The sequence below is a fragment of the Burkholderia sp. MSMB1826 genome (genome assembly GCF_001526325.1).
In the GTDB taxonomy this organism is placed as follows: domain Bacteria; phylum Pseudomonadota; class Gammaproteobacteria; order Burkholderiales; family Burkholderiaceae; genus Burkholderia.
In genome coordinates this window covers 57,672-169,552 of sequence record NZ_LOYN01000038.1, presented here as the reverse complement: position 1 = coordinate 169,552, position 111,881 = coordinate 57,672, and the positions used below count along the sequence as shown (strand labels likewise).

General features: G+C 67.7%; 108 protein-coding genes and 1 pseudogene (1 of these 109 only partly in view). 57 read left to right on the top strand and 52 right to left on the bottom strand.

The window, feature by feature from the left end; genetic code table 11:
- The first annotated feature begins 52 nt into the window (after positions 1 to 52).
- Positions 53 to 691, top strand: coding sequence for an alanyl-tRNA editing protein (locus WS95_RS23170; RefSeq protein WP_059826338.1), 639 nt, complete (start codon positions 53 to 55; stop codon positions 689 to 691).
- Positions 692 to 707: 16 nt separating this feature from the next.
- On the opposite strand, the gene WS95_RS23165 is transcribed toward WS95_RS23170, so the two are convergent.
- Complete coding sequence (locus WS95_RS23165; protein WP_063890177.1) at positions 708 to 2,147, bottom strand: aminotransferase-like domain-containing protein; 1,440 nt, start codon at positions 2,145 to 2,147, stop codon at positions 708 to 710.
- A gap of 225 nt (positions 2,148 to 2,372) precedes the next feature.
- Here WS95_RS23165 and WS95_RS23160 point away from each other — a divergent pair, with 225 nt between their 5' ends.
- The 11 genes and pseudogenes from WS95_RS23160 to WS95_RS23115 all read left to right on the top strand — a co-directional run bounded on the left by WS95_RS23160 (position 2,373) and on the right by WS95_RS23115 (position 12,071).
- On the top strand, positions 2,373 to 3,386 hold the full coding sequence (locus tag WS95_RS23160; protein WP_059780111.1) for a methyltransferase domain-containing protein: 1,014 nt from the start codon (positions 2,373 to 2,375) through the stop codon (positions 3,384 to 3,386).
- A 51-nt stretch (positions 3,387 to 3,437) separates the two neighbouring features.
- Positions 3,438 to 4,242, top strand: a pseudogene (locus tag WS95_RS36050) (hypothetical protein).
- A 74-nt stretch (positions 4,243 to 4,316) separates the two neighbouring features.
- Positions 4,317 to 4,577, top strand: a complete 261-nt coding sequence (locus WS95_RS23150) for an acyl carrier protein (protein WP_159086670.1) — start codon at positions 4,317 to 4,319, stop codon at positions 4,575 to 4,577.
- A 17-nt stretch (positions 4,578 to 4,594) separates the two neighbouring features.
- A complete protein-coding gene (locus WS95_RS23145) occupies positions 4,595 to 5,470 on the top strand; it encodes an alpha/beta fold hydrolase (RefSeq protein ID WP_156444570.1) in 876 nt (291 codons plus the stop codon).
- A complete protein-coding gene (locus tag WS95_RS35125; RefSeq protein WP_156444569.1) occupies positions 5,467 to 5,637 on the top strand; it encodes a hypothetical protein in 171 nt (56 codons plus the stop codon). Before WS95_RS23145 ends, WS95_RS35125 begins: the two co-directional genes overlap by 4 nt.
- Before the next feature lie 15 nt (positions 5,638 to 5,652).
- Positions 5,653 to 7,263 (top strand): non-ribosomal peptide synthetase, encoded by a 1,611-nt coding sequence (locus WS95_RS23140; RefSeq protein ID WP_082747002.1) that lies wholly within the window; start codon positions 5,653 to 5,655, stop codon positions 7,261 to 7,263.
- 7 nt (positions 7,264 to 7,270) lie between these two features.
- A complete protein-coding gene (locus WS95_RS23135; RefSeq protein ID WP_059826326.1) occupies positions 7,271 to 8,212 on the top strand; it encodes a chlorinating enzyme in 942 nt (313 codons plus the stop codon).
- Between the two features lie 38 nt (positions 8,213 to 8,250).
- On the top strand, positions 8,251 to 8,682 hold the full coding sequence (locus tag WS95_RS23130) for a VOC family protein (RefSeq protein ID WP_059780117.1): 432 nt from the start codon (positions 8,251 to 8,253) through the stop codon (positions 8,680 to 8,682).
- A gap of 13 nt (positions 8,683 to 8,695) precedes the next feature.
- Positions 8,696 to 9,460 (top strand): thioesterase II family protein, encoded by a 765-nt coding sequence (locus WS95_RS23125; RefSeq protein WP_179950225.1) that lies wholly within the window; start codon positions 8,696 to 8,698, stop codon positions 9,458 to 9,460.
- A 48-nt stretch (positions 9,461 to 9,508) separates the two neighbouring features.
- On the top strand, positions 9,509 to 10,765 hold the full coding sequence (locus WS95_RS23120) for a benzoate/H(+) symporter BenE family transporter (RefSeq protein ID WP_082747000.1): 1,257 nt from the start codon (positions 9,509 to 9,511) through the stop codon (positions 10,763 to 10,765).
- A gap of 67 nt (positions 10,766 to 10,832) precedes the next feature.
- Positions 10,833 to 12,071 (top strand): cation:proton antiporter, encoded by a 1,239-nt coding sequence (locus WS95_RS23115; protein WP_059826317.1) that lies wholly within the window; start codon positions 10,833 to 10,835, stop codon positions 12,069 to 12,071.
- A gap of 329 nt (positions 12,072 to 12,400) precedes the next feature.
- Here WS95_RS23115 and WS95_RS23110 read toward each other — a convergent pair whose 3' ends face one another.
- Positions 12,401 to 13,099: an MgtC/SapB family protein gene (locus WS95_RS23110; protein ID WP_059780121.1), complete on the bottom strand. Its 699-nt coding sequence runs from the start codon at positions 13,097 to 13,099 to the stop codon at positions 12,401 to 12,403.
- A gap of 114 nt (positions 13,100 to 13,213) precedes the next feature.
- Here WS95_RS23110 and WS95_RS23105 point away from each other — a divergent pair, with 114 nt between their 5' ends.
- A complete protein-coding gene (locus WS95_RS23105; RefSeq protein ID WP_059780122.1) occupies positions 13,214 to 14,323 on the top strand; it encodes an AGE family epimerase/isomerase in 1,110 nt (369 codons plus the stop codon).
- Here WS95_RS23105 and WS95_RS23100 read toward each other — a convergent pair.
- Entirely contained in the window at positions 14,296 to 15,915 is a 1,620-nt protein-coding gene (locus WS95_RS23100) for a methyl-accepting chemotaxis protein (RefSeq protein WP_059826314.1), read from the bottom strand. The genes WS95_RS23105 and WS95_RS23100 overlap by 28 nt on opposite strands.
- A gap of 281 nt (positions 15,916 to 16,196) precedes the next feature.
- On the opposite strand from WS95_RS23100, the gene WS95_RS23095 reads away from it, so the two are divergent.
- Entirely contained in the window at positions 16,197 to 16,640 is a 444-nt protein-coding gene (locus WS95_RS23095; protein ID WP_059499490.1) for a PaaI family thioesterase, read from the top strand.
- 56 nt (positions 16,641 to 16,696) lie between these two features.
- Here WS95_RS23095 and WS95_RS23090 read toward each other — a convergent pair whose 3' ends face one another.
- From WS95_RS23090 to WS95_RS23075, 4 genes are all read right to left on the bottom strand, one after another.
- Positions 16,697 to 16,978, bottom strand: a complete 282-nt coding sequence (locus WS95_RS23090; RefSeq protein ID WP_059780124.1) for a type II toxin-antitoxin system RelE family toxin — start codon at positions 16,976 to 16,978, stop codon at positions 16,697 to 16,699.
- A complete protein-coding gene (locus WS95_RS23085) occupies positions 16,968 to 17,216 on the bottom strand; it encodes a type II toxin-antitoxin system Phd/YefM family antitoxin (RefSeq protein ID WP_034205945.1) in 249 nt (82 codons plus the stop codon). Before WS95_RS23085 ends, WS95_RS23090 begins: the two co-directional genes overlap by 11 nt.
- A gap of 118 nt (positions 17,217 to 17,334) precedes the next feature.
- Positions 17,335 to 18,387 carry a CaiB/BaiF CoA transferase family protein gene (locus WS95_RS23080; RefSeq protein ID WP_059826312.1) on the bottom strand — a complete coding sequence of 351 codons (1,053 nt, stop codon included), beginning with the start codon at positions 18,385 to 18,387 and terminating at the stop codon, positions 17,335 to 17,337.
- Between the two features lie 166 nt (positions 18,388 to 18,553).
- Positions 18,554 to 19,318 carry an IclR family transcriptional regulator gene (locus WS95_RS23075; RefSeq protein ID WP_059780126.1) on the bottom strand — a complete coding sequence of 255 codons (765 nt, stop codon included), beginning with the start codon at positions 19,316 to 19,318 and terminating at the stop codon, positions 18,554 to 18,556.
- A 134-nt stretch (positions 19,319 to 19,452) separates the two neighbouring features.
- Between WS95_RS23075 and WS95_RS23070 the strand changes: the two genes are divergently transcribed.
- From WS95_RS23070 to WS95_RS23040, 7 genes are all read left to right on the top strand, one after another.
- Complete coding sequence (locus tag WS95_RS23070) at positions 19,453 to 20,235, top strand: crotonase/enoyl-CoA hydratase family protein (protein WP_059780127.1); 783 nt, start codon at positions 19,453 to 19,455, stop codon at positions 20,233 to 20,235.
- A gap of 76 nt (positions 20,236 to 20,311) precedes the next feature.
- Positions 20,312 to 21,532, top strand: a complete 1,221-nt coding sequence (locus WS95_RS23065) for a CaiB/BaiF CoA transferase family protein (protein ID WP_059826309.1) — start codon at positions 20,312 to 20,314, stop codon at positions 21,530 to 21,532.
- The gene (locus tag WS95_RS23060) at positions 21,529 to 22,329 is read left to right on the top strand and encodes an enoyl-CoA hydratase/isomerase family protein (RefSeq protein WP_082746999.1); all 801 of its coding nucleotides are present in this window, start codon (positions 21,529 to 21,531) and stop codon (positions 22,327 to 22,329) included. The genes WS95_RS23065 and WS95_RS23060 overlap by 4 nt, the downstream gene beginning before the upstream one ends.
- 82 nt (positions 22,330 to 22,411) lie before the next feature.
- On the top strand, positions 22,412 to 23,464 hold the full coding sequence (locus WS95_RS23055; RefSeq protein WP_059826306.1) for a porin: 1,053 nt from the start codon (positions 22,412 to 22,414) through the stop codon (positions 23,462 to 23,464).
- 10 nt (positions 23,465 to 23,474) lie between these two features.
- Complete coding sequence (locus tag WS95_RS23050) at positions 23,475 to 24,797, top strand: MFS transporter (protein WP_059826303.1); 1,323 nt, start codon at positions 23,475 to 23,477, stop codon at positions 24,795 to 24,797.
- 38 nt (positions 24,798 to 24,835) lie between these two features.
- The gene (locus WS95_RS23045; protein WP_059826300.1) at positions 24,836 to 25,990 is read left to right on the top strand and encodes an acyl-CoA dehydrogenase family protein; all 1,155 of its coding nucleotides are present in this window, start codon (positions 24,836 to 24,838) and stop codon (positions 25,988 to 25,990) included.
- A 37-nt stretch (positions 25,991 to 26,027) separates the two neighbouring features.
- The gene (locus WS95_RS23040; protein WP_059780132.1) at positions 26,028 to 26,966 is read left to right on the top strand and encodes an alpha/beta hydrolase; all 939 of its coding nucleotides are present in this window, start codon (positions 26,028 to 26,030) and stop codon (positions 26,964 to 26,966) included.
- A gap of 55 nt (positions 26,967 to 27,021) precedes the next feature.
- On the opposite strand, the gene prpF is transcribed toward WS95_RS23040, so the two are convergent.
- The 4 genes from prpF to prpB all read right to left on the bottom strand — a co-directional run bounded on the left by prpF (position 27,022) and on the right by prpB (position 33,084).
- Positions 27,022 to 28,212 (bottom strand): 2-methylaconitate cis-trans isomerase PrpF, encoded by a 1,191-nt coding sequence (gene prpF, locus WS95_RS23035; protein WP_059780133.1) that lies wholly within the window; start codon positions 28,210 to 28,212, stop codon positions 27,022 to 27,024.
- 24 nt (positions 28,213 to 28,236) lie between these two features.
- Positions 28,237 to 30,831 (bottom strand): Fe/S-dependent 2-methylisocitrate dehydratase AcnD, encoded by a 2,595-nt coding sequence (acnD, locus tag WS95_RS23030; RefSeq protein ID WP_059826297.1) that lies wholly within the window; start codon positions 30,829 to 30,831, stop codon positions 28,237 to 28,239.
- Between the two features lie 81 nt (positions 30,832 to 30,912).
- On the bottom strand, positions 30,913 to 32,085 hold the full coding sequence (gene prpC / locus WS95_RS23025; protein ID WP_034205934.1) for a bifunctional 2-methylcitrate synthase/citrate synthase: 1,173 nt from the start codon (positions 32,083 to 32,085) through the stop codon (positions 30,913 to 30,915).
- Positions 32,086 to 32,190: 105 nt separating this feature from the next.
- The gene (gene prpB / locus WS95_RS23020) at positions 32,191 to 33,084 is read right to left on the bottom strand and encodes a methylisocitrate lyase (RefSeq protein WP_034205933.1); all 894 of its coding nucleotides are present in this window, start codon (positions 33,082 to 33,084) and stop codon (positions 32,191 to 32,193) included.
- A 170-nt stretch (positions 33,085 to 33,254) separates the two neighbouring features.
- Here prpB and prpR point away from each other — a divergent pair, with 170 nt between their 5' ends.
- Positions 33,255 to 35,234, top strand: coding sequence for a propionate catabolism operon regulatory protein PrpR (gene prpR / locus WS95_RS23015; RefSeq protein WP_059826295.1), 1,980 nt, complete (start codon positions 33,255 to 33,257; stop codon positions 35,232 to 35,234).
- A gap of 15 nt (positions 35,235 to 35,249) precedes the next feature.
- Here the strand turns inward: prpR and WS95_RS23010 are convergent, their stop codons facing one another.
- On the bottom strand, positions 35,250 to 35,903 hold the full coding sequence (locus tag WS95_RS23010; RefSeq protein ID WP_059826292.1) for a CGNR zinc finger domain-containing protein: 654 nt from the start codon (positions 35,901 to 35,903) through the stop codon (positions 35,250 to 35,252).
- Positions 35,904 to 36,158: 255 nt separating this feature from the next.
- On the opposite strand from WS95_RS23010, the gene WS95_RS23005 reads away from it, so the two are divergent.
- Positions 36,159 to 36,542 carry a VOC family protein gene (locus WS95_RS23005; protein ID WP_027781675.1) on the top strand — a complete coding sequence of 128 codons (384 nt, stop codon included), beginning with the start codon at positions 36,159 to 36,161 and terminating at the stop codon, positions 36,540 to 36,542.
- Positions 36,543 to 36,729: 187 nt separating this feature from the next.
- Here the strand turns inward: WS95_RS23005 and WS95_RS23000 are convergent, their stop codons facing one another.
- Positions 36,730 to 37,578, bottom strand: a complete 849-nt coding sequence (locus tag WS95_RS23000; protein ID WP_059826289.1) for an ureidoglycolate lyase — start codon at positions 37,576 to 37,578, stop codon at positions 36,730 to 36,732.
- Positions 37,579 to 38,241: 663 nt separating this feature from the next.
- On the opposite strand from WS95_RS23000, the gene WS95_RS22990 reads away from it, so the two are divergent.
- Together WS95_RS22990 and WS95_RS22985 are read left to right on the top strand one after the other, a co-directional pair.
- A complete protein-coding gene (locus WS95_RS22990) occupies positions 38,242 to 39,063 on the top strand; it encodes an IclR family transcriptional regulator (RefSeq protein WP_059826281.1) in 822 nt (273 codons plus the stop codon).
- Between the two features lie 176 nt (positions 39,064 to 39,239).
- Positions 39,240 to 39,791 (top strand): hypothetical protein, encoded by a 552-nt coding sequence (locus WS95_RS22985; RefSeq protein ID WP_034205926.1) that lies wholly within the window; start codon positions 39,240 to 39,242, stop codon positions 39,789 to 39,791.
- 657 nt (positions 39,792 to 40,448) lie between these two features.
- Here the strand turns inward: WS95_RS22985 and WS95_RS22980 are convergent.
- The 5 genes from WS95_RS22980 to WS95_RS22960 all read right to left on the bottom strand — a co-directional run bounded on the left by WS95_RS22980 (position 40,449) and on the right by WS95_RS22960 (position 46,214).
- The gene (locus WS95_RS22980) at positions 40,449 to 42,806 is read right to left on the bottom strand and encodes a GNAT family N-acetyltransferase (RefSeq protein WP_059826276.1); all 2,358 of its coding nucleotides are present in this window, start codon (positions 42,804 to 42,806) and stop codon (positions 40,449 to 40,451) included.
- A 595-nt stretch (positions 42,807 to 43,401) separates the two neighbouring features.
- On the bottom strand, positions 43,402 to 43,707 hold the full coding sequence (locus WS95_RS22975; protein WP_034205924.1) for an H-NS histone family protein: 306 nt from the start codon (positions 43,705 to 43,707) through the stop codon (positions 43,402 to 43,404).
- Between the two features lie 103 nt (positions 43,708 to 43,810).
- Positions 43,811 to 44,083, bottom strand: coding sequence for a hypothetical protein (locus WS95_RS22970; protein WP_052100172.1), 273 nt, complete (start codon positions 44,081 to 44,083; stop codon positions 43,811 to 43,813).
- 61 nt (positions 44,084 to 44,144) lie between these two features.
- Positions 44,145 to 44,672: a BON domain-containing protein gene (locus WS95_RS22965; RefSeq protein WP_059826272.1), complete on the bottom strand. Its 528-nt coding sequence runs from the start codon at positions 44,670 to 44,672 to the stop codon at positions 44,145 to 44,147.
- 54 nt (positions 44,673 to 44,726) lie between these two features.
- The gene (locus WS95_RS22960; RefSeq protein ID WP_034205922.1) at positions 44,727 to 46,214 is read right to left on the bottom strand and encodes a sigma-54 interaction domain-containing protein; all 1,488 of its coding nucleotides are present in this window, start codon (positions 46,212 to 46,214) and stop codon (positions 44,727 to 44,729) included.
- A gap of 316 nt (positions 46,215 to 46,530) precedes the next feature.
- Between WS95_RS22960 and WS95_RS22955 the strand changes: the two genes are divergently transcribed.
- Positions 46,531 to 47,934, top strand: coding sequence for a GntP family permease (locus WS95_RS22955; protein WP_059826270.1), 1,404 nt, complete (start codon positions 46,531 to 46,533; stop codon positions 47,932 to 47,934).
- A gap of 317 nt (positions 47,935 to 48,251) precedes the next feature.
- The gene (locus tag WS95_RS22950; protein ID WP_034205920.1) at positions 48,252 to 48,503 is read left to right on the top strand and encodes a DUF4148 domain-containing protein; all 252 of its coding nucleotides are present in this window, start codon (positions 48,252 to 48,254) and stop codon (positions 48,501 to 48,503) included.
- A gap of 34 nt (positions 48,504 to 48,537) precedes the next feature.
- Here the strand turns inward: WS95_RS22950 and WS95_RS22945 are convergent, their stop codons facing one another.
- Positions 48,538 to 50,133: a thioredoxin family protein gene (locus WS95_RS22945; protein ID WP_059826267.1), complete on the bottom strand. Its 1,596-nt coding sequence runs from the start codon at positions 50,131 to 50,133 to the stop codon at positions 48,538 to 48,540.
- Between the two features lie 14 nt (positions 50,134 to 50,147).
- On the opposite strand from WS95_RS22945, the gene WS95_RS35120 reads away from it, so the two are divergent.
- A complete protein-coding gene (locus WS95_RS35120; RefSeq protein ID WP_156444568.1) occupies positions 50,148 to 50,336 on the top strand; it encodes a hypothetical protein in 189 nt (62 codons plus the stop codon).
- Between the two features lie 54 nt (positions 50,337 to 50,390).
- On the opposite strand, the gene WS95_RS22940 is transcribed toward WS95_RS35120, so the two are convergent.
- Positions 50,391 to 50,891 carry a GNAT family N-acetyltransferase gene (locus tag WS95_RS22940; protein WP_059826264.1) on the bottom strand — a complete coding sequence of 167 codons (501 nt, stop codon included), beginning with the start codon at positions 50,889 to 50,891 and terminating at the stop codon, positions 50,391 to 50,393.
- 581 nt (positions 50,892 to 51,472) lie between these two features.
- On the opposite strand from WS95_RS22940, the gene WS95_RS22935 reads away from it, so the two are divergent.
- The 3 genes from WS95_RS22935 to WS95_RS22925 all read left to right on the top strand — a co-directional run bounded on the left by WS95_RS22935 (position 51,473) and on the right by WS95_RS22925 (position 55,510).
- Positions 51,473 to 53,824 carry a phosphocholine-specific phospholipase C gene (locus WS95_RS22935; protein WP_059826261.1) on the top strand — a complete coding sequence of 784 codons (2,352 nt, stop codon included), beginning with the start codon at positions 51,473 to 51,475 and terminating at the stop codon, positions 53,822 to 53,824.
- A 266-nt stretch (positions 53,825 to 54,090) separates the two neighbouring features.
- A complete protein-coding gene (locus WS95_RS22930; protein WP_006480304.1) occupies positions 54,091 to 54,360 on the top strand; it encodes a hypothetical protein in 270 nt (89 codons plus the stop codon).
- Between the two features lie 154 nt (positions 54,361 to 54,514).
- Positions 54,515 to 55,510 carry a DedA family protein/thiosulfate sulfurtransferase GlpE gene (locus WS95_RS22925; RefSeq protein WP_059826258.1) on the top strand — a complete coding sequence of 332 codons (996 nt, stop codon included), beginning with the start codon at positions 54,515 to 54,517 and terminating at the stop codon, positions 55,508 to 55,510.
- Positions 55,511 to 55,564: 54 nt separating this feature from the next.
- Here WS95_RS22925 and WS95_RS22920 read toward each other — a convergent pair whose 3' ends face one another.
- The 7 genes from WS95_RS22920 to WS95_RS22890 all read right to left on the bottom strand — a co-directional run bounded on the left by WS95_RS22920 (position 55,565) and on the right by WS95_RS22890 (position 63,464).
- Positions 55,565 to 57,037, bottom strand: coding sequence for an OprD family porin (locus tag WS95_RS22920; protein WP_059780144.1), 1,473 nt, complete (start codon positions 57,035 to 57,037; stop codon positions 55,565 to 55,567).
- A gap of 168 nt (positions 57,038 to 57,205) precedes the next feature.
- Positions 57,206 to 58,225 (bottom strand): ABC transporter ATP-binding protein, encoded by a 1,020-nt coding sequence (locus WS95_RS22915; RefSeq protein WP_059826255.1) that lies wholly within the window; start codon positions 58,223 to 58,225, stop codon positions 57,206 to 57,208.
- On the bottom strand, positions 58,222 to 59,214 hold the full coding sequence (locus WS95_RS22910) for an ABC transporter ATP-binding protein (protein WP_059826252.1): 993 nt from the start codon (positions 59,212 to 59,214) through the stop codon (positions 58,222 to 58,224). The genes WS95_RS22915 and WS95_RS22910 overlap by 4 nt, the downstream gene beginning before the upstream one ends.
- A 1-nt stretch (position 59,215) precedes the next feature.
- The gene (locus WS95_RS22905) at positions 59,216 to 60,118 is read right to left on the bottom strand and encodes an ABC transporter permease (RefSeq protein WP_034205913.1); all 903 of its coding nucleotides are present in this window, start codon (positions 60,116 to 60,118) and stop codon (positions 59,216 to 59,218) included.
- A 13-nt stretch (positions 60,119 to 60,131) separates the two neighbouring features.
- Positions 60,132 to 61,070, bottom strand: coding sequence for an ABC transporter permease subunit (locus tag WS95_RS22900; protein WP_059826249.1), 939 nt, complete (start codon positions 61,068 to 61,070; stop codon positions 60,132 to 60,134).
- Positions 61,071 to 61,081: 11 nt separating this feature from the next.
- Positions 61,082 to 62,695 carry a peptide ABC transporter substrate-binding protein gene (locus WS95_RS22895; RefSeq protein WP_034205911.1) on the bottom strand — a complete coding sequence of 538 codons (1,614 nt, stop codon included), beginning with the start codon at positions 62,693 to 62,695 and terminating at the stop codon, positions 61,082 to 61,084.
- 190 nt (positions 62,696 to 62,885) lie between these two features.
- A complete protein-coding gene (locus WS95_RS22890; protein ID WP_011548888.1) occupies positions 62,886 to 63,464 on the bottom strand; it encodes a cupin domain-containing protein in 579 nt (192 codons plus the stop codon).
- Between the two features lie 497 nt (positions 63,465 to 63,961).
- Here WS95_RS22890 and WS95_RS22885 point away from each other — a divergent pair, with 497 nt between their 5' ends.
- Together WS95_RS22885 and WS95_RS22880 are read left to right on the top strand one after the other, a co-directional pair.
- A complete protein-coding gene (locus WS95_RS22885) occupies positions 63,962 to 65,479 on the top strand; it encodes a peptide MFS transporter (protein ID WP_059826247.1) in 1,518 nt (505 codons plus the stop codon).
- 120 nt (positions 65,480 to 65,599) lie between these two features.
- The gene (locus WS95_RS22880; protein WP_059826243.1) at positions 65,600 to 65,806 is read left to right on the top strand and encodes a hypothetical protein; all 207 of its coding nucleotides are present in this window, start codon (positions 65,600 to 65,602) and stop codon (positions 65,804 to 65,806) included.
- 43 nt (positions 65,807 to 65,849) lie between these two features.
- Here WS95_RS22880 and WS95_RS22875 read toward each other — a convergent pair whose 3' ends face one another.
- The 3 genes from WS95_RS22875 to WS95_RS22865 form a co-directional block, all read right to left on the bottom strand.
- Positions 65,850 to 66,974 (bottom strand): OpgC domain-containing protein, encoded by a 1,125-nt coding sequence (locus WS95_RS22875; protein WP_059826240.1) that lies wholly within the window; start codon positions 66,972 to 66,974, stop codon positions 65,850 to 65,852.
- A 408-nt stretch (positions 66,975 to 67,382) separates the two neighbouring features.
- Positions 67,383 to 68,282 (bottom strand): EamA family transporter RarD, encoded by a 900-nt coding sequence (rarD, locus tag WS95_RS22870; protein WP_059826237.1) that lies wholly within the window; start codon positions 68,280 to 68,282, stop codon positions 67,383 to 67,385.
- Positions 68,283 to 68,298: 16 nt separating this feature from the next.
- The gene (locus tag WS95_RS22865; RefSeq protein ID WP_059499629.1) at positions 68,299 to 68,595 is read right to left on the bottom strand and encodes an acylphosphatase; all 297 of its coding nucleotides are present in this window, start codon (positions 68,593 to 68,595) and stop codon (positions 68,299 to 68,301) included.
- 152 nt (positions 68,596 to 68,747) lie between these two features.
- On the opposite strand from WS95_RS22865, the gene hpnA reads away from it, so the two are divergent.
- Complete coding sequence (gene hpnA, locus WS95_RS22860; RefSeq protein ID WP_059826234.1) at positions 68,748 to 69,755, top strand: hopanoid-associated sugar epimerase; 1,008 nt, start codon at positions 68,748 to 68,750, stop codon at positions 69,753 to 69,755.
- A 108-nt stretch (positions 69,756 to 69,863) separates the two neighbouring features.
- Entirely contained in the window at positions 69,864 to 71,273 is a 1,410-nt protein-coding gene (locus tag WS95_RS22855) for a hypothetical protein (RefSeq protein WP_059826231.1), read from the top strand.
- 120 nt (positions 71,274 to 71,393) lie between these two features.
- Here the strand turns inward: WS95_RS22855 and WS95_RS22850 are convergent, their stop codons facing one another.
- Positions 71,394 to 72,581, bottom strand: a complete 1,188-nt coding sequence (locus WS95_RS22850; protein WP_059826228.1) for a glycosyltransferase — start codon at positions 72,579 to 72,581, stop codon at positions 71,394 to 71,396.
- Positions 72,582 to 72,981: 400 nt separating this feature from the next.
- Here WS95_RS22850 and ispH point away from each other — a divergent pair, with 400 nt between their 5' ends.
- Together ispH and hpnH are read left to right on the top strand one after the other, a co-directional pair.
- Complete coding sequence (gene ispH, locus WS95_RS22845; RefSeq protein ID WP_034205903.1) at positions 72,982 to 73,923, top strand: 4-hydroxy-3-methylbut-2-enyl diphosphate reductase; 942 nt, start codon at positions 72,982 to 72,984, stop codon at positions 73,921 to 73,923.
- A 12-nt stretch (positions 73,924 to 73,935) separates the two neighbouring features.
- Positions 73,936 to 75,096, top strand: coding sequence for an adenosyl-hopene transferase HpnH (gene hpnH / locus WS95_RS22840; RefSeq protein WP_006480287.1), 1,161 nt, complete (start codon positions 73,936 to 73,938; stop codon positions 75,094 to 75,096).
- Between the two features lie 149 nt (positions 75,097 to 75,245).
- Here the strand turns inward: hpnH and WS95_RS22835 are convergent, their stop codons facing one another.
- From WS95_RS22835 to WS95_RS35115, 4 genes are all read right to left on the bottom strand, one after another.
- Positions 75,246 to 75,506, bottom strand: a complete 261-nt coding sequence (locus WS95_RS22835; protein ID WP_006485063.1) for a hypothetical protein — start codon at positions 75,504 to 75,506, stop codon at positions 75,246 to 75,248.
- A gap of 169 nt (positions 75,507 to 75,675) precedes the next feature.
- A complete protein-coding gene (locus WS95_RS22830) occupies positions 75,676 to 76,155 on the bottom strand; it encodes a hypothetical protein (RefSeq protein ID WP_059826226.1) in 480 nt (159 codons plus the stop codon).
- 223 nt (positions 76,156 to 76,378) lie between these two features.
- Positions 76,379 to 76,756 carry a hypothetical protein gene (locus WS95_RS22820; protein WP_059826222.1) on the bottom strand — a complete coding sequence of 126 codons (378 nt, stop codon included), beginning with the start codon at positions 76,754 to 76,756 and terminating at the stop codon, positions 76,379 to 76,381.
- A gap of 52 nt (positions 76,757 to 76,808) precedes the next feature.
- Complete coding sequence (locus tag WS95_RS35115; protein WP_155294403.1) at positions 76,809 to 76,979, bottom strand: hypothetical protein; 171 nt, start codon at positions 76,977 to 76,979, stop codon at positions 76,809 to 76,811.
- Between the two features lie 263 nt (positions 76,980 to 77,242).
- Between WS95_RS35115 and WS95_RS22815 the strand changes: the two genes are divergently transcribed.
- Positions 77,243 to 77,596 carry a DOPA 4,5-dioxygenase family protein gene (locus WS95_RS22815; RefSeq protein WP_059826220.1) on the top strand — a complete coding sequence of 118 codons (354 nt, stop codon included), beginning with the start codon at positions 77,243 to 77,245 and terminating at the stop codon, positions 77,594 to 77,596.
- Positions 77,597 to 77,743: 147 nt separating this feature from the next.
- Entirely contained in the window at positions 77,744 to 78,178 is a 435-nt protein-coding gene (locus tag WS95_RS22810; RefSeq protein WP_059826216.1) for a nuclear transport factor 2 family protein, read from the top strand.
- A 45-nt stretch (positions 78,179 to 78,223) separates the two neighbouring features.
- On the opposite strand, the gene trhA is transcribed toward WS95_RS22810, so the two are convergent.
- From trhA to WS95_RS22795, 3 genes are all read right to left on the bottom strand, one after another.
- Entirely contained in the window at positions 78,224 to 78,844 is a 621-nt protein-coding gene (gene trhA, locus WS95_RS22805) for a PAQR family membrane homeostasis protein TrhA (RefSeq protein ID WP_059826213.1), read from the bottom strand.
- Positions 78,845 to 79,062: 218 nt separating this feature from the next.
- On the bottom strand, positions 79,063 to 79,269 hold the full coding sequence (locus WS95_RS22800; RefSeq protein WP_011881067.1) for a YbdD/YjiX family protein: 207 nt from the start codon (positions 79,267 to 79,269) through the stop codon (positions 79,063 to 79,065).
- Positions 79,270 to 79,281: 12 nt separating this feature from the next.
- Positions 79,282 to 81,360, bottom strand: a complete 2,079-nt coding sequence (locus WS95_RS22795; RefSeq protein ID WP_034205896.1) for a carbon starvation CstA family protein — start codon at positions 81,358 to 81,360, stop codon at positions 79,282 to 79,284.
- 269 nt (positions 81,361 to 81,629) lie between these two features.
- Here WS95_RS22795 and dapF point away from each other — a divergent pair, with 269 nt between their 5' ends.
- The 8 genes from dapF to WS95_RS22755 all read left to right on the top strand — a co-directional run bounded on the left by dapF (position 81,630) and on the right by WS95_RS22755 (position 87,860).
- Positions 81,630 to 82,439, top strand: coding sequence for a diaminopimelate epimerase (gene dapF / locus WS95_RS22790; protein ID WP_059826210.1), 810 nt, complete (start codon positions 81,630 to 81,632; stop codon positions 82,437 to 82,439).
- On the top strand, positions 82,436 to 83,323 hold the full coding sequence (locus WS95_RS22785; protein WP_034205894.1) for an RNA polymerase sigma-70 factor: 888 nt from the start codon (positions 82,436 to 82,438) through the stop codon (positions 83,321 to 83,323). The genes dapF and WS95_RS22785 overlap by 4 nt, the downstream gene beginning before the upstream one ends.
- Before the next feature lie 179 nt (positions 83,324 to 83,502).
- A complete protein-coding gene (locus tag WS95_RS22780; RefSeq protein ID WP_059826207.1) occupies positions 83,503 to 83,982 on the top strand; it encodes a carboxymuconolactone decarboxylase family protein in 480 nt (159 codons plus the stop codon).
- A gap of 63 nt (positions 83,983 to 84,045) precedes the next feature.
- Positions 84,046 to 84,450 (top strand): cupin domain-containing protein, encoded by a 405-nt coding sequence (locus WS95_RS22775; RefSeq protein WP_034205892.1) that lies wholly within the window; start codon positions 84,046 to 84,048, stop codon positions 84,448 to 84,450.
- Between the two features lie 110 nt (positions 84,451 to 84,560).
- Positions 84,561 to 85,565, top strand: coding sequence for a LysR family transcriptional regulator (locus WS95_RS22770; protein ID WP_059826204.1), 1,005 nt, complete (start codon positions 84,561 to 84,563; stop codon positions 85,563 to 85,565).
- 205 nt (positions 85,566 to 85,770) lie between these two features.
- A complete protein-coding gene (locus WS95_RS22765; RefSeq protein ID WP_059826201.1) occupies positions 85,771 to 86,526 on the top strand; it encodes an SDR family oxidoreductase in 756 nt (251 codons plus the stop codon).
- Between the two features lie 25 nt (positions 86,527 to 86,551).
- Positions 86,552 to 87,067 (top strand): Ohr family peroxiredoxin, encoded by a 516-nt coding sequence (locus WS95_RS22760; protein ID WP_034205889.1) that lies wholly within the window; start codon positions 86,552 to 86,554, stop codon positions 87,065 to 87,067.
- A 40-nt stretch (positions 87,068 to 87,107) separates the two neighbouring features.
- Entirely contained in the window at positions 87,108 to 87,860 is a 753-nt protein-coding gene (locus WS95_RS22755; RefSeq protein ID WP_059826198.1) for an SDR family NAD(P)-dependent oxidoreductase, read from the top strand.
- A 56-nt stretch (positions 87,861 to 87,916) separates the two neighbouring features.
- Here the strand turns inward: WS95_RS22755 and WS95_RS22750 are convergent, their stop codons facing one another.
- The 3 genes from WS95_RS22750 to WS95_RS22740 form a co-directional block, all read right to left on the bottom strand.
- On the bottom strand, positions 87,917 to 88,345 hold the full coding sequence (locus WS95_RS22750) for a PRC-barrel domain-containing protein (RefSeq protein WP_059826196.1): 429 nt from the start codon (positions 88,343 to 88,345) through the stop codon (positions 87,917 to 87,919).
- Between the two features lie 417 nt (positions 88,346 to 88,762).
- The gene (locus tag WS95_RS22745; protein WP_034205886.1) at positions 88,763 to 89,893 is read right to left on the bottom strand and encodes a 3-deoxy-7-phosphoheptulonate synthase; all 1,131 of its coding nucleotides are present in this window, start codon (positions 89,891 to 89,893) and stop codon (positions 88,763 to 88,765) included.
- A gap of 252 nt (positions 89,894 to 90,145) precedes the next feature.
- The gene (locus tag WS95_RS22740; protein ID WP_059826192.1) at positions 90,146 to 90,853 is read right to left on the bottom strand and encodes a YceH family protein; all 708 of its coding nucleotides are present in this window, start codon (positions 90,851 to 90,853) and stop codon (positions 90,146 to 90,148) included.
- 401 nt (positions 90,854 to 91,254) lie between these two features.
- Between WS95_RS22740 and WS95_RS22735 the strand changes: the two genes are divergently transcribed.
- Positions 91,255 to 92,016 (top strand): SDR family oxidoreductase, encoded by a 762-nt coding sequence (locus WS95_RS22735; protein WP_034205884.1) that lies wholly within the window; start codon positions 91,255 to 91,257, stop codon positions 92,014 to 92,016.
- 16 nt (positions 92,017 to 92,032) lie between these two features.
- Here the strand turns inward: WS95_RS22735 and WS95_RS22730 are convergent, their stop codons facing one another.
- The 3 genes from WS95_RS22730 to WS95_RS22720 are packed head-to-tail and all read right to left on the bottom strand — an operon-like array spanning position 92,033 to position 94,463.
- Positions 92,033 to 92,737, bottom strand: a complete 705-nt coding sequence (locus WS95_RS22730) for an MOSC domain-containing protein (RefSeq protein ID WP_059826189.1) — start codon at positions 92,735 to 92,737, stop codon at positions 92,033 to 92,035.
- Positions 92,734 to 93,630, bottom strand: a complete 897-nt coding sequence (locus WS95_RS22725) for a dihydrodipicolinate synthase family protein (protein WP_059826185.1) — start codon at positions 93,628 to 93,630, stop codon at positions 92,734 to 92,736. The genes WS95_RS22730 and WS95_RS22725 overlap by 4 nt, the downstream gene beginning before the upstream one ends.
- Before the next feature lie 50 nt (positions 93,631 to 93,680).
- On the bottom strand, positions 93,681 to 94,463 hold the full coding sequence (locus WS95_RS22720) for an aldolase (RefSeq protein WP_059826182.1): 783 nt from the start codon (positions 94,461 to 94,463) through the stop codon (positions 93,681 to 93,683).
- A gap of 133 nt (positions 94,464 to 94,596) precedes the next feature.
- On the opposite strand from WS95_RS22720, the gene WS95_RS22715 reads away from it, so the two are divergent.
- Positions 94,597 to 95,139, top strand: coding sequence for a helix-turn-helix domain-containing protein (locus WS95_RS22715; RefSeq protein WP_059644440.1), 543 nt, complete (start codon positions 94,597 to 94,599; stop codon positions 95,137 to 95,139).
- Positions 95,140 to 95,170: 31 nt separating this feature from the next.
- Complete coding sequence (hutC, locus tag WS95_RS22710; RefSeq protein WP_059780171.1) at positions 95,171 to 95,908, top strand: histidine utilization repressor; 738 nt, start codon at positions 95,171 to 95,173, stop codon at positions 95,906 to 95,908.
- Positions 95,909 to 95,986: 78 nt separating this feature from the next.
- Here the strand turns inward: hutC and WS95_RS22705 are convergent, their stop codons facing one another.
- Complete coding sequence (locus tag WS95_RS22705) at positions 95,987 to 96,835, bottom strand: phytanoyl-CoA dioxygenase family protein (RefSeq protein ID WP_059826179.1); 849 nt, start codon at positions 96,833 to 96,835, stop codon at positions 95,987 to 95,989.
- Between the two features lie 31 nt (positions 96,836 to 96,866).
- Positions 96,867 to 97,670 (bottom strand): ABC transporter substrate-binding protein, encoded by an 804-nt coding sequence (locus tag WS95_RS22700; RefSeq protein WP_059826177.1) that lies wholly within the window; start codon positions 97,668 to 97,670, stop codon positions 96,867 to 96,869.
- Positions 97,671 to 98,136: 466 nt separating this feature from the next.
- Here WS95_RS22700 and WS95_RS22695 point away from each other — a divergent pair, with 466 nt between their 5' ends.
- The 3 genes from WS95_RS22695 to WS95_RS22685 all read left to right on the top strand — a co-directional run bounded on the left by WS95_RS22695 (position 98,137) and on the right by WS95_RS22685 (position 100,323).
- On the top strand, positions 98,137 to 98,616 hold the full coding sequence (locus WS95_RS22695) for a helix-turn-helix domain-containing protein (RefSeq protein ID WP_059826173.1): 480 nt from the start codon (positions 98,137 to 98,139) through the stop codon (positions 98,614 to 98,616).
- Between the two features lie 127 nt (positions 98,617 to 98,743).
- Positions 98,744 to 99,301, top strand: a complete 558-nt coding sequence (locus WS95_RS22690) for a nucleotidyl transferase AbiEii/AbiGii toxin family protein (protein ID WP_257139932.1) — start codon at positions 98,744 to 98,746, stop codon at positions 99,299 to 99,301.
- A gap of 158 nt (positions 99,302 to 99,459) precedes the next feature.
- Entirely contained in the window at positions 99,460 to 100,323 is an 864-nt protein-coding gene (locus tag WS95_RS22685) for a LysR family transcriptional regulator (protein ID WP_034205875.1), read from the top strand.
- A 37-nt stretch (positions 100,324 to 100,360) separates the two neighbouring features.
- Here WS95_RS22685 and WS95_RS22680 read toward each other — a convergent pair whose 3' ends face one another.
- The 3 genes from WS95_RS22680 to WS95_RS22670 form a co-directional block, all read right to left on the bottom strand.
- Positions 100,361 to 100,825: a nuclear transport factor 2 family protein gene (locus tag WS95_RS22680; protein WP_373557165.1), complete on the bottom strand. Its 465-nt coding sequence runs from the start codon at positions 100,823 to 100,825 to the stop codon at positions 100,361 to 100,363.
- Positions 100,826 to 100,932: 107 nt separating this feature from the next.
- The gene (locus WS95_RS22675) at positions 100,933 to 102,117 is read right to left on the bottom strand and encodes an amidohydrolase family protein (protein WP_059826167.1); all 1,185 of its coding nucleotides are present in this window, start codon (positions 102,115 to 102,117) and stop codon (positions 100,933 to 100,935) included.
- Positions 102,118 to 102,184: 67 nt separating this feature from the next.
- The gene (locus WS95_RS22670) at positions 102,185 to 103,384 is read right to left on the bottom strand and encodes an amidohydrolase family protein (protein WP_059826165.1); all 1,200 of its coding nucleotides are present in this window, start codon (positions 103,382 to 103,384) and stop codon (positions 102,185 to 102,187) included.
- A gap of 490 nt (positions 103,385 to 103,874) precedes the next feature.
- Between WS95_RS22670 and WS95_RS22665 the strand changes: the two genes are divergently transcribed.
- Complete coding sequence (locus WS95_RS22665; RefSeq protein ID WP_059780176.1) at positions 103,875 to 104,525, top strand: glycine zipper 2TM domain-containing protein; 651 nt, start codon at positions 103,875 to 103,877, stop codon at positions 104,523 to 104,525.
- Between the two features lie 266 nt (positions 104,526 to 104,791).
- Positions 104,792 to 105,301 (top strand): GNAT family N-acetyltransferase, encoded by a 510-nt coding sequence (locus WS95_RS22660; protein WP_059826162.1) that lies wholly within the window; start codon positions 104,792 to 104,794, stop codon positions 105,299 to 105,301.
- A gap of 63 nt (positions 105,302 to 105,364) precedes the next feature.
- Here WS95_RS22660 and WS95_RS22655 read toward each other — a convergent pair whose 3' ends face one another.
- Entirely contained in the window at positions 105,365 to 107,362 is a 1,998-nt protein-coding gene (locus WS95_RS22655) for a glycoside hydrolase family 28 protein (RefSeq protein WP_059826158.1), read from the bottom strand.
- 362 nt (positions 107,363 to 107,724) lie between these two features.
- Here WS95_RS22655 and WS95_RS22650 point away from each other — a divergent pair, with 362 nt between their 5' ends.
- A complete protein-coding gene (locus WS95_RS22650; protein WP_059826155.1) occupies positions 107,725 to 109,083 on the top strand; it encodes an aspartate aminotransferase family protein in 1,359 nt (452 codons plus the stop codon).
- Positions 109,084 to 109,135: 52 nt separating this feature from the next.
- On the opposite strand, the gene WS95_RS22645 is transcribed toward WS95_RS22650, so the two are convergent.
- Complete coding sequence (locus WS95_RS22645; RefSeq protein ID WP_059826378.1) at positions 109,136 to 110,320, bottom strand: M20 aminoacylase family protein; 1,185 nt, start codon at positions 110,318 to 110,320, stop codon at positions 109,136 to 109,138.
- A gap of 29 nt (positions 110,321 to 110,349) precedes the next feature.
- On the bottom strand, positions 110,350 to 111,582 hold the full coding sequence (locus tag WS95_RS22640) for a diaminopropionate ammonia-lyase (RefSeq protein WP_059826152.1): 1,233 nt from the start codon (positions 111,580 to 111,582) through the stop codon (positions 110,350 to 110,352).
- 178 nt (positions 111,583 to 111,760) lie between these two features.
- On the opposite strand from WS95_RS22640, the gene WS95_RS22635 reads away from it, so the two are divergent.
- Positions 111,761 to 111,881 carry the beginning of an Lrp/AsnC family transcriptional regulator gene (locus tag WS95_RS22635; RefSeq protein WP_059780181.1) on the top strand. It continues 356 nt past the right edge of the window, so 121 of the gene's 477 nt are visible here — the first part of the coding sequence; its start codon is at positions 111,761 to 111,763; its stop codon lies beyond the right edge, outside the window.

The window sequence follows — 111,881 nt, the reverse complement described above, 5'->3', positions numbered from 1 at the left end:
TGGGTTGGCGCGATACTGTCCGCGATTCCATTCATGAGCCTTCCAACGCACCATGACTCGCAAGCTATTCTGGGAAGATGCCTACCTCAGCACGCACCGTACCGTCGTCACTGACGTGAACGGTCCCGATGTGCGACTGGCCTCGACGATTTTCTTCGCATTCTCGGGCGGGCAGGAAGGCGACGCCGGCACGATCGGCGGCCACCCGGTCTGCGAAGCGCGCAAGGAGGCGCTCGACATCGTTTACCGGCTGGGCGCCGGCCACGCGCTCGAAGTGGGCCAGACCGTCGACATCGAGATCGACTGGGCGCGCCGCTATCGCCTGATGCGGCTGCATTTCGCAGCCGAAATGGTGCTTCAATTGATCTATCGGCAGGTGCCCGGAATCGTGCGGATCGGCGCACACATCTCCGTCGACAAGGCGCGCATCGATTTTGCGCACGACACGAGTCTCGCCGCCCTGCTGCCGTTTCTGGAACAGGAAACGGCAGCGCTCGTCCGAGCGGATCTGCCGATCGTGACCGGCTACACCGACGTCGCGCTGCAGCGCCGCTACTGGCGAGTCGACGGCTTCGCGACGATGGCTTGCGGCGGTACGCACCCCCGCACGACGGGAGAAATCGGCACGCTCGTGCTCAAGCGCAGGAATCCCGGCAAAAGCAAGGAGCGCATCGAGATCACGCTCGGCTGAGACGGAGCGCTCCATGTCAGGACGCCTCGCGCTTCGCTGCAACCGCCCCAGGGCGGTCGCGTGCATACGAATCCTGCAGGAACGACAGCGCGCGTCTGTCCCGCGCATACGCGACATTGATCCTCAGCCACGGAGACACGTTGTTGTCGACGTGGTAATAACTCCCCGGCGCGATCGTGACGCCGTGATATTCGGCGTTCGCCGCAAGCTCTGCTGAATCGTCGATACCGGGCAGCCGCGCCCACAGCAGCGAGCCGCCTTTCGGGCGCACAAACAACTCCCAGCCTGAAGCCTCGAGCTCACGCATCGTGTCGTGCATCGCCGCGTGCAGGCGTGCGCGCAAACGCTCCGTGTGCCGCCGGTGCCCGCCCCGCCGAAACCACTCGTAGACAACCGCCTCGGCAAAAGGAGAGCACCCGACCATCGTGTGAGCCTTGACGTCGGCGAGCATGTCGATCACGGCGGATGACGCGATCACGTAACCGATACGCAGTGACGACGACAGCAACTTCGACAATCCACCGACGTGGATGACACGTTCGCGTCCGCCCAGCTTTGCCAGGCGATCGCTCGGTTCGAATTCGAGATCGGCGTGAACGTCGTCCTCGACGATCCTCAGGTCGTACGTCTCGGCCAGGAACAGCAATCGCATGCAAACCCGCGGATCGATCGTGGAGCCGGTTGGATTGTGCAGCACCGTGTTGACGAAATAGAACGTGGGCCGGTGCGTCTTCACGAGCGTTTCGAGGCAGGCGAGATCCGGCCCGTTGGGCAGGCGCGGCACCCCCACGACATGCACGCCCTGCATTCGCAACAAATTGAATAGATTGAAATAGCCCGGATCGTCGACGAGCACGGTATCGCCGCGTTGTACGAAGCAGCGCACGACCAGATCGAGCCCATGACTGATGCCCGCTGTCAGCATAATCTCGGGCATCGTCGCATCGATTCCGAAACGCGCCGCCTGCTGCAACAATGCCGCTCGCAATTGCGGATTTCCGAGCGGCGTCCCGTAATCGACGAGACTGCCGCCCGCGTCTCGCACGACCTGGCGAATCGCCGCCGAGAGCCCGTCAATGTCCCGCCACGGCTCGGGGATGACACCGCTCCCGAGTTTCAGCGTGTCGCCCGGTAAATTGAACCGCTGAATCGAGCGCGATCGCTCGTCGATTTGCGCGCGGAGAACCCCGCGTTCGGCGAGATCAAGTGCGGGAATCGCGCCTTCGACGACGAAATAGCCGACGCCCGGGCGCGAGCAAACAAGACCGCGCGACACCAGTCGATCGTATGCCTCGACGACCGGAAAGAGGCTGACACCCGATTGTGCGGCGAGCCGCCGAATCGACGGCAGCTTGCTGCCCGACATGAGCCGCCGCTCAGCGATCATGCGTTCGATCGTGCTCGCGATTTGTTCTGAAAGTGGTGTTCTCGCGCCATCGTCAAATTGAATTTTCATGATTCAGACTCTGTTAGGTCGCGTTGCATAACAGTTCGTCTCAGGCCCCGAATCACTGTACATGGCTTTCATCGACGATGCATTCAAAAATCAATTCGCCACCTATTCGATTCGGCCAGCACCAAGCTGAACCACGTGACAGTCACGTTCATCGACATGCGACCGATGCGTGAGTGGCGTTTACGCCGCCGGATTCCACCTGCACGAAATACGAGGCCCCCGTTCATGTCCGTACAACGATCGTCCGTCAGCAGCGCCGTCGCACAAGATCTCACCGGCAAGGCCATCTTGCTCGAAATCGGCGAGAACCTCGGCATCCTGCCGCTGCTCGTGCGCGGCGGCACGCAGCTCCGAGCCACCGATCTCGTGAATCCGAGCTGCCCGAACGCCGAACTTGCCGGCGCCTATCTGTCCGCGCTCAGTCATCTCCACCTTGTCTCCGAGTCAAACGACGGGTCCGGCGGCTTCACATACCAGGCCGCCCCGGCATTGCGGCAGGAAATCAACAACGCGGGCTACTTACTGTGGGGCCTGATGTCATGCGCGCCGCTCGTTGCGAACGCGGCGCGCTTCGCTGCCGATTACGATGTCGCCGAAAGCACGCACGTGCGCGACGGCGAACACGTCGCGCGCACATCGCGCTGGATGGGCGAAACTGATTTCTACCCTCACGCAGAGGCGGCACTCGTGGAAACCGCGCCGCGCAAGATCGTCGATCTTGGCGCAGGCACGTGCGGGCTACTGATGCGCTGCCTGCGGCGGCTGCCGGGCGCGACAGGCATAGGCATCGATCTCAGCGAAAAGGCCTGCCGCCGTGCACGCGAACTGATCGCGGCGGAAGGGCTGGACGGGCGGCTGTCGGTCGTTCACGCCCCGATTCAGAGCCTCGTCGACGATCCGACGCCGCTGCACGGCGCAGAACTGATACATGGTGGTTTCGTCTTCCACGATCTGATGCCGCAAGACGAACCGATACTGGATCGGCTGCTGAACACGTTCGTCCATCACGCACCGGCAGCGACGCTGCTGATCGTCGATGCCGTCCCGTTCGCCGACCCTGACGACGAAGGCGCGTTCTCGACTGCCTTCACGTTCCTGCACAACCATTTCATGCGCCGCAAGCTGATGACGACCGATGAATGGCGCCACAAACTCGGGCGCGCGGGTTACATGCGCGTCGACGTCAGCCCGCTCGGCATCTCCGGTGGACGCATCCTGCGCGCCCATCCGCCGCGTTAACGCAATACGCGGTCGCCCGCCAGCCCAACTCACTCACGCTCCGAGGAGCTTATCGCCATGGCAATTTCCGAACTCGTCGACGAAATCAAATCCCATCGCTGCTACAGCCATCCCATCTTCGACCATTGGGCTGCCATGCAGCCACCGAAGGAAGTGATCGGTGCGTTGTTTCATCACGTCCGCAGCTTCTGCGATGCGACGCGCCCGGGATGGAACCTGCCGGACGGCTTGCGTGAGATTGGGCTGTCGGAAGAAAGTTCGCTGCTTCAGGAAATCGTGGAGAGCGAGGAGGATCACGGTCCTGAACTCGCGACGATGGCCGGCCACATCCTGAATCGCGCTGCGGGCGATACCGTTTTTTTCGGACCTCAAGGATCAGCAAGCAATCGAGGGGCAACTCAAACGCTACTCGGACCAGATCCTCGGTGCGTTGCCCGGTTACGACCGCGAAACCGGCCTGATGCCCCAGACGCGCAGGGCACGTGCCGTGTTCGATCGACGCAAGCTCACCGATAGCACGTCGATCTACCAGAGCCTCGGCACGACGCTCGCGCTCGAGATCATCTCGAATCGCCACCTGATCCCGGGCGAGAAGAAATGCCTCGTCGACTCGGGACTCTACAACGCGTCGCTCGACGAGCAGGAGATGCACTACCTGAAAGAGCATTACGGCGAAGCCGGTGCGGAAGCGTTCCACGAGCAAAACGCAATCGACGCAGTCGGTTCGGTGCTGTCGCCCGACAACGAAGCGCTCGTCCGAGCAGGTGCGCGTGAGTTTCTCGATTCGCTAGCGTCGCTTTGGGATCTGCTCGACTCCGCACTGCTCGGGGCTGGAGGTCTGCGCGCGGCAGCGTGACCCCGCCGTATCGACGACCGACGGGCTCGCTCGCAACGCGAGCTCCGTGTTCCTCATTCGACAGGATGCGTACCGTGGCCGATTCAAAAAACATCCAAGATATTCGAGTATTGTGGGCCGATATATTCGGTCGCCCGATCGGCGATGACGAAAACTTCTTCGCGATAGGCGGCGACTCTCTGAGCGCGGTCAATCTCGTGCTCGCCCTGCAAAAGCAGCATAACGTGCGGATCGAACTCGAGACCTTCTTCGCCGCCCCGACCATCGCCGGGCTCGCACGCTGCTGCGCGGAATCCGAAGCGACCGCCGGCAGCCGTGCGGCCGCGTCGGCTTGACACGTCGCCAACGCTTCATGGACCTGCTCCACGATTGCGTCACTCTGCCCGACGGCACGCGAACGCATACAACCCGCACTCGTCGCGAACCGCAGCGCCCCAATCTCGTCGTCATGCCGCCGCCCGGCGCAAGCCCCCGGCTGCTCGATTCGGCGCTCGCGACGCTCGGCGAGCGTTTCAACGTGCTGTCATGGGAGCTACGTTGCATTGCCGGATCGCCACCGCGGAATGGCCTCCCGTCCGTCGCCTGCGAAAGCGATATGCATGTCGGCGATTGCATCGGCCTACTCGACCGCTACGGTTGGCCGATGGAGGGCCTGTGCTGCATCGGCTACTGCGCAAGCGCGCCGCTCGCGATGCGTCTCGCCGTCGCTCGTCCGCGTCTGGTCACGCGACTGGCACTCGTCAGCGGTGCCTACTTCCTTCCGCCGGACGTCGCGCCGCAAACGCAGTACGAACGCGACATGCGACGGCTCGTGGCGCAGCTCGCCGCCGGCCCGGACGCCGTGCCGGAGCTGTATCGGCTTTGCATGGACAGTCAGCGCGTGCGCGACGATGCGCCCGCATTCGAGCAGGCATTGCGCTATCCGTTCCGCAGTGTGGCGGTACTGCATAGGTATGCGCTGACGCTCGCGGCATTGCAGCACATCGACACGCGACGCCTTGCTTCCCGCATCGCGGTGCCCACCCTGGTATATGCCGCGCGGACCGACCGCGTCGCCGCGGCTGCCGCCGCGCAGACGATCGCCAACTTGCTGCCCGCCGGATGCCTGACGCTCGCCGCAGCCGGTGAGCATCACGACTTCCCGCACGCGAATCCGACCGTGGTCGATGCCGTCGTGGATTTTCTCACCGACTGTAACGTTACGGACTGCTGTGGAGCGCCGTCATGACGCCCCTCCTCGTCTTCCCGGATATCGTCGAGCAATATGCGGCCGTGGTTGCACGGCAACCTTCGGCGATCGCGATCAGCGACGCCGAAGGCGCTCTGACCTATGCCGCGCTCGATCGCGAAACCGACGCGATCGCACAGCGGATCGCACCGTGCCTGACACCGTAAAACCGACGGTTCGGGATCTGCCTGCCGCGCGGCCGCGCGTTCATCGTCTCTGCAATTGCAACGCTCAAGGCGGGAGGCGTCTACGTGCCGCTCGACCCGACGCTGCCCGAGGCTCGGCTCAGGTTGCTCGCGGAGGCTGCCGCGCCGGCAGCGACGATCGTCGCACGCGTCCCCGTGGCCTCACGTCGCGCGCTTCCCGGCCGCACGATCGCGTTCGATACGCTGGCCGCATCGCCATGCGCGCATACCTCGCCGCCAAGGGTGTACGCCGAGGACGCCTGCATCCTGTATACGTCCGGCACGACGGGAAAACCCAAGGGTGTCGTCATTCCCCGCCAGGGCATTACGCGACTCGTCACGCCGCAGCATTATCTGGCCGTCACGTCGGACGATCGGATCCTCCATCATTCGAACCTGTCGTTTGATGCATCCACCTTCGAAATCTGGGCGCCGCTACTCAATGGCGCAACACTCGTCGTGCACACGGCCGATACCTTCGATCTGGCTGCCTTTGCGCGCGCGGTGCGCGACGAGCGGATCACCGTCCTGCTCGTCACGACAGGGCTGTTTCATCTGATCGCCGACCTGATGCCCGCATGCTTTCGAGGCGTTCGAGTCGTACTGACCGGTGGAGAATCGCTGTACGCAGGCCCGGTACGCCGCGTACTCGCCGCCTGCCCATCGACATCGGTCGTCAACGGGTATGGCCCAACCGAGAACACGGTCTACACGACGTGCCACCTGATCGAGCCCGGCGCCGTCGTAACCGATCCGATCCCCATCGGCCGACCGATTGCCGGCACCGAGATCCGGATCGTCGCCGACGATGCGTCGAGCGACACGCGTATCGGCCATTTGCTCGTCAGCGGCACGGGCCTGTCGCGCGGCTATTTCGGTCAGGACGCGCTCAACGCACACGCGTTCGAAATCGACGATACGCAACGGCCACCGAAGCGTTTCTATCGGACCGGCGATCTGGTCCGGACCGATGACGACGGACATTTGTACTTTGTCGGTCGCATCGACAATCAGGTCAAGTTGCGCGGCTTTCGCATCGAACCCGAGGAAATCGAGTCTCGCATCAACGCGGTTGCCGGAGTGACCGGTTCGGTGGTCACGCTGCACGGCACGCACGCGTCGAACCGCCATCTCGTTGCACACGTGAAGCTGGCGCCCGAGTCCGGCGCGACAGCCGTGTCGGTCAGGAACGCACTGGAACGTGCGCTGCCCACCTACATGGTCCCGTCCGCGATCGTTGCCGTCGATACGTTGCCGCTTACGCCGAACGGCAAAGTCGACAGAGCGCGGCTCGCCGCATCGTACACAGGGCCGGAAGCATCGGTCGACGATGCCGCTACCGACGCTACCGCAACCGACGCTCCCGCCCGCCTCGGCTGCGTCCTCGACAGCTGGCGCAAACATCTCGATGCACCTGGCCTCGAATGGCACGACAACGTATTCGATCGAGGCGCATCGTCGCTCACCGCCGTGAGCGTCCAGATCGATATCGATCGCACGCTGGACTGTTCGGTGCCGATGACAGCGCTCGTCGCAGCGCGCACACCGCTCGACTGGGCGGACGTTTACGCATCCCGACTGCTGGACCGCTTCCAACCCTCCACATAGGTGCTCCATGACTACCGGCAACTTCAGCCTCACCCGCGAAGAAATCCAGCAATTTGACCGCGATGGCTATCTGGGGCCCTTCACGCTGTACGAACCGGATCAGGCCAAGACACTGTATGCAGCATTGCGCGGACAATTGTTCCAGCGGCGTTTCGCACCTTATGACGCGCCGCTCGACAGCGCAATCGCGAACTACGATCGCCATCTGGATCTGGACGCGCTGAGCGCCCATGTGTGCCGCGCCGAGATCGTCGATCGGCTCGTTGGCATCCTCGGCCCGGACGTACTGTGCTGGCGCAGCGAATTCATCCCAAAGTATCCGGGTGCGGAAGGGACCGACTGGCACCAGGCAGATACATTCGGCCACGCATCCGGCGAACCGCAACTCGTGTGGCCGAAGGACGAGCCTTTCGGCGGGGCGATCAATGTATGGACCGCGTTTACCGACGTGACCGAGGCGAACGGCTGCATGCTGTTCATCCCCGGCACGCACCGGCAGATGAACTACGACGAATCGATCGGCATGCAGTTCGATCCACAACTCAACACCAACGTGGTGAAAGACGGCGTCAAGCGCGGCTTCAACGGCTACGACTATCGGGTATTGCAGAAGGACCGCGACTGGAAACCCGACGAATCGCAGGCGATCCCGATGGTGATGAATGCCGGCCAATTCGTGATATTCCGTTCGATGTTGATGCATGCGTCGAAGCCGAACGTCACCGCCGATAAGACGCGTATCGGCTACGTCGCGCGCTATGTCCCGGGCCGGGTGAAAGTCTATCCCGATACCGACTTCGTGAAGGAATTCGGCGGAGAGTACAGTCTCGACCGATTCGGCGTCGTGGAAGTTGCCGGTCGCAACCAGCAGCACGGCAATCGCGTCGCCCGCGTGAATCTCGCCGGCACGCCCTTTCCGGTCGGCCGTGCCGAGCCGGTCGCATCCTGAGCCGACGTCGCGCTCCGATCATGCAGGAGAAACGATCCATGAACGAAGCTGGTCCGCTTTGCGGCTGCGACCACATCGCGTACGCGACGCGCGACGCCGATGCGACGATTCGCCTGCTCGAGATGCTTGGGTTCAGTACGGTCGTCTACAAGCAGCCGCTCGAACGCTTCGGCGTATCGATCTCGAAAATGATGTCGCCACGCGGCGATATCGTCGAAATCGTCGAACCGGCGTCGCCGACCAGCAGCGTGAGTCGATTGCTGGCGCATGCATCGACCGTGCTCTATCACGCTGCGTTCAGGACCGGCACCTTCGGCGCGACCCGCGAGGCATTGCTCGCAGCCGGTGCGCTGTCGGTGTCGTCGCCGGCGACGATTCCGTATCCGGCGACACCGCTACACCGCAGATTCCATGCAAACCACATGTATCACGATCATCTCGGCTTGTTCGAGATCACCGGTAGCGACTAGCCTGGAGGGCACATTGAACGATTCCAGCTTCGTCAAGCTCGCGGCCGGGACGGCACCGTATCTGCGGCTCGTCTACTTTCCTCATGGCGGAGGCGGCCCATCGGCCTGTCGCGGATGGCTTGAACAGCTACCGCCGGAGATCGAATCATGGGCCTTGTGCCTCCCCGGGCGCGAGACGCGTGCACACCTGCCCAGCACCGTATCGCTCGATCCGCTCATCGACGCCCTCGTCACGGACCTGAACGCGTTGTCACCGTTGCCAAGCGTGTTCGTCGGGCACAGCCTGGGCGCGGCGCTCGCCGTTGAACTGGCCGCTGCGCTGTGCCGAACGAACGCCCATGCGCGCATGCCGCTCAAGTTGATTCTGAGCGGACGACTGCCTCCGCACGCGCGCTATCCGGTCGACATGCTGTCACTCGAAGACGATGCCTTCGTGACGGAACTGATCCGGATGGGCGGCGTGCCGGCACCGCTCGCTGCGGAGCCCCTCCATCTGGCGGCCTTCCTGCCGCGCATTCGAGCCGACTACCACCTCAACCACGCCACGATCGGTCGTAGCATCGAACCGCTCGACATCCCGATCACGGTCGTCAACGGCCGGCATGATTCGCTCGTGGACGCTGCCGAGGTCGAAGCCTGGCGCCGCTATACGCGTCGCGAATTCCGCAACGTATGGGTCGACGGCGGGCATTTTTTTCCATATCAGAACACCGCTTGCTTTCTCGCGCTGCTCCGCTCGGAGCTCGCGACCGTGTTCGATTCGATCGTATCGCCGTGATCGCTCACGTCGCGCTCGCCCTCCCGAACCCTCTCCATCCGAACCCTCATGCCACCGACCTTCGCCTCCCGTTTCAATGCCGTGCTGCCCGCTGTCGCATCGGGAGGCATCGCCGTACTCGTCGGCATCAGCAGTTCGATCGCCGTCGTCGTCAGCGCCGCGACCAGCGCGCATGCGGCGCCTGCACAGATCGTGTCGTGGCTCACCGCGCTCTGCATCGGGATGGGTGTGACGAGCATCGCGTTCTCGGTCCGGTACCGAACGCCGGTAGTCACAGCGTGGTCGACGCCTGGCGCGGTACTACTTGCGACGTCCGCCGGCCACTACGCCCCGCCTGAGCTGATCGCAGCGTTCATCGCAGCCGGCGCCCTAGTCGTGCTGACCGCCGCAACCGGCATGTTCACGCGTTTGTCCGATGCGCTGCCGGCACCGCTTGCCTCAGCGATGCTCGCAGGCATTCTGCTCAAGTTCGGCATCGGTGTATTCGCGTCGTTGCACGATGACCTCGTACTGGTCGCACCGATTCTCGTGTGCTATCTGCTGTTCAAGCGACTGCGTCCCCGCGCAGCCGTGCCGGCGTGCCTGCTTGCCGGGCTGATCGCCGCGAGCCTCGCGCCACACGGGGCATCGCACTCGATTGACGTTTCGTGGCCGGCCCTCGTGCCGATCGCACCTCGTCTCGACATTGCGGCCTGCATCGGCATCGCGATCCCGCTCTACATCGTGACCATGGCGTCGCAAAATCTTCCCGGCGTCGCGGTACTGAAGGCGGCCGGCTACGCTCCCCCGTCGGCTACGCTGGTCGGCGGAACCGGGCTCATGACCGTGATGCTCGCTCCGTTCGGGGCATTCATGATCTGCCTGTCGTCGATCACGGCAGCGATCTGCACCGGCCCCGACGCGCTGCCAGAGCCATCGCGCCGTTACCTCGCCGCCGTTGCCGCCGGTGCGTGGTATCTCGTCGTCGCACTGCTCGGCGGCGTCATCGTCACGGTGATTGCGATACTTCCGTCGTCCGTTCTCGCTGCGATCGCGGGCGTCGCGCTATTCGGCATCCTGTCGAGCTCGCTGTCGGCGGCGTTCTCGTCTGGCGATGCGCGTGAACCCGCGCTCGTCACCTTCGTCGTGGCCGCATCTGGCGTCGAGTGGTTCGGTATCGACGCCGCGTTCTGGTCGCTGCTCGCAGGCCTGATCTGTCTGCACGCGTGGAATCCCGCACGGCCGGCGATCACACCGCACACGAGTGGAACCGCGAGTCCGGACCGGTCCCGTCACAGCGCCCCAGCACGGAACAAGGAGGGGTGATGCCGGCACGACATCCTCGCACCTCGCGGACGCGACCCTCGAATTCGGATATGACGCATCTTCCATCATGTGGCTGATCCAGTTCGTCGTCATCGTCGCCGCCTGCCGACTGTGCGGCATGATTGCGGTACGCGTTGGCCAATGCGAAGTCATCGGCGAGATTGCTGCGGGCCTGCTGCTCAGCCCTTCGATACTCGGCGCATTCGCCCCCGGCCTGCACGCGGCGTTGTTCGGTGCCGGCACGGCGGCTACACTCGCCGGGTTTAGCGAGCTCGGTCTGCTCCTGCTGATGTTCGAGACCGGCATGCATCTCCAGCTACCGCACGGCCGCCCTCGCGCGATGCTGGCCCTGCCCGGCAGGGTCGCACTGCTCGGCTTCGCCATGCCGTTCCTTGCGGGTATCGGCGTCGCCCTCTGGATCGCGCCACTGTCGCCGCCAGCTTCGTCCGCGATGCCTTATGCGTTGTTCTGCGGTATCGCGCTGGCTGTGTCCGCGGTGCCAGTCTTGGCGCGCATCATCCGGGATCTCGCGCTCGACAGCCATCTTGCCGCCCGAACTGCGATGACAGCGGCACTTCTGACGGACATGGCCGGATGGTCCGCACTCATCGTCGTGGCGGGCATGGCGCACGTCGGAAATGGCATCGGCTGGGCCGGCCAGCTGCTCGCGTTCTCGGGCTATGCCGTCGCCTGCGTCATCGTCGCGCGCGCTGCAGTCTTGCCGTTTGCGCGCAAGCTGTCGACGGCGCGGCAAACGCGTGCATTGCTGACACTCTCGCTGTGCTGCATCGCGTTGTCCTCATGGGCCACCGATCGTCTCGGCTTTCATGCGGCCATCGGCGCGCTGTTGCCCGGCCTGTTGCTGCGCTCGGTACCCGACCTACGCGAACACTGGCAGCGGACGATCGGCGAGTTCGGGCACCTCGCGCTCGTGCCGCTATTCTTCTCATACGCCGGTACGCAGACGTCGATTTCATTCGCGGCCGGCACTGCTTTGTGGCTACCGTTCTGTTGCTTCTTCATCGCCGGCTTCGTCGGCAAGTTCGGGGGCGCCTACCTCGGCGCTCGCTTGGGCGGACTGGCCTCCAACGATGCGGCAATCGTCGGCATATTGATGAACACGCGAGGATTGATGGAGTTGATCGTTCTGTCGGTTGGACGCCAGCTCGGCATCCTGCCCCCTTCCGTCTACGCGATGTTCGTCGTGTTCGCACTGCTGACGACCGCTATGACAGCGCCCGTCGTTCGGTTCGCGACGCGCAACCACGCACGCATCGCAACCCGCGCGTCGGGTTCGGGTGCCTGATCGCTCGGGCTCGAACCCTGAAACAATGAAAATAGTTTGGCATCACGGGAACGACAGGGGGAATCCCATAACTGGAGAAAGGGTCGTTCGATACGCGCGACGGTACTTCCGGTTTGACCCTGCCATATCGTGTTACTCGATAAATCGGTACAGGATGAGCCCAAGCCATCACCAACACATTGAGTTCATTGGCCTCATTGAAACGATTTAGCAGGTCATATCGGATGGCAGGCCCACGCGCAAAATCGATGCCGAACGGAATCGGTGACCAGCCATCGTCGCATGCCTCGTCACTGGTTCAACCGATCCAGCAGGCAGCACCGATGTGCCTATTCATCGCCGGACAGCCCGCTTCCTTTCTCGAAGCGCGTGACGCCCGGCAGCGCGCGCAGCTTGTCGCAGATCGCCTTGTATTCGAGTTCCGACACCCGCGCGAGCGCGATGCGCACCTCGTCCTGCTCGCCCGTGTCGTCGGCACGCTGCACGATGAACTGCTTCACGCGCGCACTGTCGGGGCCGAGCGCCGCGTGCAGCGAATCGAACGTCAGCGTGCCGCTCGCAACCGTCAACGCAAGCTGGCGCCGTTGACGCACCGTGAAATAGCGCCGCTCCAGCGGCTTGATGCCGGCCAGAATGATCAGGATGATGATCGTCGCCGACACCGACGCGACATAGAGCCCGCCCCCCACCGCAAGGCCGATCGCGGCGACCGACCACAGGCTCGCGGCCGTCGTCAGCCCGCGCACGATCTCGCCGCGCAGCAGGATCGAGCCCGCGCCGAGGAAGCCGATGCCCGACACGACCTGCGCGGCGATCCGCGACGGATCGAGCACGACGTGGTCGCTGGTGCCGAGCACGTCGGCGAAACCGAACGCCGACACGATCATGATCAGCGTCGAACCGACGCACACGAGCATGTGCGTGCGCAGGCCGGCCGCCCACGACAGGCGCTCGCGCTCGAAGCCGATGACGCTGCCGAGCGCCGCCGCGAGCACGAGCCGCATCACGAGTTCCAGGTTGTTGAGCATCCGATTTCTCTCCTTTTTTGGTGCCGGCCGCGCGGAATGTTTTATCCTTGGCCCCGGCCGCGCCGATTCCCGGGCCGCGCCGACACGTTTTCGATCCAAGCGCTCAACCCCGCCATGTCCGTTTCCGACTCCGCTTCCGCCCAGGCCGCCCAACTGCGCCACCATTTCGCGCACGTCGTCTTGCCGATCTGGCGGGGTTCAGGGTTCGACCCGGCATTGCACCTGCCGTTCGAGGCCGTGGATCCGGCCACCCACGCGCCGCTGCCCGTGACCCGTTATCGCGCAATGGCGTGCGCGAGGCAACTGTTCGTGTTCGCGCGGGCCGGCGACCCGGCGCACGCGGCCACGCTGTTCGACGCGCTGTGCCGGCACTTTCGCGACCCGCGTCATGGCGGCTGGATCTACAGCGTCGACGCGCAGGGCGCGCCGCTCGATACGACCAAGGATCTCTATACGCACGCGTTCGTCGTGTTCGCGTGCGCCGCATGGCATGCGGCGTCGCGCGACGCCGCCGCACGCACGGTGGCGGAAGAAACCGCCGCGCTGATCCAGGATCGCTTCGCGCCGCGCCACGGCGACGCGTTGCTCGATGCCGCGCGCCACGCCGATTTCTCGTCATCCGACAGCGGCGCGCTGCAGAATCCGCTGATGCATCTGACCGAAGCGTGGCTCGCGGCCGCCGACGCGTTCGGCGACCCGGCGTTCGACGATGCGCTCGCGCGCACCGCGCAGGCCGTCGAGCGCACGTTCGTCGATGCGGCGACCGGCTGCGTGGCCGAGTTGCCGCTCGGGGCGGCCGACAACCGTTTCGAGCCCGGCCATCAGTTCGAATGGTTCTATCTGGTCGACGCGGCCGGCGCGCGGCTCGCGCAGACCGGACTTCCCGCCGCGCTGTCGCGCGCGTTCGCGTTCGCCGAGCAATACGGCGTCGATCCGCGGACGGGCGGCGTGTGCGCGGCGCTCGACGCGCAGGGCGCATGCATCGACGGCACGCAGCGGATCTGGGCGCAGACCGAATACCTGCGCGCGCTCGCGACGCACGGCGGCACGCCGGCCTCGGCGCCGCTCGCGCGCCAGATCGAGCGGTTCGCCGCGCGCTTCCTGCATCCGCGCGGCTGGTTCGAGTGCAAGACGGCGGAGGGCCAGGTGTCGCGCGCCGACATGCCGTCGACGACGCCCTACCACCTCGCGACCGCCTACGCGGCGCTGCCGGCCGGTTCGTAGCCCGTCGCGGCGAACGACGGCGCCGCGCGGCCGCCCGGTGCGGCGCGTCCGTCGCCCAGCTCGAACACCGACACCGCCTGCATCAGGTGTGCGGTCTGGTCGTTCAGCGATGCGGCGGCGGCCGCGACTTCCTCGACCAGCGCCGCGTTCTGCTGCGTGAGCTGATCCATCTGCGTGACGGCCTGGTTGACCTGCTCGATCCCGACGCTCTGCTCGACCGACGCCGCCGTGATCTCCGCCATCGTCTGCACGACCCGCGTGATCGACGCCGACACCGAGCGCATCGCATCGCCGGCGCGCTCGACGAGTTCCGCTCCGCCGTTGATCTGCGCGACCGAATCCTCGATCAGCGCCTTGATCTCCTTCGCCGATTGCGCGCTGCGCTGGGCGAGCGAGCGCACTTCGCCCGCGACCACCGCGAAGCCGCGCCCCTGTTCGCCGGCCCGTGCGGCCTCGACCGCCGCGTTCAGCGCGAGGATGTTGGTCTGGAACGCGATGCCGTCGATCACCGAGATGATTTCCGCGATCCGCCCCGAGCTCTGCGCGATGCCGCGCATCCGGTCGATCACGCTGTCGACCACGCCGCCGCCATGGCTCGTGGCTTCGAGCGCCGCGTCGGCCAGCGCGCTCGCCGCACGAGCGCTGTCGGTGTTCTGCCGGACGGTCGCGGTCAGTTCCTCCATGCTCGCGGCGGTTTCCTCGAGCGATGCGGCCTGCGTGCCCGTACGCGCCGACAGGTCGGCGTTGCCGCCCGCGATCTCGCCCGCGCCGAGGTGGATCGCATCGGACGCGTGGCGCACCGTGCGCACGGTGCCCGCGATGCTCGTCTGCATCGCGGCGAGGCCGCGCAGCATCCGGTCGATCTCGAACACGCCGCCCGCCTGCACGGCTTCGTCGAGACGGCCCTGCGCGATCCGCTCGAAATGACGGCCGGCCTGCTCCAGCGGCGCGACGACCGCGCGCCGCGCGGCCGCGTAGATCGCGACGCTCGCCGCGAGCATCGCCACCAGCAGCACGATGCCGACCGACTTGAACCACAGCATGCCGCCGTCGATGGTGTCGAGCGCCGCGCGGCTCGAGGTGCCGCCATAGTCGGTGAAGCGATGCAGTTCGGCGATGTACGCGTCCTGGAAGCCCTGGGTCGGCTGGTCGAGGAACGCCTGGATGTTGTCGGCGTCGAGGAACTGCACGAGTTCGCCCAGTGCGCCGCGCAGCGCACGATAGCGTTCGGCGAGCGCCGCGACGCGTGCGCGGTTGGTGTCGTCGACCGGCTGCGCGGCCGTCAGCACGGCGAACGCCTTGTCCGCTTCCGCGAGCGACGCGCCCGCGTGGCGGATGATGTCTTCGGGCTTCGGGCCGCCGCGCACCATCCGCGTGCCGGCACGCGACAGGTTGATGCGTGCGTCGAGCAGTTGCTCGGTCGCCCGGCTGGCCGCGTCGACCTGCGCGATCGCGACGTTCGACAGATCGTCGACGCCGCTGCGCGTCGACGCGAGCGTCCAGAAGCCGAGCGCTTCGATCGCGAACAGGAAGAGACAGAACACGGTCAACACGCCGAGCAGACCCGACGCGAGCTTGATTTTTCCGAACATGGAGGATTTCCTGGAGAGCAGACGATGAGGCAATGCCCCGGCATTAGCGGCATTTCTTCGTCGGACTTTAGGCGGATTGCCGGCAACGCAGGTCAATCGCGCGCTTCGCACGCGCATTCGCGTCGAATCGCCCGCAAACGCGGAAGATCTTGGGTATTCGGCGCAATAATCGCGTCGCATCGCACCGGAATTTGCCCGAAACGCGAACGAATTTCCTTGCTTATCCGCAGCCCCCTTCCTAGAGTTCAGCGCAAGCGGGCACTCATTTGGAAGGAAGTTCGATGACCGACATCACGGACCACGCGCGCGGCGCATTGCGCGCGCAACCGTTCAGCATGCTGCTGGGCACGGAGCTGATGCATATCGGCGACAACGAAGTGTCGCTGTGTCTGCCCGTACGCGAGGAACTGCGGCAGCAGCACGGCTTCGTGCACGGCGGCGTCATCAGCTATCTCGCGGACAATGCGCTGACGTTCGCCGGCGCGCTCGTGCTCGGTCCGCGCGTGATCACCGCCGAATACAAGATCAACTACCTGCGGCCGGCCGTGAACGGCACGCTGGTCGCCCGCGCGAAGCTCGTCTACGCGGGCCGGCACCAGGCGACCTGTCAGTGTCACGTGTTCGTCATCGACGGCGATCACGAGCGGCTCGTCGCGATCGCGCAAGGCACGATCAATCGCGTCGGCGACGGAAAGGTGCCGGACAGGCCGGAGGAAACGGCGTGAGACGACGCCCGTCGCGAGGTCAATGAGAGAACGCCGAACACGCAGCGCGTGTCGCGCTAGCGCTTCATCGCGGCGAGATAGACCGCATCGCGCTCGCGACGCCCCACCGCGACTACCAGTACGACGACTTCCGCATCGCGCACTTCGTACACGAGGCGATAGCCGATACTGCGCAGCTTGATCTTGTAGCGGTCCGGATGACCGTGCAGCTTCGCCGAAGGAATGCGAGGGTTCTCGAGCCGTTCGACGAGTCTGGCCTTGAACTGATCGCGAATGGTGCGATCGAGCTTCCTCCACTCCTTCAACGCAGGTTCGAGAAAGGCGAGCTCAAAGGTCATTCAACTTGACCTTGACGGCTTTCTCCTTGGCGCGCGAGTCGGCCAGCACGTTGTCTTCGATATCTTCGAGACGTTCGACCATCGCCTCCCATGTCTTCGCCGGAATGCAATAGAACGCGGGTTCGTTGTGATTCAGGATCGCGACCGGGAACCCCTCTCCCGCCGCCACGGTTCCCATCGGGTTCCGCTTCAGCTCCGAGACGCTCGCCGTCACGCTAGCCAGGATGGTATGGGGCATGTCTGCTCCTTTTTCGATCGAATTTACATTGTACTTTATTTGACACTATATTTAGCGTGATATTTGGTGCCAAACAGGCGGTACCGAATTCGCTCTCGACCCGTGAAGTTTGATACCCCTACTCGGCCCCGTCCCCCGCCAGCGGCATAAACCGCGGCGCCACCCGCGCCCGGACGTTGCCGTGCTCGTCCGTCCGATAGATCCCGCGCGCCGCGTTGTGCGGATGCACGGCCGCGTCGGCCACGCTCAGCACCGGCGCGAAACACGCGTCGGTGCCTTCGAGCAGCGCGCGCCAGTGCGCAGACGGCTGCCCGGCGAACACCTGCGCGAAACGCGCCTTCAGCGCGGGCCAGCGCGTCCGGTCGTACTGCGACGCGGGATCGACGTCGGTCAGCCCGAGCCGTTCAATCAGCAGCGCGTAGAACGGCGGCTCGAGCGCGCCGATCGTCACGCATTTGCCGTCCGCGCAGCGATACACGTCGTAGAACGGCGCATCGTGGAACAGGCTCGGCTGCGCGCCGTCGAGCTGCCCGCTCGCGCGTGCCCACAGCGCCAGCGACCCGAGCATCGATACGATGTCGACGATCGCGCCGTCGACCACGCGCCCCGGCCCGCCGCCGCGCACGTCGAGCAACGCGCAGACGATCCCGAACGCGAGCCCGAGCGCGCCGCCCGCATCGCCGACGACGGTCGGCGGCACGCCCGGCCGGCCGTCGCGCGGCGCGGACAGCGACAGCAGGCCGGTCAGCGCGACGTAATTCAGGTCGTGCCCGGCCGCGGCCGCGAGCGGGCCGTGCTGGCCCCAGCCCGTCATGCGTCCGTAGACGAGTGTCGGATGGCGGCGCGCGCAAGCGTCGGGCCCGAGGCCGAGCCGCTCCATCACACCGGGCCGCAGCCCTTCGATCAACGCATCGGCCTGCGCGACCAGATCGAGCGCGGCGTCACGCCCGGCCGGCGTCTTCAGGTCGAGTTCGACGATCGTCTTGCCTTCGCGCAGCAGGTCGCCATCGCGGGCCTGTAGCGCGTCCGGCGCGCTCGTGCGGCCGGACGGGCGTGCGACCAGCGTGATGCGTGCACCCATACCGGCGAGCATCCAGCCCGCGAGCGGGCCGGGGCCAAGGCCCTCGAACTCGACGATGTGGATGCCGGAAAGCGGCGCGTTCAATGGCATGGCGACCTCGCTGAAATGCAGCCGGGACAGGAACGGCGAAACGTTCCGATTCTATGCGAATGCATGCACGCGCCGGCTTCGCGCGGCCAGGGCCTGATCACGGTAATCACGGGCTTGCGCTGGCCCCCCGAACGAATTTCTCCGAACAGAGAGGCGTGAACGCGCCCTAGCGAAGCCCGTCGCCCGCGCGCCCGGCCAGCGCCGCCCGCATCGCGCGCACGATCGCGTCCCGATGCGGGTCGATCCGCTCGACGGGCCCGGCCACGCCCATCGCCAGCGGCAATCCGTTCCAGCCGTCCGCGATCACCATCGAGATCATCGCGGCGCCCTGCGTGACGGTGTGCGCCGAATAGGAATAACCGAGCCGGCGGGTCTGTTCGACCTTGTCGAGCACGACGTCCTCGTCGATCGTCCTGCCCGACTTCCCGATCCGGCGGATGCTGCGCGACACGAGCCGGCGGATCGTACTGTCCGGCTGAATGCTCAGCAGCGCCCAGCCGAGTCCCGACATGCAGATCTCGCGACGCGTGCCGATCGGCGCATAGAACTGCACCGGAATCGAGTGCGAGCCTTCGACCGCATCGATGTACTGCACGTACAGGTCGCTCTGCACCGCGATCACGACCGCCTCGTGCGTGCGCGCCGCCACCCGCTTCGCGACGGCATGCCAGTGCCGCCGGCTGCCGGCCGCCGAATCGACCAGCGCTTCGCCGAGATTGACGAGCCGCGCGGTAGGCGCATACACGTGCGTCGCGTCGTCGTACGCGAGGTAGCCGAGCGTCTTCATGCTGGTCAGCAGCGCCGCCGCGCTCGACCCCGGATACCCGCAGCGCGTGGCGATCTCGCGCACGCTCAGCGGCCGCTGCAAGGTGCTGAAGAGTTCCAGCACCTCGAACACGCGCGCCGCGCTCTTGACCACGTTTCCGCTCATCCCGCCCTCTCCGCAGCGACCGGCACGGACCTTCCACGTATGTGGAACGGAATTTCCCGCCGCCAACCGTCGTGACGATACTAGGCTTCGGCCCGCGGCGTGAAGCCCCGCGGCACCGAACACACGGAGACACCATGGCAGCCTTTTTGATCCGTGAACGGCAGGGCGCGATCCTGACCGTCACGATGAGCCGTCCCGACACCCGCAACGCCATTTCGGACACCGACGCGATCGACGCGCTGACCGACTGCTGCGACGAAGCGAACCGCGACGAATCGATCCGCGTGCTGATCCTGACCGGCGCCGGCACGACGTTCTCGTCGGGCGGCAACGTGAAGGCGATGCGCGCGTTCGCGGAAGCGGGGCCGCACGATCCCGCCGCGATCCGCACCGGCTATCGCCGCGGCATCCAGCGGCTCGCGCACGCATTCCAGCACCTCGAAGTGCCGGCCATCGCGGCGGTCAACGGCCCGGCCATCGGCGCCGGCACCGATCTCGCGTGCATGTGCGACATCCGCATCGCCGCCGAGCGCGCACGCTTCGCGGAAAGTTTCATCGCGCTCGGCCTCGTGCCGGGCGACGGCGGCGCGTGGTTCCTGCCGCGGATCGTCGGCGCCGCGGTCGCCGCGGAAATGTCGTTCACCGGCGACGCGCTGGACGCGCAGGCCGCACTGCGCTGCGGGCTCGTGTCGCGCGTCGTGCCCGATGGCGAGCTCCTCGCGCATGCGCACGAACTGGCCGGCCGCATCGCCCGTCATTCCGGCACCGCGCTGCGCCTGACCAAGCGGCTGCTGCGCGAAGGCCGCCACGCGAGCCTCGACTCGCTGCTCGACCTGTCGGCGTCGTACCAGGCGTTCGCGCACGCCAGCCCCGAACATCGCGCGGCGGTGAACGCGCTGTTCGCCGCGCGCGGCTGAACCCGCGACGCATCGCGGCCGTGCAGCCGGCGCGTGCCGGCCGGCCCGTCGAATCCACAACGAAGGAGACATCGTCATGACCAGCAACAACGAGGGCGCACTCGCAGGCGTGCGCGTGGTGGACCTGAGCCGCGTCTATGCGGGGCCGTTCTGCGCACAGACGCTCGCCGACCACGGCGCGGACGTCGTCAAGATCGAGCCGCCGCAAGGCGACGAAACGCGCGACTGGGGGCCGGCGATGCCGAGCGGCATCTCCAGCTACTACTGGGGTCTCAACCGCAACAAGCGCAATCTCGCGCTCGACCTGTCGCATCCCGACGGGCGCGACGTGCTGTTACGCATGCTCGAAACGGCCGACGTGCTGATCGACAACTTCAAGCAGGGCACGCTCGAACGCTGGGGCATCGGCTACGAAGACTGCCTGCGCGCGCGCTTTCCGCGCCTCGTCCACTGCTCGATCTCCGGATACGGCACCGACGGCCCGCTCGCGCGGTTTCCGGGCTACGACGCCGTCGCGCAGGGCCTCGCCGGTTTCATGTCGATCAACGGCGAGCCGGGCGGCATGCCGCTCAAGGTGCCGTTTCCGGTCGTCGATTACGCGGCCGGCCTGAGCGCCGTCTCCACCATCCTGATCGCGCTCGTCGAGCGGACGCGCTCCGGCCTGGGGCAACACGTCGACATCGACTTGTTCAGCACCGCGCTGTCGATGCTGCATCCGGTCAGCACGAGCTGGATGGCGACCGGCGACGTGCCCGTCGCGACCGGCAACGTGTACGGCGCGATCGCGCCGTACGGCGTCTATCCGTGCAAGGACAAGCCGGTCGCGACCGGCGCCGGCAACAACCGTACGTTCGCGCGGCTCGTCGAGGCCCTCGGCGTGCCCGAGCTGGCGCGCGACCCGCGCTTCGCGACCAATGCACAGCGCGTCGCGCATCGCGAGGCGCTCGACACGCTGCTCGGCCGGTTGACCGCCGAACTGCATGCCGACGACGTCGTCGAGCGACTGCTGCACGCCGGCGTCGCGACGGGGCCGGTCAACACCGTGGCCGACGCGTTCGGCCATCCGCAGGCGGCGCGCAACGCGATGTTCGTCGATACCGATACGTACACCGGCGCGGGCATCCCCGCCAAGCTGTCCCGCACGCCCGGCGCGATCCGCCGGCCGCCCCGGCCGTTCGCCGCCGACACCGACGCCGTGCTCGACGCATTCGGGATCGATGCGGCGCGCCGCGACGCGTTGCGGCGGGCGGGCGTGCTGCACGACACGCGGGCGGACGCCGCCGGGAGCGCGTCATGACCACCGCGCGCTCGTACTCCTCGCCGACCGGCGACGATGCCCCGTCGATCCTGCGCGACGACGCCGACGGCATCGCGTGGCTGACGATCCATCGCCCGCACGTCGCCAATGCACTGTCCGCCGAAGCGATCCGTCGCCTGTGCGAAGAACTCGTCACGCTCGACGACAACCCGTCGATTCGCGTCATCGTGATCCGCGGCGCGGGCGAACGCGCGTTCAGTGCCGGCGTCGACCTCGGCGATCCCGAAATACGCGGGATGCAGCCGATGCGCGGGCTCACGCGCAACGTGCACGAGCTGATCCTGGAGCTGCGCAAGCCGACCATCGCGGCCATCAACGGCTACGCCATCGGCGGCGGCTGCGAAATCGCCCTCGCGTGCGATCTGCGAATCGCCGCCGATCACGCGACCTTCGCGCTGCCCGAAGCGCGGGTCGGCATGGGCGCGAACTTCGCGAGCGTGCTGCTGCCGCGCATGTTGCCGCGCGCGATCGCGATGGAGCTGCTGTTCACGGGCCGCCGCTTCGATGCGGACGAAGCGCGGCGCGCCGGCCTGCTGAACCGCGTCGTGCCCGGCGCCGCGCTCGACGACACCGTGCGCGAACTGGCGCTGACGATCGCCGCGAACGCGCCGCTCACGATCCGCCGCATCAAGGAAACCGCGACGCGCAGCCAGGGGCTGCCGGTGGCCGCCGCGCTGCGGCTGGACGTCGGCCCCGACGTCTACGCGAGCGAGGACCGGATCGAGGGCGCCCGCGCGTTTCTCGAAAAGCGCAAGCCGGTGTTCAAGGGACGCTGAGCCCGGCACGGCACCGCGGCCCCCAGCGCGCACCGCTCCCAGAACGCGGGCGCGCCCCAAAAACATGGACGGAGACACCTTCATGCAACGGAAAGCATTCCTGGTCGGCGCGTGCGTGCTGTGCGCCACGTCGGCGCACGCGTCGTCGGTCACGCTGTACGGGATCGTCGACAGCTACGTCGAATTCGATCGCATCGGCAGCCTGTCGAGCGTGCGGCAAAGCGGCGGCGGCTCGTCGACGAGCCGCTTCGGACTGACGGGCGTCGAGGATCTCGGCGGCGGCACGTCGACGAAATTCGTTTTGGAAAGCGGCTTCTCGCCGGTCGACGGATCGTTCCAGGGCGGTACGCTGTTCTACCGACAGGCGTACGTGTCGCTGCGGAACACGCGCTACGGCGACCTGCGGCTCGGCCGGCAATACACGCCCGCGTTCTACGTCGTGTACGACGGCGATCCGTTCGGGCTCAACGAACGGATGTCGCCGCTCGCGCTGCTCGCGACGTCGACCGACACGATCACGAGCAACACGACCCCGCCGATTCCGCGCTTCAACCAGGCAGCGTCGTATCTGAGCCCCGACTGGAACGGCCTGCGCGTGATGGCCACGTACGGCTTTCCGACGCCGAATGCGCTATCGACGCAGGCCGGACGCAACTACGGCGCCGGGCTTCAGTACCGGATCGGCGGCCTCTACGTCGGCGCCGGCTTCCAGGGCGATACGTCGGCCGGCAGCCTGGCGCCCGTCGTCGCCCCGTCGACGACCCGCCACTACGTGTTCGCGGCCAATTACGCGTTCGCGCGGGTCAAGCTGTACGCCGCGTTCCTGTACGGCGTCGGCACGGCGGCGCGGCTGCCGGCGTTCTCGACCGCGAGTGTCGGCGCGTCGATCGACGTCGGCGCCCTCGATCGCATGCTGGTGTCGCTCGTGCGCCGCGACGTGAAGGGCTCGGCGAACGATGCGACCGCGCTCGGCGTCGGCTACGACCATCCGCTGTCGAAGCGGACGTCGCTCTACGCACGCTATCTCTACATGAAGAACGGCGGCGACGCCCGCAACACCGTCGTCGCCGGTCTGCAACCGCATCCGGGCGGCACCGAGCAGGTGTTCGCGCTCGGCATCGCCCACCGCTTCTGACGGAGTGCCCATGACCCCGACCCTTTCGACCCGCGCGAGCGCCGTCGACGACGGCGCGCCACAGGCGCTCTACCGCCGGATCTCGCGTCGGCTGCTGCCGTTCCTGATCCTCTGCTACACGCTGTCGTTCATCGACCGCATCAACATCGGCTTCGCGCACGCGCAGATGGCCGCCGAACTGCACTTCTCCGACGCCGTCTACGGGCTCGGCGCGGGCATCTTCTTCATCGGCTACATGGCGTTCGAGATTCCGAGCAACGCGTGGCTCGCGCGGATCGGCGCGCGCCGGACGATCGCCCGGATCATGGTGCTGTGGGGCCTCGGCTCGGCCGCGACGATGTTCGTCGCGACGCCCGCGCAGTTCTACGCGTGCCGCTTCCTGCTGGGCGTGTTCGAGGCCGGCTTCTTCCCCGGCATCCTGTTCTATCTCGGCGCGTGGTATCCGCCGCGGCAACGCGCGAAGGCGTTCGCGCTGTTCATGACCGCGCTGTACCTCGCGGGGCTGATCGCCGGCCCCGTGTCGGGCGCGATCCTGTCGTACTTCGACGGCGTGGCCGGCCTGAGCGGCTGGCAATGGCTGTTCGTCGTGGAAGGGCTGCCGAGCAGCGCGCTCGGCCTCGTCGCGCTGCGCTTTCTCGACGACCGGCCGGACGACGCACGCTGGCTGTCCGACGCCGACAAGGCCGCGCTGCGCGCCGCGCATGCGCAGGCCGAAGCCGGTACGCCGGCCGCGCACGCGGCGCGGCCGTTGCTCGCGCATCGCGATTTCTGGCTGCTGTGCGCGGCCAATTTCGCGATCGCGGCCGCCGGCTACGCGCTCGTGTTCTGGATGCCCGTGATCCTGCATCGCGGCGGCCTGCATGGCGCGATGCAGATCGGGCTGCTGTCCGCGCTCCCGTATCTGTGCGGCATCGTCGGCATGCTCGCGATGGGCTGGCGCACCGAGCGCCGGCGCGAATGGCGCAAGCACGGCGCCGTCGCGATGCTCGCGTGCGCGGCGGCGCTCGCCGCTCTCGCGACCAGCGCCGGCACGTCGCATCTGATGATCGCGCTGTGCATCGCGGTCGCCACGCACGCCGCGGCGCTGCCCGCGTTCTGGGTGCTGCCGGGGCTCGCGCTGCCCAAGCGCGCGATGGCCGTCGCGATCGCGGCGATCACGATGACCGGCGCGATCGGCGGGTTCGCGAGCCCGTTCCTGATGGGCGTGCTCAACACGGCCACCGGGTCGATGCGCAGCGGGCTCTATTTCAATGCCGCGCTGCTGGCGGCCGGCGCGCTCGCCTTGCTCGGCACGCTGCGCGCCCGCGCGGCGGCGCACGCGAACGCCAGCTGACGGCGCGACTTCTTCCTCCCCTGTACGGACCCACTCTGATGAATTTCGAACTCGAACTCGAACACCGGATGATCCGCGACCTCGTCGCACGTTTCGTGAAGGACGAGCTGATTCCGCTCGAAGCGGCGGCGATGGCGCGCGAGGCCGACGGCCAACGCTTCGGGCTGCTCGCCGACGAGCGCGCGCACCTCGACGCGCGCTCCCGGCAACTCGGCCTGTGGGGACTCGACGCACCGCTCGACGCGGGCGGCTCGGATCTGCCGGCCGTCGCGATGGTCGGCGTGAACGAGGCGATCGGCACGACCGTCACCCCGTACATCCTGCCGCCCGATTCGCCGAACCTGCGAATGCTGTGCGACGCGGCCGACGATGCGCAACGCACGCGCTATCTCGAACCGTACGCACGCGGCGCCACGCGTGCGGCGATGGCGATCTCCGAGCCCGGCGCCGGCTCCGATCCGGGCGCGCTGTCGACGACGGCCGTGCGCGACGGCGACGGCTGGGTGCTGAACGGCCGGAAGATCTGGATCAGCCACGCGGCCGAAGCCGACTGGACGATCGTGATGGCGCTGACCGATCGCAACAAGGGCAAGCGCGGCGGCATGTCGGCGTTCATCGTCGATCGCGGCACGCCGGGCTTCGTCATCGAGCGCCGGATTCCGATGATCGGCGGGCTGTCGACCTACGAGATCGTGCTCGAAGACTGCCGCATTCCCGCGGCGCAACTGCTGGGCAGGGAAGGCGCCGGCTTCGCGCCGATGCAGGCCCGGCTCGCGAACCGGCGGCTGGAGATGGCCGCATGGTGCATCGGCCGCGCCGAGCGCGCGGTGGCGCTGCTGTGCGACCATGCGAAGCAGCGCACGACCTTCGGCGTGCCGCTCGCGGAGCGTCAGGCGGTCCAGTGGTGGGTCGCCGACGCGCTCACGCAGATCCACGCATGCCGCCTGATGACCTACGAAGCGGCCGCGCGCGTGGATGCCGGGCAGGATGCCCGCACGCAGATCTCGATGGTCAAGGTGTTCGCGACCGAAATGGCGTGGACCGTCATCGATCATGCGATGCAGACGCTCGGCGCGATGGGCATGACGAAGGAAATGCCGTTGCAGCAGATGGCCACCGAGGCGCGACTGATGCGCATCTTCGAAGGCCCGACTGAGGTGCACCGCTGGGTCGTCGCACGTAGCGTGCTGTGACCGCGGCGCGCCGCCCACTTCCACGATGGAGCCTGCATTGAAGACCCTGCATCTCGTCGATCCCGAAATCCGCCCGCTGCTCGAGACCTGGCCGACCGTCACGCTCGACGCCGACAACCTCGCGCAGTCGCGCCGGCGCGTGCTGCCGCTGCCGCCGCCCGACCTGGCCGGCAGCACGCTCGAACGCCGCACGGTGCCCGGCCCCGCCGGCGCGCCGGACGTCCCGGTCCTCGTCTATCTGCCCGACGGCCACGCGCGCCCGCTGCCGGCGATCGTCCACCTGCACGGCGGCGGCTTCGTGCGCGGCGCGGCGAAGGATCTCGAAGCGGTGCACCGATCGCTCGTGACGCAGCTCGGCTGCGCGCTGATCTCGGTCGACTACCGCCTCGCGCCGGAAACCGTGTTTCCCGGCGCGATCGAGGACTGCTATGCGGCGCTCGCGTGGGTGTTCGGTCACGCCGACACGCTCGGCCTCGACGCCGCGCGGATCGGCGTGGCCGGCGAAAGCGCGGGCGGCGGGCTCGCCGCCGCGCTGGCGCTGCTGGCGCGCGACCGCGGCGAATTCCCGCTCGCGTTCCAGCACCTGATCTATCCGATGCTCGACGATCGCACCTGCACGCGCACGCCGCATCCGCATGCCGGCGAATTCATCTGGCATGCGGCCAACAACCGGTTCGGCTGGACCGCGCTGCTCGGTCATGCGCCGGGCATCGACGGCGTGTCGCCGTACGCGGCGGCCGCGCGCGCCACGCGGCTCGACGGCCTGCCGCCCACGTTCCTGTCGGTCGGCTCGCTGGACCTGTTCCTCGACGAGAATCTCGACTACGCGCAGCGCCTGCTCCGCGCGGGCGTGCCGACCGAGCTGCACGTGCTGCCCGGCGGCGTACACGGGTTCGACATCGTGCCCGGCGCGCGCATCTCGGAAACGGCACGCCGCCTGAGCCACGACGCGCTGCGCCGCTTCCTGCACGGCTGACGAAAACGACGCGGGCGGCCGAAGCCGCCCGCATCCGCGCCGGTACCGACGACGATCAGAACGCGTCGCCCGGCACGCGCACCCAGCCTTCCATCAGCACGCGCGCGCTGCGGCTCATGATCGCCTTCGTGACGGTCCACTCGCCGTTTTCCCGTTTCGCTTCCGCACCGACGCGCAACGTGCCCGACGGATGCCCGAAGCGCACCGCGTTGCGTTCGCCGCCGCCCGCCGCGAGATTGACGAGCGTGCCCGGAATCGCCGCGGCCGTGCCGATCGCGACCGCCGCGGTGCCCATCATCGCGTGATGCAGCTTGCCCATCGACATCGCGCGCACCAGCAGGTCGACGTCGCCCGCGTTCACGCGCTTGCCGCTCGAGGCGACGTAATCGGCCGGCTTCGCGACGAACGCGATCTTCGGCGTGTGCTGTCGCGTCGCGATTTCGTCGAGCGTGTCGATCAAGCCCATGCGCAACGCGCCGTGCGCGCGGATCGTCTCGAACTTCTCGAGCGCCTTCGCGTCGCCGTTGATCGCGTCCTGCAGCTCGGTGCCCGTATAGCCGATCGCTTCCGCGTCGACGAAGATCGTCGGGATGCCCGCGTTGATCATCGTCGCCTTCAGCGTGCCGACGCCCGGCACGGTCAGATCGTCGACGAGGTTGCCGGTCGGGAACATCGAGCCGCCCGCGCCTTCTTCCTCGGCGGCCGGGTCCATGAATTCGAGCTGCACTTCGGCGGCCGGGAACGTGACGCCGTCCAGCTCGAAGTCGCCCGTCTCCTGCACCGCGCCGTTCACGATCGGCACGTGAGCGACGATCGTCTTGCCGATGTTCGCCTGCCAGATCCGCACGGTCGCGACGCCGTCGCGCGGCACGCGCGCCGGATCGACGAGGCCACCGGCGATCGCGAACGGGCCGACGGCCGCCGACAGGTTGCCGCAGTTGCCGGTCCAGTCGACGAACGCGCGGTCGATCGCGACCTGCCCGAACAGGTAGTCGACGTCGTGGCCCGGCCGCGTGCTCGTCGACACGATCACCGTCTTGCTGGTGGACGACGTCGCGCCGCCCATCCCGTCGATCTGCTTGCCGTACGGATCGGGGCTGCCGATCACGCGCAGCAGCAGCGCGTCGCGCGCGGCGCCGGGCGCCTGCGCGGCATCCGGCAGATCCTGCAGCCGGAAGAACACGCCCTTGCTGGTGCCGCCACGCATGTAGGTGGCGGGAATCCTGATTTGAGGAATATGAGCCATGTCTGTGTTCTCAATGTGCGTCGTTCAGGCGGCCTGCGACGATTCGAGGAAGTCCTGCGCGAAACGCTGCAGCACGCCGCCGGCCTCGTAGATCGACACTTCCTCGGCCGTATCCAGCCGGCACGTCATCGGCACCTCGACACGCTCGCCGTTCCTGCGGTGAATCACGAGCGTCAGGCCGGCGCGCGGCGTGCGCTCGCCGATCACGTCGAAGGTCTCGGTGCCGTCGATGCCGAGCGTCGTCCGGTTGGTGCCCGGCTTGAACTCGAGCGGCAGCACGCCCATCCCGATCAGGTTGGTGCGGTGGATCCGCTCGAAGCCTTCGGCGGCGATCGCCTCGACGCCCGCGAGCCGCACGCCCTTCGCGGCCCAGTCGCGCGACGAGCCCTGGCCGTAGTCGGCGCCGGCGATCACGATCAGCGGCTGCTTGCGATTCATGTACGTCTCGATCGCTTCCCACATCCGCATGACCTTGCCTTCCGGCTCGACGCGCGCGAGCGAGCCCTTCTTCACCGCGCCGTCGACGACCGCCATCTCGTTGATCAGCGTCGGGTTCGCGAAAGTCGCGCGCTGCGCGGTCAGGTGGTCTCCCCGGTGCGTCGCGTACGAGTTGAAGTCTTCTTCCGGCAGGCCCATCTTCGCGAGGTACTCGCCGGCCGCGCTGTTCGGCAGAATCGCGTTCGACGGCGACAGGTGGTCGGTCGTGATGTTGTCGCCGAGCACCGCGAGCGGGCGCATGCCCTTCAACGTGCGCTCGCCGGCCAGCGCCCCTTCCCAGTACGGCGGGCGGCGGATGTACGTGCTCTGCGCGCGCCAGTCGTAGAGCGGCGCCGCGCGCTCGCCGGCGGCGGCGCCGCGCGCGAACATCGGCTCGTAGACCTTGCGGAACTGCTCGGGCTTCACGCTCGACGCGACGATCGCATCGATCTCCTCGTCGCTCGGCCAGATGTCCTTCAGCGTGACGGGCTTGCCGTCGGGGCCGTGGCCGAGCACGTCGCGCTCGATGTCGAAGCGGATCGTGCCGGCGATCGCATACGCGACCACGAGCGGCGGCGACGCGAGGAACGCCTGCTTCGCATACGGATGGATGCGGCCGTCGAAGTTGCGGTTGCCGGACAGCACGGCCGTCGCGTACAGGTCGCGATCGACGATCTCCTGCTGGATCTTCGGGTCGAGCGCGCCCGACATCCCGTTGCAGGTCGTGCACGCGAACGCGACGATGCCGAAGCCGAGCTTCTCGAGTTCCGGCAGCAGGTTCGCTTCTTCCAGATACAGCTCGACCGCCTTCGAGCCGGGCGCGAGCGAACTCTTCACCCACGGCTTGCGCGTGAGGCCCTTCGCATTCGCGTTGCGCGCGAGCAAGGCCGCCGCGATCACGTTGCGCGGGTTGCTGGTGTTCGTGCAGCTCGTGATCGCGGCGATGATCACCGCGCCGTCGGGCATCTGGCCCGGCTTGTCTTCCCACTGGCCGGCAATGCCGCGCGCGGCGAGATCGGACGTCGGCAGCCGCTTGTGCGGGTTCGACGGGCCGGCCATGTTGCGCACGACGCTCGACAGGTCGAACGTCAGCGTGCGCTCGTATTGCGCGTTGCTCAGCGTGTCGGCCCACAGACCGGCCGTCTTCGCATACGTCTCGACCAGCTTCACCTGCTCGTCGCTACGGCCGGTGAGGCGCAGGTAGTCGATCGTCTGGCCGTCGATGAAGAACATCGCGGCCGTCGCGCCGTATTCGGGCGCCATGTTCGAGATCGTCGCGCGATCGCCGAGCGTCAGGCTCGCCGCGCCTTCGCCGCGGAATTCCAGATACGCGCCGACCACCTTTTCCTTGCGCAGGAACTCGGTCAGCGCGAGCACCACGTCGGTCGCGGTGATGCCGGGCTGGCGCTTGCCGGTCAACTCGACGCCGACGATGTCGGGCAGGCGCATCCACGACGCGCGGCCGAGCATCACGTTCTCGGCTTCGAGGCCGCCGACGCCGATCGCAATCACGCCGAGCGCATCGACGTGCGGCGTGTGGCTGTCGGTGCCGACGCAGGTGTCCGGGAACGCGACGCCATCCTGCGCCTGGATCACCGGCGACATCTTCTCGAGATTGATCTGGTGCATGATGCCGTTGCCCGGCGGGATCACGTCGACGTTCTCGAACGCCTTCTTCGTCCACTCGATGAAGTGGAAGCGATCCTCGTTGCGGCGATCCTCGATCGCGCGGTTCTTCGCGAACGCGTCGGGGTCGAAGCCGCCGCATTCGACGGCGAGCGAGTGGTCGACGATCAGTTGCACCGGCACGACCGGGTTCACCTTCGCCGGGTCGCCGCCGCCGTCCGCGATCGCGTCGCGCAGGCCGGCGAGATCGACGAGCGCCGTCTGCCCGAGGATGTCGTGGCACACCACGCGCGCCGGGAACCACGGGAAATCGCGTTCGCGCTTGCGCTCGACGATCTGCTTCAGCGACTCGGCGAGGATCGCCGGATCGCAGCGGCGCACGAGATTTTCGGCGAGCACGCGCGACGTGTACGGCAGCGTGTCGTACGCGCCGGGCGCGATCGCGTCGACCGCGGCACGCGCGTCGAAATAGTCCAGCGACGTGCCGGGCAGGGGTTTGCGGTTGGCGGTATTCATGATGTGGGGCGGGAATTCGGGGTATGACGCGCCGCGCGCCGGCCGCCCGCCTCGCGGGCGCCGGTGCGCGCGGCGGACGTGTCAGCGCTTCTCGATCGGCACGAACTGCAGGTCTTCAGGGCCCGTGTAGTTCGCGCTCGGGCGGATGATCTTGTTGTCGATGCGCTGCTCGATGATGTGCGCGCTCCAGCCCGACGTGCGCGAGATCACGAACAGCGGCGTGAACATCGCGGTCGGCACGCCCATCATGTGATACGACACAGCGCTGAACCAGTCGAGGTTCGGGAACATCTTCTTCGCGTCCCACATCACCGATTCCAGGCGCTCGGCGATGTCGTACAACTTCAGGTCGCCCGCTTCCTTCGACAGCTTGTGCGCGACGCCCTTGATCACCTTGTTGCGCGGATCGGAGATCGTGTAGACCGGGTGGCCGAAGCCGATCACGACTTCCTTGTTCTCGACGCGGCGGCGGATGTCGGCTTCGGCGTCGTCCGGCGAGCTGTAGCGGCTCTGGATCTCGTACGCGACTTCGTTCGCGCCGCCGTGCTTCGGACCGCGCAGCGCGCCGATCGCGCCGGTGATCGCCGAGTAGATGTCCGAGCCCGTGCCCGCGATCACGCGGCCGGTGAACGTCGACGCGTTGAATTCGTGCTCCGCGTACAGGATCAGCGACGTGTGCATCGCCTCGACCCACGACTTCGACGGCGTCTTGCCGTGCAGCAGGTGCAGGAAGTGGCCGCCGATCGAGTCGTCGTCGGTTTCGGTCTCGATGCGCTTGCCGTTGTGCGAGAAGTGATACCAGTACAGCAGCATCGAGCCGAGCGACGCCATCAGGCGGTCGGCGATGTCGCGCGCGCCCGGCAGGTTGTGGTCGTCCTTCTCCGGCAGCACGGTGCCGAGCACCGACACGCCCGTGCGCATCACGTCCATCGGGTGGGCCGACGCCGGAATCTGTTCGAGTGCGGCCTTCAGCGCGCTCGGCAGGCCGCGCAGCGCACGCAGTTTGGCCTTGTAGGCAGCCAGTTCGGTCAGGTTCGGCAGCGTGCCGTGCACGAGCAGGTGCGCGATTTCCTCGAATTCGCACGATTCGGCGACGTCGAGAATGTCGTAGCCGCGATAGTGCAGGTCGTTGCCGGTCTTGCCGACCGTGCACAGCGCGGTGTTGCCAGCCGTCACGCCCGACAGCGCCACCGACTTCTTCGGCTTGAATGCGCCTGCGGCGGCCGGTGCTGCTGCGTCTTTCGTCTCGCTCATGTTTCCGTTCTCCAATGGGGATCTATCTCGGCCGGGGCCGGCGCTGCGGCGCGCCCCGGCTTCATGCAATGCGTTCCGGGAACCGCGTCCCGGCGCGCGGGCGCATTACTTCTTGCCCTGCGCGAACAGTTCGTCGAGCTTGCGCTCGTATTCGTGATAGCCGAGGAAGTCGTACAGCTCGGCGCGCGTCTGCATCGTCGGCACGGCTGCTTTCTGCGTGCCGTCGCGGCGCAGCGTTTCGTAGAAGTTCAGCGCGGCCTTGTTCATCGCGCGATACGCGCCGCAGCAGTACAGCGCGATGTCGACGTTCGCCTCGCGCAGCTCGTCAACCGTAAACAGCGGCGTCGAGCCGAATTCGGTCAGGTTCGCGAGGATCGGCACCTTCACGGCCGCCTTGAAGCGACGGTAGTCGTCGAGCGTCTTCATCGCTTCCGGGAAGATCATGTCCGCGCCGGCTTCGACGTACGCGACCGCGCGCTCGATCGCCGAATCGATCCCTTCGGCGGCGGCCGCATCGGTGCGCGCCATGATCACGAACTGGTCGTCGGTACGCGCATCGACCGCGGCCTTCACGCGATCGACCATTTCCTCGGTCGGCACGACTTCCTTGCCCGGGCGGTGGCCGCAGCGCTTCTGGCCGACCTGGTCCTCGAGGTGCACGGCCGCGACGCCGGCGTTGATGAACGAGCGGATCGTGCGCGCGATGTTGAATGCGCCGCCCCAGCCCGTGTCGATGTCGACCAGCAGCGGCAGGTCGGTCGCGTTGGTGATCCGGGTCGCGTCGATCAGCACGTCTTCCATCGTGCTGATGCCGAGGTCGGGGATGCCGAGGGAGTTCGCCGCGACGCCGCCGCCCGACAGGTACACGGCCTTGAAGCCGACGGCCTGCGCCATCTTGGCCGCGTACGCGGTGATCGCGCCGACCACCTGCAGCGGCTGCTCCGCCGCGACTGCCGCGCGGAACTTCGCGCCGGCGCTCTGAAGATGCGTATTGCTCATGAACGGCCTCCTGATGGAATGCCCGATAACAGCAAGGACCGGGCCAGCACGCGAAACGTCGCTAACTCACTGATTCTTAAGCAACCGCCGAAGGCGTTGCATCGGTCGCCCATTTCAATTCGGCAATTTCATGTTTCAAAAATGAAATCGCACGCGCATAATCGGCCGTCATGGACCTCACTTCGACCAAGCCCGTCGGCCCCGACCGCACCGTGCGCCCGCGCATCTGGGCGATGGGCATCAGCCGCCTGCGCGACCTGTTTCGCGAGATCGCCGGCGAATTCGACGAACGCGCCGACGTGCGCATCGTGACGCGCGCGTACGAGGACGCGCTGAGCGCGGTCGCAGAGGCCGGCGCCGCGCGGCCCGACGTGATCGTCGCGGCCGGCTCGAACGGCGGCTTCCTGAAAACGCGCGCGCAGGTGCCGGTGGTGGTCGTGTCGCCGACCGGCTTCGACGTGATGCAGGCGCTCGCGCGCGCGCGGCGCGATGCCGCGCGGATCGCGCTCGTCAGCGCCGGCGAAACGCCGCCCGAGGTGCGCCGCTTCGTCGCCGCGTACGGCCTCGACGTGCAGTTTGCGTCATATCAGTCCGCGCAGGAAGCGGAAGCCTGCGTGCACGACCTGCGCGATCGCGGCATCGAGACGATCGTCGGCCCGGGCCTCGTCACCGACCTCGCGGCCAGCGCCGGCATGGGCGCGGTGTTCCTGTATTCGCATGCGTCGGTGCGCAAGGCGGTCGAGACGGCGCTCGAAGTCGCATATGCGACGCACGCCGAGGCATTCCGCCGCCAGCGGCTCGACACGCTGCTGCAGCACCTGCGCGACGGCGTGGTCGCGCTCGACGCGCACGGCCGCGTCGAGGCGATCAACGAACGGCTCGCGTCGGCGCTCGGGGTCGAACCGGCGGCGGCCGTCGGTCGCGCGCTCGTCGACCTGCGGCCCGAGCTGCGCACACTGCGCGGCGAAGACGGCGACGCGCTCGCGACGATACGCGGCGTGCGCTACGTCGTGCATCGCGGGCCGCTGGTCGATCGCGGCGTCACGTCGGGCAGCGTGCTGACGTTCCAGGAATCGCGCGCGGTCGAACGGCTCGATCGCGCGTTGCGTTCGCAACCGACCACGCAGCAGTTCGCCGCACGCTACGCGCTCGACGACGTGGTCGGCGCATCGGCGCCGATGACGCGCGTGCGCGACCTCGTGCGCCGCTACGCGAAATCCGACGCGACCGTGCTCGTGCTCGGCGAAAGCGGCACCGGCAAGGAAATGATCGCGCAGAGCCTGCACGCGCTGTCCGCGCGGCGCAACTATCCGTTCGTCGCGGTCAACTGCGGCGCGTTTCCGGAAGCGCTGCTCGAGAGCGAACTATTCGGCTATGAAGAAGGCGCGTTCACCGGCGCGCGGCGCGGCGGCAAGACCGGCCTGTTCGAGGCCGCGCACCGCGGCACGCTGTTTCTCGACGAAATCGGCGAGATGCCGCCGTCGCTGCAGAGCCGGCTGCTGCGCGTGCTGCAGGAGCGCGAGGTGATCCGCCTCGGCTCGACCGAGCCGATCCGCATCGACGTGCGCGTGATCGCCGCGACGCACCGGCCGCTGCTCGCGGCCGTCGAGGCCGGCACGTTCCGCGCGGATCTCTATTACCGGCTCAACATCCTGAACGTGGGCCTGCCGCCGCTGCGAGAACGCGCGGCCGACATTCCCGCGCTCGCGGCGACGCTGCTCGTGCAGGCCGCGCGGCGCGAGCCGCGTCTCGCCGAACGCGTGCGCGACACCGACGACGCGCTGCGCGTGCTCGACGCGACGCAGGCGACGCTCGCGCGCTACCGCTGGCCCGGCAATGTCCGCGAACTGCAGAACGTGGTCGAGCGGATCGCGGTGGAGCTGGCCGAGGAAGTCGACGAAAGCGATCCGGGCGCCGCGTGCGCGGCGCTCGCCCCCGGCGCGCTGCAGGCGATCGCGCCCGAGCTGTTCGCCGCGCCGCCCGACGCGGCCGACGCCGACGACGCGCAAACGCTGCATGCACGCCGCCGTCGCGCGGAAGCCGACGAGATCCGCGCGGTGCTCGACGCGTGCGGCGGCGACCGCGACCGCGCGTGCGCGGTGCTCGGCATCAGCAAGACGACGCTGTGGCGGAAGTTGTCGGCGAAATAGGTTCGGGCCGCCTGGTCATTCGGCCTTGTGATAGTGGCGATACGCCTTCGCGCGATTGCCGCACGACGACATCGAGCACCAGCGTCGGCTGCCGTTCTTGCTGTCGTCGATGAACAGCCACTGGCATGCATCGTTCGCACAGCGCTTGACCTTCGCGAGCCGCGTGCCGCCGAGCAGGTCGATCGCCGACCACAGCACCGGGCTCAACAGCCCCGCGAGCGTGGCGCCCGACGCGTCGATCCGCCACGCATAGCGACCGTCGACGCGCGCCAGCGCAACGCGCGGCGACGCTTCCGCCAGAAAGCCGCCGAGCAGCGCGAGATCGGCATCCTGCGGCTCGCGCTGCTCCGCCTGGGCGTAAAACAGCCGGTATAGCGCCTCGCGCAACGCGAGCGCCCGCGCGAGCATCGTCGGCGCGTCGCCCGTCTCTTTCCCTTCGCCGGGCACGCGACATACGTCGGCCAGCCCGGCCGGTACGCCGGCCTGTTCGCGGCACCACGCCAGCAGGTCGTCCAGCGTGCCGAAGGTTTCCGTCGGCGGATCGCTGCCGCGCCAGTACAGCGTGTTCGCGAAATCGAGGCTCAGCGTTTCGGGCGGCGCCGGGATCAGGCAGTCCGTCGTGACGGAAGGTTGCGTTTTTCTCATGACGCGATCGTATCTAACCACCATGCCGGTTGACAAGCGCCCGAGCGATTTCTAACATAACCGGCATGGTGGTTAAAAACAGGTTGACTGCGCCGACGCCCCCTTCGACTCAAGGAGACACAGATGATCGATCGTCTTTCGTTCAGCGTTATCCACAAGCCCACCGGCCGCACGTACGACGACATCACGCTCGGCGCGCTTCGCTACAAGCGGCTGGCGTGGTGTCTGTAAGCCGGTTCGCCGCACTGACGTCCCCCCCTCGGTTCAAAGGAGCCACAGATGATCGATCACCTTTCGTTCGGCGTTGCACACATCGGCCGCAGCCGCACCTTCTACGACAGCGCGCTCGGCGCACTCGGCTACAAGCGTCTGTATAGCGACGACGGCGCCATCGGGTACGGCACGACCGAGCCCGAACTGTGGTTGCAGCACGCGGCTCGCCCCGTCGTCGCCGATCCCGATTCGGGGTTGCACCTGTCGTTCAAGGCCGCGTCGCCGGTCGAGGTCGACGCGTTCTACCGTGCCGCGCTCGAGCACGGCGGCAAGGACAACGGCGGGCCCGGCAAGCGCGAGCACTATGGCCCCGGCTATTACGCGGCGTTCGTCGTCGATCCCGACGGGTATCGGCTCGAAGCGCATTGCGAGCTCGACAACGTCGTCTGATCCGCTTCGTCCGGCCCCGGACGAGCGACAAAGGCCCGATTCCGCATCGCGCGGAACCGGGCCTATGGTTTCGGTTACCTCGTCGTTCGGTGCGCGCCGGTCGCGGCGGCAGTCATGCCGACGGGTCGAGTAGCATGACCGGCGCGCGGGTGGCGGCATGCTCCAGCCGCCCGCGCCGCTCACGCGCTCATTGCGCGTTGCGCGTGCTCTGCAACTGCTCACCGAGCCCTTCGATCCCGAGGCGCACCGTCTGGCCGGCCTTCAGGAACACCGGCGACGGCTTGATGCCCATGCCGACGCCCGGCGGCGTACCGGTCGTGATCACGTCGCCCGGCTGCAGCGTCATGCAGGTCGACAGATACGCGATCAGTTGCGCGACCGTAAACACCATCGTGCGCGTGTTGCCGCTCTGATAACGGTGGCCGTCGACTTCGAGCCACAGGTCGAGACGCTGCGGATCCGGCACTTCGTCGCGCGTGACGAGCCACGGGCCGAGCGGGCCGAACGTGTCGAAGCCCTTGCCCTTGTCCCATTGGCCGCCGCGCTCGATCTGCCATTCGCGCTCGGACACGTCGTTGACCACGCAGTAGCCCGCGACGTAATCGAGCGCGCGCGCTTCGCCGACGTCCTTGCACGTCGCGCCGATCACGACACCCAACTCCACTTCCCAGTCGGTCTTGACCGAACCCTTCGGGATGTCGATGCCGTCGTTCGGGCCGCAGATCGAACTCGTCCACTTGCCGAACACGACCGGCTCCTTCGGCACCGCCATGCCAGCTTCGGCCGCATGGTCGGCATAGTTCAGGCCGATGCCGATGAACTTGCCGACGCGGCCGACGCACGCGCCGATGCGCGGCTCCCCGGACACGAGCGGCAGCGTGGCGGGATCGATCGCGCGCAGCCGCGCGAGACCCGCGTCGGACAGCACATCGCCGGCAAGATCCGGCACGTGCGCGGACAAGTCGCGAATCCGGCCGGCCGCGTCGAGGATGCCGGGCTTTTCCTGGCCGGACGGGCCATAGCGAAGCAGTTTCATCGTGCTTAACCTCTGTTGTCGAATGGGACAGGATACCGGCCGACGCGGCCTTTCGCGGCCGCGCGCCGGACGGGTCGTCGATCGTCGAGTGCACGCGTCGGCGCCGCCTGCGGCATGCCGTCGACGCGCGAGCGTCGCGCGGGCGCAGCGATCGCGGCGCCGTACGACGGTACGGCGCGCATCGAACGGGCGGCCGCCGGTCTGCGCATCGGCGACGACGGCCCGGCATCCGCGACGCGTGCCGGCCCATGCCGGCCGGCTGCACGCGCGGCCGCGCCGTCGCTGGCCCGCAAGCCTTTGTACCATCGGCCGCGCGCCGTGAAATGACGCGCGACGGATACCGACTATTGGTGCGCCTGCCGGCGCTGCGGCGCAGCACCCGCTGCACCCGCGTCGATCGATCGGCCGCCGTTCGCGGCAGCGCCTGCCATCGGTGCATGAATACTGGCTATTCGGGGTGCCCCTGTCATCGAAAACGTTTGCCCATCCGTTCTTGTTCGGTAACGATCGGTAAAAAGACGCTGCATTGCACACTGTATGTTTATTGCTAAGCTCGCACGGATGGCTTCCATGGCCATCCGCGCGGCCGCCCTATACGCGTGCAGAACCGGCCAGCGTGCGTCGCCAACCGATCGACGGTAATCCCCCAACCTCACACCGACAATGCAGACAACCAACGACCCGCTTCCCGGCTGCGACGCACGGGAATCGATGGCCGCTATCGACCGCTATCGCGCACCCGCGCTCGACAAGGGCCTCGACATTCTCGAACTCCTGTCCGAGCAGAAGGAAGGACTCACCCGCACCGAAATCACGAAGGAGCTCGGCCGTAACGCGAGCGAAATCTACCGGATGCTCGAACGCCTCGTCGCGCGCCGCTACGTGATGCGCTCGACCGGCGGCGACCGCTACACGCTCAGCCTCAAGCTGTTCGCGCTTGCGCACCGGCATCCGCCGATGAACCGGCTGATCGCCGAGGCGCTGCCGCCGATGCAGCGCTTCGCCGATGCGGCCGAGCAGTCGTGCCACCTGTCCGTCTACGATCGCGGCAACCTGCTCGTGATCGCGCAGGTGGACGGGCCCGGCCCGTGGGGCGTGTCGGTCCGGCTCGGCTCGCGCGTCGGCCTCGCCGATACGGCGTCGGGCTGCATGATGCTGGCGTACCAGGGCCCCGAGCAACGCGCGCACATGCTGGCCGAGCACTGCAAGGTCAAGGGCGAGGCGCCGCTGAACGAGCAGGAGCTCGCGAATGCGTGTCAGTCGATCCGGCAGTCCGGCTATCTGCGCCAGGACAGCCGGCAAGCGTACGGCGTGACCGACCTGACCGTGCCGATCCTCGGGCCGGCCGGCCACGCGATCGCGGTGCTGACGTGTCCGTACATGCGCCGGATCGATGCGCACATGGCGCCGTCCGTCGACGTGGTCGTCGACGCACTGCGCGATACGGCCGCTTATCTGTCGATGTGCCGCACCGAGACCTGCTGACGCGCGGGTTACCCGGCAAAATGCACGGGGCACGGCGCAGCAGCGCCGGCTCCGGGTGTGCGCGACGCCCGTGCGGTGCCCGATGCGCGCTGTCGCATCGGGCACCCGCGGCGCTACGCTAGAATAGCGGCCCTCTCAAAAACTACGGCGGCCGGTTGTCGCGACCGTCGTGTCCGATGGATGTCATGGCCAAACTTCTGAACGATCAAGAATTCCAGCGTTTCTCCGAACTTCAGCAGAAGCAGGCAAGCTTCACGATCACGCCCGAGGAAGCGGACGAGTTGCGCGATATCGTCGCGCGCGCGCAGAAAAAGCGCGACGATCGTGCCGCCGCAATGCAGGCGATCGAAAACTACATCGAGCAGTTCGACATCACGCCCGACGAACTCTTCTCGCCGGAGCAGATCGGCGACGCGGCGCGCACCTACGGGCTCATCACGGCGACCAAGAAGGAACGCACGCTGCCGCCGTCGATCACGTTCAACGGCAAGCCGTACCAGTGGACCAAGACGCTTCCGGACGACGTGCGCGGCGCACTGTTCGACGCGTTCACGTCCGGCGAGTCGGTCAAGCGCTTCATCGCGATGCCGAAAGACACCGCGCGCTGTGCGCTCACGATCGCGCGCCTCGAACGCGAAACCGGTGCTGTCTATGCCGATGCGCACCTCGAGGAACTCGCGATTTCGCGCGACCAGGTAAACGACGCGGCGGCGAAACTCGCTGCGTGAAAGTAATCGCGGGCACGGTTCCTGCGTGCCCGCACCCGCGCGTCACGCCGGCACGAGCCGGCGCCGCGCCCACGGGAGCCGCGCGTTCGCATGCTCCCGAAAAAGCTCACCTGAGCATCCCGCAAACGCTCACCGCGGTCTCCCGAAAAGCCTCACCCGAGACTCGCGAAACGCTCACTGACGGCTCCCGAACGTCCTCACCCATCGCTCCCACAAGTGCTCACCGAAGCCTCCCGGAAAGGCTCACCGGCCTCTCCCGTAGGTGCTCACCGGCCGTTCCCGGGAGAGCTCACCGAACGCTCCCGTATCGGCTCACCATGCTGCCCCGGAAAAGCTCACTCGCCGCTCCCGAAAAGTCTCACCTTGGCGACGGCGTTGAAAACGCGAAGCCGGAGTGCGATAGCGAAGGCTTGCAGGCGCATCGGTGGAAACGGCTGCAGCGGACGAATATCGCAGCACGCTGCGAGCATCGCCGGACACCATGCGTGCGTTGCGGTATCGCTGCGACCGACAGGTCCGACACGTTGCCGGACGCCTTGCTTCAAGGCCGGCTCAAACGATTTGCATTCCTTATTTATTGCGTGACTTGACGAAATGTTCGGACGCGTCGACGCCCTGCGCTGCCCCAAGCGCCAGACCTGAGACCGACGCCGACGCCTACGGCTGCAACTTCATCCTGAAACCCACGACGCCAGGCTCCTCCGTCGTCGACACCGCAAACCCGCACGATTTCGCGAGCGAGATCATCGCCGAATTCTCGCGCAGCGCCTCGCCGACCATCCAGGCGGTGCCGCGCGAGCGCGCGTAGTCGATGATGCGGGTCATCATCAGCCGGCCGAGCCCCTTGCCCTTTTGATCGGGCCGTACCGCGATCGCGAATTCCGCCGTCTCGTTGTCGGGATCGGCGACCGCCCGCGCGACCGCGAGCGTGTGGTCGCGCCCCGACACATCGGTGAAGGACACGATGAAAGCCATCTCACGGTCGTAATCGATCTGCGTCATGCGCGCCACCTGCGAATGATCGAAGCTGCGCACCGCGCCGAAGAAACGCATCCGCAGATCTTCCGGCGTCATCGCGCCGAGCAGCTCGTTGTGAGCGGCCTCGTCTTCCGGACGGATCGGACGGATCGTCACCGTCTCGCCACGCCACTCGAGCGTCTGCTCGAGGTGCCGCGGATACGGCATGATCGCGAGCCGGCTGCGCCCCGAAGCCAGCGTGACGCGCGGCGCGACCACCCATGTGCGGTCGGGCAGCACGCGCAGCGTGACCGACATCGCAACGACTTCGCGCACGTCGCACACGACTTGCGACAGTGCCGTCAGCGCGTCGAGCGTCGGCTCGACGGGCGTGCTGCGCGCATACGGCGAACGCTCCATCACCGCGCGGGCGAGCACCGTGTTCAGCGGCGGCAGGCCGTAGACGACGAACGGCGCCGATACGCCGTCGGCCGGTGGCACCGCATAGCGAAACACCGGACCGAAGTTCGAATCGTCGTACATGTCGACCGTGATGTCGACGACCTTCTTGCCGGCCGGTTCGTCGGGCTGCTCGCCTTGCAGACCGAAACGGGACAGCCAGTGCAGCGCGGCTTCGCCCGCCAGTTCATGCTGACCGGCTTCGACCATGCGGCGTGCGGCGGCCTGGGCGGACGCCACGCACTCGGCCGGCTGCGGCGGCGTGGCCTCCGGCGTCTGCATCAGCAACTGGCGCCCGAGGTTGTAGTCGACGAGACGCGCATAGGCGCGTGCGAGCCGCTGCGGCGTCGTGTGCACCGGAATGCCGTTCGCGTGCAGCGCGTCGCGCGTCGCCGCGTCGACCGCACCGAAGAAACACGCGAGGATGCCGCGAGGCGCACGCTGCCGCGCGTCGATCAGCGTGCGCGCGACCGAATCGGCCGGCGCGCTGTGCGAAGTGGAATGAACGACGAACAGCGTGCCCGTCTGCGGAAACGGGGCGAGCGCCTTGATTGCCGCGGCAAAGTGCTCGGGGCGCGCATCGTCGCCCAGCGTGAGCGGATTGCCGGGCGCCGCGAGGTGCGGCAGCGCAGCCGCGACAGCCGACGTTGCCGCGGGCGACCAGTCGGTCAGCACGTCGCGCACTTCGGCAACCGCATCGACCGCGAGTTTCGCCACGCCCGCATCGCTCGTCACGAGCGTCGCCGCGCCCCGCGCGGTGACACGGCCGACGCCGAGCGTCTCGATTTCGTCGAGCAGATCGTCGAGCGCATCGACGCGCACCATGCCCGCGCGCTGGAACGCCGCCGTGTAGAGCGCATCGCCGGGGTCGGCACGGCCGGTGCGCAACGCGAGCACCGGCTTGTTGCGTGCGGCCGCGCGCGCCGCCGACATGAACTTGCGCGCGGCGCGCACGGTATCGAGCTCGAGCAGGATCGCGCGCGTGCCGGGATCGCTCGCCAGATAGTCGAGGACGTCGCCCGCATCGACATCGGATTCGCTGCCGAGCGCGACGACATGCGAAAAGCCGAGGCCCCGCGCATCGGCCCAGCCGAGCACCGCGTTCGTCAGCGCATTCGATTGCGACACCCAGGCGACACCGCCCGATCGCGCCGTATAGGCGGGCGCGCCGAAATGCGCATGCCGCGCGGGCGACGACACGCCGAGACTGCCGGGCCCGACGATACGGAGCACGAACGGCTTCGCCGCCTTCAGCGTGCGATCGACCGCAGCGCGATCGGCCTCGGTACGCGCCTCGCCGACGATCACCGCCACGCGCGTGCCGAGCTCGCCCAGCTTGCGCACGATGCCGGCCCAGGTCGCGGGCGGCGTGCAGATCACGGCAACCGACGGCGGCGTGGGCAGCCGGTCGACATCGGAGACGACCGCATGCCCGTCCAGCTCGCGATATTTCGGATTGACCGGCCACACGGGCCCCTGGAACGCGCCGTCGAGCACACGCGACCACACCATCGCGCCGATACTGCCCGCGCGCGACGACGCGCCGACGATCGCCACGGACCTGGGCTGGAACAACGCATCGAGATGGCGAACGGTCACATCGGCTCCCTGCGGTGACGAAAGACGACACGATCGGCGTGCGGCCATGCAGGCCGTGCGCCGATCGACGCGAACTCCAAGCATAGGCGAAGCGCCCGCGACTGCCTATATGCCGAACGGCCGACTATTCGACGGACGTCAATGCTCGCACCATGGACGGCAACCCACGCTGCCCGGCGTCGCAGCGCCAGTTCTTCGCGCGATGCATGCAGCGCGGCACGTCACGCGGCACGACGCTGCAGCCGCTTCTCAAAGGTGAGGATTTACAGGAGCCATGGTGAGTATCTTCGGGATTCACACGACACACTGCGCCAGCATGCGAAAGGTGATGAAAATCCGTGTCGGGCAGGCACCGCGAAAAGCGCGAACGACAATGCACATGCATTGCGCCATTACGCGGGTGTTTACGGAAATTCGCCGCAATATGCGGCCGGATCGCGGCGAATTCGCAAAACGGGATCCGTTAATTGCGCGACGTTGCACTTCAATTCGCCGGGGAAAAGCGCATGACGATTGCGCCCAAACAAAACGGTGCGAAGGCCGCATGGCCGTTCGCACCGTCGGTCGGCACGCGAAAGGTGAGGATTTTCGGGAGTCAGTCCTTGATCAGGAAACGCCCGCGGTTCTTGCCCAGCCATGCCGGCGCCCGCCCGCGGCCGCTCCAGGTTTCGCCCGTCTTCGGGTTCAGGTACTTCGGCGGCAAGGTTCGCTTGGGCTTCGCGGCGGTAGCGGCGGCAGCCGATTTTGCCGGAAGAAAACCGAGCTCTTCCGGCGTAATGTCGTATTCGTCGATTTTCGCGCGGATATGCGCAATCGCGTCGGCAACCGCCTTTTCACGTTCCTTGTCGATTTTTTGCTGAAGCCGTTCGAGCTGCGCGCTCAGTTGCCTGTAGGTCGCCATATGGATGGGACTCCATGAGTGTTATTCGTGAAAAACAAGTGACTCAAAGCAAACGGAAAAGCGCTTCGCCCGATCGTGATCTCCTCGGCCGGTCATTTCGGGATCAATAACCGCTCTTCTTCTTGCATGCGAAGAGAAGATTTCGCACGGCGTCATCCGTCGATTGCTGGATCACGTCGAAATCGCCGTTGCACATGGCCCGGGCATTGTCGGTGCAATTGCTCCAGTCGCTGCCGGTGCATTGCACCTGAGTGGTCGGACGCCCGTCCGACGTGAACAGCGGAGCACTGCCACCGCACCCGCCGAGCCCGGCAACCAGAACCCCCATCACGGCCGCCCGAGGCCACCGACAGACCGACGCAAGCATGTGTTTCATCGTTCTTCCCGTCAACCTTTTTTTGAATGTCGCGAGTATGCCATGGGCAGCCCTTCGGCCGTCAGTCCGGCGTGCGCTCGGGTTGCCCGCGCACCTTGTACGGCAAGCGCTTGCGCGGATCGTCGGTGATGCGAACGAAAACCTGCTCGACGTCCGGAAGCGCCTCGAATTCGCGTTGCAGCGCCTGACGATCGAGCGTCGTATCCGCGCATCCTTCGACGTAGATGAAACGTCGCTGCACGGTGATCCACAGGCTCGTGCCGCGCAGACGATCCGAGCCGGCGAAGTGCGCCTTCGCCGCATCGGCGATCGACGCGTCATACATATACGAGTTCGGTTTCGTGCAGCGATGGGCGAGCCAGCAGGTCGTGCCGCGTTCGGCGCGGTAGTGCGCATCGTCCGTCATCTCGGCGCGTGTCATCCACGGGCCGAGCGGCAATGGGCATTCGGCCACGTCCTGCGACAGCGCGACGAACGGATCGCCGTACCAGTTGCGCCGCGCGTCGGGCGCATCGGCGTCGTCGGCCTGCGCGAGTGCGGCGCTCGCGAGCAACATGGTGAGCCATCCTGCAATGCCGATCCGCTTCATCGCGATCTCCCGTTCGATGCGTTACGTCGAGCCGCATCGGCATCGCCGATCGGCCTACCGGTCGATACCGAGCGCAGCCAGTTTCTTGTACAGCGTCGCGCGGCCGATCCCGATACGCGCGGCCGCTTCGACCACTTTCCCGTCGCAGGCCGCCAGCGCATCGGTCAGAAACTGGCGCTCCCACGCCGCCAGCGCATCGGCATACGAGGCGGCCGGCGCACCGGATGCCGTCGACGCATCGCCCGCGCGCTGCTCGGCCGGCGCCGCGGCGACTCGCTGCACCGGCGCGGCACCCTCCGGCGAGATGCGCACCGGCCCGAGAAACGGCGCGAGCGCACGCGCATCGATCACCGAACGGTCCGACAGCATCAGCGCGCGTTCGAGCGTATTGCGCAACTCGCGCACGTTGCCGGGCCACGGATACGCGCACAGCATCCGCAGCGCATCGTCGGTCAGCTCGCAGTGCGCGGCGCGCCCGTGCTGGGCTGCCAGCTCCTCGAGCGTCGCGTAGACGAGCGCGGCGATGTCCGATGCGCGCTCGCGCAACGGCGGCGCATGGATCGTCAGCACGTTCAGCCGGTAATAGAGATCCGCGCGAAACCGCCCGGCTGCCACGAGCGCCGGCAGGTCGGCTGACGTGGCGGCAATGATGCGCACGTCCGCGCGCACGATCCGGTTCGAGCCGACCGGCTCGAACTCCTTGTCCTGCAGCACGCGCAGCAGCTTGCCCTGCAACGGCAGCGGCATGTCGCCGATCTCGTCGAGAAACAGCGTGCCGCGATCGGCCAGCTCGAATTTTCCGACGCGCCCCTTGCGATCGGCGCCGGTGTACGCGCCGGGCGCCGCGCCGAAGAATTCGGTTTCGAGCAGCGTGTCGGGAATCGCAGCGACGTTGACGGTCACGAGCGGCTGGAGCGCACGCGCCGATGCCGCGTGTATCGCGTGGGCGAGCAGCTCCTTGCCGGTGCCCGTCTCGCCGAGCAGCAGCACCGGCGAGTCGACCTGCGCGGCGCGGCGCGCCTGGCGCTTGGTCTCGAGGCTCGCGGCACTCGTGCCGACGAAGCTCGCGAACGTGTATTTCGCGCGGCGCGCCTGGGCGAGCGAGCGCTGCGTCGCGATCAGTTGCTGCTGAAGCTGCGCGTAGCGGGAAAAAATCGGCGTGAGCGTCTTCAACTGGTCGAACAGCGCGAAGCCGATCGCGCCGACCGTCTCACCGGCCTCGTTCTTCAACGGCAGGCGCGTGACGACGAGCGGCTCGCGGCCCGTCTCCATGATGTCGAGCAGGATCGGCTGCCCGGTCGACACGACCTCGCGCATCAGGCTGTTCGGAATCACGGCCTCGCAATCGAGGCCGACGGCCTGCTGCGGATCGGCGAAACCGAAGCGCGCCGCGTAACGCTCGTTCATCCACACGACGCGCGCGTCGCGATCGACGACCACCGTGCCCGCGCTCGAATCCTCGAAGGTCCGGAACAGCGACTCGGCAGCGCGCCGCAGCACGTCGCCGTAGTTGACGGGCAGGCGGGCCCAGTCGTTCATCATCGTGTCTTCGTCTCCGTTTATCGTCGGCCGGACGTCTCCGGAACGAGACGGATTATCTCACTCCGGAGACACGCCGCAACGCGTTGTGCGGGAAAGCCCTGCACGATGTCGACGCTCGACCGGATGGCCAAAACGTCTCCGGATGGAGACGTTTTATGTAGAATCGTCAGACCTACGCCGGCGCGGGCCCGCCGGCCGCCGGCGGCCCCATGTCCGGCGGCGCAATCCGGCCGATGGCACGAAACCTGCACGAACCTGAGCCGGTCCGCGGCGCACCGCGCGATCGAACAACAACCAAAGCCATTAGGAGACTCCCTTGTCTTTCGTGATCGTCCTCGCCGCGCTGGCGTTCCTGATGTTTGCCGCGTATCGCGGCTACAGCGTGATCCTGTTCGCGCCGATCGCCGCGCTCGGCGCGGTGCTGCTGACCGACCCCGCCGCCGTCGCACCGGTCTTCTCCGGCATCTTCATGGAGAAGATGGTCGGCTTCGTCAAACTGTATTTCCCGGTCTTCATGCTCGGCGCCGTGTTCGGCAAGGTGATCGAACTGTCCGGGTTCTCCGAGTCGATCGTCCACGCGGCGATCCGCTACATCGGCCGCTCGCGCGCGAATGCGGTGATCGTCGCGGTGTGCGCGCTGCTCACCTATGGCGGCGTATCGCTGTTCGTCGTGGTGTTCGCGGTCTATCCGTTCGCGGCCGAACTCTATCGTCAGAGCAACATCCCGAAACGGCTGATGCCCGGCGCGATTGCACTCGGCGCGTTCTCGTTCACGATGGATTCGCTGCCCGGCACGCCGCAGATCCAGAACATCATCCCGACCACGTTCTTCAAGACGACTGCCTGGGCCGCGCCCGCGCTCGGCACGATCGGCTCGCTGTTCATCATCGTCGTCGGCCTCGCGTATCTCGAATGGCGTCGCCGTTCGGCGATGGCGAAGGGCGAAGGCTACGGCACGTCGCTCGTCAACGAGCCGGAGCGCGTCGAGGCAACGGCGCTGCCGCATCCCGCGCTGGCGATCCTGCCCCTGATCCTCGTCGGCGTGTCGAACTTCGCGTTCACGAAGCTGATCCCGCAGTGGTACGGCGCCGCGTCGTACACGGTCGCGCCGGAAGTGCTGCCGGGCGTGCACGCGCCGGTCACGACGTCGATCAAGACGGTCGTCGCGATCTGGTCGGTCGAGGCCGCGCTGCTGCTCGGGATCGTGCTGGTCTTGCTGACCGCATTCAAGCGCGTCAGCGGTCGCTTCGCGGCCGGCTCGAAGGCCGCCGTCGCCGGCGCGCTGCTCGCCGCGATGAACACCGCGTCGGAATACGGCTTCGGCGGCGTGATCGCCGCGCTGCCGGGCTTCCTCGTCGTCAGCGATGCGCTGAAGAGCATCCCGAACCCGCTCGTCAACGCAGCCGTGTCGGTCAGCTCGCTCGCGGGCATCACGGGCTCCGCGTCCGGCGGCATGAGCATCGCGCTCGCCGCGATGTCGGACCTGTTCATCAAGGGCGCGCAGGCGGCCAACATCCCGGTGGACGTGCTGCACCGGGTCGTCGCGATGGCGAGCGGCGGCATGGACACGCTGCCGCACAACGGCGCGGTCATCACGCTGCTCGCCGTCACGGGCCTCACGCACCGCGAGTCGTATCGAGACATCTTCGCGGTCACCGTCATCAAGACGCTCGCGGTGTTCTTCGTGATCGCCGTGTACTACGCGACGGGGCTCGTGTAAGCCTCGGCATCGGGGCGGCGCTTCGTGCGCCGCCGTCGCGCCTTTCAGGATCGGACCGCATGCGCACCGGAACGGATTCCGGCAAGCGCATCCGGTCCGATTTCCGTTTCCCTACGCCAAATCGACACGCCGGCAGTCGTCCGGGCCATCGCTCGCCCCTGCCCCCGCCTCCACGCATTGTTACCCGCAGCAAAACACTGCGTTGGGCGCGATCGCATTTTTCAGGCGCCCGCCCCGGCCTACACTGATTCCAACGTCTCGCGGCGCTTCGACGAACGAAGCGCCGCGATTCCCCGGAAATCGTGGAGGTCCCCATCATGAAGCGCCTGATCCCAGCCATTGCCGTCGTCCTGGCCGTGTCGGCCCCGTTCGCCGCGCACGCCCAGTCGAACCAGCCGCTCACGCGCGCGCAGGTCCACGCCGAAGTCAAGGCGCTCAAGCAGGCCGGCTTCCAGTCGAGCGACTGGTTCTATCCGGCCAGCATCGTCTCCGCCGAAGCGAAGATCGCCCGTCAGCACGACGCCGGATACGGAAGCGATCGCGGCGCGTCGTCGGAGTCGGGCCGGTAATCGTCGGCCCGCCCGGCGATCCCTCCGCGCGCCGTTACGCCTTCACGGGCTGGATCAGCTTCGCGCACGCCGCCGCCTGGGGATCGCCCGCCGGCAACTTGCCGCACACGCCGTCGAACTGCTTCACGACCGACCTGACCGACGCATCGTGCGCGCCGCTGCCGCGCCAGCGGTTCAGTTGCGTGACGACCTTGGTCAGCGCGCGCAGGTTCGCGCCGTAGAACGCGTCCCGGGTCTTGTCGGCCTGCGCGAGCACACTCGCTGCAATCCCTTCGATGCGCGCCGAATCGTCCGGCGCCAGTTCGACCGCATTCGCAAAGTAGGTCGCGCCCCAGCGCAGCTTCGTCGCCGGCCCGCTCGCCGCGTCGTACGCCTTGCGATACCAGTCGAGCGCGGCCGCCTTGTCGCCGCGCGCCTTCGCGTTCGCGGCCAGCCCCGACATGAAGTAGTACGGCGTGGACGAACGCGGCAACTCGGCCTTCAGCAACGCATCCGATTCGTCGTACAGCCCAGCGTCGGTCAGCGTGTCCGCGCCTTCGCTGACGAGCGCCTGCCGCTCGTACGCGTTCGCCGCGCGCTGCACCGACGCGGCGATCTGTTTGCGCGCGGTGTCGGCGAGCGCCGGTGCGGCGGGCGGTGCGCCCTTGCGCGCGTCGCCGCGCGCGAGCAGCACGCGGCCGTGCAGCGCCATCAGCCGGTCGATCGACGACAGCGTGCCGTCGGTCGACAGGCGCGCCAGCGCCGCGTCGTACGCGCCGCGCAACTTCGTGCGCTGCGCATCGTCGCCGCCGAGATACGCGACCACGCGCGCGGGCGCCGCGACCAGCACGTCCGAATCGGCCCGCGACAGCGCCGGATCGCGCAGCACCGTGCGCAGCGAATCGGCAAGCGCGGCCTTGTCGAGCGCACCGGCCTGCGCCGGGTCGTCCGACGCGGCGACCACCGCCGACTTCAGCGCGAAGCGCGCCGATTCGGCTTTCGCCCCCGCCGCCCGGGCGCGTTGCGCGAGCGACTGCAGCGTCTCGGCGACGCGATCGGCCGGCACCGGCAACGCGCCGTCGGTATCCCATGAATAGTCGGCCAGCAGGCGCCATTCGTCCGGCGTCAACGACGCGCCGTTCTTCAGCGCCGTCGCAAGCGTCTGCCGCACCGGATGCGCGGCCGTCATCCCGAGCGACAGCGCCTGCATGTAGCGGTCGAGATCGGCTTCGCCCGGCAACCGCGTCACTTCGGTGCCGTCGGGGCGGAACAGGATCATCGTCGGATAGCCGTGCACCTTGAAACGCTCGCCGAGCTTCTGCGCGCTTTCGGTGTCGCCGTCGAGATACACGGGCACGAAGAACGATGAACGCGTCTTGAATGCCTGCTGGCTGAAGATCGTCGACTTCACCTGGTTGCACGACGGACACCATACCGCGCCCCAGTACAGCAGCAGCGGCTTGCCCTCGCGCTTCGCGAGCGCGAACGCGGCATCGACGTCGCCGTGTTGCCACGCGATGCCGGGCGGCAGATGCGCGCCTTCGGGCGACGCGTTCGCCACCGGAGCGCCGGCGGGCGCGGCAGCGGCAAGCGCGGCACTGGCGGCAGCGAACAGACAGGCGGCGGTGAGATTGCGAAGAACGGTTTTCATCGAAGCGGGTTCCGTTGAAAAAGACGGTTTCAGGGGGATGCCGCGCGCACAACGAGGGCCGCGATGCGATGGCGATGAAGCCGGCCGACCTGCAGCGCCGCGCATGCATCGATACGGAAAAACGAAGCCGGCCGCAGCGACCGGCAAATCGTTCGACGATACGACGGATACAGCCGAAGGAAAACGAACGAATTCTCGATTGAATATGACGCGCGGCGTCGTGCCCACGTGCCGTCACGTCCGCGACGGCCGGCCCTTCATTGCCGCGTCCTGATGCGGGCCATGTGATACACGGACGCATGCACGCCGTCGCGCAACGCGTAATCCGGCGATTCGCCCTCGATGCGGAAACCGTGTTGCTCGTAGAGTGCGATCGCCGCACGGTTGTCGGTAAACACGGTCAGTTCGAGACGCGTGATGTTCAACCAGTTCTCCGCGAGATCGATCGCGGCCGCGAGCAGCCGGCCGCCGACGCCGCGCCCGTGATGGGCCGCGTCGACCATCATGCCGAGCGCCGCCGCGTGGCGCCGGCGCGGATTCGGCTCGGGATGCAGGCCGAGATGGCCGACCACCGTGCCGTCGATTTCGGCAACGAGGCTCACGCCGTGCTCGCGCACGTCGTCGAGCCGCTTCCGCCATTTTTCGAGCGACGGAAATGGCTGCTGCAACGTATTCGTGTACACCGCGGGATGCGCGGCGATCTGCCGGATCGCGTCGACGTCGTGCGTCTCGCTGTGCCGGATCCTGATATCGGTCATGGGTGGGCCGGTTCCGAAAAGTCGCGCCGAACGCGCGGACTGCGCACGTGCGCAGCAACGCATCGAGCTTAGCCGATTTCACGCATTTGAAACATGGGCGTCACGCCGTCGCGCGTCAGGTTGTATCCGCAACGAAGCGAGTGCATGCCATCCCCGCGAAATCCGGAAAATTCTGACCGGTCGCACCTGCGACGACCGGTAATTTCTTACCGTTTTCAATCTTACTTTCGCGCGTGAACGAATCGTTGCGCACGCAACGTCACGCACGCGACATGCGATGTCATTTCTTCATCACGTCGACGTCATGTCGCGCCCCTAGACTGGGCGCCGCCCCAGCCCGGCGTGCGTCGGGCCGATGTGTGCCGATACCTGCCCCGCGCATCCGCGCGTGCGGCGCGCAGGATCGCGACGGCGAGGCCGCGGCATCCGCGCGACGTCGCGCGTCGGGCGCGATACGCGCCGCGACGCACGGCCGATACCCCAAGCACGCATGCATCGCGGATGCGTCCCGGGGCGGGACGCCGCGCGGGCACCGCCGGACGAACTCACGAACGCTCCCACCCTCACAGGATCCGAACGCCATGACGTCACGCCGCAAATTCCTTCAGCAGACCGCCGGCTCCGGCCTCGCCGCCGCCGCGCTGTCCGCGTTTCCGCCGAGCATTCGCCGCGCGCTCGCCATTCCCGCCTTCCACGAAACGGGAACCATCCAGGACGTCAAGCACGTCGTGCTGCTGATGATGGAGAACCGCGCGTTCGACAGCTACTTCGGCACGTTCAAGGGCGTGCGAGGCTATGGCGACCGCTTCGCGGTGCCGTCGCCGAACGGCCGCGACGTGTTCTATCAGACGTACACGAAGGCGGCGCCCGCCGCGACCGTGACGCCGTATCACCTCGACGCGCGCCAGGGCAACGCGCAGCGCGCGGGCGGCACGCCGCACACGTGGGCCGACGCGCAGGCCGCGTGGGATCACGGCCGGATGAACCGCTGGCCGGACGCGAAGACGCCACTGTCGATGGGCTATTACGACGCGGCCGAAGTGCCGTTCCAGCGCGCGCTGGCCGATGCGTTCACGCTGTGCGACCACTATCACTGCGGGATGCACACGGGCACGATCGCGAACCGCCTGTTCTACTGGAGCGGCACCAACGGCCCGAACGGCATCAGCCCGGCCGACGGCAGCCGCGTGAAGATCGCCGCGCTGAACAACCAGTTCAACGGCGGCAACGACATCGGCCCGTCGAGCCAGGGCTGGACCTGGACGACCTATGCCGACCGGCTGCAACGGGCGGGCGTGAGCTGGAAGGTCTACCAGAGCCTGATCGACAATTTCGGCTGCAACGAGATGATGAGCTTCCGCCACTGGCGTGCGGCGATCGAGCAGATGCCGGCCGCGCGCCGGCCCGCGTACGTCGCGTCGACCGATATCACGCAGCCGGTCACGGCGGCCGGCGCGTTCTACGACCCCGCGATCGACGATCCGCTGAGCCCGCTCGCGAAGGGCTTCGGCAACACGATGCCGTACGGCTTTCTCGAAACGTTCCGCAACGACATCCGCAGCGGCAAGCTGCCGGAAGTGTCGTGGATCATCCCGCCGTCCGCGTACAGCGAGCACCCGGGGCCGTCGAGCCCCGCGCAGGGCGGCTGGTACGTGCAGGCCGTGCTCGACGCGCTGACGGCGAACCCGGAGGTCTGGAGCAAGACCGTGCTGCTGGTCAACTACGACGAGAACGACGGCTTCTTCGATCACATGCCGTCGCCGGCCGTGCCGTCGCGCAACGCCGACGGCACGCTCGCAGGCGGCCATACGCTGTCGGCCGCCGACGTCGCGGTCGAGTACCACGACTTCACGCCGGCCACGTCGAGCCAGCCGGCCACCGACGGCCGTCCGTACGGCCCGGGCCCGCGCGTGCCGATGTGGATCGTGTCGCCGTGGAGCCGCGGCGGCTGGGTCAACTCGCAGGTGTTCGACCATACGTCGACGCTGCGCTTCCTCGAGACGCGCTTCGGCGTCGCGGAGCCGCAGATCGGCGCGTACCGCCGCGCGGTGTGCGGCGACCTGACGAGCGCGTTCAATTTCCGCACGCCGAACAACGAGCCGCTGCCGACGCTCGCGGGCCGGACGACGAAAAGCCAGGTCGACGCACTGAGCGCCGCGCAGCAAACCGCGCCGAAGATCGTGCCGCCCGCGACGCCCGCGCTGCCCGCACAGGCGACCGGCGTGCGTCCGTCGCGCGCGTTGCCGTATGAACTGCACGCGAGCGCGCGCACCGACGCCGGCGCCGGCACGGTCACGCTGAAGTTCGCGAACACCGGCCGCGCCGCCGTCGTGTTTCACGTCTATGACAAGCTGCACCTCGACCGGCTGCCGCGGCGCTACGTCGTCGAGCCCGGCAAGACGCTGCGCGGCGACTGGGCCGCGCGCGCCGACGATGGCGGTAAATATGACCTGTGGGTGCTCGGCCCGAACGGCTATCACCGCCGCTTCACCGGCGACCTGAGCCGCCTGGCCGGCGCGCGCGCGCCGCAACCGGAAGTACGCGTCGGCTATGCGGGCGCGAGCGGCAACCTCCACCTGCGGCTGCGCAACGACGGCGGCGGCACGGTGCGCTTCACGGTGAAGTCGAACCAGGTCTACGGGCCGCTGCCCGGACACGGCGGAAACGACGACCACGGTCATGGCCGCGACAACGAAAACGGTCACGGCCCGGGTCGGGGCAACGGCCATGGCGCCGGCACCACGTGGACCGTCACGGTGCGCGCCGGCGACCAGTCCGAACTGCACTGGAAGCTCGACTCGACCGGCTACTGGTACGACTTCATCGTCACCGCAGACAGCGACGCGAGCTTCTCGCGCCGCGTGGCCGGCCGCGTGGAAACCGGCCGGCACTCGGTCAGCGACCCGGCGATGGGGCTCGCCGACCGCTTCTGACGCCACCGCGGCGACGCGCGGCGCGTGTCGCCGCCCGCGTCGGCGTGGCCGCGAATGCCGCTCGGGCACCGGTTCCCGCCGGTGCCCGATCCAGCGCAGACGCCCGCCCGGCGTGGCTCAAACATCAGAAGGATCGGTGGTTCAGCCCTCATTTCACCCCCACGAAAATGCTCCGTGTTGCGGCCCGTTCGCGTTAAACTGCATCAAGCCGTATTCAACAAAGACATCTTTGCCGCCAAGGCATCCACGACACGAGGATAGGTTCGATGCGCACTACCGGCTCATCCGGGGCAATGACCCTGCTCACCGAACACGACGCGGCCGACGGCCGCGAACTGCGCTCGCTCCGGCTCGAAGCGACCGGCGACGGCAAGAGCGTGCTGCTGATCGAGATCGACGAACGCAAGCCCGGCATCCACCGCGAAGTCCGCTACGAGATCACCCCGGCCGAACTGATCGCGGCGATCCGCTCGCACGGCGCCGAGCTGCCCGGCGAAAACCACGGCGCCGCATCGCTCGCCCGCACGCCCTCCTGATTCCGAACGGTGAGCCGCGCGCCATGCGTCGGCTCACCCCCATCCCCCTGTCGCCGTCAGGCGCTTTGCATCATTCCCGCCGCTGCGTTGAAAAAGGCCGATAATCGGCCCATCTGCATTTCCCCCCCACGCGTTTCCTTTTCGGCCAGCCGTCATGCTCCTACGTGACCTCGTCGCCCAGTACGGGCCGCTTCTCGTGTTCGCCAACGTGCTCGCGGCGGCCATCGGCCTGCCGGTGCCCGCGATGCCGACGCTCGTGCTGTTCGGCGCGATGTCGGCGATGCATCCGGCGATGATCGGCTCGCAGCTCGTGACGGTCGTGGTGCTGTCGGTGCTCGGCGCGCTGATCGGCGACACGGTCTGGTACGTCGCCGGGCGGCGTTACGGCGGCACGACGCTGAAGACGATCTGTCGGCTGTCGCTGTCGCGCGATACCTGCGTGAAAAAGACCGAACGCTTCTTCGGCCGCTACGGCGTGCGCGTGCTCGCGGTCGCGCGCTTCATTCCCGGATTGTCGCTGGTGTCGGTGCCGATGGCCGGTGCGCTCGGCACGCGCTATCGCACGTTCGCCGGCTACGACGCGCTCGGCGCTGCGCTGTGGACGATCGTCGGGCTGATCGCCGGCCTCGTGTTCTACCGGCAGATCGACTGGCTGTTCGCCGGCGCGAGCCGTCTCGGCCGTGCGGCGCTGCTCGTCATCGTCGCGCTGCTCGCCATCTATGCGGCCGTGCGCTGGATGCGCCGCCGCGCGCTGATCCGCCAGCTCGCGAACGCGCGGATCGGCGTCGACGAGCTCGACGTGCTGCTGCGCGACACCGCCGCCCCGGTGGTGCTCGACGTCCGCTCGCCCGAGCACCGCAAGCTCGACCCGTTCGCGATTCCCGGCGCGCAGTTCGCCGACGAGCGCCAGATCGGCGACATCGTCGCGCGCTACCCGCTCACGCAGAAGTTCGTCGTGTATTGCTCGTGCCCGAACGAAGTGACGGCCGCGCTGATGGCGAAGCGCCTGCTCGATGCAGGCTTCACCGACGCACTCGCGCTGCGCGGCGGCCTCGACGCATGGCGCGATACGGGCCGCCAGCTCACATCGCTCGTGGAAGAGGTGCCCGCCGCGAACGATTCCGTCGCGGGATGGCACAAGCCGGCCTGATCGCGTCGATCGCGGGCCGGCCGTGCGAGACAGGGGGCCTTGCGCCCCCTTCCATCAGAACGCGTGCAGCGGCAGGTTCACGACCAGACGGTACTCGGTGTTCGACGCGTCCGAGTAGTGCGCCGAGCCGTTGTGCCACATCGCGATGAACGTGACCTTCGTGTTCTTCAGCTTGCCGCTCTGGAACGTGTACGACGGGATGAAGCCGAACTCGTGGTGACGGCCCTGCACCGGCGCGCCGTTGCTCCAGTAGATGCTCGACTTGCTCGGGTCGTTCGCCGCGCCCGCGCTGCCGTCCGCCCCCCAGCCCGTCACGCCCCACACCATCGCCTTGAAGCCCGGCAGGCCCGCTTCCTTGCCGTAGAACGTGTAACGCAGCTGCAGCGATTTCTCGTGCGGGGCGTTGTAGTCGACGTCCATCGAGTTGGTCAGGAAGATGCCGTTCGTTTCGTTCAGGTAGTCGAAGAACTGGTCGCCGAGCACTTGCTGGAAGCCGAGCAGCAGTTCGTGCGGGCCATGCTGGGCCGCCAGCGACAGGCTGTACGCGTTGTTGTTGATCTTGCCTTGCAGCGCATCGCCCGTGTCGTGCGTCGAGTAGACGTTGCCGAAGCCGGTCCACTTGATCGTCTGCGGGCTGCCGATGCTGTGCTTCACCGACGCGTAGTACTGGTGCCACACGTCGTCGGCCTGGTTCGCGTACAGCGCGACTTCGCCGTTCGGCGAGTAGTCCCACGTGCCGCCGACATAGGTCAGGCGATTGATGCGCGTGCCGCCGTATTGCGTCGTCAGGTTAGTGAGCGTCGTATGGCCGCGCGCGTCGGTCTTCGTGAAGCTGCCGGCCTCGAGCATCACGTTCTTGAATTCATTGCTGACGAGCGTCGCGCCGAGGAACGTCGGCGGCAGCGCACGGTTGTCGTGCTGCTCCATGAACGGGTTGTCGACAGCCTGCAAACCGTACTTGACCACCGTGTTCGAAATGCGCGCCTTGACGTCGTAGATGCCCGGGTAGGCCCACGCGAGCTGGTTGCCGCCGCCGCCGCCCTTCGCGATGTGCACCATGCTGCCGGCGCCCTGACCGCCGTCGAGCTTCAGCGCCGCATACAGCGACGCGTCGAAGCCAATCCCGATCAGGCCGGTCGTATAGCCCGACTCGAAGTTCGCCATCGCGCCCTGGACCCACGCATGACGATGCGGCCCGCCCTTGGCGTCGAGCACGTCCGCATAGTTGCGGAACAGGAAGTCGAGATGGCTGTCGGCGATGAAGCCGTTCGATTTCGACTGCGCCGACGGCTCGTCGGGCGGCGTGACGGCCTGGGTCGCCTCGGCGTTGACAATGGCGTTCGGAGTCGTTGCCTGCGCAACGGTTGCGCCGGTACCTGAAGCCGGCGCGGCCTGCGCGACCGTCAGCGGCGCGCTCGCCGCGTCGTCGGCGTGCGCGACGCCCGTCAGCGAGACGCCGGCGAGCGCCGGCAGTCCCCATGCGAGCAGCATCTTCGATGCCGTCGCGATCGTCTTCTGCTTTTTCATCGTAATAATTCTCGTCTTGTGTTGATATCGTCCACACCGGTTGCGATCCGCTCCCGGCCCCCCGGCGAGCCCGGCTAAGGGCGCGCCTGTACCCGCGGCGCGAAGATCGTTCGCGCCGCACCTACCCCTGTTGACCTGCCTTGGTTATGTTTGCTGCGTCACTTCACATCACGCCGCGCCCGCACGGATGCACGCGACGCGCGCCGCCGACCCCTGCCGCACTTCCGGCAGCGGCACGTCCTGCGCGCACGCGTCGATCGCGACCGGGCAGCGCGTGCGGAACGCGCAGCCGGACGGCGGGTTGAGCGGCGAGGGCATCTCGCCCGCCAGCAGCATCGGACGGCGAGCACGCTCGCGCGCCGGCTCCGGCGTCGGCGCCGCATCGAGCAGCGCCTTCGTGTACGGGTGTTGCGGCACGCCGTACACGTCATGCCGCGTGCCGAACTCCATCACGCGGCCGAGATACATCACGAGCACGCGCTGGCTGATGGCCTTCACCACCGCCAGGTCGTGCGCGACGAACAGATAGGACAACGACAGTTCGCGTTGCAGATCGCGCAGCAGGTTCACGATCTGCGCCTGGATCGACACGTCGAGCGCCGAGACGGGCTCGTCGCAGATCACGAGCTGCGGCTCGCCGATCAGCGCGCGCGCAATGCCGACGCGCTGGCACTGCCCGCCGGAAAATTCATGCGGATAACGCAGCAGGTGATGCGCGTTCAGGCCGACGCGTTCGAGCATCGCGATCACGCGGCGGCGCACTTCGGTACGGCCGAGGCCGGGCTGATGCGTGACGAGCGGCTCCGCGACGACCTGCTCGATCGTCATGCGCGGGTCGAGCGACGCGAGCGGATCCTGGAAGATCATCTGCACTTCGCGCCTCATCGCGGTGCCGCGCAGGTGATCGGGCGCGACGGCCTGGCCGCGCCATTTCACGGTGCCGGCCGTCATCGGCACGAGGCCGACCAACGCGCGCGCGAGCGTCGATTTCCCGCAGCCCGATTCGCCGACGAGCCCGACCGTCTCGCCGCGCCTGACGTCGAACGACACGCCGTCGACCGCGCGCAGCGTGCCCTTCGGCGACCACGGATAGCCGCCGAGCGGCACGCGAAAATGCACCTTCAGATTCTCGACGGACAGCAACGTGTCGTCCGTCGCACCGGCTTGGCGACGTTCATCGACGCTCATCGCAGACCTCCCGTCAGATCGGCCACCGGGCGGTGGCACGCGCGCACCGCGCCCGTGGCGCCATAGGTTTCGAGCACCGGGCGCGCAGCGGCGCAGCGTTCTTCCGCATACGTGCAGCGCTTCGCGAACGCACAGCCGGCCGGCGCGGCGCCGGGCATCGGCGGGTTGCCGGGAATCGCGACGAGCGGCGCATCGTCCGCGTCGGTCAGCCGCGGCAGCGCGTTGAGCAGCCCGATCGTGTACGGATGCGACGGCGCCGCGAAGATCGATTCGGCCGGCGCGTATTCGACGGTGCGGCCCGCGTACATGACCATCACGTCGTCGGCGAGCCCGGCGACCACGCCCATGTCGTGCGTGATCAGCACGATCGCGGTGCCGCGCTCGCGGTTCAGCTCGCGCAGCAGGTCGATGATCTGCGCCTGCACGGTCACGTCGAGCGCGGTGGTCGGCTCGTCCGCGATCAGGATTTCCGGCTCGGACAAGAGCGCCATCGCGATCATCACGCGCTGGCGCATGCCGCCCGAGAACTCGTGCGGATACATGCGGATGCGGCGCGCCGCATCGGGAATGCGCACCGATTCGAGCGCCTCGATCGCGCGCTTGATCGCGGCCTTGCGCGACAGCTTGCGATGCAGCTGCAGCGTCTCCGTCATCTGCCGCTCGATCGTCAGGAACGGGTTGAGCGACGTCATCGGATCCTGGAAGATCATCGCGATCCGGTCGCCGCGCACCGCGTTCAGCGCGCGCGTATTCATGTCGAGCAGGTTCTCGCCGCGGTAGCGCGCGGTGCCGGTCGTCGTGCCGTTGCCGGCCAGGAGGCCGAGCAGCGCCATCACGGTCTGGCTCTTGCCCGAGCCCGATTCGCCGACGATGCCGAGCGTCTTGCCGGCTTCGAGCGAGAACGACACGCCATTCACGGCGTCGATCGGCGGCGCGTCCTTGCGCGTGAAGCGCACGCCGAGGTTTTCAACTTCCAGCAGTGCAGCCATTTCAGCGATCCTTCGGGTCGAGCGCGTCACGCAGGCCATCGCCGACGAAGTTCACGCAGTAGAGCGTCACGCACAGCATGACGGCCGGGGCCAGCAGCAGCCACGGCATCGATTCGAGTTTCTGCGCGCCGTCCTGGATCAGCACGCCCCAGCTCGTCATGGGCTCCTGCACGCCGAGGCCGAGGAACGACAGCACCGATTCGGTCAGCACGATATTGGGCACCGAGACCGTCGCGTACACGACGACCACGCCGAGCAGGTTCGGCACGACGTGACGCAGCACGATCGACGCCGGCGACACGCCGATCGCGCGCGCCGCATCGACGAACTCGCGGTTACGCAGCGACAGCGTCTGGCCGCGCACGACGCGCGCCATGTCGATCCACGAGAATGCGCTGATGGTCAGCACGACCAGCATGAACGAGCGGCCGAACAGGGTCATCATCAGGATCGCGATCAGCAGGTACGGGATCGCGTACATCATGTCGACGATGCGCATCATCACGGAGTCGACGCGGCCGCCCGCGAAGCCCGCGGTCGCGCCCCATGCGACGCCGAACAGGCCCGACACGAGCGTGCCGAGCAGGCCGACCTCGATCGATACGCGGCCGCCGATCAGCGTGCGCACGAGCAGGTCGCGGCCGAGCTCGTCGGTGCCGAACCAGTGCTGGTTCGCCCAGGTCGGCGGCAGGCTGATCGAGGCCCAGTCGCTCGCGGCGGGATCGGCCGCGAGCAGCCACGGGCCGACGAAACAGGCGAGCGTGATCAACGCGAGCAGCACGAGGCTGAACACGGCCGCGCGATTGTGAAGGAAGCGCGCGAACGCCAGCTCGAGCGGCGAGCGCGAACGCGGCGGCGAATCGGTCTGCACGGGCAGGCCGACGACGGGAGTGGTCGGGGTCATCGCTGTGCCTCGCTCAATAACGGATGCGCGGATCGAGCCACGCGTACGCGAGGTCGACCAGCAGGTTGAACAGCACCGCGAAAACGGTCGTCAGCACGACGAGGCCGAGCACCAGCGTGTAGTCGCGGTTGATGGCGCCGTTCACGACGAGTTGCCCGAGACCCGGCAGCGCGAACACCGATTCGGTGACGACGGCCGCCGTGATCGACGTGATGCAGACCGTGCCGAACAGCGACACGACCGGCATCAGCGCGGGCTTGAGCGCGTGGCGCAGCACGATCGTCGAGCCCGGCAGGCCCTTCGCGCGCGCGGTGCGGATGTAGTTGCTCGACAGCGTCTCGATCATCGAGCCGCGCATCACGCGCGCGAGCAACGACACGTTGATGAAGGTGAGCAGCACGATCGGCAGCAGCCGGTACCGCCAGCCACCGTCGCCCCAGCCGCCCGCCGGCAGCCAGCCGTTGCCGGCCGACGTCTTCAGCAGGATCGCGAAGATCCACACCAGCACCGGGCCGAGCACGAATGGCGGCACGACGTTGCCGAAGTTGCCGATCAGCATCACGAAGCGATCGATCACGCTGTCGCGGCGCACGGCCGCGACGGTGCCGAGCAGCACGCCGAACACGATCGAGATCGGGATCGACACGCCGCCCACGCCGAGGCTCACGGGCAGCGCCTTCTTCACGAGATCGTTCACCGACCAGTCGACGTAGCGGAACGACGGGCCGAGATCGCCGTGCAGCAGCGAGCCGAGATACAGCAGGTACTGCTTCCACAGCGGCTCGTCGAGGTGGTACTTCGCGTTCAGGTTCGCGAGCGTCGCGGCGGACAACTGCTTCTCCGTATCGAACGGGCCGCCGGGCGTGAAATGCAGCAGCAGGTAGCAGACGGTGATGACCGCGAGGATCGTCGGCACCGCCCACAACGTGCGCCTCAATGCGTAGGCCAGCATGATCGCTCCGCTCAGTGCTTGATCAGGTACATGTCCTGCGAAGCACGCATGTCGATCACGTTCTTCAGCGAATAGCCGCCCACGTAGGGCTTCACGAGACGGTCGGCCGAATACTGGAACAGCGGCACCATCGGCGTGTCGTTCATCGCCATGTCGTGCGCCTGCGTGAGCAGCGCGGCGCGCGCCTTGTCGTCGAGCTTCTGGTTGCCTTCGTCGACCAGCGCGTCCATCTGCTTGTTGCAATAGCCGACGGTGTTCTGCGAGCTGCCGCAGCGGATCAGGTCGAAGAAGGTCATCGCATCGTTGTAGTCGGCGAACCAGCCGTCGCGCGCGATCTGTACCTTGCCGTCATGCCGCTGCTTCATCAGCACCTTGAACTCGACGTTCTCGAGCTTCGTGGTGACGCCGAGCTTCGTGCGCCATTCCGATGCGGTGAACAGTGCGACCTTCTTGTGCAGGTCGTTGGTGTTGTACGTGAGCGTGAACGACAGCGGCTTCGCGTCCGAATAGCCGGCCTGCTTCAGCAGGTCCTTCGCGGTCGCGATGCGCTTGGCCATCGGCCACGACGCCCATTCCGGCGTGAACGGCTGCACGCCCTTCGTGCCGTTCGGCATCAGCCCGTACATCGGCTTCTCGCCGGCCTGCGTGAGCTTCGACGTCAGCACGTCGCGATCGATCACCATCGACAGCGCCTGGCGTACGCGCTTGTCCTTCAGCGCCGCGTCGCTGTTGTTCAGGTAGTAGTAGTAGGTCGCGAGTTGCAGGCCCGGGCGCAGTTCGCTGCCGAACTGCTTGCTCACCTGCTGGAAGATGCCCGACGGAATCGAGTAGCTGTAGTCGATCTGGCCGGCCTGGTACATGCGCATCGCGGTTTCGTCGCTTTCGATCGGCAGGTACGTGACCTTGTTGATCACGACCTTCGACGCGTTCCAGTACTTCGCGTCCTTCGTCGCCACGATGCGGTTGTTCGGCTGCCAGTCGACGAGCTGGTACGCGCCGTTGCTGACGATGTTGCCCGGGCGCGTCCATGCGTCGCCGAATTTCGCGACCACGTCCTTGTTCACCGGCGCGAGCGGCGCCATCGCGGTCAGTTCGGGGAAGAACGCGACCGGCACGTCGGTCGTCACCTCGAGCGTGTACGGATCGACCGCGCGCACGCCGAGCGTCGACGGCGCGGCCTTGCCGGCGATGATGTCCTTCGAGTTCTTGATGAACTCGACGAGGATCGTGTATTTCGAGCCCGTCTTCGGATCGACGAGGCGCTGCCACGAATAGACGAAATCGGCGGCCGTCACCGGCTGGCCGTTGCTCCACTTCGCGTCGTGGCGAAGCTTGAAGATCCACGTCTGCGGCGTCTTGCGCTCCCACGACAGCGCGACGCCCGGCACGACCTGGCCGGCCGCATCGATGCGCGCAAGCCCTTCGAACAGATCGAGGCCGATCGTGTTGCCGGTCCACGATTCGATGTGCGCCGGGTCGAGCGACTCGACTTCGGCCGGCACCTGACGCGTCAGGTCCTGTTGCGCGGCGAGCGCGACGTTCGACGGAACGGTTACGGCGTGGGCGACGGGCGTCGTCAGGGCGAGCGCGGCCAGCACGGCCGACATGGCATGCAAGGATTTCATCGTGGCGGTCTTGAGAAGGTGGTTCGGTGGGCGTCGCGCGGCGGATGCCGCGGCTTACGCGTGAGACGCTGACGGGGGCAGCGATCGAGGAGGCCCGTGGTTCTCGTATTGCATGTTAGTATGCATGTTAGTATTCCTTACATTTCTTTCGACGGGCATTCCGTCGAAGAAACGAAGGAATACCCGTGCGTTAGAACAGTCGCGGCGTACCGACCCAGACCACCACCGACTCGATCTTCGCGGTGTTGACCCAGCTGTGCGGGACCGTCGACTGATAGTGCGAACTGTCGCCGGCCTGCAGGACGAACGTCTTGCCTTCCAGCGTCAGCGACACTTCCCCTTCAATCACGTACAGGAACTCCTCTCCTGCATGTGTCGTCACCTCCGACCGTTTCTGCCCCGGCGGCATCCTCACGAGGATCGCCTCCAGCTGGCGCCCTTCGGACACGTTCGTCAGCCTCGCGAACAGGTTCGCCGAATCGGCAAACCCGAAGAAGCGCAACTGATCGCCTCGGCAAACCGAGCGTTCCTCGCTCGGCGTATCCACGAAGTACTGCACCGTCACACCGAGCGCATGCGCGATACCGGCCAGCGACGTCAGCGACGGCGACGCGAGCCCGCGCTCGACTTGAGACAGAAACGGCTTCGAAATCCCCGCGGCGGTAGCGGTGTCGTCGAGCGTGCGCTTCAGACGTTGGCGCAACGCGCGAATCTTGCTGCCGAGTGCGACAGCGTCTGCCGATCGCGAGTTTTCAGTGGGGGGAACCATAGCAGGCCGAAAAGTGGTCGTCAAAAAATGTTTGATGGAAAGTAACTAAGTTAATACGAGATGGCTTAATCTTCGGGTTCGCACACGCCTTCGGCGTTGAGCCCGGTGCACTAAACAGGGCCCGAAGCGAGCGAAACGACGCGCTATCTTGCCAGACTCGCCGGCTTCACAGGCAAGCTGCAAGCGGCTCTCCGGGAATCTGCGGAGAACGCGCGCCAAGCTTACAAGTAGATGATGAGACAAATGTTCCTGAAAGCTGCTGCCACATCGGGAGTTTCCCTAAGTGGCGCGGACCTGACGCACCGGACCGGCAAACGTTACCATTCGCGCGCCGGTCGGGGCCGCGCTCCGCCTTCCCGGGCGGAGTCCGACCCCGGCCCGGGCCACCCGCCCGACTGCTCCATCGCCGACGCAAGCCTACCCGGCCACAGTGCTCCGGCGCCAGTTCGACCCTCAAGGCGACGCGCGATCCGCGCCGTCCGTTTCAAACGAGATTGATGATGCACGCACCTGTTTCACAGACCCGATCGTTTACGACGGTCTTCCTCATCGAAATGTGGGAGCGCTTCGGCTACTACGGCATGGCCGCGCTCCTGGTCCTCTTCATGGTCGACCGGCTCGGCTTCACCGACAGCCACGCGAACCTGACCTGGGGTGCCTTCACCGCACTCGTCTACGCCGCGCCGTCGATCGGCGGCTGGATCGGCGACAAGGTGCTCGGCGCGCGCCGCACGATGATCATCGGCGCGTGCGTGCTGTGCGCCGGCTACCTGATGCTCGCGGTACCGAACGATCACCTGACGTACATGTACGCGTCGCTCGGCGTGATCGTCGTCGGCAACGGCCTGTTCAAGGCCAACGCGGCAAACCTCGTGCGCCGCATCTACGAAGGCGACGACGCGCGCATCGACAGCGCGTTCACGATCTATTACATGGCGGTCAACATCGGCTCGACGGTATCGATGCTCGCGACGCCGTGGATCAAGGATCACTGGGGCTGGCACACCGCGTTCGCGGTCTGCTGCGGCGGCATGCTGCTCGCGATCCTCAACTTCATGCTGATGCACCGTACGCTCGCGCACGTCGGCTCGCAGCCGGACGACGAACCGATCCGCTGGAAGCGCCTCGGCGCGGTCGCTGCCGGCGGCGTCGCGCTCGCGCTGATCACGCTGTACGTGCTGCAGCACAAGCAGCTCGCGGTCGCCAGCGTGTGGACGGCCGCGTTCGCGATCCTCGCGATCTTCGCGTACATGATCGCGAAGTCGGAGCGCTCGGAACGCGCGGGCCTGATCGCGGCGCTCGTGCTGATCGGCCAGGTGATCCTGTTCTTCATCTTCTACGTGCAGATGTCGACGTCGCTGACGCTGTTCGCGCTGCGCAACGTCGATCCGCGCTTCATGCTGTTCGGCACGACGCTGTTCACGTGGAGCGCCGCGCAGTTCCAGGCGCTGAACCCGATCTGGATCATGCTGCTGAGCCCGGTGCTCGTGTGGGTCTACAACGCCGTCGCGAAGGGCGGCCGCGACCTGCCGGTCGCCGCGAAGTACGCGCTCGGTTTCGGCGCGGTGGCCGCGGGCTACCTGGTGTTCACGATCAGCGGCCGCTACGCGGTCGACGGCCGCGTGTCGTCGTGGTTCATGGTGTGGGGCTACGGCCTGTACTCGCTCGGCGAGCTGCTGGTGAGCGGCCTCGGCCTCGCGATGATCGCCCGCTACGTGCCGGCGCGCATGAGCGGCTTCATGATGGGCGCGTATTTCGTCGCGACGGGCGTGTCGCAGTATCTGGGCAGCGTCGTCGCGAACTTCGCGCAGATGCCGTCGCACGAACTGCCGGCCACCGAATCGCTGCCGCTTTACCTGTCGCTGTTCGAGAAGCTCGGCTGGCTCGCCGCGATCGGCATGCTGCTCGCGCTGTTGCTGCTGCCGCTGATGAACCGCCTGTCGCGCCAGCATCAGCGCTGTGCGGAAGAGCGCCGCGAGGAAGCGGTGCAGGCGCAGGTCGCCGCCGCGCAGTAAGTACTATCCCTCGGCGTGCGGCTTGCACGCCACATTCTCCCGCCAGGTGCGCGAACGCGTCCTACACTGGTTGCAGGCAATGCATCCGCTTCGCGAGATGCGCACGGGCGGGAGAACACGATGAAAAGCAAGACGACGCGGCTTTTGAGAATCCTGTCGGACATCCGGCACGCGCAGCGCTGCACCGCGATGCGCGCCGCCCGGGCCTCGGCCGAAGCCGACGCGGTCCTCGCGGAGCGCGACGACCCGGCGCAGGACGAACGCGACGACGCCGAAGCCGACGACGCAACCGCCCCGCCCCGCTCCCGTATCGGCTCACCTCACTGACGCCGCGCGACGCCTGCCGCGCCGCATGCTCCGTCGCGCGCGCCTACGCCGCCGCGCCGCGCCATCGCGCGATCCACGTTCCCGAACCGGCCACCGCCATCATCAGCCCGAGCGCACACGCGTCGGCCACGAGGCCCACGCCGACATGCAGCGGATCGGCGCTGCGCACGACCGGATGCAGCAGCGAATCGATCACGAGCGAGATCGCCGCGCCCGCGACGAAGCAGATCAGCCCGCGCTGGCCGACCGCGACGACGGGCCGCACGCCCTGCGCGATCCGCGCGATCCAGCCGAAGCGCACGCAATCGGCCATCAGCCACGCGACGGCCGCGAAGCTCACGACGCGCGGCAGCGCGAGATCGCGCTTGAGCACGCCTTCGGGCACCGGCAACCCCGAGAACAGCTTGTAGCTTGCACAGCCGAGCACGATCGCGCACGCGAGCCCGGTCGCCGCGGCGCCCCAGCGGCCGAGCGCGATGCGCCGGTAGAACGGCTGGCAGCGCGCGAGCACGCCGGCGACGAACATCAGTTGCCACGCGAACGGGTTGAAGCTCCAGCGAAAGCCGTCGGTGTCGAGCAGCTCCGGGCCGAGCCAGCCCGCCGCGAGCCACGACGCGGCGCTGATCGCGACGAGCAGCCACGGCTGGCGCCGCGCGAACGGCACCAGCACCGGCGACGCGAGCGCGAACAGCACGTACATCGGCAGCACCGACGCGAGATACGGCTGGCGCTGGAACGTCAGCAGCTCGGCTGCGCCCGTGAGCGGCGACGCGAGCATCACGCTGACGTCGTCGAGCGCGAGGTTCGGCGCATCGATGCCGTAGTGATCGAGCACGGCCGACACGACGAGCATCAGCGTCGACGTCGCGAGAAACGCGCGGTAGATCTGCATCGCGCGCCGCACGAAACGCCGTTGCGCGGCACGCGCGCCGTGCCGCTCGGCAATCGCGCCGTACGCGCTCGCGGTCGCGAAGCCGCCGAGGAACACGAACACCTCGGCCGCATCGCACAGCGCGAACGCGTGCAGCGTCACGCGCGACAGCACGCTCGCGCCGATGTGATCGACGACGATCATCAACAGCACGAGCCCGCGGAAGAAATCGACTTCGATGAGGCGGCCGCTGCGCGACGACGGCACCGTGGCGGAATGCGACGGCCTCAACGACATGAGCGCACCTGTGCGGCGGCGGTGCGACGCGCACCGGAGTAGGGATCGGGAAAAAGCAGGCGAGCGCGATCGGCGGCGATACGCGTATGCTCGCATCGCGCCAATCCGGCCGGCCCGGCACGGAGGTGACCGTTCATTGAAAAGCTGCATACGAAGGGAAGTCGGTCAGATCAGTTTAATGACCGCTCAGGGGAGACCCTAAGTAACAAAGTGCAACCGAATCTTCTCTTCGATTACAAGCGCGCGCGTGGCGCGGCGAAGCAGGCAGCGTCGCCAGATTCGCGTCAGTGCGGCGCCAGTTGGCGGTCAGTATCGAGGGATTCGGCGGAGAAACGAGCACGGCTCGACGTCGACGATGCACGCGATGCGCGGCACGTTCCGAAAGGCCGGTGCATCGCGACGACGCGGTTATCCGCGCACGGGCAGGCGCCGCATCAGCATCGCGCTGTGCCACGCGGTCAGCGCGACGGCGACCCAGATCGGTCCATACGTCGCGAGCTGCGCGACGCTGAGCGTCTCGCCGAGCAGCAGCAGCGACACCACGACGAGCAGCACGGGCTCGACGTAGCCGAGAATGCCGAACAGCGCCATCGGCAGCATCCGGCTCGCCTTCAGGTAGCTCGCGAGCGCGAGCGTGCTGAGGATGCCGAGCCCCGGCAGCAACGCGCCCCACAGCAGCGGATGGCCGGCGACACGCGTTGAGCTCGTCGCGACCATCGCCAGCGCGATCGGGCACAGCAGCACGATCTCGATCGCGAACGCGGCCAGCGAATCGGCGTTGATGCGCCGGCGCAGCACGAAATACGGCGGATAGCCGAGCGCGACGACCAGCGTCGGCCACGCGAACGCACGCGTCGCCCACACCTCGTGCGCGACGCCGAGCGCCGCGCACCCGACCGCCGTCCATTGCAGCGGGTCGAGCCGCTCGTGATAGTAGAAACGGCCGACGAGCACCATCGTCAGCGGCAGCAGGAAATAGCCGAGCGACACTTCGAGCATGCGCCCGTGCAGCGGTGCCCACAGGAACAGCCACAGCTGCACGCCGAGCAGCGCCGCGCTCGCCGGCAGCGCGATCAGCAGGCGCCAGTCGCGCGCACCGCGCCGCGCAAGCTCGACGAGCGCCGGCCAGCGGCCGCGCAGCGCGATCAGCGCGAGCGCGCCCGGCGCGGTCCACACGACGCGCCACGCGAAGATGTCGAGCCCCGTGAGCGGCGCGAGCAGTTTCGCGTAAACCGACATCAGCGCGAACAGCGTCGACGCCATCACCGACAGCGTGAGGCCGCGCCCGGCTTCCGGATACCCCGTCACGATCGTGCCGTGCCGCTCACTGCTGCTGAAAGCGCTCGAAGCGCCGCTCGGTCGGGCGTTCCTCGAAGGTCACCTCGGTCACGCGCGCGGCGGGCGGCCCGTGACGCAGCCATGCGAGCATCCGGTCGATCTGCGCGCCCGGCCCCTGGATCATCGCCTCGACGGTGCCGTCCTCGAGATTCGCGACCCAGCCGCGCAGCTTCAGCGCATGCGCCTCGCGCACCGTCGCATGACGAAAGCCGACGCCCTGCACGACGCCGCGCACCCGCACGTAGTAGGTCTCGATCCGTTCGTCCAGTTCATTGCGGCTCATCGCGTCGCCCTCCCGTTGCATTCAAGCCCGGCATTGTAGTCGCGTCGGCCGCTTCGCACACGCGCCGGCCGGGCGTCGCCGCGCACGCCGACCACGTACAATCTCGCCGATGCCCAACCGCCGCGCCGCCCGCGTGGCCCTGAAGGAAACGCATGACTGATACTTCCCGCGATCTCGTTCTCGTCACCGGCGCGTCCGGTTTCGTCGGCTCGGCCGTCGCGCGCATCGCGCAGCAGAAAGGCTATGCGGTGCGCGTGCTCGTGCGCCCGACCAGCCCGCGCACGAACGTCGCGGATCTCGATGCCGAGATCGTCACCGGCGACATGCGCGACGAGGCGTCGATGCGCGCCGCGCTGCGCGGCGTGCGCTACCTGCTGCACGTGGCCGCCGACTACCGGCTGTGGGCGCCGGACCCCGACGAGATCGAGCGCGCGAACCTCGAAGGCGCGGTCGCGACGATGCGCGCCGCCCGCGCGGAAGGCGTCGAGCGGATCGTCTACACGAGCAGCGTCGCGACGCTGAAGGTGACGAGCGCCGGCGACCCGTCCGACGAGAACCGGCCGCTCACGGCCGAGCAGGCGATCGGCGTCTACAAGCGCAGCAAGGTGCTCGCGGAGCGCGCGGTCGAGCGGATGATCGCCGACGAAGGGCTGCCCGCCGTGATCGTCAATCCGTCGACGCCGATCGGCCCGCGCGACGTCAAGCCGACGCCGACCGGCCGCATCATCGTCGAGGCCGCGCTCGGCAAGATTCCCGCGTTCGTCGACACGGGGCTGAACCTCGTGCACGTCGACGATGTCGCGCACGGCCACTTCCTCGCGCTCGAGCACGGCCGGATCGGCGAGCGCTACATCCTCGGCGGCGAGAACCTGCCGCTGCAGCAGATGCTCGCCGACATCGCGCAGATGACGGGCCGCAAGGCGCCGACGATCGCGCTGCCGCGCTGGCCGCTGTACCCGCTCGCGGTCGGCGCCGAAGCGGTCGCGAAGTTCACGAAGAAGGAGCCGTTCGTCACCGTGGACGGGCTGCGGATGTCGAAGAACAAGATGTATTTCACGTCCGCGAAGGCCGAGCGCGAGCTCGGCTACCATGCGCGCCCGTACCGCGAAGGGCTGCGCGATGCGCTGGACTGGTTCGGCGCGGCGGGCTACCTGAAGTAACACAAAGCGGCGCACCTCGCGCCGCTTCGCGCACTTTGTTACACGTCGCGCACGGACCGGTATCGGCGCAGCGGTTAAAATCGCGGGTCTTACGCAGAGAAGACACGCATGAACCTGAACGATCAGATCGCTTCGCTCGCCACGGGCGTCGATCAGCTCCTCCACGATCACCACGCCGCCCAGCAGGCGGCCCGCAGCGCGGAAGCCTTCGCGCGCGCCGCGGCGGCGGAAGCCCGGGCCGCGGCCGAGCGTCACGCGGCGGCGGAAGCCGAAGCGCAGGCCGCCGCGCAGCGCCACACGGCCGCTGCCGCCGATGCCGAAGCCGCGCAGCGGCGCCACGCCGACGCCACCGCCGCCGCCGAAGCGGCTGCCCAACGTCATACGGATGCGGCCGCGCAAGCCGAAGCCGCTTCCCAGCGCCATGCGGAAGCCACCGCGCTGACCGAAGCGCTCGCGCAACGTCACGCGGATGCCGAAGCCGCATCGCAGCGCCACGCGGCGGCGATCGCCGAAGCCGAGGCCGCCGCGCAGCGCCATCACGCCGCCGCGACCGAAGCCGAAGCGGCTGCGCAACGCCATGCCGCGGCGACCGCCGAAGCCGAATCCGCCGCGAAGCGCCATGCGGAAGCGACCGCCGAGGCCGAGGCCGCCGCGCAACGCCACGCGGCCGCGATCGCCGAGGCCGAGGCGCTCGCCCAGCGTCACGCGCAGGCGCTCGCCGACACGCAGGCGGCCGCCCAGCGTCACGCCGAAGCCACCGCCGAGGCCGAAGCGATCACGCGGCGTCACGCCGAAGCGATCGCCCAGGCCGAAGCCGCCGCGCAACGCCACGCCGAAGCCACCGCCGAAGCCGAAGCCATTACGCGGCGCCATACCGAAGCGATCGCCCAGGCCGAAGCGGCCGCGCAGCACCACGCGAAGGCCATCGCCGACGCCGAAGCGCTGGTCGAGGCCGTCGTCACGGAAGCCGCGACGAACGCGGTTACCGCCTCGGCCGCGACAGCCGACGTCGTCGAGCCGGCAGCGGCGGCACAAGCGCCCGCGAACGCGGCCGCGCCAGCGGTGACCGAAGCGGCCGAAACGGTCGAAGCGGTCGAGGCAGCCGACGCCCCGGCCGATACCGAAATCGCACCGATCCCGGCGGCACAAGCCGAAACCGCGGTTGAAGCCGGCACCGCTGCCGCACCGGCCGACAAGGCGACGCTGCACGTCGCGCGCCCGTCCCAGAACGAACTCACGCTGACCATCAACGGCGAATCGATCACGCTGCATCCGGAGCAACTGGGCCAACTGATCGAGGAACTCGCGCACGCGCGCGCGTCGATGCAGCCGGAGCCGCCGCCTGGCATTCCGGCCGGCTGGCGTTTCGTGACGACGAAGAACCCGATGATGGCCGTGCAGAAGCAGTCGAACGGCGACCGCCTGCTGGTCGCCCGCCATACGGGCTACGGCTGGGTGCCGTTCACGTTCTCGCCGGACGTCGTGATCCAGATGTACATGATGCTGACGCAGCGGTAAGCGTGCGCATCGGCCGGAAGCCGGCCGGAAAGCAAACAGCCCGAATCGGCTTGCGTCGATCCGGGCTGTTTGCTTTCAGGGTTCCGGTTGATCGGGACGGCCGGTATCCGCCAGCGCAGGTCAGCGCTCCACCGGCGCCTGCACGCGCGCCTTCCACTGGCCGCCCTTGCCGCGCCAGTAACGCCACGCGGACGCGAACGTCGCGCCGACGTAGAACAGCGCGACGAGCGGCAGCGCGGGCGCCCACAGCGGCGAGCGACGGTAATAGCGCAGCATCGGCGCATACGCGGCACACATCGATGCCCACGCGAGCCACGCCGGCCATGCGCGCGCGCCGTAGGCGAGCGCGGCGACGGGCGGCACCAGGTAGATGATCGTCATCCCGAGCAGCGTGCCGGCCAGCAGCAGCGGCGAATAGTGGAGCTGCGTGAACGCGGTGCGCGCGATCATGTTCCAGATGTCGCGCCAGCTGTCGTACGGGCGCAGCGACACGCTGCGATCGGCGAGATCGAGCCGGATCGGATGGTGGCCGCTGCCGCGATGCTTGATCTGCGCGGCGAGGCTGCAGTCGTCGATCAGCGCGCCGCGAATCGACTCGATGCCGCCCGCTTCCTCGAGCGCCGTGCGCTTCACGAGCATGCAGCCGCCGGCCGCGCCGGCCGTCCGGTTGCGCGGGTTGTTGATCCACGAGAACGGATACAGCTTCGCGAAGAAGAACACGAACGCCGGGATCAGCGCCTTTTCCCAGAACGAGTCGCAGCGCAGCCGCACCATCAGCGACACGAGATCGCGATTCTCGGCCTGCGCACGCGTGACGAGCTGCGCGACGGCGTCGGCCGGATGGCCGATGTCGGCATCCGTCAGCAGCAGGTAGTCGGCCGGCAGGCCGAGCGTCTGCACCGCCGCGATCCCCTGCGACTGCGCCCACACCTTGCCCGACCAGCCGGCCGGCAGCGGCTTCGCGGTCAGCACCGTCAGCCGGTCGGCGCGGTTGATCGCGAGCGCGGCCGCGCGGGCCGCGTCGGCGGTGCCGTCGTCGCTGTGGTCGTCGACGATGATCAGATGGAACGCGCCCGAATAATCCTGCTCGAGCAGCGAAGTCGCCGCGCGGGCAATCACGTCGGCTTCGTTGCGCGCCGGCACGACCGCCACGACGGCCGGCCAGCCGGCTTCGGCCGCGGCGCCGCGGGCGTCGGGCGGCAGCGGCCGCGCGGGCTGCGCGCGCCAGAAGCCGCCGCGCGCGACAAGCAGCACGATCCAGATCGCCAGCGACAGGCCGGACACCAGGAAAGCGATCGCCAGCATCATCGGCCTGCCTCCTGCCGGGCGCCGGCTTCGGCGGCGCGAATAAGGGTCGGGAACGAAACGCCCAAATCCGCACGGGCGGACGGGCAATACGCGTAAGAATCGACGGTCATCGAATGGCCTTGAAATGAGCGCGATGGCGGGCAGCCGGAGCGGCCGACCGCGAAACCGCGCAGTTTACCGGGTTCCGCGCGGGCCAGCGCCGACGCCGCTCTCCCGCAATTGCAACGGTTCGACACGGCACCAAAGCAAGGACGGCGCGATAGGGTTAAAATGCGCGATTAATTCGGGGTTCCGGGGCCTGGCCGGCCGGTTCGTTCCTGCCTTCATAACACCAAGCCGGGGCGAGCAAGCGTGTGCCAGCGCCTCGACCCCGGCGTCTGTCGTCGGAGTTCGCTCACTTATGCGAGTCATCCTTGCCCAGCCCCGCGGCTTCTGTGCGGGGGTTGTCCGTGCGATCGAGATCGTCGATCGCGCGCTGCAACAGCACGGTGCGCCGGTCTATGTGCGTCACGAGATCGTGCATAACCGGCATGTCGTCGAAAATCTGCGTAATAAAGGGGCACGATTCGTTGAGGAACTCGACGAGGTGCCGCACGGCGCCGTCGCGATCTTCAGCGCGCACGGTGTCGCCCAGACGGTCGAGCACGACGCGCAAGCGCGCGGGCTCGACGTGCTCGACGCGACCTGCCCGCTCGTCACGAAAGTGCACGTGCAGGGCCGCCAGTACGTCGCGGCGGGCCGCCGGCTGATCCTGATCGGCCACGCGGGCCACCCGGAAGTCGAGGGCACGATCGGCCAGATTCCGGCCGAGGTGATCCTCGTGCAGAGCGAAGCCGAAGTCGATACGCTGACGCTGCCCGTCGATACGCCGGTCGCGTACATCACGCAGACCACGCTGTCGGTCGACGACACGCGCGGCATCATCGAAGCGCTGCAGCGTCGGTTCACCGACCTCGTCGGCCCGGACACGCGCGACATCTGCTATGCCACGCAGAATCGCCAGGCCGCCGTGCGCGAGCTGAGCGAACAGGTTGACGTGCTGCTCGTCGTCGGTGCGACGAACAGCTCGAACTCGAACCGCCTGCGCGAGATCGGCACCGAAAGCGGTGTGCCGAGCTATCTCGTCGCCGACGGCTCGGAAGTGAAGCCCGAATGGTTCGCGGGCGTGCAGACGGTCGGCCTGACCGCCGGTGCGTCGGCGCCCGAGGAAATGGTCGAGGATGTAATCGGCGCGCTGCGCGCGCTGGGGCCCGTCGATGTCGCGACGATGGCGGGCCGTGAAGAAAAAGTCGAATTCAAGTTGCCGGCGAAGCTCACGCAAGCTGTCGCCCGCGAAGTTTAAGGAGGACATCCCTTGTCTATTCCGCTGCTCCAGCAAGTCCGTGTCGGCGCCTACATCGTGCGCCAGCACCTGTCCGGCAACAAACGCTATCCGCTCGCGCTGATGCTCGAGCCGCTGTTCCGCTGCAACCTCGCGTGCAACGGCTGCGGCAAGATCGACTATCCGGATCCGATCCTGAACCAGCGCCTGTCCGTCGAGGAATGCCTGCAGGCCGTCGACGAGTGCGGCGCGCCCGTCGTGTCGATCGCCGGCGGCGAGCCGCTGCTCCACAAGGAGATGCCGGAAATCGTCAAGGGCATCATGAAGCGCAAGAAGTTCGTGTACCTGTGCACGAACGCGCTCCTGATGGAAAAGAAGATGGACGACTACCAGCCGAGCCCGTATTTCGTCTGGTCAGTCCACCTCGACGGCGACAAGGACATGCACGACCATTCCGTGTCGCAGGAAGGCGTGTACGACAAGGCGGTCGCGGCGATCAAGGAAGCGAAGCGCCGCGGCTTCCGCGTGAACATCAACTGCACGCTGTTCAACGATGCGATCCCCGAGCGCGTCGCGAAGTTCTTCGACACGCTGGGCCCGATCGGCGTCGACGGCATTACCGTGTCGCCGGGCTATGCATACGAGCGCGCGCCGGATCAGCAGCACTTCCTGAACCGCGACAAGACGAAGAACCTGTTCCGCGAAATCCTGAAGCGCGGCGAAGGCGGCAAGCGCTGGTCGTTCAGCCAGTCGTCGCTGTTCCTCGACTTCCTGGCCGGCAACCAGACGTACAAGTGCACGCCGTGGGGCAACCCGGCGCGTACGGTGTTCGGCTGGCAGAAGCCGTGCTATCTGGTCGGCGAAGGTTACGTGAAGACCTTCAAGGAACTGATGGAAACGACCGAGTGGGACAACTACGGCGTCGGCAACTACGAGAAGTGTGCGGACTGCATGGTCCACTGCGGCTTCGAGGCCACGGCCGTGATGGACACGATCTCCAACCCGCTGAAGGCGCTGCGCGTGAGCCGCAAGGGCATCAAGACCGACGGCCCGTTCGCACCGGACATCTCGATCGCGAAGCAGCGTCCGGCCGAGTACGTGTTCTCGCGCCACGTCGAGATCAAGCTCGAGGAAATCCAGCGCGCCGGCAAGGGCAAGCTGCAGAAGCCGGCGAAGTCGGCGACGGCCGCTTAAGCGCGTTGCGCCGTGCGAAGGTTCGCGCCTTCGCAGCGGCCACGCATCGAAAAGCGCCACGGAGTTCGCTCCGTGGCGCTTTTTGTTTTGACGGACGCCGAGTGACGCATTTGCGCTGGCGCGCCTGCGCGGAGGCGACCGTCGATTGCCTAGCTTCGCGACTCCGCTGCGGCGATCAGTTGCCACGCGGTCGGCCCCGGATCGAGCAGCGGGTCGGACGGCGGATCGAGATCGTGCGGATGCGCCTCCTCGGACGGCAACGTCTGCGCTTTCGCAATACCGATCTCGTCGCCGCACACGGTGCATCGATAGATGCCCGCCACCGTCACCTTGCTGCCCGGCGGCAGGTTCTCGCTGAATGCGCGGCCACTTCCGCACGTGAAGTAGCCGCCGCTCCTGTATAGCGCCATCGCTCCTCCTGACTGAAACGAATGCGTTCGCGTCGACACGCACGTTCGTCGCCAACGCGAGGATGGATCGTCATCGCCCGGCTCGCCGGGGTTCCAGTCATGTCATTAGACGGCGCGCGGCCGCGCGAAGGAATCAGACGCGTATGAAACACGGCCCGCGGGCCGCCACTCAATGCAGAACGGCCGGTTCCCGCATCTTCGCCGCGGCCTGCGCGACCAGCCCCGGCTGTTCGGCCGTAGCGAACGTGCAGACATGACGCCACAGCTCCGCCAGCCGATGCCGCGTGAGCGTCGCGACGCATGCGTCGTTCGCGGCGAGCACGCGTTCGAGCACCGCGCATTCGTCGTCGTGCAGCGTCCACGCACCGCTTTGCGCGGCGCGCGCCACGCTCGCGTCCAGCGCGCGCTCCGCGTCGACGCACAGGTCGACGGTCGCATCGGGACAGACCGCATCGTCGAGCGCGAGGAACACCAGATACACGCTCGTGCGCAGCCGCATCAGCAACGTTTCGCTACCGTGCTCGCCGCGCAGCGCGACCAGCGCCATGTGGCATTTCAGCGAGATGTCGCGTGCATGCGCGGGCGGCAGCGGCAGCAGCCATTCGCGCGTCAACGGCGGATGGCTGCGGCCTTTTCGGGCAGCCTTCATGATTCGCCCTCGCGCGCGGACGCGCCGCCCTCCGCCGACCCGCGCCACGCGCTGCGGCACGCGACGGCGCTGCGGCCCGCGTCGCGCAGGGCGTTCGCCCGGCGTCGCATGCCGTGCACATCGGCGCGCCGTCGCGTCGCGCACGCTTGCGGCAGCTTGCGTATCGCCGACGCACGCAACACGCCGCACCATCGGTCGGGGCATGCCATGTTCGTCTCCTGCGTCAAAACGTGTTCTCGCCCTTCAGGTAGTACGCGGTTTTCACGAAGAACGCCTTCACCGGATGGCCTCTCTGCGCGTCGCGGGCCGCCCGCGCTTCCATCGCGGCCTTTTCGTCGCGCCACCGGTCGGGCATCGGGTTGTTCACGCGCTCGAGCGCCCGCTGCATCGCGAGCGGATAGTTCTGGTTGCCGACCGTCGTCGCGCGATAGCCGGCACGCGTCATCTGCATCAGCTGCACATCGGTTTCGGCACGTGCCGCCGACCAGGTCAACGGCGCGGCATGCGGCGTGTCGCCGGCGCCGATCGACTGCGCGAAGCCGACGGCCGGCAGCGCAGCGAGTGCGCAGGAAAGAACGGTAACGGGAACGAGGGATCGCATAGTGGCCTCCAGATGGTTGTCCCCGCATCGATCCGTCATCGATGCGTTGAAATCATCGTATGTCGGGGCGCATGTCGCTTGAATAGCCGAATCCGCAATTGTTATTTTCAGCCGCGCATTCGGCGTGCGGACGGCGTCGCTCGCGAATCCCGTCGAAATGGAATTTCTTTATTTCATTCAACGATCTGATCGGATCTTTACCGGCGATTCGGCGGGTGCTCATTCCGCTCTTTCGATTTCGGAAATGACGTGTTGCCGGTGCGATTCCGGCCGGCGCGCCTGTCCGCAAGGCTGCGGCGTGCTATCGCGCACGCGGATACCGCGGAGACGACCTCATCGGATCAGCCGATTCTTCGATATAGGACAAATCATCTGCATCGGCTTGCAGGATCGAGACACGACGCAATCGACGAGGACGCGCGATAATCACGCATCGGCCGTTTCGCACGGCATCTCCGGCATTTCCCTTTTTAATCGAGTCTCTCCATGGCCGCCCTCGACACTACCGCCATCGACAGCTGGCACGCGCACGTCTATTTCGATGCGGCGAGCCGCGACGCGGCCTGGGCGTTTCGCCAGGTCGTCGACGCGCGGTTCGGCGCGGCCATCGAACTCGGCCGCTTTCACGAACGCCTCGTCGGCCCGCATCCGGCCTGGTCGTACCAGATCGCGTTCGGCGCCGCGCGATTCGACGACATCGTGCCGTGGCTCGTGCTGAATCACGGCGCGCTCGACATCTTCCTGCATCCGAATACCGGCGACGACCTGCGCGATCATCGCGATTGCGCGGTGTGGATCGGCAAGTCGCACGAGCTGAACCTCGGCGCGCTGGGCGGCTGACGTCCGGACCGGTCTGCGACGCGAGGGACTTGCGGGCGGCACGATCGTGTCCGGCACATGCGGCATCCACGTTTCGGCCCGCGCTGAAACGTCCGGCGGCATCGCGCCGATACAGTGGTTCCGTTATCCACGCGTGCCGCCACCGCCATGACCCTCGCCGACCACACCGATGCGCACCGCATTCATCAGAACTGGCACGCCGCCGTCGTCGCGCGCGATCTCGACGCGCTGATGTCGCTCTACGCGGACGACGCGATACTCGAAACGCCGCTGATCGTCGTCGCGCTGCCCGGCCACGGCTCCGGCATGCTGCGCGGCAAGCCCGCAATCGGCGAATTCTTCGCGGCCGGCCTACGCAATCCGGGAAACCGGCTCGGACGCTGGTACCGCACCGGCGTGTTCTTTTCGAACGGACGGCAACTGACGTGGGAATATCCACGCGCAACGCCGGACGGCGATCAGGTGGATCTCGTCGAGGTGATGGATCTGCGCGACGGGTTGATCGCGCATCATCGCGTGTACTGGGGATGGGTCGGGTTCAACGTGCTGCGCGGCGCAGCATCGACGGCCGAGCGCGCATGACCGCCGCCGCGCCGAAGCGCTCGCCCATGCGGCGCCGCGCGCTGCTCACGCGACATACATCGCGACGCTGACGAACTGGCACAGGCTGCCGGCCAGCACGAACAGATGCCAGATGCCGTGCCCGTGGCGAATGCGTTCGTCGTTGATGAAGAAGTAGATCCCCGCGCTGTAGATCACGCCGCCGGCCACGAGCCACGCGGTGCCGATCGGCGGCAGCGCATGGATCAGCGGCCGCACGGCGACGAGCGCGAGCCAGCCCATCAGCACGTACAAGATCATCGATAGCAGGCGCGTGCGACGCCCGAGCGTGAGTTCCTGCACGATGCCGAACACGGCAAGCCCCCAGCTCACGCCGAACAGCGACCAGCCCCACGGGCCGCGCAGCGTAACCAGCGTGAACGGCGTGTAGCTGCCGGCGATCAGCAGGTAGATCGCCGAATGGTCGCATTTCTGCAGGATCGCCTTCAGGCGCGGGGTGCGCACGCTGTGATACGCCGTCGAGATCGCGTAGAGCAGGATCAGCATCGCGCCGTACACGCTGAAGCTCACCACCTTGTACGGATCGCCTTCGAGCGCGCCCATCGTCACGAGCGCGACGAGACCTGCCACCGACAGCACCGCGCCGACGAGATGGGAAATGCTGTTGAAACGCTCACCGACATGCACGACGTGTTCTCCTGCGGGGGCCATCGGGAAAAAAAGAAGCCCTATGATACCGGCGGCCGGATATCGCCGTGCTGCGCCCCGGCAAACGGCTGGCGTGCGCCGTGTGATGCGCGGCCGGCCCGCCCCCCCAAAAAAAACGCCGCGATAGCCATCGCGGCGCTTTCCGTTTCGATACCGAACCGATTCGTCAGTTCATTGCAACATTGCAACGGCCCGGTTCAGCAACACTTCCCCGCCCCCGACCCGTACCGCGCATTCTGACGCTCGCGGAAGAATTCCTCGTACGTCATCGGCTCGCGGTCCGGATGGGTGTCGCGCATGTGCGCGACGTAGGTATCGTAGTCGGGCAGGCCGACCATCAGCCGCAACGCCTGCCCGAGGTAACGCCCCGCGCTGCGCAGGTCGCTGCCAAGATCGGTGAACATCGCGGCCTCCCGTTATCGTCCGCTGCCGAGCGCCTGCGCGGCCGGCATCGCTTCGTACGGCGTCTCGCGCACGGTCGGCTTCGCTTCGCGGCGCGCGCGCAGCACGGCGATCAGCCCGTATACCGCGATGCTGACCACGACGAAGATGAACAGCCCGGCCAGCGCCGCATCGATGTAGTCGTTGAAGATGATCCGCTTCATCTGCGCGATCGACTTCGCCGGCGCGAGCACCTTGCCTTCGTCCACCGCGGCCTGCAGCTTCGCGGCGTGCGCGAGGAAGCTGACCTTCGGATTCGCGTCGAAAATCTTCTGCCAGCCGGCCGTCAGCGTGCAGATCAGCAGCCATGCGGTCGGCACGATCGTCACCCATGCATAGCGCTCGCGCTTCATCTTGAACAGCACGACGGTGCCGAGCACCAGCGCGATCGCGGCGAGCATCTGGTTCGAGATGCCGAACAGCGGCCACAGCGTGTTGATGCCGCCGAGAGGATCGACCACGCCCTGGTACAGGAAGTAGCCCCACGCGGCCACGCACAGCGCGGTGGCGACGAGGTTCGCGGGCAGCGACTCGGTGCGCTTGAGCGCCGGGTGGAACGTGCCGAGCAGGTCCTGCAGCATGAAGCGGCCCGCACGCGTGCCCGCATCGACGGCCGTCAGGATGAACAGCGCCTCGAACAGGATCGCGAAGTGATACCAGAACGCCATCATCGCTTCGCCGCCGATCACCTGGTGCAGGATGTGCGCCATGCCGACGGCCAGCGTCGGCGCGCCGCCCGCGCGCGCGATGATCGTCGTTTCGCCGACGGCCTTCGCGGTCTGCGTGAGCATGTCGGGCGTCAGCACGAAGCCCCATTGCGTGACGGTGTTCGCGACGGCTTCCGGCGTCGAGCCGAGCACGGCGGCCGGTGCGTTCATCGCGAAGTAGATGCCCGGCTCGATCACGCACGCGGCCACCAGCGCCATGATCGCGACGAACGATTCCATCAGCATCGCGCCATAACCGATGAAGCGCGCGTTGGTTTCGTTGTCGATCAGCTTCGGCGTCGTGCCCGACGAGATCAGCGCGTGGAAGCCCGACACCGCGCCGCACGCGATCGTGATGAACAGGAACGGGAACAGGTTGCCCGACCACACGGGGCCGGTGCCGTCGACGAACTTCGTCAGCGCGGGCATCTTCAGCTCCGGTGCGACGACCAGGATGCCGATCGCTAGGCCGAGGATCGTGCCGATCTTCAGGAACGTCGACAGGTAGTCGCGCGGCGCGAGCAGCAGCCACACCGGCAGCACCGACGCGACGAAGCCGTAGCCGATCAGGATCCACGTGAGCTGCGTGCCGCTGAACGTGAACCACGCGGCGAGGGTCGGCGAATCGTGCACGTGCTGACCGAACGCGATCGACGCCATCAGCAGCACGAAGCCGATGATCGACACTTCGCCGATGCGGCCCGGACGGATGAAGCGCGTATAGACGCCCATGAACAGCGCGATCGGAATCGTCGCGGCGACGGTGAACGTACCCCACGGCGAATTGGTCAGCGCCTTCACGACGATCAGCGCGAGCACCGCGAGGATGATCACCATGATCAGGAACGCGCCGAACAGCGCGATCACGCCGGGCACCGTGCCGAGTTCCATCTTGACGAGGTCGCCGAGCGAGCGGCCGTCGCGGCGCGTCGAGATGAACAGCACGATGAAGTCCTGCACCGCGCCGGCGAACACGACGCCGGCCAGGATCCACAGCATGCCGGGCGTGTAGCCCATCTGCGCGGCGAGCACGGGGCCGACCAGCGGCCCGGCGCCGGCGATCGCGGCGAAGTGATGGCCGAACAGCACGTACTTGTTGGTCGGCACGTAGTCGAGGCCGTCGTTGTACTTGACCGCCGGCGTCATCCGCAGCCCGTCGAGCTGCATGACCTTGCTGGCGATGAAACGGCTGTAGAAGCGATACGCGATCAGATACACGCAGACTGCGGCGATCACGATCCAGAGGGCACTGACGCGCTCGCCGTGTGCAAGCGCGATCGTGCCGAATGCGAACGCGCCGAGCAGCGCGACCGCGATCCAGAGCAGGGTACTGGAAGCCCGATTCATGGCGTCTCCTGGTCTCCAATGTGTTTTTGAGTGGATGCGGCGAGAGGCCGAACCCGCGTGACGTCGATGCGTCGTGCCGCGGCCTCGCAGAGACCGCGGCGATGGGCCGTAGTATTCCGCGCGACGGGGGCCCCTTACAAGCGGATAACTACGTATGAGGATCTACGTAGAATTACGTAGATGCGTGGCGCCTGCATGCCGTCAGGCCGCGATTGCCCGCGACCGGCGAGCCACGTACAGTATTTGCCTGCCTCCATTCCGGAACCGCCATGCCGATCGGATTTCAGAAGATGAACGCGAATGGCGATGACTTCGTCATCGTCGACCTGCGCGGCCGGGAACACGATCCCGCGCAGCGCATCGATCGCGACCTCGTGCGGCGCATGGGCGACCGGCGTCGCGGCATCGGCTTCAACCAGCTCGCGGCGATCTCGAACGACGACGACGCAGCCGCGCGCGTCGCGTTCTGGAATCCCGACGGCTCGGCGCTCGATACCTGCGGCAGCGCGACGCGCGGCGTCGCATGGAAGCTGATGCGGGAAACCGGCGCGGCGTCGGTCATGCTGCGCACGAATCGCGGGCGCCTGCACTGTGCGCAGGGGGCGGATGGGCTGATCGAGGTCGAAATGGGCGCGCCGCGGCTCGGCTGGCAGGACGTGCCACTCTCGGAAGCCGTCGACACGCTCGCGCTGCCGCTGCCCGGTGCGCCGGCCGCCTGCAGCATGGGCAATCCGCACTGCACGTTCTTCGTCGACGACGTCGCTGCGCTCGACATCGAAGCGCTCGGCCCGCCGATCGAAGCGCATCCGCTGTTTCCACTGAAGACCAACGTCCATTTCGTGCAGGTCCTCAGCCGCACGCATGTCCGTCTACGTATCTGGGAACGCGGCGGCGGCGTGCCGCTCGGCTCCGGCTCGTGTTCGTGCGGCGCGGTGGTCAACGGCGTCCGGCGCGGGCTGCTCGACGACACCGTGCGGGTGACGTGCGACGGCGGCGACGTCACCGTTCGATGGCACGGCGCAGGCAGCGCGTTCCTGAGCGGGCCGGTGACGTTCGGGTTCGACGGAGTGTGGCTGTGACGCCCGACGACGCACGAACTTTCCACGCGCTGCGCCCGCGCCTGCAGAAGATCGCGTACCGGATGCTCGGTTCCGTCGCGGATGCCGAGGACATCGTGCAGGACGTGTGGCTGCGCTGGCACGACGCGGCGCGCGACAGCATCGAGAACGCCGAGGCGTGGCTCGTCGCGGTCACGACGCGCACGTCGATCGATCGCCTGCGCGCGGCGAAGCTCCGGCGCGAGCACTATACGGGTATCTGGCTGCCCGAACCGGAGCTCGGCGAATCGCCCGCGACGCCCGAGGAAATGACGGAGCGCGCGAACGACGTGTCGGTGGCGTACCTGCTGTTGCTCGAACGGCTGACGCCGGAAGCGCGCGCGGCGTTCCTGCTGCATGAAATCTTCGAGTTCGACTACGACCGGATCGCCGACGCGATCGGCAAGACCGAAGCCGCGTGCCGGCAGCTCGTCAGCCGGGCCCGGGCGCGGCTGCGCGACGATACCCTGCCGCGGCATGCGGTGCCGCACGAAACGCATCGCCGGCTGCTGCAGACGTTCACGCAGGCGCTGGCACGAGGCGACTTCCCGTCGATCCAGGCGCTGCTCGCCGAAGATGCGATGCTGATCGGCGACGGCGGCGGTCACGTCCAGAGCTTCCCGAAACCGATGGTCGGCGGCCGGCGCATCGCCCAACTGTTCTATGCGACGTGGTTGCGCTGCGGCAGCGGTGTCGAGATGCGGCCGGTCGTGCTCAACGGCCAGTGGGCGCTGCTGCGCTTCATCGACGGGCGGCTCGAAGCGGCGATGGCGTTCGAGACCGACGGTACGCGCATCGGCCGGATTCTCGTGCAGCGCAACCCCGACAAGCTCGCCCGGATCGCGGCTGCCTGCGCCGCCGGCTGACGCGTGCATCGCGCGCCGGCCGCGGTCGAGCGCGGATTGGTGCAGCGCGCGCAACACGATGCGTCCCCGTGCGTGGCTACCGCGCACCGGCGCACCCTCCTAAGATGATTTCGCGCGGCGCCCTGCCGCCCACGACACCCGCGCAGCGCGGGCCAGCCTCTTCGTCGCCAGGAGAAATCATGACGCAGCGTATCAACTACATTCAACAGTCGCCCGAGCTGTTCAGGAAATTCCTCGAACTCAGCAACCAACTGCGCAACGGCGCGATCGAGGAATCGATCCGGGATCTCGTGTCGCTCCGAGCATCCCAGATCAACGGCTGCGCGTTCTGCGTCGACATGCACGTGAAGGAAGCGCGCATCCACGGCGAGCGCGAGCTGCGCCTGCACCATCTGGCGACGTGGCGCGAATCGACGCTCTTCTCGCCGCGCGAGCGGGCCGCGCTCGCGTGGACCGAAGTCCTGACGACACTGCCCGAGCACGGCGTACCGGACGACCTCTACGAGCGCGTGCGCGGCCAGTTCTCCGAAAAGGAATTGTCCGACCTGACGTTCGAAGTGATGGCGATCAACGGCTGGAACCGCGCGAACGTCGCGTTCCGGACCGTGCCGGGCTCGTCCGACAAGGCGTTCGGCCTCGACAAGGCGAATCTCGCCTGACGGCCGCCCGCCACCCTCCTTCGCTGCCGGCCCTCGGCCGGCGGCCCACCGGAAGCCACCACCATGATTCGCATGACACACGTGATCGCGTCCGCGCTCGTCGTCGCGGGCGCCGCGACCGGCGCCGCTCGCGCGGCGCCCTCGGCCATCGTCACGCCGCTGATGACGAAGCCGCTCGACGCGTACCCGGGCAAGGAAGCGCTGATGATCTCGGTCGAGTATCCGCCCGGCGCGGTCGATCCCGTCCACCGCCACCACGCCGACGCGTTCGTCTATGTGGTCGAGGGTTCGATCGTGATGCAGGTGAAGGGCGGCGAGCCCGTCACGCTGAAGCCGGGCGACACCTTCTACGAGGGCCCGAACGACTTGCACACGGTCGGACGCAACGCGAGCCGGACCCGGCCCGCGAAGTTCATCGTGCTGCTGTTGAAGGACAAGGGCGCACCCGTGCTCGTGCCGGAAAAATAGCCGGCTCGCACGTCGCCCGCACCCTGTTTGAAAAAATGCGGCGGGCGGTGTCACAGGCAGCAGCGCTGAAACGTCTAGTCGCATACGGACACCACGATTCCAGCGCCTCCATGCCCGACACCTCCATTCGCCGCCCCGATGCCGACGATCCGTTCGCGCGCAGCTTCTCGACCTGCTATGCCGGCGTGGTCACCTTTCTGGCCGTCGTCACCGAAGGCAGCTTCGCGCGCGCCGCCGATCGCCTCGGCGTCGGCCGCTCGTCCGTCAGCCGCCACGTGCAACGGCTCGAGGACCGGCTCGACGCACGCCTGTTCCAGCGCACGACCCGCAGCGTGTCGCTGACGCGCGAAGGCGAGCTTTTCTACGAAAACTGCCGGCCCGGCATCGAGCATCTGGCGCAGGCGCTCGAGGACATGCGCGAGCTGCGCAGCGGGCCGCCGAGCGGACACCTGCGCGTCGGCTCGACCCCGGGCTTCGGCCGCAAGGTCGTCGCGCCGCTGCTGCGCGATTTCCATGCGCGGTATCCGGACATCACGCTCGACCTGCTGCTGAACGACCGGCCGGCCGATTTCTCCGCCGACCGCATCGACGTCGCGTTTCGCGACGGCCGCATGGAGGACAGCGCGATCGTCGCGCGCCGGCTGATTCCGATGCAGATGATCGTCTGTGCGTCGCCGTCGTACGCGCACCGGCACGGCTTGCCGCGCCACGTCGACGATCTCGCCCGGCATCGCTGCATCAACCTGTGCACCGCGTCGGGCCGCGTGACGGAATGGGAATTCAGGATCGACGGACTGACGCAGCAGCGTCAGGTCGCCGCGCATCACACGTTCAACGACATCGACCTCGTCGTGCGCGCGGCGCTCGACGGGCTCGGCATCGCGCAACTGCCGGCGTATCAGGTGTGCGACCTGCTCGCCGACGGCCGGCTGGTGAGCTGTCTCGGCCAGCATGCGCCGGACGACGGCGGACACTACCTCTGCTACCTGAGCCGCAAGCACCTGCCCACGCGCATCCGCGTGTTCATCGACTACATGATCGAACAGACGCGTGCGCGCGACCTGCAGTGCCCGGCCACGATGACGACGATGGCGCCGCTGGAGACGATCGATTGATGCATTCGCAGCAACACGGTGAGGGCTTGCAGGCCTCTACCGGATCACGCGGCGCATGCCTACGATGCGGGCTGTTCGACACGCACGCGAGTACGGCGCTGCGCCGTTCGGCAAGATACCGGCCCGGTCGCGCGAGCGCGACGGTCGCCGGTTTCGGCAGGTTCAAGCGGCGTGCATGTCGCGCGCCCGTTCAAGGAGAGCAATCGTGAAAATCGTCGTGATTGGCGGTACCGGCCTCATCGGCAGCAAGGTCGTCAGGAACCTGGTCGCACGCGGCCACGACGCGGTGGCGGCCGCGCCGTCGACCGGCGTCGATACGATCACGGGCACGGGACTGGACGACGCGCTCGCCGGCGCGGAAGTCGTCGTCGATCTCGCGAATTCGCCGTCGTTCGAGGAAGCGGCCGTGAAGGCCTTCTTCGAGGCGTCGGGGCGCAACCTGTTCGCCGCGGAGCGCGCGGCCCGCGTGCGCCATCACGTCGCGCTGTCGGTGGTCGGCACCGACCGGCTGCAGCAGAGCGCGTATTTCCGCGGCAAGATCATTCAGGAAAACCTGATCCGCGATGCAGGCGTGCCGTACACGATCGTGCGCTCGACGCAGTTCTTCGAATTCGTCGGGGCGATCGCGCAGGCTGGCACGCAAGGCGACACGGTCCGGTTGACCACCGCGCACTTCCAGCCGATCGCATCGGACGACGTCGCGGCCGCCGTGACCGACTTCGCGCTCGACGCGCCGCGCAACGGCATCGCCGAGATCGGCGGCCCCGAGCGCGTGCGGATCGCGGATCTGGTCGAGCGTTTCCTGGCGGCCACGCACGACGCGCGGACGGTGACGCGCGATGCGGGCGCCGACTACTTCGGCGCGCTGCTGCAGGACGACACGCTCGTGCCGGCGCCCGGTGCACGCCTCGGCACGACGACCTTCGACGCATGGTCCCGGCAGAACGCGCTCGTGCGCTGAACGCCGCAGCCGGATCACCCACGCCATGACGCCGCTGCGCCCTCCGCCGCTGTCGCTGCTCGACCGGTATCGCGGACGGGAACCGCAGACGCTGTACTCGACGACGGTGACCGTCACGGGCGGGGCGGCCGAGCACGGCCGCGCATCGGGCGTCGCCCGTTCCGACGACGGACGCCTGGACATCGAGCTGCGCCTGCCGTCCGCGCTGGGCGGGCCCGGCGACGGTCCGAACCCGGAGCAGTTGTTCGCCGCCAGCTATGCGGCGTGCTTTCACGGCGCGCTGAGCCTGCTGGCTGCACGGGCAGGCGTGTCGATCGCCGGCGCATCGGTATCCGCATCGATCGACTTCTGTCGCGATCCGATGGACGGGCTGTTCATGCTGAACGCGAACATTCGCGTGCAGTTGCCGGGCGTCGAACGCGCGGTGGCGGAAGAACTCGTCCGCAATACGGAGCGTTTCTGTCCGTACACGAAGATGGCGCACGAGGGAATCAGCCACGTCGTGGCGCTCGCGCCGGCGGACGATGCGCCCGAACGCTAAACGGCACGCACATTCAACTCATCGTCTTCACGAGAAAGTCATGCAGTCATTCGACAACAAGGTGGTCCTCATTACCGGCGGCGGTGCCGGCATCGGGCTGGCAGCGGCCGTCGCGTTCGCACGCGAAGGCGCGCGCGTCGTCATCACGGGCCGCCGCGAAGATGCGCTGTCCGCAGCCGCGCGCAGCGCGCCGGGCATCGACTACGTGGTCGCGGATGCCGGCGATCCGGCCGACGCCGCGCGCACGATCGACGAAGCGGTCGCCCTGGCGGGGCGGCTCGACGTGCTGGTCAACAATGCGGGCGCGGGTGCAATCCTGCCGCTCGAGCAGGCTACCTTCGAAGCGATCAGTGCGATCTTCTCGGTCAATACGCTCGGACCGTCGATGCTCGCGACCGCCGCGTTGCCGCACCTGAAAGCAGCCCGCGGCAGCATCGTCAACGTGTCGAGCACGTTCGGACACAAGGCCGCGGCGCTGTTGTCGCACTATGCGGCGAGCAAGGCCGCGCTCGAGCATCTGACGCGCTGCTGGGCGCTCGAGCTCGCATCGGCGGGCGTACGCGTGAACGCCGTCGCGGCGGGTCCGACGGAAACGGACTTCCTGTCGGAACGGATGAAGCTGTCGGCACCCGAGATCGAAGCGATCAAGGCGCAGGAGCGCGCGCGCATTCCGCTTGGCCGGCGCGGCGAGCCCGCGGACGTCGCGAACTGGATCGTGTCGCTCGCATCGCCGCAGGCGGCATGGATGACGGGGCAGGTGATCACGGTCGACGGCGGACTCGACGCAACCTGACCGTCGCGAGAACGCGCGGCACGCGACGGACGACGCGTGCCGCGCGAGGTGGCAGATCAGTGCTTTTCGTCGAGCTTCTTCGGCTTCGGCGGCGACGGCACCTTCGCGTACTGGAACGCCGGCGTGGCCTTCAGCGCCTCCTTGGTCGCACCGGGCAGATAGATGTTGCCGTTGCGCACGTCGAGCGACGCGATCGGCACCGCGACGTCGTGCGCGGCCACGCCGAGGAAGCCGCCGGCCGACACGATCGCGGCCGACACCGAGCCGTCCGGCGCGACGATCAGGTCGCGGACCTTACCGACTTTCTGGTTCTCGTCGTTGTACACGGTCTTGCCGAGCACGCTCTTCTTCACGCTCCAGCCTTCGAGCAGCGCCTGCGATTGCTCGACGGTCACGCTGATCGGCTGCGCGCCCGCGATCTGCGCGTGCGCGCCGACGCTCGAGGCGAGGACGGTTGCTACGAGGAGGGTCTTGTAGAACTTCATATGCGTTGCACTCCGGTTCGGTTGTTGTGGATTCCGGGAACGAAGCGACACGGGTGCAACGGCCGATCGGTGAGCACCCTGCGGGTGGCCGCCCCGCGGATGGCCGCCCCGCGCTTCGTCAGTCGCGTGGCGGCCGACCGCGCCGCCACGGCGTGTGTGCGTGGCGGACCGACATGGCCGGGCCGCAGCGTGCAACACGGCGTTCATGGTAGCGGCAAACGACGGATCGTGCGTTCGGAGTGCGATGCAGCAGGTAGGGCGAACCGGATCGGGATCAAAGATCACGCAGAACGGACGGGCGCGCGGCACGAAAAAATGACGCCGCGGCCCGTCGATCAGGACAACCTCGCAGACGGCCACCCGATCTTCGCGGCGCGCCGAACGACGCGGTGGCCGGCACGCCGCCGCGCCGCTGCGTCACGCATTGCGCGAATACACCCTGCGATGCCGCACCGCCTCCGCCAGCACGTCGAGCACCGGCTCCGTCTGCGTCCAGCTCAGGCACGCATCGGTGATCGACACGCCGTACTGCAACGGCACGCCCGGCTTCAGATCCTGGCGGCCGGCCTCGAGATGGCTCTCCACCATCACGCCGACGATCCGGTGCTCGCCCTGCGACAGTTGCCGCGCGAGATCCTGCGCCACCTCGATCTGCCGCTCGTGCGACTTGTTCGAGTTCGCATGCGAGCAATCGACCATCACCTGCTCGCGCAGGCCGGCCTTGCGCAGCACCGCGCAGCTCGCTTCGACGTGCGCCGCATCGTAGTTCGGTCCGTTCTTGCCGCCGCGCAGGATCACGTGCGCATCGTCGTTGCCGCGCGTCTCGAAGATCGCGGCCATCCCCATCTTCGTCATCCCCATGAACGCATGGCTCGCGGCTGCGGCGACGATCGCGTCCGACGCGACCTGCACGCCGCCGTCGGTGCCGTTCTTGAAGCCGATCGGGCAGCTCAGGCCAGACGCGAGCTGGCGATGGCTCTGGCTCTCAGTCGTGCGCGCGCCGATCGCGCCCCACGCGATCAGGTCGGCAATGTACTGCGGGCTCAGCAGATCGAGGAATTCGGTCGACGCCGGCAGGCCGAGCGCGTTGATGTCGAGCAGCAGTTGCCGCGCGGCGCGCAGCCCTTCGTTGATGCGGAAGCTGCCGTCGAGACGCGGATCGTTGATGTACCCCTTCCAGCCGACCGTCGTGCGCGGCTTCTCGAAGTAGACGCGCATCGTGATCAGCAGGTCGTCCTTCAGCGCGTCGGCGGCGACCTTCAGGCGGCGCGCGTAATCGAGCGCCTGGTCGTGATCGTGGATCGAGCACGGGCCGACGACGAGCAGCAGCCGGTCGTCGCGGCCGTGCAGGATATCGCCGATCGCGCGGCGCGTATCCTCGACGAGCGTCTGCGTGGCGGCCGGCACCGGCAGTTCGTCGAGCAACAGCGCCGGGGAAATCAGCGGGCGCACGGCGCCGATGCGGACGTCGTCGATGCGCGTGGTGTCCTGCGTCGCGTCGGCGCTGCCTACCTCGCGATCGTGGGAAGGATTGTCGAGGTTCTGCATGGCGATTCTCCGGGGACGTCTATCTGGAATGATGGGCAGGCTCGATTATGGCACCCGGGCGAGGCAGCAGCCGACACGCCGGCCGAAGACGCGCTGCATGGCAGCGTCCACGACCTGTCGGAACAAGTTCGCACGGAACAGGGGTGGCGCGTCAACGCAGACTCGGCTCCACGCCCGAGACGGCCGCCGACGACATCGCGCTGAAGTGACGCGGCGGTGCGCGCGCACCACCGCCATTGCGTCAGGAAGCGATCAGCCCGCGTCGCCCTGCGCGTCGACGTCGATCCCCAGTTCGCCGGCCATCCGGCGAACCAGCGCATTCAGCCGCGCCACTTCATCCGCGAGGCGTTTCTGTTCGGCCTTCAGCGCTTCGAATTCGGAAGGCGGCACAGCCTCCGCACCGCCGGCATCCGCGCTCGCGAAATCGGCCACGTTCACCGCGCCGCACATCAGATGCATCCAGCGGTTCTCGCGCGCGCCCGGTGCACGCGGCAGCCGGACGACGAGGGGTTGCGCGCGCGCCGCGAGTTCGTCGAGGAACGCCTCGACCGACGAGATATCCGCGAAGCCGTGCAGGCGCGCGCTGTTCAGGCGCAACTCGGCGGCCGTCTGCGGGCCGCGCAGCAACAGGATCGTCAACAGCGCGATCGCCTGGCTCGGAATGCCGAGTACGCGGTTCATGTTGTGCTCGAAACGCGGCACGCGGCTGCTGCTGCCCTCCATCACGAGGCTCAAGTGCTTCAGCCCGTCGAGCGCGGTCGTGACTTCGTCCTCGCTGACGTTCATCACCGGCGAGCGCGCGGTTTTCTGGTTGCAGCCCGCGGTCAGCGCGTTCAGCGACAGCGGGTAGGTATCCGGCACCGTGTGCTGTTTCTCGACGAGCACGCCGAGAATGCGGGCCTCGAGAGGCGTGAGTTCGCGAAGAGCGCGGGGCGTGGGCGTATCCGGCGTGGTGTTCATGAGTGGCGTCGCAGCGTGCAGCAGGTGAAGGGAAACGGTCGCGGCCCGTCCGGCGTCGCGCACGGGCGAGCCATATGATAGCTCGCGACGCGCGGCCCGGCGCCACTCGCCGCACCGGTGCGCGCACGCGCCACAGCGGGCTTTCGTCGGACGTAGCGGCGCGCCCGATAGCGGGCGACGACGCGGCGACCCATGTGCACGGCGCCGCAGATTCGTCCTTCGCGCACGCCCAGGCGTTTGCGCGATGCGCATGCCGGCGCTACGATAGATGTTCATCCCGATATCAGCGGCGCCGCGCGCGGCCTTCACACGTCGATACCACTCATCGCTCGCGTTGAACGCGCTGCATCATGCCGCGCGCCGCTCGCCAAACCCGTTCACGCCCTCACCGGTTCACCACCATGACTGCATCTTCTCCCGCACCCGTGCGCGCCATCGTCACCGGACACACGCGCGGCGTCGGCGCGGCGCTCGCCGAACAACTGCTGCAGGAAGGCATCGCCGTGCTCGGCGTGTCGCGCAGCCGTCATCCGTCGCTCGCGTCGCAGGCCGGCGAGCGCTTCGCCGAAGTCGAACTCGACCTGTCGGACTCGAAGACCATCGCGACCTGGCTGGCCGGCGACACCCTGCGCCGCTTCGTCGACGGCGCGTCGCTCGTGCTGCTGTTCAACAACGCGGGCATCGTCGATCCGATCGGCCCGCTCGCCGCGCAGGACCCGGCGATCGTCGCCCGCGCGGTCGGCCTGAACGTCGCCGCGCCGCTGATGTTGTCGGCCGCGCTCGCACAGGCCGCGTCGGCCGCGACCGAATGCCGGATCGTGCACCTGTCGAGCGGTGCGGCCCGCAACGCGTATGCGGGCTGGAGCGTCTACTGCGCGACCAAGGCCGCGCTCGATCACCATGCGCGCGCCGTCGCGCTCGACGCGAACGGCGCGCTGCGCATCTGCAGCGTCGCACCGGGCGTCGTCGACACGGGCATGCAGGCCACGATCCGCGCGACCGGCAAAGACGATTTCCCGATGCGCGAGAAATTCGACGAGCTGAAGTCGAGTGGCGCGCTCGCGACGCCCGAGGCAACCGCCCGGCAACTGATCGGCTATGCGCTGAGCGACGCATTCGGCAACGAGCCGACGGCCGACGTGCGCAACCTGCCGACGAAGTAGCATCGGACGCGGCGCGTCATCCTTCGAGCCGCTTCGTCCAGTCTTCGACCTGCCGCGCCGTCCGGCGCTTTTCCAGCATGCTGCGCCAGCCGGGCGGCAGCAACGGCACGTCGCACAGCGCATCGAGCGCGGCCATGTCGAGCGTGCGTCGATACAGCACGTCGAGCACCGTCGACAGCGGCCATTGCGGGTAGCGGCGCGCGTGCAGCGCCAGCACATCGCCCGCCACCACCCAGCCCTCCTGCAACACGCGGTAGTACCAGCCGGTCCGGCCGCTTTGCTGCACGAGCGCCGCCATCCGCGGATGATCGAAACGCGCGTTGAGCTTCCAGCACGGCTGCCGCGACTGCGACACCTGGAGCACCGCGCCGCCGAGCATGAACACGTCGCCGAGACACACGTCGTGCTCGGTGATGCCGCGCGTCGACAGGTTCTCGCCGAACGCGCCCGGCCGGGCGAGCACGTCGCGCGCGCCGATCTGCCCGGCCCACCACGCATAGTGATCGTGCGCATAGTGATGAACGGCCTTGTCGGGGCCGCCGTGATGCCGCGCATCGGCCTGCGCGTCGCCGGCGAAGCCGAGCGCGCCCAGCCACAGGCGTGCATCCACCGGCTGCTTGTCGATCGCGCTTGCGTGCGGCGTGCCGGCGAGCGGACGGCTCGCGCCGATCCGCACCGCGCCGATGGCGGCCGCGATCGCCGGCCGGGCGTCGTCGCTCATGCGGCCACACCGGCCGGCAGCGCCGCGAGCAGTCGTTCGAGTTCGCGCGTGCGTGCTTCGCCGAGCGGCAGCAGCGGCCGCCTCGGTTCGCCGGCGTCGAAGCCGCGCAGCCTCAACCCGGCCTTCACGGTCACCGGCAACCCGCCGTTGACGATGAACTGCAGCAACGGCAACTGCGCGTGAAAAACCGATCGGGCGCGCGCGAGGTCGCCGGTGCGCATCGCGTCGAACAACGCGAGCGGCAACGCGGCATTCAGGTTCGGCGCGGCCGTGCACCATCCGGCCGCGCCCGCGGCCAGCGCGGCGAGCGCCATCGGATTGCTGCCGTTGTAGAACGGGATCGTCCCGTCGCTCAATTGCGCGAGCCGATGCATCCGGCCGATGTCGCCGGTGCTCTCCTTGACCATCGTCACGTTGTCGACGGTGCGGCAGATCGTCGTGATCAGGTCCGGCGACATGTCGACGCCGCTCGTCGCCGGGTTGTTGTACAGCATGATCGGGATGCCGATCGCTGCACCGATCGCGCGGTAGTGCGCGACGATCTCGTCGTTCCCGAGCTTCCAGTACGACACCGGCAGCACCATCACCGCATCGGCGCCGGCCTGCTCGGCGAAGCGGGCACGGCGCACCGCGCCCGCCGTGGTGAGATCGGAAATGCCGACGACGGTCGGCACGCGCCGGCGCACCGCGCGAATCGACGCGGTGGCGACGGCCTCCCATTCGGCATCGGACAGGTAGGCACTTTCGCCGGTACTGCCCAGCGGCGCGATCGCGTGAACGCCGTCGGCGATCAGGCGCTCGATCAGCGCATCGAGCGCTGTCAGGTCGACGCCGCCGTCGGCGGCGAACGGCGTAACCGGGTAGGCAATGATGCCCTTCAACAGAATCGTCACGATTCGTATTCCTCAATGATTGTCTGACAGGAGCGGAACGACACGCCCGCTTATGCGACGCAGTCCCGATGCGTCCGCAACGCGCGGCGCGCATAGTAGTCGAACGTCACCGCATCGCGCTTCGGCTTGGAGATCCAGTCGTGCGCTTCGCGCGCGAGCGCCGGCGGCACCGGCTTGATCTCGCCAGCCGACATCGCGAGCAGTTGCAGCTTCGCGGCGCGCTCGATCAGCAGCGCGAGCATGCACGCCTCCTCGATCGTCTTGCCGACCACGAGCTGGCCGTGATGCGACAGCAGGATCGCGCGCTTGCTGCCGAGCGCCTTCGAGATGATCTCGCCCTCCTCGTTGCCGACCGGCACGCCCGGCCAGTCCTTCAGGAACGCGCAATCGTCGTACAGCGGGCAGGTGTCCATGTGCGACACCACGAGCGGCTGCTCGAGCATCGACAGCGCCGCGACATGCGCCGGATGCGTGTGGATGATGCAGTTCACGTCCGGGCGCTCGCGATAGATCCACGTATGGAACCGGTTGGCCGGGTTCGGAATGCCTTCGCCATCGACGACGTCGAGATCCTCGTTCACGCGCAGCAGGTTCTCGGCCGAGATCTCGTCGAAGCCGAGCCCGAGCCGCTGCGTGTAGTAGGTGCCGGCCGCATCCGCGCGGCAGGTGATCTGCCCGGCCAGGCCCGAGTCGTGGCCGGCGTCGAACAGGATCCGGCACGTCAGCGCGAGCTTTTGCCGCGCGGACCAGCCGCTGTCGCCCACTTCGTTTTCAAGGCGCCGCTCCGCCAGCGCGACCAGCGCTTCCTTCGTCAAATTCAGCGTTTCCGCCATGTTCGCCTCCTGAATGCACCGGGTCTGCCGCGCCGTCCGCGGCCGTTTCCCCGAGCGAATGACACACAATACACCGAATGACACGTTGTGTCATGCGTTACAATCGATTCTTCGAAGGACACTTGGCGCCCCCATGACGATTCGCCTGAAGCTGCTCAGAAAACAGAAAGGCTGGACGCTCGACGTGCTGGCCGACGAGACCGGCCTCACCAAGAGCTACCTGTCGAAGGTCGAGCGCGGCCTGAGCGTGCCGTCGATCGCGGTCGCGCTGAAGCTGTCGAAGGCGCTGAACGTCGACGTCGAGCAACTGTTCTCGGAAAGCCGCAACCGCGAGCTGATCACGGTCACGCGCGCCGGCGAGCGCACCGCGATGGGTGCAGCGGCCGACAGCCACGCCCACCGTTTCGAGAGCATCGCGGCCGGGGTCGCGCCGAAGAAGATGCTGCCGTTCGTCGTGCATCCGCCGCACGAATTCGTCGCGTCGACGTTCCGCGAGCACGAAGGCGAGGAATTCCTGTTCGTGCACAAGGGGCGGGTCGAAATCGAATTTCCGAACGAGACGGTGCAACTCAGGGCCGGCGATTCAGTCTATTTCAACGCACTCATTCCCCACCGCACGCGCAGCCTCGGCACCGCGCAGGCGGAGATTCTGGTCATCGTCAGCCACGACGACTAGCCTCGTCACTTCTTCGCGCAAGGATCTTCCGATGGTCACCAGGGCCACCGCACCGTTCCAGCAGATCAAGACGCTCGTTCGCCAGAACGTCGAGTCCGGCGACTGGCGCCCCGGCGACCGCATTCCGTCCGAACTCGATCTCGCCGCGCAGTTCGGCGTCGCGCGCATGACGGTCAACCGCGCACTGCGCGAGCTGACCGAGGAAGGCGTGCTGAAGCGCATCGCGGGCGTCGGCACGTTCGTCGCCGAGGTGAAGCCGCAGTCGAACCTGCTGATGATCGCGCATATCCGCGACGAGATCCGTGCGCGCGGGCACGAATACCGTTGCCGCGTGCTCAGCCAGGCGCGCGAGCCCGCGTCGTTCGACGTCGCGGCCGCGTTCGGCCTGCCGGTCAATACGCCGGTCTTTCACGTGGTGTGCGTGCACGAGGAAAACGGCCGCCCGATCCAGCTCGAGGATCGCTACGTGAATCCGGCTGCCGCGCCCGGCTTCATCGATCAGGATTTCCGGGTCGAGCCGCCATCCGAGTACCTGTACAACAACGTGTCGCACTACGAACTGGAAATCGAGCACGTCGTCGACGCGTCGCTGCCCACCGGCGAACAGGCGCGGCTGCTCGACATGCGCGCCGACGAGCCGTGCCTCACGCTCACGCGCCGCACGTGGACGGACGGGCTTCCCGTCACGTTCGTGCACTTCCTGCATCCGGGCAACCGCTACCGGCTCGGCTCGCGCTTCAAGCCGGGCGCGGGGCGCCACCCGACCTGATCCTTCGTCGCACACCCCCGACGCGCACGGCGGCCGTTTCGTCACGAAACGGCCGCCGTGTTCATTCGTGACGTCGAGTCAGATCGCGCCAACCTGCCCCGCCTCGCGCGACCACACGACCGGAAACAGCGGGTGATCGAGCGGCGCGCCGTCGGCCAGCTGTTCCGCGAGCCCGGGAAAATCGGGCGACGTTTTCCAGCGGCGCGGCGCGTGACGGACATCGTCGCCGACGAAGCGGATCGAGAACGCGCGCCGGCGGTTCCGCGTGCCGCCCGACGCATGCAGCGTGAGCATCCGGAAGCACACCATGTCGCCGGGTTCGAGCGCCCAGCGGCGGATCGGGAAGGCCGCACGGTCGGCTTCGATGTCGGGCAGATCGGCGAGGCTGCCTTCCGGGAACCACTTCGCCTCCTTGTCCATGAACGTGCGCGGCATCAGCCACGGCCCGCGATGCGAGCCGGCGACGAATTCCAGCGTCGATTCGAGCGGCACCGGGTCGACCGGAATCCACATGCTGACGTTGTCGTCGCCTTCGATGTTGTAGTACGGCTGGTCCTGATGCCACGGCGTGCGCTGCCGCGTGCCGGGCTCCTTCACGAGCAGATGGTCGTGATGCAGCCGCACGGTGTCCGTGCCCATCAGCGCGGCGGCGACCGACGGCGCCGGCGAGCGCACGATGAAGTCGCGATACGCGTCGTTGTGCTGCCAGTTGCAGAAATCCTCGAAGAACCAGCCCGGATCGTCGGGCCGGCTCGCGACTTTCGCGCGTTCGCTCGGCTGCGCGAGGTTCGCGTCGATGCCGGCCCGCAACGCGGCCACTTCGTCGGGCGAAAAAATGCCCTTGATGCAGACCGCGCCTTCGTCGCGGAACGCGGCGATCAGTTCGGGCGTCACGGCTTGCGCGACGCGCTCCTGGATACTCGTCATGGTGTACCTGTCGATCGAATGGGTCACGGGGTCACGGCGTCGAAGTCAGTTGCTGCTTCGCACCATAGATGTCGAAGTCGAAGTATTTCGCGGCGATCTTCTGGTACGTGCCGTTCGCGCGAATCGCGGCGATCGCGTCGTTCAGCCGCTTCTTCAGGTCGGCGTCGCCCTTGCGTATGCCCATCGCGACGCCGTAGCCGGTGATCCGCACGTCGGTCACGTCCGGGCCCGCGAACGCGTAGCCCTTGCCGCGCGGGGTCTTCAGGAACGAGTAGCCGGCTTGCGTCTTGTCCTGGAAGGTCGCGTCGAGGCGGCCGTTGACGAGATCCTGATACACCTGGTCCTGATTCTGGTACGAGACGATCGTCACGCCCTTGGTCGCCCATTCGGCCTTCGCGTACGCCTCCTGCGTCGTGCCCTGGTCGATCCCGACGCGCTTGCCGGCGAGCGACGCGGCGGTCGGCAGCAGCTTCGAGCCGACCGGCGCGACGAGCGCGCCCGGCGACGCATACAGCTTGTTCGAGAAGTCGATCTGCTTGAGCCGCTCGTCGGTGGCCGTCATCGCGGACATGATCACGTCGAACTTGCGCGCGCGCAGCGCCGGGATCATCCCGTCGAAGCCCTGCTCGACCCACACGCACTTCGCATGCAGTTGCTCGCAGATCGCATTGCGCAGGTCGATGTCGAAACCGGCGAGCGAGCCGTCGGGCTGCTTCGCCTCGAACGGCGGATACGTGGGATCGATACCCCAGCGGATCGTCGACGTGTCCTGCGCGAACGACGTGAGCGGCGCGAACGCCAGCGCGGTAACGAGGAACTTGGCGGTACGGTTCATGGCGTGTCCTTGAAAGTCTCGACGCGGCGGGCGACGCCGGCGTCCGGTGAAGGCGCCGCGACGGCATGCCGGTGCGAGGCGCGAAAGACGGGGACTTCGATGAAACTGCGATGCAGTCTAGACCGCCAGATTTCCGAGTGCAAGCGGAAGGAAGCGGAGACAGGATGGATCGAGGTCCAGCGGACGCGGAAAGACGGGGCGACGCTTTATGTATGGCTGATTTACGGGACTGTCAGGTGTTTACCCTGTGCGTCGCGCGTCCCCCATAGCGGGCGTTTTTCCGGATGTCCACGGGGCAATGATGTCGATATATGCGATCTGAGCGGCGCCTCGAACGAGGCGTGCCTCAGCGAAATCACGATGCGACCTATACCGCCTCGAAAACTCCCTCGGAGGCAGTAACCCGGTCGAAAATGTAATATATACCTTACATTGAAGCGCGACGAATCCGCGTGGGGAGGTGAACATGCAACTCTATGAAATCGGGCAGGCCATAGCTAGGCGGCGAGCCGAACTCGATCTCACGCAGGCCCAACTTGCCAAGCTCGCCGGGCTGTCTCGCCTTACCATCAACCAGCTCGAAAGCGGCAAGGTGAAGGATCTCGGCATCAACAAGCTCATCCCGTTGCTCAGCGTGCTCGGCATCGAACTCCTGGCGCTGCCGCGGCAGGCTCAAAACGGTCTCCACAAGGCCGTCGTGAGCGCGAACGTGAGCTACAAGGGCGAATTGACCGAACGACTGCTGGCCGACGCATTGGCCACCGGACGGATTCCTGAAGGATACGCATCGCAGTTCTCCGTCATCCTCGACGAAGTGCCGCTGCCTGTCGTCGTGAAAGCGGCCGAGGAAGCCGCCGAGCGCTCGGGCACCCCGCTTCGGACCATCTGGAAAAACCTTGCCGCGTGGTCGAAGGATCTCCATCTGTATCGGGAGGTATGGGTATGACCGCACCATCCACGTTGCCCGACGGACCGTGGCAGGGTCTTTTTCGCCACGCGCTGACACTGGTCGACGAGATACGGAAGCACGGCATGCCGAATCCGTTCTGGACGTTCGGTGGGGCACGGTTCTCATGCTGCGCCACGGCCATCGCGTCAGCAAGGACGTGGACATCTTCGTACCCGACCCGCAGTATCTCGGGTACGTGAATCCCCGCATCAGCGACGCCGCGTCCGACATCACGATGGACTACGAGGAACACGCCAGCTTCATGAAGCTGGTGCTGCCCAACGGCGAAATCGACTTCGTCGTCTCCCGGAATCTGACGTCTCCCGGCTACGACGAATGGATGCTGATGAATCATGTCGTCAAGGTGGAGACTTCCGCGGAAATCGTCGCCAAGAAAATGTGGCATCGCGGCGATCGTCCGACCGCGCGGGATCTGTTCGACCTGTGCGTGGTCATCGAGCGCGAGCCGGAAAGCCTGATGGAAGCCGGTGCGTTCCTCGTTCGGCATCGCGACACGTTTCTGCGTCTGCTCAACGAACATCGCGCGTTCGTACAGCCGCGCTTCGACGCCATCCGGACACTCGACTACACGCCATCGTTCGACTATTGCGTCGAACTGGCCGAAGCGTTCCTGCGGAAACTCCCCGACAGCACGCCCGAACCAAAATCGCGCGCCCGCTAAGACTTGCGCCCCTCCCGCCCCCACCCGATCTCCGCCGCCCGTGGCGTCGCGCCCCCCGCCGGGTCCGGCGAAACCGCGATTGCCTGCGATGGGCGGCCATGTTAAAAGTCGTCGCATGCATTTGAAAACGAAATGCTCGAATTTACAGAAGTACAAAAATGAATAGACCCCTGTTCGACATCGACCTGTTGCGCGCGCTGGTGATGGTCGCCGACTGCGGCAGTTTCACGACGGCTTCCGCGCGCCTGCATTCGACGCAGTCGACGGTCAGCCAGAAGGTGCGCCGGCTCGAGGAAATCGCCGGCCACCGCCTGCTCGACCGCGGCACGCGCGACGTGCGGCCGACCGACGCGGGCGTGACGGTGCTCAGCTATGCGCGGCGCATGCTCGCGCTGAACGACGAGATGCTGGAGGCGCTGTCGGGCGCGACGGTCGCGCTGACGATCCGGCTCGGCGTACCCGACGATTTCGCGGCGGGCCGCACGACCCATGCGCTCGCGGCGTTCAAGCGCGAGCATCCGCAGGTGAAGCTCGAAGTGACGTGCGGATTGAGCCGCGACATCAGCGCCGCGTACGATCGCGGCGAACTCGATCTCGTATTGATCAAGCAGCGGCGCGACAGCCGCGAGGCGGTCGTGCGCTGGCCTGAGAAGCTGCGCTGGATCGACAGCGCGAAGCATCCGTCGATCGATCTCGACCCGGTGCCGATCGTCGTGTTCCCGCCGCGTGGGCTGTACCGCGACGACATGATCAAGGCGATCGAGGAGCGCGGCCGCCGCTGGCGAATCAGCTTCACGACGTCGAGCCTGAGCGGGATCCAGGCAGCCGTCGCGGACGGCCTCGGCATCAGCGTGCTGCCCGCGCGCGTGGTGACGGACGAGCACGTGGTGCTGACCGCGAAGCAGGGCTTCGCACCGATCGAGCACATGGACATCGCGATCCTGCACCGGCCGACGGCCGACCCGATGGTCGGCGCGCTGACGAAGACGCTCGCGGCGATGCTGGAACTCGAAGGGCGGTAAGCGAGACGCGCCCCCGATCCGGCCGCACGGCCGCGCGTCAGAACATCGTGTTGCCGTTCGCCGCCTGCTCGGGCACCGGCTGGTTGACGTCCCAGTGTTCGACGATCTTGCCGTGCTCGAGCCGGAAGATGTCCATGATCGCGCTGCCGCGCGTGCCGGGTTCGCGCACCGCGTGCACGTGCAGGATCACGTAGTCGCCGTCGACGAACGCGCGCTTGATCTCGCTGTGCGACTGCGGATATTTGTCGCGCAGAAACGCGACGAACTGGCGAAAACCGTCGCGCCCGTCGGCCGCGTTCGGGTTGTGCTGCACGTAGCGATCGCCGACATACGCGAGCGCGGCGTCCGCATCCTTCTCGTTCAAGCCTTTCTCGTAGAACGCCAGCACCGTCCGGCGATTGGCCTCCTGCTGCGTGTCGCCCGCGCCGGCGGCCGCGGCATGCGCGGCCGTCACCGCGAACGTCGCCGCCGCGATCCATCGTGTCGTCCGTCCTGCTGCCATGCGTCGCATCTCGATCTCCCGGTCGAATCGTTGAAGGCCCGATCATACCGAGGACACCGCCCATGCACTCCCGGACGCGTTGACGCACCCGAGCGGGCCGCCCGCACTCACACCAGCGCGCCGTTGCGCGCGACGATCTTCCCGGACGACACGACGAGACGCCGCACCGGCCGCGCGACGACGGCCTCGGCGAACGTCAGCGCATCGACGAGCACGACGTCCGCGCGGCAGCCTGGCTGCAGCCCGTAATCCGCGAACCCGCAGCCGCGCGCCGCACCGTGCGTCACGCAGTCGAGCGCGACTTCGAGCGCATCGTCGCGGCGGAAATCGTTGCGCATGCCGATCAGCATCGCCCGCTCGAGCATGTCGGGCGAGCCGTACGGCGTCCACGTATCGCGCACGCCGTCGTTGCCGCCGATCACGGTCACGCCCGCCGCACGGCACGCGGCCACCGGCGGCACCGGCACCGCGGCCGGCGCAGTCGTGACGATCGCGACGCCGAGCTCGGCCATCCGCGCGAGCAGCGCATCGCGCTCGCGTTCGGCGATATCGCCGAGGCAGAAACCGTGGCTGATCGTGACCTTTCCCTGCATGCCGTGAGCCGCGGTACGCTGCAGGATCAGGTCGAGCGAGTACGCGCCCATCGACCCGCGCTCATGCAGATGGATATCGAGCCCGCGGCCGTGGCGCGCGGCGATCGCGAACAGCACGTCCACCGCCTCGACCGGATCGCCTTCGATCGCACACGGATCGAGCCCGCCGAGCAGGTCGGCGCCGGCGTCGAGCGCGTCCGACAACAGCGCATCGGTGCCCGGCCGCTTAAGGACACCCGATTGCGGAAACGCGACGATCTGGATCTCGACCTGCCCGCGCAGCGTCTCGCGCGTGGCCAGCACGCCGTTCAGGTGGCGCAGCCCGGCCTGGGTATCGACGTCGACGTGGGTACGAATGCGCGTCGTGCCGGCCGCGAGGAATGCGCGCGCCAGCGCGAGCGATGCGGCGCCCGCGTCATGGCCGCTCGTCGCGCGATAGTGGCGCTCGTTCTCGATGCGGTCGACGAGGCGCGGCCCGACCTGGTTGCGATACCACGGCATCCCCCAGTGGGTCTTGTCGAGGTGCGTATGGCCTTCGACGAGGCCGGGCAGCGCCAACGCGCCCGCGCCGTCCTCGATCGCGCAGCCGGCGGGCGCATCGAGCGACGGGCCGACGCGCGCGATGCGATCGCGTTCGATCAGGATATCGAGCGCGGCGTCGGCATTCGTGCGGACATTGCGGATCAGCAGCTTCGTCATGTCGGGTCCGGTCGGGTCGGTCGGTGCAAGGCGGGCACGGCGCGCGCCGTGCCGCCGCTCGGGTGGGTCAGCGCGTAAAGCGCAGCGACGGCGCGAACGGCGCGTCCGTATCGCTTTCGCCGCGGCGGAATACCCAGCGTTCGGCCGGCACGCCCGCGACGGCCGCCGCCGCATTCGGCGCGCGCACCGCGACGAAGCTCGCGTCGCAGCCGACCGCGATTCCGTAGTTCTCCTTGCCGATTGCGCGCGCGCCGGCGTGCGTCGCCATGTCGAGCGCGACGCCGAGCGCCTCGTCGGTGTAGAAGCCCGACCGGTAGCCGACCATCATCGCGCGCTGCAACATGTCGCCGTTGCCGTACGGCCACCACGCGTCGCGGATGTTGTCGTTGCCCGCGAACACGTGCACGCCCGCGTCGCGCAGCCGTTGCACCGGCGGGAACGCGCAGTCGCCCGGCGCATTCGTCAGGATCGATACGCCAGCTTCGGCCAACACCGCGGCCGTACGCCGCACGTCGTCATCGCTCACCTGGCCGAGCGCGTACGCATGGCTCACGTTCACACGCCCGCCGAGCCCGGCCACGCGCGTGCGCGCCGCGATCCGCAGCAGTTGCGCGATGCCCGTTTCTCCCGGCTCGTGCAGGTGGATGTCGATTTTCGCGCCGCGCTTCTCGGCGATGCCGAACACGATGTCGAGCTGGCCGTCCGCGTCGCCGTCGAGCGTCGTCGGGTCGATCCCGCCGACCACGTCCGCGCCTTCGCGCACGGCGGCATCGAGTATCTCGGCGGTGCCCGGGCACGTGATCACGCCGGCCTGCGGAAACGCGACCAGTTCGATGTCGACGATCCCGCGCCATCGTTCGCGCGCGGCCATCACCGCGTGCAGGTTCGACAGGCCCGTCGTCGCGTCGACGTCGACGTGGCTGCGCATCGCAATCGTGCCGAACGCGGCGGCCTGCGCGATCAACGCGTTCGCACGCTCGACGATCGGCGGCGCGGCCGCGAGCTGGCGCTTCTCGGCCGCGAGCCGCTCGCGCAGCGAGCCGGCCGGTTCGTGCGGCACCCAGCGATCGCCGACGAAGCTCTTGTCGAGATGGATATGGCCGTCGACGAAACCGGGCAGCACGACGCGGCCGTCGAGGTCGATCGTCTGCGCGCCGGGCGCGGCTGTGCAATCGGCGCCGATCGCGGCGAAGCGGCCGTCGCGCACGACGAGGTTGACGGGTTGGCCGCCGGCGTCGACGGCATTGATGAAGAATCGTTCGGTCATGGCCTGGAATAGGAGGTGGTCGCGGCGCGACACCGACGCGGACAGGGGAAGGAACCGCAGCCGGCGCGGCGCGACCGTTGGCAGGGAATCCGGCCACGATATCGGACGCCGCTGCCCGAGGCCAATTAAATGTCGCGATGCCGCGCATTCGATTTCGCGATGTGCGGCGCGCAGGCGCCCCGGACCGGGTGCGACGGCGGGCGCGATCGACGGGGAAAGGGCCGACCGGTCGGCGGCCGCGCATCGCCCGTATCGCCTGCATCGCCTGCGTCGTCTTCGTCGTCCGCATGCGAGCGCCGGGAAGCCGCGTCGCCGCGTTGCCGGACGGGGTTTCGGCACCCCGTCCGACCGGCGATTTACGCGGCAACAGACTTTACACGTTGTTACCCGGCCGCACCGGACGCGCATTCGCCCATTCCTTATACTCACGCCGAGTTCGCCACCCGTGTCGGGAATCCATCGGCGGACACGTTGCCGATGCAGGAAACCCATGATGCGCATGCCTTCCACGAAGACCGTTCTGTTCGCCTCGCTCGTCGCCGTGGCGGCGCTTCCGCTCACCGCGTGCGTCGCGCCGGGCTACTACGGCGCGCAGCCGGGCTATCCGCAGCAGCAGCAATACGCGACGCCCGGCTATGCGCAGCCCGCGTATTCGCAACCGGGCTACGTGCAGCAGCAGCCGGCGTATCCGAACCAGGCGCCGCAACCGTACGATCAATACGGCAACCCGTCGCAGTACGGCTCGCAGCCGTATGACCAGTACGGCAATCAGCAACAGCAATACGCGAACCCGTACGGCACGCAATACGGCACCGTCGCGAACATCCAGCCGGTCAACGGCTCGGTCGGCCCGTCGGGTGTCGCCGGCACCGTCGTCGGTGCGCTGGTCGGCGGCCTGGTGGGCAACCAGTTCGGCCGCGGTCATGGCCGCGATGCGGCAACGGTGATCGGCGCGCTCGGCGGTGCGGTGGCGGGCAACCAGATCGGCCAGCAGATGGGCGCCGCGCAAGGCCCCAGCAGCTACCGGATCGACGTGCAGGTCAGCGACGGCTCGATGCGCTCGTTCGACGTGCAGTCGCCGGGCAACCTGCGTCCGGGCGACCGCGTGCAGATCAACGGCAATCAGTTGTCGCGCTATTGATTCCCGTCGCGCGCGCGTGAGCGGATCTCGCGCGTGCCGAGCCTTCGGCGTCGGGCGCCGGTTCGGCGCAACGGCACATGTGCCAGGCGTTCCCTCGTCGATGGTGGCGCGCCCCGCCGTCTTCACCGTCTTCCCGGTTCACGATCGCGCCCGCACCGGGCATCGCCACGCGACATCCGGATTCCCGTTAGGATAAGGACGATGCATCCCGCGACCGCCGCGGCGGCGCGCGCGGGCATGCGCGTCCCTCAACCGGAATGCCCCCGATGACGATCACGATCCGCCTGCTCGACGCGGCCGACGCCGCCTCTTTCCGGACCGTCCGCTTGCGTGCGGTCGACACCGCGCCCACCTCCTTTCTGCCGACGCTCGACGAAGAATCGCAGGTGCCGGTCGACGAATTCGCGAAGCGCCTCACGCCGACGCAGGTACAGGCGGTGTTCGGCGCGTTCGACGGCGACACGCTCGTCGGCATTACCGGCGTGCGCCGCGATGCGCGCACGAAGATCGCGCACAAGGCAACGATCTGGGGCGTCTACGTCGACGCCGCATATCGCGGGCAACGCATCGCACAGGCGCTGCTCGACAGCGCGACCGCGCATGCGGCGAACGCGTGGGGATGCAGCCAACTGATGCTGTGCGTGAACGAGGCCAACCACACCGCGGAGCGGCTGTATGCCTCGCAGGGGTTCGTGCGGTTCGGCACGGAGCCGCGCTCGATGTGCGTCGATGGCCGCTTCTACGACGAGCACTACATGATCAAGATGCTGGCATGACGCATCGGCGTTCGCGTGCAGGCGCCGACCGGTTGCACGCGAACGCCGCGACGTGACGTCATCTCATCGTGTGTCGGCGATCGTCGCGTTGACGACCTGCCCGGCGATCGTCACGTTCGTCAGCGTCATCGCGCTCACGTTGAACGCATAGATCGGCCCCGGCGACGTGACCGTCGGCGTGCCCGACGCCACCGGCGTGCCGAAGTCGCAATTGGCGATCGTCACGCCGGAGATCGGCTGCACCGCAGGCGCGGGCGGCGTGCCGTTGTAGTCGAACGCGACCGGCCCCTGCGCGACGATCGCCTGGAAGCACGACGCGCTCACGCCGTTCAGCGTCACGTTGCTCGCCTTCACGTCGGCGATCGTCACGTTCTGCACGACCGGCGCGCGCGTGCGCACCGCGTCGTTCGCCGGCTGATAGTCGCAGTCGAACGTGACGATGCCGCCCTGCGCCGCGGACGGATTGCCGGCCGACGGCGTGACGACGCCGAGCGGGACGCTCGCGTTGACCGGGCTGCCCGCGAGCAGCGCACTGCCGTAGCCGCCGCCCTTCAGCGTCACGCCGTTCGGCAGCGTGACGCCCTTCACGTGGAAATCCTTCACGTAGCCGCCGCGGTTCATGTTGGTCTTCACGCGAATCGCGATGTTCAACGGGTTGGTCTGCCAGTTCGCGTTCAGCATCGACAGGTTCGTCGCATAGATCTGCTCGACGCCGCCGCCCATCTCGCTGCCGAGCGTGATCCCGCCGTGCCCGCTGTTCATCGTGCAGTTGCGGATCAGGTGCCGCTTCGCGGGCCCGTATTCGGTGTCGCGGTCCTTGCCCGACTTGATCGCGATGCAGTCGTCGCCGGTGTTGAACGTGCAGTCCTCGCACAGCACGTCGGTGCACGCGTCCGGATCGAAGCCGTCGTTGTTCGGGCCGATGCTGTTGGTCGTCACGCCGCGGATCACGACGTTGCGGCTCGCAGTCGGATGGTGCTGCCAGAACGGCGTGTTCTGGGTCTGGTAGTTCGCCATCAGCACGTTCGTGCAGCCGATGAATTCGACCATGCACGGCCGCAGGTAGTGGCCGAGGCCGAAGATGCGTTTCTCCACCGGCACGCCGGCCTCGGACAGCGCGGGCAGGTAGTTCTGGTCCTGCTGCCACGGCGTGACGGGCGACGTCAGCAGCGCATAGAGCGCGTCGGGAATCGCGGGCGCGACGATCCGCAGGTCGACGTTGTTCGGGTTCGCATAGTTCTGGGCCGGCACCGTCGCGCCTGCGCCGTAGGCGCCCGACGAGCCCTTGTAGGTCCACCAGCACACGCTGTTCGCGCCGCTGCCGGAGAACGGCGTCATCGCCTGCCCGTTGAGCACCGACGTCGGGCCTTCGCCGGTCAGCGCGATGTTCGTCGCGTTGCGCGCGTAGACGGGCGCACCGAAGTTCAGGCAATCGTTCGCCTGCCAGCGGCTGTAGTACAGCCGGCCGTTCGCGCCGCAATCGACCGGGCCGTCCTTCGCGTAATCGGCCGGGTTCGGGCTGAAGTAGATCGTGCAGTTCGCGCTCAGGTGGAACGTGACGTTGCTCTGCAGCACGATCGGCCCCGCGCAATACCAGGCGCCGGACGGCACGACGACCCGGCCGCCGCCTTCACGCCGGCATGCATCGATTGCCGCGAGAAACGCCGGGCGCGCATCGAATGCGCCGGGCGCGACCGTCAGTTCGGAACCGGGGCTGACCGGCGATTTCGCGGCCGGGTACGGCGACGTCTGCGCGACCGTCGCGCACCGGCGCGCGCCGTACTGCGTCACGTCGAAGTCGCGCCCGCGCCGCGCGAGCCGCGACACGTGCGCGAGCGATGCCGCGATGCGCGCCGCCGCGCCGTGCTCGCCCCACACAAGATCGACCGCCGACGCATCGGGCGTCGCGCCCTTCGCCAGCGCCCGGGTGGCCGCGAACGGACCGCCGAGCATCGCGCCGCCGGCGAGCGCGCCGGTCCAGCCGATGAAAGCGCGGCGCGATACCCGTTTCGACGCGGGCGATCGGGCGGACGAAGACGAACGGCGGCGATGGGCGGCCATGGGCACTCCTTCAGGGTAGAGGGTATCGATGCGCCGGTCGGCGGATCGTTATTTATACGTCGTCGTACTACATGACGCAGTCTAGACGCGATCGGCGCGGCGTATGTATTTGTCGTTTACCCTGTTATCTATGGGGTTACGTATCGTATGTGTGCGCACACTCACATCGACGCATGAGGCTCAAGAGATATGTTGTCGTATGTTTATGCGCAAAAACTTCCGCTCAATCCTCTCCGGCCACCACGCTCCAACGGTACGGTTCCTGCCCGCCCGCCGCCGACCCGCCTCGGTAATTTCGCCTCTGGTCAGCCCCACGCCACCCGCGCTATCGTTTGTCCATTCCCACAGTCCAGGAGCTGCCTTTGCCTACCCGCCACGGAGTCGACCTCATCCGCGCCCGCGCGCTGTTCGATCGCGAGCGCCAAGCGTTCGCCGAAGCCATGCCGGTTTCCCGCGCGCTGTCCGCGGAAGCGTCCGAGCACTTGCTGTTCGGCGTGCCGTTGCACTGGATGCAGGACTGGTCGACCCCGTTCTCGCTCTACGTGAAGGAGGCCCGCGGCGCGACCTTCACCGACGTCGACGGTCATCGCTACGTCGATTTCTGCCTCGGCGATACGGGCGCGATGTTCGGCCATGCGCCCGAACCCGTCGCCCGCGCGCTCGCCGAGCAGGCCACGCGCGGCTACACGACGATGCTGCCGAGCGAGGACGCCGCCTGGGTGTCGCGCGAACTCGCGCGCCGCTTCCATCTGCCGGTCTGGCAATTCGCGCTGAGCGCGAGCGACGCGAACCGCTTCGTGCTGCGCTGGGCGCGCGCGGCCACCGGCCGCAACACGATCGTCGTGTTCAACGGCTGCTATCACGGCACGGTCGACGACGTGTTCGTCGATCTCGTCGACGGCCGCCCGGTGCAGCGCGACAGCCTGCTCGGGCAGTCGTACGACCTGCTCGCGAACACGCGTGTCGTCGAATTCAACGATCTCGACGCGCTCGAAGCGGCGCTGCAGGACGGCGATGTCGCATGCGTGCTCGCCGAGCCCGCGATGACGAACATCGGCATGGTGCTGCCCGACCCGGGCTTCTGGGAGGCCGCACGCGCACTGACGCGCCGCCACGGCACGCTGCTGGTGATCGACGAGACGCACACGATCAGCAGCGGCCCCGGCGGCTACGCGGTCGCGCACGGTCTCGAACCGGACATGCTGGTGGTCGGCAAGCCGATCGCGGGCGGCGTGCCGTGCGCGGTGTACGGGTTCAGCGCCGAATTCGCGGAACGCGCGAAGCAGGCGAAGCTGAACGCGCCGCCCGGCCATTCGGGAATCGGCACGACGCTCACCGCGAACATGCTCGCGATGCATGCGATGCGCGCGACACTCGCCGAAGTCGCGACCGACGCCGCCTATGCGCACATGTTCGCGCTCGCCGCGCGGCTCGCGACGGGCCTCGAGCACGCGATCGCGAAACGCGGGCTGCCGTGGTGCGTGACGCGCATCGGCGCGCGCACCGAGTTTCAGTTCGCGCCCGTACCGCCGCGCAACGGCACGCTGGCCGGCGCGCAGCTCGACAGCGAACTCGAGCACATCGTGCACCTGTACCTGCTGAATCGCGGCGTGCTGATCACGCCGTTCCACAACATGATGCTCGTGTGCCCGCAAACGACCGCCGACGATGTCGACCGGCTCGTCGCGCAGTTCGATGCGTGTCTGGGCGAGCTGGTGTGAGGTGACGCAAGGCCCGGTACTCGCGCAAGCGCGTAGCGGGCCCACCCGCCCGCTACGCGGCCCGCAACGCGCGCCGCGCCACTTCCGCGAAATACCGGGCGCCGACCGGCAAAATGTCGTCATTGAAATCGTACGTCGCGTTGTGCAGCGGCACGCCGCCCTGCCCCGCTGCTTCGCCGTTGCCGATAAACATGAAATTGCCCGGCACCGCCTGCAGGAACGCGCCGAAATCCTCCGAGATCATCATCGGCTGCACGTCGGCGTTCACCGCGTCGGCGCCCGCGACGTGCGCGGCGGCCTGCACGGCCGTCTCGACCCATTCCGGTGAATTCACCGTCGGCGCGAACTCGTGCGTGTACTCGAACGTGCAGGTCGCGCCGTGCGCGTGGCAGATCCCTTCGCCGATCTCGCGCATCCGCGTGGCCAGCAACGTCTGCACGTCGCGCGAATAGCTGCGCGTGTCGCCCTTGATCGTCACGGTCGACGGCAGCACGTTGCGCAGCCCGTCGGTGATGAATTCCGTGCACGACACCACCGCCTGCCGGCCCGGGTCGAGATTGCGCGACACGATCGTCTGCAGCGCGAGCACGATCTGCGCGCCGATCACGATCGGGTCGATGCCCATGTGCGGCCGCGCCGCATGCGTGCCGCGTCCGTCGATCCGGATCACGAAATTGTCTTCGCTCGCCATGATGCCGCCCGCACGCGTCGAGAACGTGCCCGCGCGCATGCCCGGCATGTTGTGCGCGCCGAAGATCGCGTCGACCGGAAAGCGCTCGAACAGCCCGTCGGCCATCATCGCCTTCGCGCCGCGGCCGTGCTCTTCCGCCGGCTGGAAAATGAAGCGCACCGTGCCGTCGAAATCCTTGCGTTCGGCCAGCAACTGCGCGGCGCCGAGCACCATCGACATGTGGCCGTCGTGCCCGCACGCATGCATCTTGCCCGGCGTGCGCGACGCGTGTTCGCGGCCCGGCGCGTGCTCGGCAATGTTCAGCGCGTCCATGTCCGCGCGAATGCCGATCGCGCGCGTGCCCGTGCCGGCCGTCAGGTTCGCGACGAGCCCGGTGCCGCCGATGCCGCGATGCACGTCGAGCCCGAGCGTGGTCAGGATGCGCGCGACGTAGTCCGACGTGTTCACCTCTTCGAAACCCGTCTCCGGGTACCGGTGCAGATGGCGGCGCCAGGTCTTCAGTTGGCCGTGCAGCGTGCTTGCTTCGATTGCGTCGGTTTCGTCCATCGCGTTCGCCTCGTCGGTCGTCATGTCGTTCAGGCCGCCACCGCGGCGCGGCCGAGCCACGCGCGCTGGCGCGCGAGCACCGCGTCGGCCGTCTCGCCGACGCACTTCCGGTACACGGACGGCGCGGTCGCCCCTTCCGTATTGATCGCCAGCACCCGCGCATGCGCATCGAGCCCGACCTGCCGCGCGAGCGCCGGGTCGCGCATCAGCACGTCCAGCCCAGCCACGCCGGCCGCGCCCGATTCGCCGGCGACGAGCGGCACGTCGCGTTCGCTGCCGGCCGCGAGGCTGCGCATCGCCTGCACCGCGTCTTCGTCGTCGATCAGCATGAAGTGATCGATGCACATCTCGAGGAAATCCCACGCGAGCGGCGACGCCTCGCCGCACGCGAGCCCCGCCATCACCGAATCGACGCTGCCGGTGGCCTTCGTCGCGCGCCCGGCCAGCGCGCTCTGGTACAGACAATCGGCCTGGCGCGGCTCGACGACGACGAAGCGCGGCCGCTGCACGCCGTGGCGCTCCCACAGGTAGCTCGCGACGCCTGCGGCCAGGCCGCCCACGCCGCCCTGCAGGAATACGTGCGTGAACGGTCCCCCGTCGTCCGCTGCCGCCTGCGCGGCCGCTTCGGCGGCGATCACGCCGTAGCCCTGCATCACGTCGCGCGGAATCGCTTCGTAGCCGTCGTACGACGTATCCGACACGACGTACCAGCCGTTCGCCTGCGCGAGCTGCGCCGCGCAGACGACCGATTCGTCGTAGTTCCCCGCGATGCGCACGATCCGCGCGCCGTACGCCGAGATCGCGCGTTCGCGTTCGGCGTCGACGTTCGCGTGCAGCACGATCACGCACCCGCAGCCGATCGCGCGCGCGGCGGCGGCCAGCGCACGGCCGTGGTTGCCGTCGGTCGCGCTGATCACCGTCAGGTCGGCCAGCGCCGACGCATAGCGGCCGGTGACGAGCCCCCGCGGATCGAGTTCCTGCGTGCGCCGCAGCCGCTTCACGAGCCGCACCAGCGCGATCGGCGCGCCGAGCGCCTTGAAGCTGCCGAGCGGCGAGCGGCACGACTCGTCCTTCACGCTGACGCTCGCGACGCCGAGCCGCGCGGCGAGATCGGGCAGCGCCCGCAGCGGCGTGCACGCGTGGCCGACGAGCGGCCAGTGCGACAGCCACGCGCCGCTTTCGTCGGCCGACGCGATGTTCATCACGCGGCGCAGCGCGTCCGGGTAGGCAGTGCGCGACGCGCGCGGGTTGGCGATCAGCATGGCAAAGGGCTCCGGAGCGGGACCGCTGACGGTCCGTCGGGTAAGTCGGATCAGGCAGACGCAGGTTGCGCTCGCCATCGGTTGGAAAAATAATATTGCGTACGCTGATGAACGAAATCGCCAAATCGACGGCTCATACGCAAAAATTTCTCATTCTTTCGAGGTTCGACCCGCCATCATGACGACCCCGCTCGATGCGTTCGATCGCAAGCTGTTGATGGAAGTCCAGCGCGACGCGCAGACGCCGCAGGCCGAGCTCGGCGCGCGCGTCAACCTGTCGACCGCCGCCGTGAACCGGC

What these genes read in the sequence shown, in the direction of transcription:
- WS95_RS23170 (WP_059826338.1), top strand. Translation starts at nt 53, where the DNA reads ATGACTCGCAAGCTATTCTGGGAAGATGCCTACCTCAGCACGCACCGT.
- WS95_RS23165 (WP_063890177.1), bottom strand. Translation starts at nt 2,147, where the DNA reads ATGAAAATTCAATTTGACGATGGCGCGAGAACACCACTTTCAGAACAA.
- WS95_RS23160 (WP_059780111.1), top strand. Translation starts at nt 2,373, where the DNA reads ATGTCCGTACAACGATCGTCCGTCAGCAGCGCCGTCGCACAAGATCTC.
- WS95_RS23145 (WP_156444570.1), top strand. Translation starts at nt 4,595, where the DNA reads ATGGACCTGCTCCACGATTGCGTCACTCTGCCCGACGGCACGCGAACG.
- WS95_RS35125 (WP_156444569.1), top strand. Translation starts at nt 5,467, where the DNA reads ATGACGCCCCTCCTCGTCTTCCCGGATATCGTCGAGCAATATGCGGCC.
- WS95_RS23135 (WP_059826326.1), top strand. Translation starts at nt 7,271, where the DNA reads ATGACTACCGGCAACTTCAGCCTCACCCGCGAAGAAATCCAGCAATTT.
- WS95_RS23130 (WP_059780117.1), top strand. Translation starts at nt 8,251, where the DNA reads ATGAACGAAGCTGGTCCGCTTTGCGGCTGCGACCACATCGCGTACGCG.
- WS95_RS23120 (WP_082747000.1), top strand. Translation starts at nt 9,509, where the DNA reads ATGCCACCGACCTTCGCCTCCCGTTTCAATGCCGTGCTGCCCGCTGTC.
- WS95_RS23115 (WP_059826317.1), top strand. Translation starts at nt 10,833, where the DNA reads ATGTGGCTGATCCAGTTCGTCGTCATCGTCGCCGCCTGCCGACTGTGC.
- WS95_RS23110 (WP_059780121.1), bottom strand. Translation starts at nt 13,099, where the DNA reads ATGCTCAACAACCTGGAACTCGTGATGCGGCTCGTGCTCGCGGCGGCG.
- WS95_RS23105 (WP_059780122.1), top strand. Translation starts at nt 13,214, where the DNA reads ATGTCCGTTTCCGACTCCGCTTCCGCCCAGGCCGCCCAACTGCGCCAC.
- WS95_RS23100 (WP_059826314.1), bottom strand. Translation starts at nt 15,915, where the DNA reads ATGTTCGGAAAAATCAAGCTCGCGTCGGGTCTGCTCGGCGTGTTGACC.
- WS95_RS23095 (WP_059499490.1), top strand. Translation starts at nt 16,197, where the DNA reads ATGACCGACATCACGGACCACGCGCGCGGCGCATTGCGCGCGCAACCG.
- WS95_RS23090 (WP_059780124.1), bottom strand. Translation starts at nt 16,978, where the DNA reads ATGACCTTTGAGCTCGCCTTTCTCGAACCTGCGTTGAAGGAGTGGAGG.
- WS95_RS23085 (WP_034205945.1), bottom strand. Translation starts at nt 17,216, where the DNA reads ATGCCCCATACCATCCTGGCTAGCGTGACGGCGAGCGTCTCGGAGCTG.
- WS95_RS23080 (WP_059826312.1), bottom strand. Translation starts at nt 18,387, where the DNA reads ATGCCATTGAACGCGCCGCTTTCCGGCATCCACATCGTCGAGTTCGAG.
- WS95_RS23075 (WP_059780126.1), bottom strand. Translation starts at nt 19,318, where the DNA reads ATGAGCGGAAACGTGGTCAAGAGCGCGGCGCGCGTGTTCGAGGTGCTG.
- WS95_RS23070 (WP_059780127.1), top strand. Translation starts at nt 19,453, where the DNA reads ATGGCAGCCTTTTTGATCCGTGAACGGCAGGGCGCGATCCTGACCGTC.
- WS95_RS23065 (WP_059826309.1), top strand. Translation starts at nt 20,312, where the DNA reads ATGACCAGCAACAACGAGGGCGCACTCGCAGGCGTGCGCGTGGTGGAC.
- WS95_RS23060 (WP_082746999.1), top strand. Translation starts at nt 21,529, where the DNA reads ATGACCACCGCGCGCTCGTACTCCTCGCCGACCGGCGACGATGCCCCG.
- WS95_RS23055 (WP_059826306.1), top strand. Translation starts at nt 22,412, where the DNA reads ATGCAACGGAAAGCATTCCTGGTCGGCGCGTGCGTGCTGTGCGCCACG.
- WS95_RS23050 (WP_059826303.1), top strand. Translation starts at nt 23,475, where the DNA reads ATGACCCCGACCCTTTCGACCCGCGCGAGCGCCGTCGACGACGGCGCG.
- WS95_RS23045 (WP_059826300.1), top strand. Translation starts at nt 24,836, where the DNA reads ATGAATTTCGAACTCGAACTCGAACACCGGATGATCCGCGACCTCGTC.
- prpF (WP_059780133.1), bottom strand. Translation starts at nt 28,212, where the DNA reads ATGGCTCATATTCCTCAAATCAGGATTCCCGCCACCTACATGCGTGGC.
- acnD (WP_059826297.1), bottom strand. Translation starts at nt 30,831, where the DNA reads ATGAATACCGCCAACCGCAAACCCCTGCCCGGCACGTCGCTGGACTAT.
- prpC (WP_034205934.1), bottom strand. Translation starts at nt 32,085, where the DNA reads ATGAGCGAGACGAAAGACGCAGCAGCACCGGCCGCCGCAGGCGCATTC.
- prpB (WP_034205933.1), bottom strand. Translation starts at nt 33,084, where the DNA reads ATGAGCAATACGCATCTTCAGAGCGCCGGCGCGAAGTTCCGCGCGGCA.
- prpR (WP_059826295.1), top strand. Translation starts at nt 33,255, where the DNA reads ATGGACCTCACTTCGACCAAGCCCGTCGGCCCCGACCGCACCGTGCGC.
- WS95_RS23010 (WP_059826292.1), bottom strand. Translation starts at nt 35,903, where the DNA reads ATGGTGGTTAGATACGATCGCGTCATGAGAAAAACGCAACCTTCCGTC.
- WS95_RS23005 (WP_027781675.1), top strand. Translation starts at nt 36,159, where the DNA reads ATGATCGATCACCTTTCGTTCGGCGTTGCACACATCGGCCGCAGCCGC.
- WS95_RS23000 (WP_059826289.1), bottom strand. Translation starts at nt 37,578, where the DNA reads ATGAAACTGCTTCGCTATGGCCCGTCCGGCCAGGAAAAGCCCGGCATC.
- WS95_RS22990 (WP_059826281.1), top strand. Translation starts at nt 38,242, where the DNA reads ATGCAGACAACCAACGACCCGCTTCCCGGCTGCGACGCACGGGAATCG.
- WS95_RS22985 (WP_034205926.1), top strand. Translation starts at nt 39,240, where the DNA reads ATGGATGTCATGGCCAAACTTCTGAACGATCAAGAATTCCAGCGTTTC.
- WS95_RS22975 (WP_034205924.1), bottom strand. Translation starts at nt 43,707, where the DNA reads ATGGCGACCTACAGGCAACTGAGCGCGCAGCTCGAACGGCTTCAGCAA.
- WS95_RS22970 (WP_052100172.1), bottom strand. Translation starts at nt 44,083, where the DNA reads ATGAAACACATGCTTGCGTCGGTCTGTCGGTGGCCTCGGGCGGCCGTG.
- WS95_RS22965 (WP_059826272.1), bottom strand. Translation starts at nt 44,672, where the DNA reads ATGAAGCGGATCGGCATTGCAGGATGGCTCACCATGTTGCTCGCGAGC.
- WS95_RS22960 (WP_034205922.1), bottom strand. Translation starts at nt 46,214, where the DNA reads ATGATGAACGACTGGGCCCGCCTGCCCGTCAACTACGGCGACGTGCTG.
- WS95_RS22950 (WP_034205920.1), top strand. Translation starts at nt 48,252, where the DNA reads ATGAAGCGCCTGATCCCAGCCATTGCCGTCGTCCTGGCCGTGTCGGCC.
- WS95_RS22945 (WP_059826267.1), bottom strand. Translation starts at nt 50,133, where the DNA reads ATGAAAACCGTTCTTCGCAATCTCACCGCCGCCTGTCTGTTCGCTGCC.
- WS95_RS22940 (WP_059826264.1), bottom strand. Translation starts at nt 50,891, where the DNA reads ATGACCGATATCAGGATCCGGCACAGCGAGACGCACGACGTCGACGCG.
- WS95_RS22935 (WP_059826261.1), top strand. Translation starts at nt 51,473, where the DNA reads ATGACGTCACGCCGCAAATTCCTTCAGCAGACCGCCGGCTCCGGCCTC.
- WS95_RS22930 (WP_006480304.1), top strand. Translation starts at nt 54,091, where the DNA reads ATGCGCACTACCGGCTCATCCGGGGCAATGACCCTGCTCACCGAACAC.
- WS95_RS22925 (WP_059826258.1), top strand. Translation starts at nt 54,515, where the DNA reads ATGCTCCTACGTGACCTCGTCGCCCAGTACGGGCCGCTTCTCGTGTTC.
- WS95_RS22920 (WP_059780144.1), bottom strand. Translation starts at nt 57,037, where the DNA reads ATGAAAAAGCAGAAGACGATCGCGACGGCATCGAAGATGCTGCTCGCA.
- WS95_RS22915 (WP_059826255.1), bottom strand. Translation starts at nt 58,225, where the DNA reads ATGAGCGTCGATGAACGTCGCCAAGCCGGTGCGACGGACGACACGTTG.
- WS95_RS22910 (WP_059826252.1), bottom strand. Translation starts at nt 59,214, where the DNA reads ATGGCTGCACTGCTGGAAGTTGAAAACCTCGGCGTGCGCTTCACGCGC.
- WS95_RS22905 (WP_034205913.1), bottom strand. Translation starts at nt 60,118, where the DNA reads ATGACCCCGACCACTCCCGTCGTCGGCCTGCCCGTGCAGACCGATTCG.
- WS95_RS22900 (WP_059826249.1), bottom strand. Translation starts at nt 61,070, where the DNA reads ATGCTGGCCTACGCATTGAGGCGCACGTTGTGGGCGGTGCCGACGATC.
- WS95_RS22895 (WP_034205911.1), bottom strand. Translation starts at nt 62,695, where the DNA reads ATGAAATCCTTGCATGCCATGTCGGCCGTGCTGGCCGCGCTCGCCCTG.
- WS95_RS22890 (WP_011548888.1), bottom strand. Translation starts at nt 63,464, where the DNA reads ATGGTTCCCCCCACTGAAAACTCGCGATCGGCAGACGCTGTCGCACTC.
- WS95_RS22885 (WP_059826247.1), top strand. Translation starts at nt 63,962, where the DNA reads ATGATGCACGCACCTGTTTCACAGACCCGATCGTTTACGACGGTCTTC.
- WS95_RS22880 (WP_059826243.1), top strand. Translation starts at nt 65,600, where the DNA reads ATGAAAAGCAAGACGACGCGGCTTTTGAGAATCCTGTCGGACATCCGG.
- WS95_RS22875 (WP_059826240.1), bottom strand. Translation starts at nt 66,974, where the DNA reads ATGTCGTTGAGGCCGTCGCATTCCGCCACGGTGCCGTCGTCGCGCAGC.
- WS95_RS22865 (WP_059499629.1), bottom strand. Translation starts at nt 68,595, where the DNA reads ATGAGCCGCAATGAACTGGACGAACGGATCGAGACCTACTACGTGCGG.
- hpnA (WP_059826234.1), top strand. Translation starts at nt 68,748, where the DNA reads ATGACTGATACTTCCCGCGATCTCGTTCTCGTCACCGGCGCGTCCGGT.
- WS95_RS22855 (WP_059826231.1), top strand. Translation starts at nt 69,864, where the DNA reads ATGAACCTGAACGATCAGATCGCTTCGCTCGCCACGGGCGTCGATCAG.
- WS95_RS22850 (WP_059826228.1), bottom strand. Translation starts at nt 72,581, where the DNA reads ATGATGCTGGCGATCGCTTTCCTGGTGTCCGGCCTGTCGCTGGCGATC.
- ispH (WP_034205903.1), top strand. Translation starts at nt 72,982, where the DNA reads ATGCGAGTCATCCTTGCCCAGCCCCGCGGCTTCTGTGCGGGGGTTGTC.
- WS95_RS22835 (WP_006485063.1), bottom strand. Translation starts at nt 75,506, where the DNA reads ATGGCGCTATACAGGAGCGGCGGCTACTTCACGTGCGGAAGTGGCCGC.
- WS95_RS22830 (WP_059826226.1), bottom strand. Translation starts at nt 76,155, where the DNA reads ATGAAGGCTGCCCGAAAAGGCCGCAGCCATCCGCCGTTGACGCGCGAA.
- WS95_RS22820 (WP_059826222.1), bottom strand. Translation starts at nt 76,756, where the DNA reads ATGCGATCCCTCGTTCCCGTTACCGTTCTTTCCTGCGCACTCGCTGCG.
- WS95_RS35115 (WP_155294403.1), bottom strand. Translation starts at nt 76,979, where the DNA reads ATGAGCACCCGCCGAATCGCCGGTAAAGATCCGATCAGATCGTTGAAT.
- WS95_RS22815 (WP_059826220.1), top strand. Translation starts at nt 77,243, where the DNA reads ATGGCCGCCCTCGACACTACCGCCATCGACAGCTGGCACGCGCACGTC.
- WS95_RS22810 (WP_059826216.1), top strand. Translation starts at nt 77,744, where the DNA reads ATGACCCTCGCCGACCACACCGATGCGCACCGCATTCATCAGAACTGG.
- WS95_RS22800 (WP_011881067.1), bottom strand. Translation starts at nt 79,269, where the DNA reads ATGTTCACCGATCTTGGCAGCGACCTGCGCAGCGCGGGGCGTTACCTC.
- WS95_RS22795 (WP_034205896.1), bottom strand. Translation starts at nt 81,360, where the DNA reads ATGAATCGGGCTTCCAGTACCCTGCTCTGGATCGCGGTCGCGCTGCTC.
- dapF (WP_059826210.1), top strand. Translation starts at nt 81,630, where the DNA reads ATGCCGATCGGATTTCAGAAGATGAACGCGAATGGCGATGACTTCGTC.
- WS95_RS22780 (WP_059826207.1), top strand. Translation starts at nt 83,503, where the DNA reads ATGACGCAGCGTATCAACTACATTCAACAGTCGCCCGAGCTGTTCAGG.
- WS95_RS22775 (WP_034205892.1), top strand. Translation starts at nt 84,046, where the DNA reads ATGATTCGCATGACACACGTGATCGCGTCCGCGCTCGTCGTCGCGGGC.
- WS95_RS22770 (WP_059826204.1), top strand. Translation starts at nt 84,561, where the DNA reads ATGCCCGACACCTCCATTCGCCGCCCCGATGCCGACGATCCGTTCGCG.
- WS95_RS22760 (WP_034205889.1), top strand. Translation starts at nt 86,552, where the DNA reads ATGACGCCGCTGCGCCCTCCGCCGCTGTCGCTGCTCGACCGGTATCGC.
- WS95_RS22755 (WP_059826198.1), top strand. Translation starts at nt 87,108, where the DNA reads ATGCAGTCATTCGACAACAAGGTGGTCCTCATTACCGGCGGCGGTGCC.
- WS95_RS22750 (WP_059826196.1), bottom strand. Translation starts at nt 88,345, where the DNA reads ATGAAGTTCTACAAGACCCTCCTCGTAGCAACCGTCCTCGCCTCGAGC.
- WS95_RS22745 (WP_034205886.1), bottom strand. Translation starts at nt 89,893, where the DNA reads ATGCAGAACCTCGACAATCCTTCCCACGATCGCGAGGTAGGCAGCGCC.
- WS95_RS22740 (WP_059826192.1), bottom strand. Translation starts at nt 90,853, where the DNA reads ATGAACACCACGCCGGATACGCCCACGCCCCGCGCTCTTCGCGAACTC.
- WS95_RS22735 (WP_034205884.1), top strand. Translation starts at nt 91,255, where the DNA reads ATGACTGCATCTTCTCCCGCACCCGTGCGCGCCATCGTCACCGGACAC.
- WS95_RS22730 (WP_059826189.1), bottom strand. Translation starts at nt 92,737, where the DNA reads ATGAGCGACGACGCCCGGCCGGCGATCGCGGCCGCCATCGGCGCGGTG.
- WS95_RS22720 (WP_059826182.1), bottom strand. Translation starts at nt 94,463, where the DNA reads ATGGCGGAAACGCTGAATTTGACGAAGGAAGCGCTGGTCGCGCTGGCG.
- WS95_RS22715 (WP_059644440.1), top strand. Translation starts at nt 94,597, where the DNA reads ATGACGATTCGCCTGAAGCTGCTCAGAAAACAGAAAGGCTGGACGCTC.
- hutC (WP_059780171.1), top strand. Translation starts at nt 95,171, where the DNA reads ATGGTCACCAGGGCCACCGCACCGTTCCAGCAGATCAAGACGCTCGTT.
- WS95_RS22705 (WP_059826179.1), bottom strand. Translation starts at nt 96,835, where the DNA reads ATGACGAGTATCCAGGAGCGCGTCGCGCAAGCCGTGACGCCCGAACTG.
- WS95_RS22700 (WP_059826177.1), bottom strand. Translation starts at nt 97,670, where the DNA reads ATGAACCGTACCGCCAAGTTCCTCGTTACCGCGCTGGCGTTCGCGCCG.
- WS95_RS22695 (WP_059826173.1), top strand. Translation starts at nt 98,137, where the DNA reads ATGCAACTCTATGAAATCGGGCAGGCCATAGCTAGGCGGCGAGCCGAA.
- WS95_RS22690 (WP_257139932.1), top strand. Translation starts at nt 98,744, where the DNA reads ATGCTGCGCCACGGCCATCGCGTCAGCAAGGACGTGGACATCTTCGTA.
- WS95_RS22685 (WP_034205875.1), top strand. Translation starts at nt 99,460, where the DNA reads ATGAATAGACCCCTGTTCGACATCGACCTGTTGCGCGCGCTGGTGATG.
- WS95_RS22680 (WP_373557165.1), bottom strand. Translation starts at nt 100,825, where the DNA reads ATGGCAGCAGGACGGACGACACGATGGATCGCGGCGGCGACGTTCGCG.
- WS95_RS22675 (WP_059826167.1), bottom strand. Translation starts at nt 102,117, where the DNA reads ATGACGAAGCTGCTGATCCGCAATGTCCGCACGAATGCCGACGCCGCG.
- WS95_RS22670 (WP_059826165.1), bottom strand. Translation starts at nt 103,384, where the DNA reads ATGACCGAACGATTCTTCATCAATGCCGTCGACGCCGGCGGCCAACCC.
- WS95_RS22665 (WP_059780176.1), top strand. Translation starts at nt 103,875, where the DNA reads ATGATGCGCATGCCTTCCACGAAGACCGTTCTGTTCGCCTCGCTCGTC.
- WS95_RS22660 (WP_059826162.1), top strand. Translation starts at nt 104,792, where the DNA reads ATGACGATCACGATCCGCCTGCTCGACGCGGCCGACGCCGCCTCTTTC.
- WS95_RS22655 (WP_059826158.1), bottom strand. Translation starts at nt 107,362, where the DNA reads ATGGCCGCCCATCGCCGCCGTTCGTCTTCGTCCGCCCGATCGCCCGCG.
- WS95_RS22645 (WP_059826378.1), bottom strand. Translation starts at nt 110,320, where the DNA reads ATGGACGAAACCGACGCAATCGAAGCAAGCACGCTGCACGGCCAACTG.
- WS95_RS22640 (WP_059826152.1), bottom strand. Translation starts at nt 111,582, where the DNA reads ATGCTGATCGCCAACCCGCGCGCGTCGCGCACTGCCTACCCGGACGCG.